Raw genomic sequence first — 110,942 nt, 5'->3', positions numbered from 1 at the left:
CTCCCTCGAGGGAGGACGGGGCGTTCGACTGCCGAGGTACCGCATCTGCTCGTGGCTCTGTGTTGTCGCGTTGTCATGATTGTCATCCGGGGCCCGGATCCGGTCGGTAATTGCTTTCTCCCTTGACTTTCGGAACATCGGAGTCGTATTCGATGTGGGCTCGTGCCCTCGGGAACCGAGGTAGGTGACAAGTTGAAAGATCCGAGATTCCTTCCAGGTTCGGAATCATCGTCACTGCCGAGTGAGCGTATCTCCGACTTCATGCTCAGCCACGGTATTCCGCTTCGGGTAGATGAACAGCGCTGGATGGGGCCGCGCCGACCCATTGTCCGTGCGCTCACCGTTTCGGCACAGCGACTCCGATCTCCGGTACCTGCAGGGTATTTCGGAGGAAGTCGAGCTTCGGTGCGGACGCTACGGCACAACAGATTATCGGACAGCTTCGTTCCAACCGTCAGATTCTGGCAGCGGCGTCGCGTCCTGCGATACGGCCGAATGCCAAGGCATCCCCGATGTGGAACCCGCCGTCCTTGCGCCAGCTGTAACTGGAGCTGATTTCACCTGCGGCGTAGAGACCGTCGATGACTTCGCCATGGGTGTCGAGAACACGGGCACGACCGTCGCGTCGTGGCCCACCATTGGTCCAGCCCAACAAGGGGGTGATCCTCAGCGCGTAGAACGGAGCGTGGGTAACGGATCCGAGTTTGTCCGGGTTCCGCCCGAAGTGCTCGTCACGTCCTTGCGTGCATGCTGCGTTGTACAGGTCGACGGAGTGTTCCAGCGCGTCGGCGTCCAGCCCGACCAGGTCGGCCAGTGCAGCGAGTGAATCCGCGCGCTCTATCCAGCCCCTCTCGATCTCCGCACCGTTGTCTGCGCTCCAGCGGGAGCCGTTCATGAGAAGGTTCCATCCCACCGGCAGGACGTCAGGTGCCGGGCTCAGTGGTCCAACTGTGCGCATCTGCTCGTCGAAAATCAAGTAGAAAGGTCGTAGTGGGAACAGTTCGTAGGAACCCCCACGCAGAACGTGGCCGTGGAACGGCTCGGCGGTCTCGTCCAGGAATCGACGGCCGTCGTCACCCACCCACAGGTAGTTGTGTGCGTTCCACAACGCAAGATAGTGGCCGGTGCCATCGTCTCCGCGAACTCCGGTGATGGTCATCATGTTTCCCATGTGCCACAGGTCGGCGCCGACCGCTTGTGCCATCTTGTGACCGTCGCCGGTCGATGCGGGCGACCCCCACAACACGTGATCCTCGACCCGCAGATAATCACGCACCATGTCCGGGTCGGCTTGAAAACCCCCGGTCGCCAGCACGACGCCGCCGCGCGCACCGATGCACCTGGGATCGTCCGCGCCGTGCACCTCGATGCCGACGACATCGCCGTTGTCGACGATCAGGTGGGTGGCCGGTGTCTCGAACCGGGTTTGGATTCCTCGCTGCGTCAGTGTGGTCTTCAGGAACTCGTACAGTGGCCCGTTGCCCATTCGTCCTGCGATGGTGTCCATCCCGCCGTAGCAGTCGCTGCCCTCGACGGCGAGATACTCGGGCTCGGTGTGGTAGTCGCTGCTCGTTGCGACGTCGGCTCCGAGTTCTTTCAGCCAGGTCGAAATCTGGGCTGTTTCTCTCGCCCAAGCGTCGACGACGTCGTCTGCAACCGGGAAAGGACCGTTGAGTGCGCGAAGGAACGTCCGCGCGCGGGCCGGATCGCGGTTGACCCACCAGCCTCCCCCCGGAAACGCGGGTGCTTCCGCCAGCATCGTTCTCATCGCACTTCTCCACCACAAGGACATCGCTGCCGGCCTGGTGTTCTGCAAGAGCTGCGGCAGAGCCCGCCGCCCCGGACCCTACGACTACGACGTCGAACACTTCGTCGAACTTCTCGACACTCACGCGCGTCCTCACCTTCTCCGGTCGACATCCACTGCGTACCTATGTGACGTAGATCATGTTGGGAGCCGAGCGGGTATGCGCGAGATTCTCCGTCCAGCGGAACGGTCTTCCGATGATGTGAAGGCGAGAAACGGGTTCGGTCCCTGTTCGGCGTCGTCCGTTACAGCCACTCCACGGGGACCTGCAACGCCTGGCGGCGTGCAGAGGTAGGGCGTCGGTAGGACGCGTGCGCAATGCTCGCGTCGTGTACCGCGTCAACGGGACTCGGTCTTTCGGCATCAGCCGACCCGGCGAGTTCAGTGATCTCGCCGGGTCGGATCATGCATCTCATAGGGTCGGAGGTTATGACCGGGTGGGATCCATGAATTGTCGGCCGACTTGTGGGCCTGCATCGATGGGGTGCAGGCCCACAAGCTGCGTCTCGGTCCGGTGCGTCAGTTGCTGCTGCCGAAGGCCGGCAGTCCGAGTTCCGGAACCAGGGGAGCGGGAACCTCGGTGGGAACGGTGACGACGCTGGAAGACTGCTGGACCGCGAATGCGGTCAGGGGGAACAGAGCAAGAATATCGCCGATGCCGGGGTAGTCCGAAGCCCACATCGCGGTGCTGTCGGCGTTGACGCAAGTCGCCAGCGCGACGTAGGAGCCGTCGGGTACTTCGGTGACGGTCTGCGTGGTGGTCCCGGGCTGGACCTGGCCCGAGGCGTACAGCGTCTGACCGGGGCCGGTGACCTCCGAGAGGGGAGGCAACACCCCGCCCGGGGCGGGGGCGAGTGAGGTCGTGCACGTCAACACGCCGCCGGTGGTGTTGGTGATCGTGTTGGTCACGTTCGTGCCGTCGACGCCGAAGGCGTAACCGACTTCGCCGGCGTCGGCGGCAGACCCGATGGCAGGGGCGGCCACAGCGAAGGCAGCAACGGCGGCGGTGAGTACAGCAGTACGGATGCTCGATCGCATCGAGGCTCCTGACAGTCGAAGGGAGAGGGTACTGATGTGATCTTGCTGGAGATGCGACCGGTCGGCATGTTCTGACGTTCAGGGCCGCCGATGTCCTCTCGATGATGAGGCATACGACTACAACGGTGCCCAGCCGGGGAGGTCTCGAAGTCGGGAAGCGCTGAGGGTGCCGTCCGACCGCACAGGAAGAGGCGAGTGGCCACTCCGGAACGGTCGGTTAATTGTGATTAACTTTCTGGTTATGAGTGAACGTTACCCGTTACCCGACCTCGCGGATCTGCCCGAGGACATCGTCGAGCGCATCCTCGAGGTGCAGGACAAGTCGGGGTTCGTCCCGAACGTATTCCTGGCCTTCGCACGTCGTCCCGCAGAGTGGCGAGCATTCTTCGCCTACCACGACGCGATCATGCTGCGTGAGGAGTCGGGACTGACGAAGGGCGATCGCGAGATGATAGTGACCACGATCTCCGCGGCGAACAAATGTCTGTACTGCGTCGTCGCTCACGGAGCAATTCTCCGGATCTACGAGAAGAAGCCGACCGTTGCCGAGCAGGTAGCAACGAACTACCGCATCGCCGAGATCACGCCGCGTCAGCGTGCGATGCTCGATTTCGCCAGCAAGGTCAACACTCGCTCGCACGAGATCTGCAACGAGGACTTCGAAGCGCTGCATGCACACGGCTTCACTGACGAAGACGCATGGGACATCACGGCGATCACTGCGTTCTTCGGGTTGAGTAACCGCATGGCGAGCGTGGCGGGAATGATGCCCAACGTCGAGTTCTACACGATGGGGCGCACGCCTCGGGCCTGACGGGCGTACGCCCCGGCGTGTACGTCTCGAGACAGCCCTCGCGTGGTGTTCGGGTCCGGTGGCCGACCTCGTGTCGGAACGCTGTGCAGAACGCCCGGGCGTCCGGCGCTGAATGGGAAGGCAGTCGGCACCTGCTCCGGGAACGGGGTTGCGCTACGGCCCGACGGTGATCGGATCGAGGACTGCCACCGCCGCGTGAACCTGCGGCCACAATGTCTTTCGACATGTGCTGTGGGGTCACGCAGCGATGGCCGGGGACGGTTAGGCGGTGACGGTTTCGGTGCACACGGTGAAGCGGCGTTCGGTATAGGTGAAGCCGCCTTCGGAGCAGGACTCGACGTCGGTGGTGTCTTCCAGGATGGCGGTGACGCGTTCGACGTTCGTGGTGGTCGGATCGGTGCACTCGACGCGTCGGGGTTCGTCCTCGCCGGTGGGGATGCTCATGCATCCGTCGACGACCCAATCGATGTCCAGGCACAGGGCGCCCTGTTCGGTGCCGTTGAGGGTTTCGTAGTACACCTGGTCGGCATCGCTGGGGCATTGGGTGTTCTGCTGCGCTTTCGCGATCACGCGATAGTTCGACTCGGCGCTGCCGCATGCCGCCGTGTCGATGGTGGCCGCGGTCATGGTTCCGCCGAGGGTGACGCAGTCGCCGATTGCTACGTCGATGTCGGTGGAGCCGCCGTCGTCTGTGCCCTGCTGACCGGCAATGATCGTGGTGGGAGTGGTGGACGCAGCAGTAGCAGAAGAGGTCTCCTCACTACCGGCCGAGCATCCGGCACTGAGCAGGACCGTAGCGCCGAGGCCTGCGATCATGAGAAGTCTTGCTCGGGGAACAGAGTCGAATCGGCGGCGAAGTAACTGCTGCATGTGTCGTCCTTACTGCGTTGATGGGCGAGACCATCCCGTAGGGGTCTCGGGGAGACCACGTTGGATTCTGATGGACAAAGAGGAAAAATAGGAAATCAGGAGCCGGAGTCGTCGACCGGACACGATCCGGCTCGTGCGCCGTGGTTTTCTCGCTGTCATCCCCGCCGGCGGCTCGCTACGAACATGGCGCTACAACCCGCGTCACATCTTGGCGTGATCCCGCCGAATTGCTCGGTCAGTTCCGGCAGTGTCAGGAAGTCGTCCTGGCTGCGGTCCCGGCGTCAGTAGAGGTTCTCGGTGAGCCACGCCGATCGATATGTGGGGTCACGCCGCCGCAGGACGCTCGGTGATGGTTCCGGCCCGGTACAACGTGACCACGCAGGCGCCGCCCAGGCCGAGATTGTGCTGCAGGCCTACGCGGGCGCCGTGGACTTGACGGGCATCTGCCTGACCACGGAGCTGCCAAGTCAATTCGGTGCACTGGGCAAGGCCGGTTGCACCGAGCGGGTGTCCTTTCGAGAGCAGGCCACCCGAGGGGTTGACGACGACCGTGCCGCCGTAAGTGGTGGCGCCGGATTCGGCGAGCTTGCCGCCCTCGCCGGGCTCGCACAGGCCCAGGCTCTCGTACGTGATGATTTCGTTGATCGCGAAGCAATCGTGCAGTTCGATCACATCGACGTCGTCGATCGTCAGGCCGGACTCGGCGAATACCTGTGCTGCAGCCGCGCGTGTCATCGGCGCACCCACTACGTCGATCATCGACCGACCGGTGAACGACTCGGCGGTGTCGGTCGTCAATGCCTGGGCCACGATCTCCACAGCCTGGGCTTCGAGGCCGTGCTTGCGCACGAAGGCTTCGCTGGCGATGACAGCTGCTGCTGCACCGTCCGAGGTCGGCGAGCACTGCGAGCGTGTCAGTGGGTCGTGGATCATCTTGTCGCTCAAGACTTGCGCTAGCGTGTACTCGTCGCGGAACTGCGCGTACGGGTTGTTCACGGAGTGCTTGTGGTTCTTGACCGCCACTGAGGCGATTTGTTCGGCGGTGGTGCCGTGGCGTTCCATGTGCTCGACTGCGGCATTGCCGAACAGTTGTGCTGTCATGGGGCCGTGGCCCCATTCGTACTTGGCGGCCATCACCTTCAGGTGATCGTCGAGTGTGGTGACCTCGGGCATGGTGCCGTCGCCGACGAGTGACTGCTTCGTCATCTTCTCGAAACCGACTGCGAGCGCGACATCGACGATTCCGGCCTGCACCCACTCCCGGCCCATCATCAGCGCCGAGGATCCGGTGGCGCAGTTGTTGTTGACGTTGACGACCGGAATCCCCGTCAATCCGGTGTCGTACAGTGCACGCTGGCCCGCCGTGGACGGTTGAAAGACGTAGCCGACTGCGGCGCGCTGAACCTGCGCGTACGTGATTCCGGCGTCGGCCAGAGCGGTACCCACTGCCTCCGACACCATGTCCGGGTACTCCCAATCCGAGACTCGATCTTCTCGAACTTCGTCATTCCTACACCGACGACGAACGTGCGGTTACTCATTCCGATACCACTTTCATTGTTCCGGGTCGCGCGGTAGGTCGAGCGACCGCCTATCGAGAGTTCTTGACGCCGAGAGCAAGCCCGATCGCAATAACACAGGCGAGGGCGAGCATGGTGCAGACCGCACCGAGCGCGGCCACCGTCGGTGTCGACGTTCCTGGAAGCACCAGGGAGGCGAGTACGAGCGTGGCGACCGAGGTGCCTACAGCGGACGCCGCGGTGCGCAGCACCGACTGACTGCCGGTCATCTCGCTGGTGTTGTGCTCCGGGACGAATTCGACGAGCAGGTTCGGCAGCGCCGTGTATGCGAAGGCCGTTGCCACGGAACTGGCCACGACCAGCAGAGTCATGCCGATAACCGAACCGCGTAAGAAGAAGAATCCAGCGCACGCGATCCCGAACAGGGCGCTGCCGAGCAGCAGCGATGATCGGGCCCCGACCGCGCCGGCGATCTTGCCGGCTACGGGGGTGAATGCCATGCCGATCATTGCACCTCCGAACGAGAGCATTCCGGCGTAGGTGGGGGAAAGCCCGAGGCCGAACGGAGCGGAGGTCGGTGACTGCATGATGATCGGGATCAGCATGCTGGTGACGCCGATCGGGCCGACGCCGAGGACGAATGCCGCCCCCATCGTGAGGACTACGTTGCGTTCGGCCAGAAGGCGCAGGTTGATGATGGGCGAGGTGCGGCCCAACTCCCACCACGCCCACCATACGAGAATCGCGGTGCCGACAACGATCAGTGCCGGCACGCGGATGTCGTCCCAGCCCCAGGCGCGGCTCTGCGTGAGACCGAGCAGGATGGTGGCCACCGACACTGCCAATCCGACTGCACCGACGAGATCGACGTCCTGTCGCTGACGGACACGCCGGCGCCAGGGCAACACGGCTTCGACCAGGACGATACACACGAGCGCATAGACAGTTGTGACGACGAAGATGTAACGCCAGTCCCCGAGGTCGATCAATATACCTGCGAAGAGCACCGAGGCTGCACCGGCCGAGACGGCGGAACCGGCGATCAACGCGATGGCCATCGGCACCTTGGATGCGGGTAGATGTTCTCGCGCCAAACCGATGCACAGGGGCAGGACGGCCCCGGCCACGCCCTGTATCGCGCGGCCGACGATGATGGCCTCGAGTGTCCCGAACGCCATGCTGACGATCGAACCTGCTGCAGCAGCGAACAATACGACGAGAAGCACGCGTTCCCGGCCGTACATGTCACCGAGCCGTCCACACACCGCGGCTGACGCTGCAGCGACCAGCAGGAAGGCCGTGACGGTCCATCCCAGCGCCGAGGCGTCCGCTTCGAAGATACGGGCGAGAGTGGGCAATGCCGCATACATCATCGATGCTTCGAAGGCGCTGATCACTTCCACAGCGATCAGTACGGTCACGATCACCCAGATCGGCCGGGTCCGCTCGTAGCGACGGTCGGCACGGTTCGCCGAGCCGTCCTGGGTTGTCATTGTGGTGCGCATGAAACTCCTATGCGTGGGGTCCGGCTTACATGGCCTGGGATGGCCGGACGTTGTGCACCGTTCGCAGCGTCCGTTGTTCGTTGCTCGAGCCTGTGGTCAGTTTCGCCCCGCTTCGAGGGTTGCCTTGGCCCAGCGATAATCGGCCTTGCCTGCGGGCGAGCGGACGATCGTCTCCACTGCGACGACTGTGCGGGGCGCCTTGTAGCGGGCGACCTGGGTCGTCACATGGGCGATCAGTTCCTCGAGGTCCGGCACCTGGTGGCCTTCGCGCGGCTGGACGACCGCACCGACCTGCTGTCCGTACCGCTGGTCGTCGATGCCTGCGACGAGGGCGTCCATCACCGCCGGATGGCTCTTGATCGCCATCTCGACCTCTTCCGGGTACACCTTCTCGCCACCGGTGTTGATGCACATCGATCCTCGGCCGAGCAGGACGATGGTGCCGTCGGTCTCGACCCTGCCCATATCGCCGAGGATCGACATTCGCACCCCGTCCACCACAGGGAACGTGGCGGCGGTCTTCTCGGGATCGCCCCAGTACCCGAGCGGGACGTTGCCCGACCGGGCGATGTGCCCGACCTCGCCGGAACCTGCTGCGACCGGACGCATCCTGTCGTCGACGACCCGCACGGTCGGCTTTGCGCAGATCCGCATCAGCCCGTCGGCCCCGATCTCGAGGTTGCCGTCGACCCCGGACTCCGACGCTCCGAAGCCGTCCCGCACAGTCAGGTGCGGCAGTAACGCGACCAATTGTTCACGCACCCCTCTGGAGAACAGCGCGCCACCGGAACTGACGATCTGCAGCGAATTCAGGTCGTACGCGGTGCCGTTCTCGGCGATGGCGTCGGCCAGTGGGCGCGCCATGGCGTCACCCACGACCGTCAGCGTCATGGCGCGTTCACGTTCGACCAGTGCCAGGGCTTCGCCTGCGTCGAACTTGGGCATCAATACGTGGGTGGTGCCCAAGCAGAAAGCGGTGAACAGCGAGTACAGCGCGGCGCCGTGGATCAGCGGCGCGGTCAGCACCCAGGTCATCTCCTGGATGTGCGGGACCGCAGCCGCAACCTCATCAGGATCTGTGTAGGGCTCACCGAAGGGATTTCCGCCGGATAATGCTGCATGGAAGAAGTCCTCCTGTCGCCACATGACGCCCTTCGGCATTCCTGTGGTGCCGCCGGTGTAGATGATGAACAGGTCGTCGGCACTTCGGTCGGGAAATGTGCGGTCTGCCGGTTGGGCAGTGACCGCCGCGTCGAAGGTCACGACGGTGACGCGTCCCCAGTCGAGAGCTTCGATGTCCGGTTCCGCCGAGCGGACAGTTCCGGCTGCGTCGTTGCCGTCGACGAGAATCACGTGCCGCACTGTCGGCGTGTGGGGTAGCACCGCGGCGGCCGTGGCAGCGAAGTCGCGGTCGGCGACTACTGCGACGAGTTCGGCGTTGTCGAACAGATAGCGCAGCTCTGCGTCGACGTAGCGATAGTTGACGTTCACCGGGACTGCCCGAATTTTCAGGCATGCGAGCAGCGCCTCGACGAACTCGATGCTGTTGCGCATGTACATGCCGACATGGTCGCCGGCGGCGACTCCTTCGGAGGCAAGGTGATGTGCCAATCGGTTGGCGCCGTTCTCGAGTGCGCGGTAGGTCAGGCGCGTGTCACCACACACGAGGGCGGTGCGATCGGGGACGGCATCCGCAGCAGCTTCGAACAGATCTGCAAGATTTATTGGCATCGAAATCCCTTCTGAAACAGCATGATTCGGTGTGCAGACGGTCCCATGTCGGTGTGTCGTGGTTTGCGTCACTCCCGTTCAATGGGATCTGCTTTGCTGCAGGAGATTTCATGAACGACACGGCGCGTAAGCGTCCGATACGCGTAGAGGGCACTCAATTCGAAACGAGCTCGATGCGCCCGAACGGTCGCGCCACTTTCGGTCATCCCGCCGAATCGGTGTGCGGGAGCGGGATCGCCATGCTGCGCCGGGCTGGAACTGACGGGTGGCCACGCCACCGCCTCTGGTGACCACGGTGGAGATGGGCGATCTCCTCAGCAATCGGACCGGATCTCGTCGCCGGCCAGCACTGCTGATACGAAGGCGGATGCGTCGTCGAACGATGCGTCCATCACCGCGCGGTGGTCGGCGTCGTCGTATGTCAGGTACTGCACCGGCGCACCCTTACCGCACAACTCCTTCACCAGGACATCGGTCTGGGATGTGGTGATGGTGGTGTCCGCAGCGCCCTGGAGGACCAACAGTGGTACAGCAGGGGTCGCGTTTCTCGGCTCCTGCCGATCCAGATAGTCGGTCCATGGCCCCAGATCGGCGCCGGCCCGGATCACCGAGTCCACCTGAATATCGCCGACGGCTGACCGAACGTCGGTCATGCACCCGGTCCGGGCTGCCCGTAGCAGCGGTTCGGCCGCCGGCGTGACGATCTGGTCGGGCACGACGGCCGGGTCCGCGGCCGCGGAGCCGAGCAAGATGAGTGGCAGGAAGCCGAGTACCGGTTGCATTGCCTGATTTCCGGTGCTGAGGTACTGCGGGGTCTGGCTCAGCCCACTGCCCGGGGCCATCGACACCGATCCGACCAACTCCAACTCCGCTCCTCGCTTCGTTCCCAAGTCCGAGGCGCTGATCGCGGCGGCACCGCCTTGGCTGTGTCCCACTGCAACCCACCGCGTTCCGACCGACTCGTCCAGCTGCCGCGCAGCCAGCACGATGTCGGTCAACGCATTGACCTCCGACTGTGCATTCAGGTAGGTGTGGTCGCCGGGGGTCCCCATGCCTTCGTAGTCGGTGCGGACCACCGCATATCCCTGCTCCAGCCAGCGACCCAGCAACGGTATCGTTCGAGAGAGGTAGTCGTGGGCGGCGCCGTCGACGGTATCCCCGGATGGGGCGCACGTGTCCGCGATGCCGGTGGTGCCGTGCGCCCAGCTGATCACCGGCCAGCCGCCGTCCGGCGGGGTGCCTTTCGGGACTGCGATCGTCCCGGAGACGACGATCCGTTTGCCTTCATCGTTCTCCGAGGCGTAGGTGATCACCTCGTTTCGGGCGGCACTGGGCAGCGCGGCGGCGTTGGTGAGCGGGGCGGACGAGAGCACGTCACCGGGTTTCGGTGTGGCTGCGGAGGTGTCGGCGCTGCTCGACGAGCAGGCGGTGAGTGCGGCCGCGGCGACCACGAGTCCCCCGAGCATGCGGGACGGGAGGATGAATTTATTCTGGCGCACGGTACCTCCGAGGTGACAACATGGATCGTAGATTGAGAAGGGTTTCTTAATACCGTGTTATCTGCATCACCGTCAAGTGGCAAGGGCTCGTTGATCGCAGCCGCCGAGCAACTGGTCGCCGAACGTGGCCTATACGGTGTCCGCGCCAGCGAAGTCGTCAAAGCCGCCGGACACAAGAACAATTCGGCTATCACCTACCACTTCGGATCGTGGCAGAAGCTACTCGAGGCAGTCTGGCAGCGGCACGCCGAACCCATCAATGCCGAGCGGGCAGCCATGATCGCTCACGCCGTCGACCGCGGCGCTTACGACCTTCCTGCGATGGTCGAGGCGTACGTGCGGCCCCTCGTCGCGGAAGTCGGACGCAACAAGCCGAGCTACTGGGCGCGATTCAACGAGCAGTGGGTCGCCACGATCGCGATGGACATTTTCAACCTCGACGAGGCGACGGTGGCCCGGCAACCGTCCACCGAATCCACGACCGTGTTGCACAACCTCTTCCTCGACATCGTCGACGTCCTCACCCACCTCGACTACCCGGACCGCACCCGGCGGGTAGCGATGATGGGGCGGTTCGTCGTTACGACACTGGCAGCGTGGGAACGAGAGGGCGAGACAGCTCTGCCGCTCGAGAAGGTCGAACGCGAGTTGATCAGTGTCGCGCTCGCGCTGCTTCAAGCGCCGTAGCTCGTGTCTCGAGGGTCGCTCTGAGCCGACAAGGCATACGGAACCTTGCGACCTCGGTCGGAGCTGGTTGTCGCCGATGTCCCGATCCTCTGGCGACCGGGCTCGGCTGATTCGGCGCCGTCGCTGCCGCCTGCGGACGCCCGGATCGATGTGTAGTTGTGGAGGTCGAATGTGCGGGTGCGTAGCCGGTAGCGCCATACGGGCCCCGGCGGCAGGGAGCGGTTGATTCGTTCGCGGTCGAGATACCAGCTGCGGCAGCCGCCTCGGGTCCAGATCTTCTGCAGGCTGACCCCGTGTCGGCCGGGATGGGCAATCGCATCGAAGCGGCGGAAACGTGGAATCGAGTGGCGTGGACGAGCACGTCGATCTCGTGCCGGCGGCCGTCTGCGGTGCGGACGGTGTCTGCTGCGAGTTCTGTGATGGGGGAAGTAACAAGGGTGGTGGTGGGATGGCACAGGGCGGGATAGAACGTGTCGGAGGAGATGATGCGTGTGCAGCCGATTCGGTACGAGGGCGTCAGCGCTCGGCGCAGGACGGGGGTCGGGTATCCGGGCGTGTAGGTGACGCAAGGCCGCGCCTCGAGGGCGGCGCGGCGACGTGTCGAGCGGATCAGGGTGGGGGAGGAGTACCTCGTTGCGCCAGTATTCGACGGTCCGGCGTGCGCGGTAGGGCGGCACTCGGGTACGCGCTCGGGGCATGACACCGGTGGGGGTGCGTCGAACACCGTGGTCCGCCAGGCGTGGTCGATGAGGGCGGGGACGAGTTGGCCGGCACTCGCGCCGGTGCCGATGACGCCGACGCGGGCGCTCGGCAGGTCGAGGTCGTGGTTCCAGCGGGCGATGTGCAGGACCGGACCGGCGAAGGAGCCGGGTAGGCGTGGGATATACGGGACGTTCGGTGCTCCGGTCGCCGGGAGAAGGAAGTGGGCTCAGACCGCACCTGGGAGTTGCTTCGAGCTGCGGCTTCCCGTGGTCTTACTTGCGGATGGCGGGGGTGAACTCGACCATGTCTCGGCCGACCGCTGCAGCCGGGGCGTTTTCCGCAATGTGACCGCGTAGGGTTCGTGCGAACTCGGCCGCGTTGCCTGCCCGGAGATGGTCGACGAGGGTGGCGTGCTCGGCGATGATGTCGGCGCAGCGCGTGAGCAAGTGCTCACCCGAGGCGAAGAGCACGAACCGGTGCCGGTCGGAAAGCTGGTCGTAGAGCTCGAGCAGGACGCTGTTGCCTCCTGCCTCCACGAACCCGCGGTGGAACCGGAGTGTGAGGTCGATAAATCGACGAACGTCCTTGTCGGCGAAGGCGGCGCGTTGCTCGTCGAGGGAGTGTTCGAGGCGTTCGGCCAGGCGCTGGCGCAGTTCGCCGGAGGCTCGGTCCACCGCCGTCGTCTCGAGGACGAACCGGGCATCGGCGAGTTCGGCGACGGTCCGTTCGCTCACTCCTTGCACCAAGGCGCCACGTTTGGGGTAGATGGCGATCCATCCCTCGTCCTGAAGACGCGCAAGTGCGACACGCACGGGTGTACGGCTGACTCCCAGATCGGCTGCAAGAGTGTTTTCGCCGAGCATGGTGCCGGGGGCGTGGGTGCCGTCGAGGATGCGATCGCGGATCACCTGATAGGCACGCTCGGAGGCGCTGAGGCTCTCGCTCGGGCCGGCGGTCATCGTGGTCTCCTCGTCCTCGACTCGAATCCGAGGTGGATTCATCTGGGACTGTCGAGCGTAGCGATCGGAAGCGTCCGGCTCGGCGGTGCATGTGCTGGCAACGGATTCGACTGTCGCCGCGCCCGGGAGGTCCGTGTGGCAGCGCAGATCATGTGCGTGTTGATCTTCCGGTTCCGCTTCCTCGCCCAGGCGGGGCGGTTGCCGATGGGTGGAGAAGACGGTTCACTGCTGTACCCGCTCGAGGAGGTGTTCGCCGGTGGCGGGTGGTGTTGCTCTGCCGGGCCATGTCATGAGCGGCACCGCTCTGACGGCGAACGCCAGAGTAATGAGCAGAACTGCGGTAGCCATGAGGTTGATCCACAGGAATCCGCCCATCGCCAACACCGTGCCGGCCATGGCCGCCATCAGTGCCCCGCCCAGGTTCATCGCGGAGTCGGAGGCGCCCTGCAGCGTGACCTTCGCATGCGGCGGCACCGAGGCGGTCAGCAACGCCGAGCCGCCGATGAGGAACATCGACCACCCCACTCCGAGAAGCAGCAACGCGGTGGTCAGTAGTGGCATCGATGACACCGGAGCCAGGGCGTCGACGACGCCGAGTGCGATCGTCGCGACGAAGACGACGACCCCGGCTGCGATCACGGTTCCCGGTCCCCAGCGGTCGGACATCCATCCGAAGATCGGTGAGAGCGCGTACATTCCGGCAATATGGATACTCACCACGAGGCCGATGGCTCCGAGGTCGAATTGCTGATGATGCATGTGCACCGGTGTCATCACCATTACGTTCGTCATCATCATCTGACCGGTGACGATCGTGACGACCCCAAACAGCGGAACCGGCCGCGCCGCAACGAAACGCAGTGCCGCCATGAGGCCGAGCGGTGCCGGGGTATCGATGGTCGTGTCGCTGACTGCAGCGCGGTCATCGGCTCCGTCGTTGTCCCTGGCGGTCCGGTTCGACTGTGTGGTGCTTGCATGGGGCGCGCTTGCCAGGGTCGATGCGACCAGAGCTGCGAGGGCGAAAGCGGCCATCGAGATCAGGTAGGGGCCCGCCAGCGGATGCATTCCGAGTGCTTCGCCCAGATGTGCGCCGGGGCCGGTGAAGTTCGGACCCAGCACGGAACCGATGGTCGTTGCCCAGACCACCAGGGACATCGCCCGCCCGGTGGCCGTGGGACCGGCCACGTCGACAGCGGCGTACCGGGCCTGCAGACCAGCCGCAGTCGCCGATCCGCACAGCATCATTCCCAGCATGAACAGTGGCAGGAGCTCTGTCGCCACGGCCACGAGCACCACCGAGGCGCCGAGCGTGCCGATCCCGAACCCGAGGGTCAGGGCTCTGCGTCGTCCGGTGCGTGCTGCGAGGGCCGCCAACGGGTAGGCGATCAGCCCGGCGCCGAGGATTACGCTCATCTGTGCGAATCCGGCCATCGCGGTCCGCCCCGTGATCTGTTCGGCAAGCAACCCGCCGACGGCGTAGCCGGATGCGATTCCGGCTCCGGAGAACAACTGTGCGGTGATCAGCTTGGCCTGCGTCACCGCGTGTGGAGGCATCGGCACTGCACGGTCCTTTCGGGTTCGGCCGGCCCGCTGAGGCGGCATGGTTGCCGGAATAACGTGCTGGGGCGCACGGAGGTCGGTCCTCGTGCCGTTCGGTGTGTGATGGAGCCCGCGTTCCTCGATCCAAACTAGAATACATCTTGGATACAAGAAGGCAAGGGCGACTCCTGTTCCGGCGATCGCGGCGGCTGTCGAGTAGTGCCGTCGGCGGCCGCAGGTGCGGTGGTCACGGAGATCACCGGCGGAGCCACAACTCGATCCGCACGCCCGGAGCGCGTTGATCTCACTCGGCTGGACCGCGGCAGATACGCAGGAGAGGCCGGTCGTGGACTGGGTCCCCCAGTCCCGACTGCGCACCACGGTGCTGCAAGCAAGTCCGACGACCTGATCGAGGTGTTCACCGATATTGCCTCGCTGGTGAATGCGCTGACCATCGATCCGCGACGGGAGCGGATACCCGGCGGGACTCTTCGATCCGGGATGTGAGGCAGGGCGTCAGTACGATGCGCGCCCACCGCTTGCGTCGTACACGGCACCGGTAGAAAAGCTCAGAGCGTTCGACGACAACCAGGCGACGAGTTCGGCGATCTCCTCGGGTCGGCCCATACGTCCCATCGGGGTCAGACTTTGGGAGCGGGCGAGGATTGCCGGGTCGGTGCCGGTGTTCATCGGGCTTTCGACGGCGGCGGGTGCTACGACGTTGGCGAGGACGCCTGTCGTGGCGAGTTCTTTGCCGAGCGATTTGGTCAGCGCGATCACGGCTGCTTTCGATGCAGAGTAGGCGCTTTGATTGGGGTTGCCGTCCTTGGCTGCGATGCTGGCAAGGTTCACGATGCGTCCCCACCCGGTGTCGACCATGCTGGGGACGAAGGCGCGGCATATGAGGAAGGTGCCGTCCACGTTGACGCGGAAGGTGCGGTGCCAGTCTGCAAGTTCGGTGAGGGTCACCGGTGTCGACGGGCCGACGATTCCTGCGCTGTTGACGAGGATGTCGACATGGCCGACTCGGGCTCGAAGTTGCGCGACGGATTCGGCGTCGCCGACGTCGACGTGCTCGTCCGCGTCGGGAGACAGGTCGGCGGTGATGACACGAATGCCTGTCTCGGACAGTATTTTTGCGCACGCGGCCCCTATGCCACTGGCGCCGCCGGTGACGAGTGCTCGGGCGCCCTCGGGGTAGGTGATCATCGGCTTCTCCTCGTGGATTGTGTGGGAATCGAGCACACATTATGTGTAAAAACAGCTTAATTTTGGTCATACTGTGATTGAAATTGATATACGGCTGCGGGGCGCACGTCAACCCGCGGAAGGAGACGAGTCGTGGAGATCCGCTGGTTGCAGGCGTTCGTGGCGGTGGCGGAAGAGTTGCACTTCGGGCGCGCGGCCCAGCGTCTGCAGATGGCGCAATCCCCACTGAGCCAGACCGTGCGAAAGCTCGAGAAAGACCTGGAAGTGACGCTCTTCGAGCGTAATACGCGAAGCGTGGCACTGACTGCAGGCGGACACGCCTTTCTCCCTCACGCGTATCACATCCTCGAAAGCGTCGAAACGGCACGACAGGCTGCTCGGGCGTCCGCTGGTGGGGTCTACGGGCATATCAAGATCGGGTTCACCGGTGTGCTCAACCATCTGTCGTTGCCACCGCTGACCCGCGCATTGAGACAGCGCTACCCCGATATCGAACTCACTCTCGTCGGCCGCATCATGACCCGTGATGCTGTGGCCCAGCTGGAAAGTGGGGCGCTCGACCTTGCGTTCGTCGGGTTGCCGGTGCAGTCCTCTGCGGTAGCGACTCGTTTGATTCGCCGTGAGCCGTTCGGCGTGGTGCTTCCGGCTGATCATCTGTTGGCGAACCGCGACGAGATCGAGTTGCACGAACTGGCGGACGAAGGGTTCGTCACCACGCCACTGTCGGCCGGTTCATCGTTGCAGGAAGTTGCGATGAAGGCGTGCGTCGATGCCGGATTTCGTCCGCGGGTGGTGCAGGAGATCACCGATCCGTACATGATCCTGCTGCTCGTCTCGACCGGTGTCGGGGTTGCCCTGATGACCTCCGGAATCGCGCCGATCGCCCCGCCCGGCACGGTGTTCGTGCCGCTGGCGGGTGAGCCGGTCTACATGCAGCACGGTCTGGGGTGGTCTGCCAAGCGGGTGTCGCCGGCTCTGCAGGTGGCGCTCGAACTCGCCGAGGAAATCCTCCCCACCCCGATTGAGACGTAGATCGTCTTTTTGAAAGACATTATTGGTGTTGGACGGCACATAGTTCGGCGTGACAACCTCGATTCGTCCCGGCGAGTGTGAGGGCCGTCTCGTACCGGTCGCCTCCGTGTTCGTCGGATTCTGGGACGAAAGGACCCCCATGACGAACAGTCACGTTGCACGCCCGGACGGGCACCGGAACGCCAACGCCCGCCGGGCAGCCGTCTCCGGGTTTCTCGGCAGCACCCTCGAGTACTACGACTTCTTCATCTACGGCTCTGCTGCGGCACTGGTCTTCGGCCACATCTTCTTCCCCGGCGGGGGAGCCACCGCGACCCTGCTGTCGATCAGCACGCTCGGCGTCGCCTATGTGGCCCGCCCGCTCGGCGCGGTGCTGTGGGGGCATTGGGGCGACAAATTCGGCCGACGGAACGCCTTGCTCGCCTGTCTCCTCATGATGGGCGTCTCGACATTCATCATCGGCTGTCTGCCCACCTACGATCAGATCGGCATGGCCGCACCGGTAATCCTGGTGCTGCTTCGGCTGCTGCAGGGCCTGTCGGCCGGTGGCGAATCCCCAGGGTCGTCGTCGCTCACCCTCGAACATGCTCCGGCGCGGCGTCGCGCGTTCTTCACCTCGTTCACGATGAGCGGCATCATGTTCGGCATCGTCATCTCGAGCTTGGTGTTCATCCCGGTCGCCTCGCTTCCCGACGATGCGCTCTACTCGTGGGGCTGGCGAGTGCCGTTCTGGCTCAGCATTCTCGTGACCGTGGTCGCTGTGTGGTTGCGCCGCAAACTCGACGAGCCCGAGGTGTTCGAGGAGATGCAGGACAGCGGTGAGACCGCGTCGCTGCCTGTGGTGGAAATGTTCCGTTCCCACTGGCGCACGGTGATCCGCATCGGCCTGAGTGCCACCTTCGCGATGATCAACACCATCGTCAACGTCTTTGCCCTTGCTTACGCAGTCGAGGTCCAGGACATGGAACGTTCCACGATGCTGTGGGCGATCGCCGCGGCCAACTTCGTCGCGGTGCTCACCACGCCGCTCTTCGGCATCCTCGCCGACCGCATCGGCCGCAAGCCGGTCTTCGTGTTCGGCGCTCTCGGCTCCGGTGTCATGGTCTTCGCGTTCTTCTACGCGATCGGAACCGGCAGCGTGCCGATGGTGTTCGCCAGCGGAATCGTCCTCATCGGCTTCTTCTACTCGATGCCCAACGGCATATACCCCGCCTACTTCCCTGAGCAGTTCCCCGCCAAGGTCCGGTACACCGGCATGGCCGTGAGTCTCATGCTCGGTCTGCTCGTCGCCGGGTTCACTCCTGCGATCGCCCAGTTGCTTTCGGCCGGCGACACCGCCAACTGGATGCCCGTCGCGATCATGTGCATGGCTTTTGCGGCACTGTCCGCAGTCGCGGCGCAGACAGGACCCGAGACGTACCGGACACCCACCGAGGAACTCGGCGAACCGCGCCGTTCGGTACGGACAGGGCCGACCGAGAACTTCGTCCGCGCCGACGCCTGACCGTTCGATCCGCCTCGGTGCTCGATCCGGGCACCGAGGCACACCTCACGGAGGAGCACATCGTGTCCACCATTGCTGCGCACCGCATCGGTCTCGTCGGTGCCGGTATCGCCTCATCGCTTTCACCCGCACTCCACGAACGTGAAGCCGCGGAACTGGGCCTCACCGGATATCGCTACGACCTGCTCGACCTCGACACACAATTCGTGCCGGTCGAGGACATCGCCCAGTTCGTCCGCGCCGCTGTGCGCAAGGGCTACACGGGATTGAACATCACCCATCCGTGCAAGCAACTTGTCATCCCGGTGCTCGACGAACTGTCCGACAACGCTCGGATGCTCGGTGCCGTCAACACCGTCGTCGTCCGTGACGGCCGGTTGATCGGCCACAACACCGACCACAGCGGGTTTCTCGCAGCACTGCAGCGCGGGCTTCCCGGTGTCGCACTGGACTCGGTGCTGCTCGTGGGGGCGGGTGGCGCCGGCTCCGCCGTGGCGTACGCGCTCGCCGCGGCGGGCGTGCGCGAGTTGAGGATCTCGGATGTCGACCCTACCCGCGCCGCCGATGTGTGTGTCCGCGTTGCAGCGGCGTTCCCCGCCGCGTCGATCGTGCCGGTCGCAGCCTCGGACGTCGCCGCGACGTTGCGGATGTGCCGCGGGGTGGTGAATGCGACACCGATCGGCATGACCGGACACCTCGGAACGCCCTTCGACACCGCCGCTCTGCGCTGTGATCACTGGGTCGCCGATATCGTCTACCGACCCCTGTGCACCGAACTCCTCACCACTGCAATAGAACTCGGATGTGACGTACTCGACGGTGGTCAAATGCTCGTGGCGCAGGCCGCCGACACGTTCGCATTGCTCACCGGAGTCACCCCGGACGCGAGCCGCATGCGCCGCCACCTCGACGAACTGATCGAGCAACGGGAGCTCGCTGCCGCAACCGTCGCCGGTCCGGCCGCACCCCCGACGACCGAGGAGATCCGATGACCATCCCCGCCTTCGCGCAACCGCTCGACCTCGGCTCGGTCCGGCTCCGCAACCGCTTCGTCTCAGCGCCGATGGAACGCAACTACTGCGCTCCTGACGGCAGCATGACCGACGAATACATCGCCTACCTCGAACGCCGTGCCGCAGGGGGAGCGGCACTGGTGTTCACCGAGGCCAGCTACGTGCGTGCCGACGGCAAGGGACGCATCCGGCAGATGGGCGTCGACGAGGACGACCGCATCCCCGGGATCGCGCGGATGGTCGAGACCCTGCACGCCCACGGCGCGCTCGTCGGTGTCGAACTCAATCACGGCGGCCGCACCGCACAAGGAGCGGTCAGCGGATTCGTACCCGTCGCACCGTCGCCGATCCCGTGCGCGGTGGTCGGTGGCGAGATGCCCGAACAACTCGACGACGCCGACATCGAGCACATCATCGAATGCTTCGGTGAGGCCGCCGCGCGGTGCGAACAGGCCGGCGTCGATGTGATCTCGCTGCACGGCGGACACGGCTATCTCATCCACCAGTTCCTCTCGCCCGCCTACAACAAGCGCAACGACAAGTGGGCCGAACCCACCTTGTTCGTCAACCACGTCATCGACATCGTGCGTGCCATGGCTCCCGGCGTGGCGCTGGGACTACGGTTCTCCGCGTTCGAAGGTGTCGACGGTGGCCTCGACGCAGCCACCACCCGCGACCGCATCGACGCGATCGACACCCATCGACTCGACTTCCTCGACGTGTCGGCGGGCAACTACGAAGCGGGCCAATGGATCATCCAGCCGGGCGAATGGTCCCAGGGACTCCTGGCGCCCTACGCTGCACCCTACACACGCGACTTCGACATCCCTGTCGGCGTCGCCGGTCGCATCAACACGCCCGAGGCCGCAGAACACATCATCGCCTCCGGTCAGGCCGATTTCGTGAGCATGGCCCGCACCCTGCACGCGGACCCGGAGTTCCCGAACCGGGCGCTCGCCGGCACCCGATATCGACCGTGCATCGCCTGTAACTACTGCATCGACAGTCTGGCAGCCGGGCCCGTCCCGTGCTCGGTCAACCCCTGGGTCGGCCGCGAACTCGACCAGCCCACCGAACCCGCCGCGACGCCGGTCCGAGTCGCGGTGATCGGCGGCGGACCGTCCGGTCTGTCGGTGGCACGTGAACTTGCCGCTGCCGGCCACCACGTCGACCTCTATGACGAACGCGACACGCTCGGTGGGGATTTCGCGCTGGCCTCGGATCTGCACGAATACCCCGAGTACCGCCGCATCATTGATTGGTATGTCGCCGAGCTCGCCGACCTGGACGTGGTGTGCCACATCGGCATCCGGGTCGACGCGCAGACCCTGGCGGCCGAGGATTTCGACGCGATCGTCCTTGCGACCGGCGGCAGCGGTCCCGCGCTGGATGTGCCCGGCCTGGACACTCGTCGCGTACGCGACGTCCGCGAGTTCCTCGCCGCCGGTGAACCGGCGCCTGTCGCGGTCACCATCTTCGGCGCCGACCGCGAAGCTGCGGCCGTCGCCGACGACCTGGTGCAGAAGGGTACCAAGGTCGTGATGATCGGGCCGCAGGAGACGATCGCCCACGACGTCGGCCGCCGCGCCAAGATCGTGCTCCTGCCCCGGCTGGCTGCGGCCGAGAACTTCACCGCCTACCTGTCGTCGATTGTCACACGCATCGAGAAGGACTACGTGGAGGTTTCCACGAACGGCGAGGTGCACACGGTGCCCGCGCCGGGTGACCTCCTCGTCTCCCAGGGCATCGAACCCCGCACCGACCTGCTCACCGCCCTGCGCGGACTCGCACCCCGACTCGGTGTCCACAGCGTGGGTGACGCGAGTGGCGACGGCGGATCCATCCACGCTGCCAACGTCACTGCCGCCGACGTCGCTTCCCGCATCACCGCAGCTGCAGACACCCGCGTGGAGGTTCTCGCATGACCACCGACACCACCACAGTGACGCACCGCGACGCCGTACGCGCGGCGCTGCCGCCCATGGGTCTGGGCACCTGGCCACTGGTAGGGGCGGAGGCGACGAAGTCCGTGCTCAGTGGTATCGAGGCCGGCTACCGACTGATCGACACCGCATCCATCTACGGGAACGAAGACGCCGTCGGTGTGGCGCTGGCCGAATCCGGCCTGCCCCGCGACGAACTCTTCGTCACCACAAAGATCCGCGGCAACGATCAGGTGTCCGGCAACGTGCGCGGTGCGCTGGAGCGGAGCCTGGAGAACCTCGGACTCGACCGTCTCGACCTGTATCTGATCCACTGGCCGCTGCCCCGGATCGACCGGTATTCGGCGACCTTCGAGGCAATGCTGGCGTGTCGCGACGCGGGTCTGGTCCGCTACGTAGGCGTCTCCAACTTCCTCGGTCATCACCTCGACCGGGCGGTCGCGGACACCGGAGAAGCGCCGGCAGTCAACCAGGTCCAGATGGATCCGTCGCTGGCTCGGATCTCGGTCCGGAAGGCGAACGACGCGCACGGGGTGCTCACGCAGTCGTGGAGTCCGCTCGGCCGCGGTGACGTGCTGGGCTCTCCCGTGGTCACCGAGATCGCCGCCCGGATCGGGGCGACCGCTGCTCAGGTCGTTCTGGCCTGGCACCTCGCGGCGGGCGTGGTGCCGGTGGCCCGGTCCGCGAATCCCGTTCGCCAGGTCGAGAACCTGGCGGCCGTGGACATCACGTTGACCGACACGGACCTCGCGGCACTCGACAGGCTGGATCGCGGGGAGGATGCGGCCCGCGACGTCGAAGCGGAGGAGCACTTCTGATGGCATCCCTGAGAGTCGGCATCGTCGGCTGCGGCAAGATCGCGGGCAACCATGCGCGGGCCCTGCAACAGGTACCCGGCGTCGAGGTGGTCGGCTGCTCCGACCTCGACCTCGATCGGGCCCGGGTCTTCGCCGCCGGGTACGGGATCGCGAATGCGGTCCGCACGGTCGACGAACTGATCGCCCTCGGAATCGACGCATGCACCGTCTGCACGCCGCACCCGGTGCACGAACAGGTCGTCGTCACCGCTGCCGAGGCCGGCGTCCACGTATTGTGCGAGAAGCCGATCGCCGTGGACATCGCCGCGGCCGACCGGATGATCGAGGCTGCCGACCGGGCGGGCATCACGTTCGGGGTGCTGTTCCAGCGCCGCTTCTGGCCCGCCGCCCGCCGGATCCGCGAGGCGATCGCCAACGGCACGCTCGGCACACCGACCCTCGGCGAGGTGTCGGTGATCCTGCACCGCCCGTCCGAGTACTACTCCGCGGACGCCTGGCGCGGACGGTGGGACACCGATGGCGGGGGCGTGCTGATGACCCAGGCCGTACACCAGATCGACATGCTGCAGTGGTTCATGGGTGAGCCGGCCTCGGTGAGCGGCCACATCCGCACCCATACCCACGGCGCGCACATCGAGACCGAGGACAGTGCGTCGGCCGTCGTCGCGTTCGCCTCCGGGGCGACCGCGACGATCACCGCGACCACCGGCGCGAACTACAACCTCGGCAACCGGGTCACCGTCATAGGCGGCACCGGCGCGATCGCCAGCGTCCTCGAGTTCCCCGAGGGCCGTGAAGGCGTCAACGAGATCTGGACGGTTCCGGGACAACTCACGCTCGGCACTCCGTTCTCGCCCGACGTCCACGCCAACCTGGACGTCGCCGACGTCAATGCCGGTCTCACCGACTTCCACACCCTCCAGGTGCAGGACTTCGCCGACGCCGTCCTCACCGGGCGTGAGCCCGCCGTCACCGGGCGTGATGCCCGTGCCTCCCTCGCGATCGTCGCAGGCATCTACGAGTCGTCCCGCACCGGACGCGTCGTCGACCTGCAGGCCACCGCACATCCCGCCATGAAAGTGAACCGATGATCACCCCCACAACACTCACTTCCACGTTCGACGTCGTCGTCGTCGGTTCCGGCGCGGGCGGCCTGTCCACCGCGGTCGCTGCCGCTCACGGCGGCGCTTCGGTCCTGGTCGTCGAGAAGGCCCAAGTGTGCGGCGGAGCCACCGCATGGTCCGGCGGCTGGATGTGGACCCCCCGTACCCTGTTCGCCCACGCGGACGGCGTGGTCGAGGACCGTTCCCTGCCGCGCACCTACCTGGAGAACCGGCTCGGCGAGAATTTCGACGCACGGAAGGTCGACGCCCTGCTCGACGGCGCTCCGGAGATGGTGGAGTTCTTCGAGACGAAGACCGCGCTGCAGTTCGTGCCAGGCGCGGCCATCGCCGACATTCACGGGGACACTCCCGGCGCGGGCACCGGACACCGGTCCGTCGGACCGAAGCCGGTGAGCCTGCGCACACTCGGTCCCGACGTGGCGAAACTGCTGCGCCGTCAGCTGTACGAGACGTCGTTCCTCGGCATGGGAATCATGGCCGGTCCTGACCTGCAGGCCTTCCTGCATTCGACGCGTTCGGCGAAGGCGTTCGCGCACTGCGCGCGCCGCGTCAGCACCCACATGCTCGACCTCGCTACCAAACGTCGAGGCCAGCAACTCGTCAACGGCACTGCACTCGTCGGTCGCCTGCTGCGCTCGGCGCTCGACGCCGGTGTCGAGTTCCGGGTGTCCACCGCAGCCACCGCACTCGTCACCGACGACGGCCGGGTGACCGGCGTACGCCTCACAGGACCCGAAGGGAAGTACACCGTCGTCGCCCGTCAGGGTGTCGTCCTCGCCACCGGTGGATTCACGCACGACCTCGATCGGCGCCGAGAGCTGTTCCCGCGTACACCCACCGGGCGCGAGCACTGGACCCTTACTCCGTCGACCACCACCGGTGACGGGATCTCGCTGGGCGAGTCGGTGGGCGGCCGGCTGGACCGCACACTTGCTTCGCCGGTGGCGTACTGTCCCGTCTCCCTGGTCCGATACCGCAACGGCAAGCAGGGGGTCTTCCCGCACATCATGGACCGCGCGAAACCCGGCGCCATCGGTGTGTTGGCGAACGGGCACCGATTCGTCAACGAAGCACTCGGTTACCACGACTACACGCTCGCCATGATCGAGCAGGTCCCCGAGGGTGAGGAGGTCTGCTCGTGGCTGATCGCCGACGCCCGCTACATGAAGTACTACCCCCTCGGGATGGCCAAGCCGTTCCCGATCCCTACTTGGCCGTACCTGCGTTCGGGATACCTCACTCGCGCGGCCACGGTCAAGGAACTCGCCGAGAAGATCGGTGTCGACCCGGACGGGCTCGACAAGACCGTCGCCGTCTTCAACGAGAACGCGCGGTTAGGGCGGGATCCGGAATTCGGGCGCGGATCGACCCCGTTCAACATCCGGTCGGGTGACGCCGACAACCCGTGGCCCAATCCGTCGCTGGCCCCGCTCGAGAAGGGGCCGTTCTATGCCGTGAGAGTGGTACCCGGCAGCTTCGGTACGTTCGCCGGACTCGTCACCGACTCGCAGTCCCGCGTTCTGGACTCCGGCGACGAACCCATCGACGGCCTCTACGCCGTAGGAGTGGACCAAGCAAGCGTGATGGGCGGTCACTACCCCTCCGGTGGTATCAACCTCGGCCCCGCCATGACTTTCGGCTATCTCACCGGCCGCCGATTTGCCTCGACCACAGGAGCCTCCCGATGACTGCACCACTCGGACTCGCCGCCCTCACCGTGCTGGACACCCCGCCGCTGGAGCACATCGACCTCGCCGAACGCCACGGATTCGACACCATCGGCCTGCGGCTGCTGCCGGCCGCGCCGGGCACCCCCGCCTACCCACTGCACGAGGATCCCACCGTGCTCGACGAACTCGTGCGCCGACTGGCGGATTCCCCCATCGAGGTGTTCGACCTCGAAATCATCCGGATCGGAGCCGATTTCGATCCTGGCCATTACGTGCCGCTGCTCGAGGCCGGGGCGCGGCTCGGCGCGAAAGCCGTCCTCGTCGGCGGCGACGACCGGGACCGGGCCCGGCTGACCGACTCCTACGCCCGGCTTGCCGAGCTGTGCGGGCACTACGGGATCGTCGCGAGTCTCGAATTCATGCCGTGGACAGCGGTTCCCGACGCGAAGACCGCTGTCGAGATCGTATCGCAGGCAGACGGCCCGGCGCGCAGCGTGCTTGTCGATGCGCTGCATGTGGACCGTTCGGCTACGACCGTCGAGGACCTCGCCGCGATCCCCCGAGAATGGCTGCACTATGCGCAAATGTGCGATGGCTCCGATCCTGTTCCGAACGACGACGGCGAACTGATCAGGCAAGCCCGTGAGGAACGACTCGTCCCGGGAACAGGGGGAATCGACCTACGAGGAATCTGGGCGACGCTACCGGATGGTCTCCCGGTGAGCATCGAACTACCCAACGAGCCGCTGCGACAGAGAATGGGGGACGACGCATGGCTCGACACGATCGTCAGCGCTACCAGAAGGATGATCACGCCGAAACTGACCGTGTGAGCCGGGTACTTGCCAGGGACGGATAAACCAGGCCCGGTCCCTCCGCAGATTCAGGTGTCGGTGAGACGGCGGAGAAGGTGCACGTGGCGATCGGCCGGTGCCCGTCGCGGGCAACTCGCGCATTTGTCGTTGTCCGTGAGGTAGATCAAGCAACACGACCCACGTCGGACGAAGCGCTCCGTGCGGGACTCGGTTTCGATGTCGACGAATCTCGGTGAGAGCATCGGCGGCACCGCAAGTGTGGCAGCAAGTGTGCACGCGTCGTCGACTCTACCCAGAGCGTGGCCCGCGGTAAGGGCACGATTGGCAACGGAGTCGGTGGCGACTGCCCACAGGGCACGAGGTGCCGCACCGGAAACCGCAGCGAGAGAATCGATCACCGACCCGTACGAGGTGGCCAGCGCCTCTGCATAGACAGCGGTGTCGTGCAGAATCCGCCGGGATCGGACGGCACCGAGATACCCGTTGTCGTGCAGGGTGCACTCGAGTTGTTGCAGCTGGGGATCGGGGGCGATGCCCTCGGCGCACAGCATGGTGACGGACGCGGCGACCATCGTCGAACTCGCCGAATACCACCACAAGGTGCCGTTGATACGCGGGTCGCTGCACCCCCATCGGCTGCCCGTGTCGGCGAGGCGTTCGGCGAGCCAGTCGTGATCGGCCATCCGTTCCCCGGAGAACGTCTCACCGAACAGATCGATGGTGCGGGCGAAGTCGCCGAGAACAGGCCTGATGCGCCTGTACGCCCCGTCGCGGGATTGCGAATCGAGACCGGTGTCAGCCATCGACGAGTCCGTACAGATCGAGGACCCGCCGGCCGCCGACGGTCCGTATGCGTCCGCGCACACCGAAGACGGTCTCGAGCAGGTCGGGGGTGAGGACGTGCTCGGGTGTGCCGGCATCGACTACCCGTCCGGCGTCGAGTACCGCGATTCGGTCGCAGTACTCGGCCGCGAGGCGTAGGTCGTGCAAGGTGACGAGCACAGCGAGGCCGTCGGCGGCGAGGGTACGGAGGAGTTCGAGCATGCCGAGCTGGTGACGTAGATCGAGGTGATTGGTCGGTTCGTCGAGGAGAAGTACCTGTGGTTCCTGGGCGAGTGCACGGGCTATCGATACGCGCTGACGTTCACCGCCCGACAACTCGGTGACGTCACGGTCTGCCTGCGAAGTGAGAGAGACCTGGGTGAGTGCGCGGGCTACCGCGTCATCGTCCTCGGTGCGGAAGGGTTCGAGCCATCCGCGTCGGGCGGAACGACCCAGTCGAACGGATTCCCGGACGGTCACACCACCGAAGGCAGCTGGTTCTTGTGTGCTCACCCCGATGATGCGTGCCACTCGACGGCGGCGCAGGGTATGAATGTTTTTGTCGTCGAGCATGATCGCGCCTTCGGTCACTGTCAGGGCGCGGTAGCAGGTACGCAGCAGGGTGGTCTTGCCGCTGCCGTTCGGGCCGACCAAAGCGAGCACCTCGCCGGGTGCGACGTCGAGATCGGCACCGTGAAGGACCGTGCGTTCCCCGAGTCGGGCCTGCACTCCGAAGGCACGTAGCCGGGTCAACGGCTGTCCTGACTGTATCGTCGCCACAACATGGCGATGAAGATCGGTCCTCCGACCAGTCCGGTGATGACGCCGATCGGCAGTTCGGTTGTGTTGCTCAGCGACCGCGCCAGGATGTCGGCGAGTACGAGAGCGACTGCACCGAGAAGGCCCGCGGTCGGGACGAGACGTGCGGCGTTGCGGCCGACGAGATAGGCGGCCAGATGAGGAACGAGCAGGCCCACGAATCCGATCGTGCCTGATACCGCGACGGCTGCGGCGGCCAGGAGTGACACGGCAAGCAGGATCAGGACCCGGAAACGTGGGACGTTCATCCCGAGTGCGGTGGCTCCGTCGTCCCCGGCGAGGAGCAGGTTGAGCCGCCGGCTGCACAGCATGATCGCGGTTCCGGTCACGATGAGCACCAGGGTCGGCGCGATGAGTGATCTCCAGTTGGCGTCGCCGAAACCACCAGCGAGCCACTGCATCACGGTGCCGAGTTGGTGCACGTCACCAAGCACCAGCAGTACGAAGGTGACGAGGGAGGAGAACACCATCGACAATGCGACCCCGACGAGAACGATCGCTGTCACCGAATGCGCGCGGAGGCTCACCACGATCGTCGCGGCGAGGGGGAGCAAGGCTCCGGCGAACGCAGCGAACGGCAGGGTGAAGATCCCGAGGGTGCCGGCGCCGAACCCGAGGACCGTCACGGTGGCGACTCCGAATCCGGCACCCGAGGACACCCCGAGAAGGTACGGGTCGGCGAGGGGATTGCGGGTCACGGCTTGTGCGACGGCGCCGGCGACGGCAAGAGCGGCGCCCACGACCGCAGCAGTCAAGGCACGGGGCAGGCGGGATTCGAACACGATCGCTTCGCGGGTCGCGCTCCACCATCGATCACCCCAGATGGCGTCGAGGGGAACAGGTGAGATCCGGTAGGCCACGATGGCCCATACGTCGCCGAGCGGGATGGTGATCGTGCCCAGGGACACGGCCGTGGCGACAGCGAGTGCGAGAGCGAGCGTGAGCAGCGTCAGTACCGTTCCGAGCGATCTGCGACGATCGCTTCTTCTCGGATCGTTACCTGTGGGTGACGGCGTGAGTGAAGGGGTCTCTGTGACCGTGCTCATTCGGCGAACGCTTCCGGATGAAGCGTTCGGGCGATGGTCTCGGCGGAGGCGACCATGCGGGAGCTTTCGAAGAAGTCATCGAGCGGGACGACGACGAAACGATCGTTGCGTACTGCCGGGGTGGTCGCCATGACGGGATGGTTTTTCAGGAATGCAATCTTGTCCGCAGCGCTGGTGGATCCGTAGTCGAGGACCACGATTGCCTCGGGCTGGCGTTCACCGACGACTTCCCAGCTGGTCGCGAAGTAGGGCTTGGGGCCCTCGGCGGTGATGTTCTCGACGCCTGCATATTCGCCGATCAGGTTGCCGATCCCGACCCCGCCGACGGACAGGGGCTCCGCTTCGCCGGAATCGTAGAAGAATGTTCGGATCGGTTGTACCCCGGCGGCGTCGAGGCGTTCACCGATCGCGCCGAGGCCGGCGACGATCCGTTCGGTCAGTGCTGCGGCCGACTCCTCGACGCCGAGGATTGCGCCGAGTTGCGCGAAGTCGTTTTCGAGCAGACCGATGTCAGGGAAGCCCTGGCCGCAGTATTCGGAGAACAAGAAGGTGGCGATCCCGGCGGCTTCGAGGCTGTCACGTCCGAAACCGTTCTTGTCGTCGAATGCGCTGCGCATGCCACCGATGATCAGATCGGGTTCGAGATCGAGGACCTGTTCGGAGGTCGGATACTCCTTCGCGAGCGACGGGATAGCGCGGAACTGTTCTGCAGTCTCGGGCAGTGGGTCGGGTTGTTCGCCGTAGCCCATACCGACGATGCGGTCGCTCACACCCATCTGAATCAATGTTTCGGTGACGTGGTCGTTCATCGAGATGATGCGCTGCGGGGGAGTGTCGAAGGTGGCGGTGCGCTCGCAGTTGGTGATGGTCACCGGTTCGGTGAACGATTCGGCGGCCTCGGCCTCTGCCGAGGTCGTACCGCGGGAGCATCCTCCCGACAGCAGCGCTGCGGATGCGATGGAGGCGAGCGCGATGATGCGGCGGGCTGAAGAGGCGTGGACGAGCATGGGACCTCGTGCTCTGCTCGGGTGATCCGGAGCCGGACCCACCACGGCAGCAGGCACCGAGGGGTGCACGAACTGCCCTGCTGGACTCCGTCTCGCAGACCACGGCGATGTATCGGAGTCGCGGACCTTCAGGCAGGTATTCGGGCTCACCGCCGGGATCGGCGGTCTACCGTTGCGGGTCAGCGCCGGGTTTCGACCGGACTTCCCCTGCTCTGGGTGTCAGCAACGTTCGCGTCATTATGCACGTTGTCGGCTCGGGTGGGCCACCCGCTGGGCTCGCGCTGCATGTCGGCGGCACCGGAATTCGACCTGCGGCTGGCGATGCATCATGGTGGTGTCGCCTTCCGGTCCGGCCCCGTCTCTTCGACAACGACATCGGTGAAGGCCCGAATCGACCCAGGATGCATCGTCGTTCTCGGACGGGGTTTCCCGTGAACGGAACAAATCATATTCCGTTAGGCTATCCTAACTCGCATGGGTAAGGGTCTGAACGGAGTCATGGTCAAAGCCTGGGGTGGCCGCGACTATCGACTCACTGTCACCTCCAGCGAATACGTATCCGACAAGTACATCCGTCTCGGCTTCACCGGTGGCGGACTGCTCGCCGATCACCCGGTGCACCCGACTCAATGGATCAGGCTCTGGATCCCCGACGAACGCAGCGACAAGCTGCACCACCGGGGCTACACACTGGTCGACCAGGACCCGCCCGGCGACCGGTTCTTCATCGAATTCGCCCTGCACGGCGGTCCGGCCTGCCGGTGGGCCGAACGCGCGGCGGTCGGCGACATGATCGACGCAACGGTGCTCGGCTCGAACTTCGCCCTGCCGGAGGCCGCTTTCAGTGAGTATGTGGTCTTCGGTGACACCGCCTCGCTGCCCGCCATCAACACCCTGCTCGATGCCATCGGTGACACTTCTGCGCGGGTGTGGTTGGAGTGGCAGTACGAGTCGGACCGACACCTGCCGGTGCGCAGCAAGCCTCACCACCAGGTCACCTGGTTGCAGCGGGTGGACGACGGCAGACTGCTGTGCGAAGCGGCGCAGGAGATGACCTGCCCGGGCGATGCCTTTGCCTGGGTGGCCTGTGACGGCCACACCACGCGCTCGATCGTCAGGACCCTCAGGCACGCTCACGGGCTGACTAAGACGGCCGTGAAGTATCAGGCGTACTGGAAGTAGTCGGCCGCGACGATAGCCCAACTCCCGTCATCGTGCGAGATGAGGACGGTTGCCGGGAAGGCACCTCCGCCCCGGCCCCGCCAGTGTGATCACCGGCGTGCCAGGGCAGGGGATCCCGCACGTGCTTGCGGGGGCAGGTCCGCTACTGCTCGTGCACGATGACGCCGCGAATGTTCTTACCGGCGCGCAGGTCCTCGTACCCCTTGTTGACTTCCTCGAGTGAATAGCGTGTCGTGACGAGTTCGTCGAGCTTCAACTCGCCCTGGTCGTACATACGCAGCAGTCGGACGATGTCGTATTGCGGGTTGGCCGACCCGAACAGCGTCCCCTTGATCGTCTTCTCGTTCAGCGTCAGATCGGCGCCGGACACGTGCACGGTCAGTTTGGTCGGATCGGCCAAGCCGGTGATAACGACGGTACCGCCCTTACCGATCACGGCGGTCGCAGCCGCGACCACCTCTTCTTCGACCGTACCTACCAGGATCAGCGCCTGGTCTGCGCCTTGGCCCCAGCTCAATTCGTTCACTTTCGCCGCGGCTTCCTCTGCAGTGGCGAAGGCGTGTGTGGCCCCGAACTTCAGCGCGGTTTCCCGCTTGAAGGGGAGTGGATCGACCACGACCACGTACCGTGCCCCGGCTTGCACCGCACCCTGCACCGCGTTGATACCGAGACCGCCGATGCCGTACACGACGACGATGTCACCGGCCCGGACACCGCCGGCGTACACAGCGGTCCCCCATCCCGAGGGGACGCCGCAGCCGACGAGAACCGCGGTCTCGAGAGGCAGCCAGTCGTCCACCCTGACAACCGAGTGCTGAGATATCGTGGCCCGCTCGGAAAATGTCCCGAGCATGCACATGGCACCGAATTCCAGCTCACCGGAACGGAATCTGAAACTTCCATCGGGCATCGATCCTTCCAGGATCGTGGCTCCCATGTCGCACAGGTTCTGCCGGCCGGTGGCGCAGTAACGGCAGGTCCCGCAGTTGGGGATGAAACTGCACACCACGTGATCGCCGGGCTTGACCTTCGTGACACCGGGTCCGACTTCCTCGATGATGCCCGAGCCCTCATGGCCGCCGACGATGGGATAGCGCGGCGGGAGATCGCCGTCGGTCAGGTGCAGGTCGGAATGGCACAGTCCCGCCGCGGTGTACTTGATGAGTACCTCGCCGGGCCCGGGGCCGTCCAGATCGAGTTCCATGATCTCGAACGGCTTTCCGGCCTCGAGTAGAACAGCAGCTTTGGTCTTCATATGTTCTCTCCTGATGAGTACGGGGTGCGGGGGATGTCAGAGCGCGACGTTGACGGCTTTGGTCTGGGTATAGAGGTCGATGGCGGCACCGCCGAGTTCGCGACCCCAGCCGGACTGCTTGTAGCCACCGAACGGCATGGCCGTATCGAAGCCGTTGTACTGGTTGATCCACACCGATCCGGCCTTCAGAAGACGCGCGGTGCGGTGTGCCTTCGAGATGTCACGGGTCCAGATGCCGGCAGCCAGTCCGTAGATCGAGCTGTTGGCGGCGGTGACGATGCCGTCATCGGCGTCGAACGGCATCGCGGCGACAACCGGCCCGAAGATCTCCTCCCGCACGACACTGAACTCCGGCTTCACGTCGACCAACACGGTCGGCTCGACGAAGTACCCGGTCTCGCCCCAGCGCCGACCACCTGTCAGGGCCCGCGCGCCGTCCGCCAGCCCGTCGCGCAGATAGCCGGTGACTCGGTCGAGTTGTTCCTGCGACACGAGCGGACCGAGCTCGGTCGTAGGGTCGAGCCCCGGGCCGATCTTGACTTTGCTCGCGGCGTCGGCGACTGCCTCGGTGAAACGTTCGAAGATGCTGTTCTCGACATACAGGCGTGTACCGGCGACGCAACACTGGCCGTGGTTGAACAACCATGCGTTGAGTGAGCCTTGCACGGCTGCATCGAAATCGGCGTCGGCGAATACGATATTCGGGCTCTTGCCGCCGAGTTCGAGGGTGACTTTCTTGAGGTTGCCTCTGGCCGCGTCGACGATCTTCTTTCCGACCTCGGTGGAGCCCGTGAAGGCGATTTTGTCGACGTCGACGTGCGCCGAGAGCGCGGCCCCTGCGTCACCGAAGCCGGGTACCACATTGACCACGCCGGATGGGAACCCGGCCTCCTCGAAGATCTCGGCGAGCAGTAGTGCAGTCAGTGGTGTCTGCTCGGCAGGCTTGAGGATCACCGTGTTGCCGGCTGCGAGAGCGGGTGCGAGCTTCCACGACGCCATCAGCAGGGGAAAGTTCCACGGTACGATCAGCCCGCAGACTCCGACCGGCTCCCTCAGCGTGTAAGCGTGGAACTGACCACCCGGCGCGAACGGCATGGAGACGTTGACCGTACTGCCCTCGATCTTGGTGGCACAGCCGGCGTAGTACCGGAAGACGTCGGCTGCCCAAGCGGTATCGACAGCCGATGCGACCGCGGCGGATTTGCCGTTGTCGAGAGCTTCGAGCTGGCCGAAATCGGCAGCGCGCTCGGTGAGTAGATCGCCGACCCGCCAGATGAGACGCTCACGTTCGTTCGGCTTCATCGAGGCCCACGGTCCCTCGTCGAATGCGCGGCGTGCGGCTCGGACGGCGCGGTCGATGTCGGTGGCTTCACCGTGGGCCACGTCGGTGAGGCGCTCGCCGGTGGCGGGATCGTAGGTGACGAACGTGCGGCCGGATGCTGCATCGACGAACCGGCCGTCGATGTACAGCAGTTTGGTACCGGCGAGAAAATCACGAACTCTTGGTGAAACCGACTGCTCGGCAACGACTGTCATGCCACAACCTCCTAGGGACGATGCATATGATGTGGAACACATTCATCGTGCGTCCCGAAGAGGAGGCGGAACTGTTCAAGCATTGGACAGCAATCGGTCATATCTTGATGTCGAGAGCCCGGATCCGGCTGTACAACGTTGTGCGGCTGATGCCGAGGAGGGCGGACGCGTGCACCTTGTTACCGCCGCTTTCCTGCAATGCTTCGATGATCGCTTCCCGCTCGGCGCGTTCGCGGCCGCCGAGGCGGGCCACCCGAGCGGGTGCGCGATACGGCTCGGGCAGGTCCTCGACCCGGATCGTGGCGCCTTCCTTGTCGGAAATGGCTCTGAGGACTGCGCGCAGTTCGACGAGGTTGCCCGGCCACGTGTGTTCCGACAACGCTGCCAATGCACTGGGCCCCAAACGGATCTCCGAACGCCCGAGCTCGGTTGAAAGCGCAGTGACGAGTGCCGGTAGTTCACGGATCCGTTGTCGTAGAGCCGGCACCGTCACTTGCGCGCCGCAGCGGGCGAACAGATGCCGGACAACGGGGCGGACGGTTGCGGCGGGATCGGCGGTGAACACAAATCTCGGTCCGTCGGCGCGTGAGGCGAGCGACGCCAGCAGCGCGACGACCGAGTCCGGTGCAAGGTTGATGTGTTCGATCAGGACGTGCCTGGGTCCTGTCTCGACGTGCTCGAGTAGCCTCGCAGACCAATTGCGTTCGCCTTCGGCCACCACGTGTGCGGCGTCGATGGTCCACATCGGATCCGCCGCAAACTCTCGTGCAGCCCAGCTCCGGCCGCTGCCTGACTCCCCGAGGATCACAATTGCGCCGGTACTGGAACGCAATTCGGCCAGGCGGGATCGCAGCCGGGAGGTCGCATCCTGCGGTGTGGCCCGCCGACGTACGGGCGGTCGGGTCTCGTCGACATCGAGAAGGAACAGTGCACCGCTTTCGGTGCCGGACACACGACTGATGCGAAGCTCGGTGTATCCACCTCTGGAAAGCGCGAAGTCGAGGGTGCGCGACTCTCCGGGTGGCATGTCCTCCACAAGTGCGCGCAGCGCCACGTGATCACCTGGTTCGAGTAGCTCGACGGCGGCCTTGTTGGTGAGCATGACGTCTTGTCCCATCGCGGCCACGGCCACGCCGCGTTGGCGGGCTGCTATCTGGAATGCGTCGACGACGCGACGATCCGATTCACGTGCCCCCTCGAGCAGACGGGCCTCGATGTCCCGGACGGCCCGTGCGAGGAAAGGCACGAAGAGGGGATTGGCCGTCTTCTCGGTCGAGGTGATGTCGAGGATGCCTTCGATCCTGCGGGTGACCGGATGCACGATCGGGTGACCGTAACAACTGAATTGCTTGAACGGTTCGAGGAAATGCTCGTCGCCGTGAACGATGAGGCCTTGACGCACTTCGAGTGGGGTGCCCAGCGCGTTCGTGCCATATGTCTCTTCGGACAGTGCGACGCCTGGTAGTACCCCGACATCCTCCATTGCGGATCTCATGGCATCCGAGTCGAACATCCGCGAGACCACGCAGCAGTCACGGTCGACGAGGAGAATTCCACATTCCGTGCCGGCCAGTTGTACTCGTAGATCGTCGAGGACCGGTCGGGCGGCCCGCAACAACCGCCCTGCCGAATCCGACGGGTCGAGAAGGGTAGGCTCGGGCACACGTGCCGGATCGATGCCGCTGAGCTGCGAGCGCCTCCAGGACAGTTCGATCTCCGGACGCAAGGTGTGCATCGCCGTTCTCCTTCCAGTTGTATCCGGTTGACCGGTTCTGGCGACAGCGCCGCGTACCGAGGCTGCAGATCCTGCTGGTTAATGCCACCGGGAGCCCGTCGACCGGACGCCCGGACCGACAGATCTGGTGGTCGAATCGGTCGGCGTCGCCGACTCGTCATCGCGTGTCCTCTCCGTGCGCCGGTCCGATGCCGAAAAGAGGTCCCACGACGCCGACCTCCAACGTACCCACGTGAGTGTGATGCAGGTAATAGTGTCCGATCCCAGGTGTCGGCAACTGTTCAGATCCTGAACACTTGGAGCGAGCGGTGCGAAGAATGGCGCCCTTTTCGGCGCTCTACTGCCGTGAAGACGGGAAATGGTACCGGCAGGGCATCTGTGTGAGCACGATCGGGAGGACCTCTCCCGCGAAGCGGCAATCACACCGTACTCGCGACGGCATCTGCAGGCATCTCCGTGCCGTACCGGTGAGGCCACTTCACCGCCCGGCTGCCGCGAAGGACCCACAGCGCGTCGCCGTGCTCGACGGTCGCGTCGACCTCGAGTTCGCGATGATAATGGCGTACCCTGATCACCGAGTCGGAAGTCCTGGTGCACCGGCGGACGCTCACCTACAGCTGTATCGACGCCGGACTGAATCTACCGTTCCGCGACAACCACGAGCAGGATGCGCAGATGTTCTGACGCGCTCACGCGCAGGATGCATCCTTCGGACGATCACTGCGACGGATCCCGCCCGGGACGGATCATAGTTCTTGGTTGTTGAGAACCAAACCAGGTCTAGGCCAATCGAATCGGAGCAACTTCCCGGTGCTGGAGGCGGTGACATACGCCGTTCGCATGTCCTGTCCTCCCCAGCAGATGTTCGTGATGCCGGGGTCACCGTCGGTGTCGATGTCGACGAACTCGACGAGTTGCCCGTCCGGGCTGATCACGCAGATGCCAGGCGTGGCCAGTGAGGCGACGCAAATGTTGCCGTTCTCCTCGACGCCGAGTGAGTCGAAGTAGCGGAAGTCGCTTGAGCCATAAAGAAAGTTGCCACCGCCGGAGCCCGCGAGAGTGCGGCCACCGACGATCTCACCTGGGCCGGTCACCTCCCACCACCAGACGCGTGCAGTATACGTTTCACTGACATACAGACGAGTGCCGTCCGGGGACAGACCGATTCCGTTGGGACCGTTCATCGCGGAGGCAATTTGGCGTATCGATGACCCATCGATGGTGCCGTAGAAGAGACGGCCGTGATCGGTGGTCATATCGTTGCTCTTGCCGTGGTCGGTGAAGTAGAAGCCGCCATGCTCGTCGAAGACGATGTCATTGGGACCGCGAAGCGGGATACCTTCGCAGTGGGTATACAGGATTTCGACTTCGCCGGTTTCGAGGTCGACGGCCTGAATGCTGCCGCTGACGTAGTCCTCGGGGGTGCCACCGGCGAAGACGTAGCCGTAGGCTTCGGTTGCATTCATCCCTCCACAGTTGGCGATGTATGCGCGGCCATCGGGGCCGATCGCGGTGCCATTGGGGCCACCGCCGACTTCTGCGACCACCGTTGTGGTGCCGTCGGGGGACACCCGGGTGAGTGTGCCGCGGTGGATTTCGACGACGAGCGTGTCACCGCTGGGTAGTGCTACCGGTCCTTCCGGAAATTTCAGTCCGGTCGTGAGTACTTTGAAAGACATAGTGTTCCTCGGTTCGTGCGCCGTGGGTCGGTTTGGTGGTCGAAGAATCGTTGCCGCAGAGCGTTGTTGCGGGCTTTGCTGTCGGCGGTCTGCGGCTTTGCCTCGATGAAGACGACCTTGCGGGGTTGTGTGGGGCGGCGAGTCGGGACGTGCAGCTGTCGACCACGTGGTCGGCCGTGAGTTGCGTGCAGGGTTCCGCGGACGACGACAGCTGTGACGTGTTCATTCCATGTCTCTCGAGCGTTCCGATGACGAGATCCGGGCGTCGGGTCCGTCGTCCATCGCGAGCATGGTCCGGCGAAGGGAACTGGTGGCTTCCGTGGCAGGAGGTCGCTGTTCAGCATGTGGCTCCAGTTGAGACGGGCAGAACGACTCTAGATTGCACACAATCTAACGCCTGATGCACGGCGGTACAAGAGAAATCTCTGTATTTACCCTCGTTTCAAGACGCTGTGGTCCTCGCGGGGTCGTGGATGTGTATACAAAGCGTAGGATGTGGGGGTTCGCTGTACTGAGCGCAACGGAAGGACACGTGCATGGAGATCGTGGAAGTGAGTCCCCGCGACGGACTACAGAATGAGAAGGCGCACGTCTCGACGGGCGACAAGATTTTGCTCATAGAGCGTGCGATCGAGTCCGGTCTGCGTCGAATCGAGGCGACCAGTTTCGTGCACCCTGCTGCGGTGCCGCAGATGGCCGATGCCGAGGCCGTCATGGCGGGCGTGCCGCGTCGCGACGACATCTCCTACAGTGCCCTCGTACTCAATCGCCGTGGTTTCGATCGAGCGGTAACGGCGGGTGTCGATGAGGTCAATTGCGTTGTCGTGGCGTCCGAAACGTTCAGTATGCGAAACCAGCGGATGTCGGTCGCGGATTCGGTGCGAACAGTGACCGATCTGATCGTTGATGCGCGTAGCGCCGGGGTCGGTGTGTCGGTCACCATCGCCACGGCGTTCGGCTGCCCGTTCGAGGGGGAGGTACCGGAATCCGTCGTCTTCGACCTAGCACGACAGGTTGCGGATATCGGAGTGGATGAGATTGCGCTGGCCGACACCATCGGGGTCGGTGTACCTACCCAAGTCGACCGATTGGTTGGGGGGATCAGCGCGGCTGCGCCCGGGATCCGGTTGCGCTGCCATTTCCACAACACTCGGAACACCGGCTATGCGAACGCGGTTGCGGCGATCGGTGCCGGTGTGACGGTACTTGATTCGTCGATCGGTGGAGTCGGTGGATGCCCATTCGCCCCGAATGCCACCGGCAACATCGCAACCGAGGACCTCGTCTATCTGCTCGAGCGCAGTGGGATCGCGTCAGGTGCCCGACTGCCCCAGTTGATCGAGACGTCGGACTGGCTTGGCGGAGTGCTCGGTGCTCAGGTTCCCGGTCAGCTCGCCCGTGCCGGCGGTTTCCCCGGCTGACATGCCGAACAGTTCGTCCACCTCGTTGGTATTGGTGGCTGCGAGGTGGGCGAGCAGAACGTCTCGTCCCTGGAGGACGTGCTCGTGCATCAGGGCGGACGCTCGTGGGCCGTCACCGGCGACGATCGCGTCGCGGATCAGTTGGTGGAACAGGTGCGATCGCTCTATTTGGGCGGGTCGGTATTGACGGAACGACTGGAAGACGAGTGGTGCATCGGTGGTGCTTTCGAGTAGGCGGCTCAGTCGTTCGTGATTGGCGGCGGCCAGGATCGCTCGATGAATCCGACTGTTTGCAGTGTTCACTGCGCGAACTCGCTCGACTTCGTCCTCGGTCGTGAGCGCGAGGGCGGAGGCGAACGCCTCGATCCCTGCGTCGAGTGCTTCTCGTGCGGCGACGTCGCTGCGCTCGGCTGCCAGTTCTGCCGCGTAAGCCTCGAGGCGCGCACGGAGTCCGTACAAGTCCGACACATCTGTCCGCGATATTGTTCGTACGATGGCGCCTCGGTTCGGTTCGCTGAGCACGAGGCCTTCGGCTTCGAGCCGTCTGAGGGCTTCGCGTACGGGTGTACGAGACAGGGTGAACTGCTCTGCGATCCGCTGTTCGATCAGCCGTTGCCCGGGTCGGTAGCGCCCTTCGACGATCGCCTGGCGGATTTGAGAGTAGGCAACCTGGCCTGGTGTCTGCGATGTAGTCGCCACGGTGCCTCTCCGTTGTGTGGGGTCTGCAGTGAAGCTTATCTCGACCACTGATTCTACTTTGTATGCAGAAATCCGATAATCTCGGGAGGAAAGGGGAAACAGTAGCCAAATTGTGTACAATTTTGACATGTCTACGTCTTCTGGACCGCTCAGCGGTTTGCGTGTACTCGAACTCGGAAGTTTCATCGCCGGACCGTTCGCCGGCCAGCTCTTGGGTGATTACGGAGCTGAGGTACTCAAGGTGGAAACGCCGAGATCGGGCGACTCGATGCGCCGATGGGGCATCACGATCAACGACGAGAGCCTATGGTGGCCGTCCATTGCCCGAAACAAGAAGTCGGTTGCGATCGACCTACGCGAGCCGGACGGGCGGGAGCTGATTCGCAAGCTGGTCGCCGAAGTCGATATCGTCCTCGAGAACTTCCGTCCGGGCACACTTGCGAAGTGGGAGCTCGACTACGCAACCCTCTCCGCAATCAACCCGCGCATCATTCTCGTTCACGTCTCGGGGTTCGGTCAGAGTGGTCCCCGCTCGATGGATGCGGGTTTCGGCAGCGTGGGCGAAGCGATGGGGGGTATCCGGTACACGACAGGCAATCCCGAACTGCCTCCCGCTCGCGCGGGAATCAGCTTGGGGGACTCGTTGGCTGCCCTCTTCGCTGTGGTCGGGACGCTTGCAGCAGTACACGAACGGTCGGTCAGTGGTCGTGGTCAGGAGGTGGACGTCGCGATCTACGAGGCGGTGGCTGCACTGATGGAATCGACGATGGCCGACCACGACATCGCCGGAGTCACCCGGGGGCGCACCGGATCGGTGTTGCCGCGGGTGGCGCCGTCGAACGTGTACCCGACGTCCGACGGGGCGGCGGTGATCATCGCTGCCAACGCGGATACGGTCTTCCGCAGATTGTGCACCGTCATGGACAGAGCCGACTTGGCCGATGACCCGAGGTTCGCCGAGCACGGCCCGCGAGGTGCGAACATGGCAGAAATCGACGCGATCATCGGTGCCTGGACGTCGACGATGAGTGCAGAAGTGCTGTTGAAGGTGATGGAAAGCGGTGGCGTCCCGGCCGGCCGGATCTACACCGCTCCGGACATGCTAGCCGACCCGCACTATGCCGCACGAGACATGGTGGTGCGCCTGGTCAATCAGTTCGGCGTGGCGGTTCCCGCAGCCGGTGTCGTGCCGAAATTCTCTCGATCTCGGCCGCAGGAGCCCGTTCCCGGCCCGGGCCTCGGTCAGCACACCCGCGAGGTTCTCGCGAGCTTGGCCGGCATCGAAGAGGAGCGCTGGGAAGACCTGCAGGTGGCTGGAATCGTCGGGCAGGGGAACGGCTGACGGTGGCCTCGTCCGCCGCATCGCCTGCCGATGGTCACTCGGCGACGTCCGCATCGTGCCCCACGTGCAGGAAGGCGTACGGGCCCGTGCTCGCGGCCATCGACGGCGCGGCGTCAGGATAACGAGCAAGTCAGGGTTGACATGGACCGTGCTGTCGATCACACTCTGAATCGAGTTGACATGACTGTCACGTCAAACTTCGTGCTGTTGTGGCACTCCACAACACCTCTGCGAAATCGACCCCCCGAACCGACCCCTGGCTGGACGAACGCCTGCCTGCCCAGGCCGAACGAAGGAGCTCCCGCATGCTGGTCAGCGACATAGTCGAGTATGGGGCCCGGAAGCACCCCGACCGGATTGCTCTGCGGTTCGAAGACGAAGCAATCGGCTACGGCGAACTACGTGACCGCAGTCGACGGCTTGCAAACGCCCTCCTCGAGGCCGCGCGCCCCGGGGACCGGGTAGCGATCCTGTCTGCCAACTGCACCGAGTACTTCGACTGCTACTACGGCGTGCCGATGGCCGGCATGGCCCTGACGATCCTCAACTTCCGGTTGCATCCCGACCAGATCGCGGCGCTCGTGGAGCATTCCGGCGCGACCGTCCTCATCGTGTCGAAGGAATTCGCCGATGTGGTCACCCGAATCCGAGACCGCTTCCCGTCGGTACACACGATCGTGGTCATCGGCGCCGACGATGCGACGTCATGGAACTCCTTTGTCGGCAAGGCATCGACTCAGGTGCCGGCGGCGAGGCCGTCCGCGGACGACATGGCCTGGATGGTGTACACGAGCGGAACCACCGGGCTGCCCAAAGGGGTAATGCTCAGCCACCGAAATCTGCTCAGTGGAATCACTTCATCCGCACTGCAATGGTCGTTGTCCGAAGACACCGTCTTCTTGTTCTGCTTTCCGCTCTGCCACGTCGGCGGATATGTCACCCTGCTCAACCACATGATGGGCAGCACCGTCGGCTTCCTCCGATCCTACGACAACGCCACTTTCCTGCGGTTGGTGGAGAACTGGCACGTTACCCAGACCGGGCTGGCGCCCACGATGATCAACTTCCTGCTGCAAGACCCGGCGCTGGACGACCACGACCTCGAGTCGCTCGAGGCGATTGGTTACGGCTCTGCGGCGATCCCGGCTGCAGTCCTGAAGAAAGGACTCGAACGCCTCGGCTGTGACTTCTACCAGGGAATGGGAATGACCGAGCTTGCCGGCAACGTCCTGCACCTCGACGAGGAAGCACACCGTCGTGCAGCGAACGGGGAAACCGGATTACTCTCCGCCGCCGGGAAACCGATGCGGTTGGCTGACATTCGCATCGTCAACGACGAGTTGGTCGACGTACCGGTTGGGGAGATCGGCGAGATGATCGTCCGGTGCGACCAGGTGATGTCCGGGTACTGGCGTGACACCGAGGCCACCGTCGCGGCGTTCACTGACGGGTGGTTCCACACCGGTGACCTGGTGCGACAGGACGAAGAGGGATTCGTCTACATCGTCGACCGCAAGAAGGACCTGATCATCAGTGGCGGCGAGAATGTCGCCTCGCTGGTCGTCGAGCAGGCTCTCTACCAGCAGCCGGATGTCGCGGATGCCGCCGCGATCGGAATCGAGAACGATACCTGGGGCGAGATCGTCTGTGCCGTAGTCGTTCTGCGAGACGGCGCCACCGCAACCGCCGACGACATCATCGCCGGGTGCCGACGACAACTCGGAGGTTTCCAGGTGCCGCGCAGGGTCGAATTCGTCGACACCCTTCCCAGGAACGTCACAGGAAAGATCCTCAAGCGGGAGCTCCGCGACCGCTTTTCGCACACGCTCAACTGATGGACGACATACGCCCGACATCAACTCTTCAAGATCCACCGCCACCCTCCCGCACACTTACACAACGGAGCGACTATGAAACGCACCCTCGCCGTCTGCATGACTGCACTGTGCGCCACCGCCGCCTTGACAGCCTGTTCCGGGCGCGAAACCACTACCTCGGTCGGTGACTGCGACCCGGGTATCTCCGACACCGAGATCCTCTTCGGCACCAGCCTGATGCAGTCTGTCGCCGGACCGCAGGCCGCATCGGCAGCGGCGCTGTTCGACGAAGTGAATGCGTCGGGCGGCGTCGCGATGGGAGACGGCAAGTCGCGCAAGATCATATTCACTGCCATGGACGACGCCTACGATCCGGCGCGCGCTGTCAGCAATGTCCGATCGCTCGTCGAAGAAGAACAGGTCTTCGCGATCCACAATCTGATCGGCACCGCTTCGACCCTCGCGGTCGTGGACTATCTGACTCAGAAGGACGTGCCGCTCGTCTTTCCGATGACCGGTACGGACGAACTGATCGACACCATCGACGAGAGGCCTGTCGTCGCAGCAGCGGTGAACCCGCAGACCGGATGGGAAGTTGCCGAACGTGCGAAACAGATTCTGCAAGACCATCCCCAGGCGAAGATTGCGGTCCTGTACCCGAACGACAGCATGGGGGCCGGCAGTCTGTCCGCGTTGAAGTCTGCGCTGGAGGGCAGTGGTACGCAGATCGTGGCGGAGCAGTCATACGAGCCGACCACGCCGTCGGTGGATTCCCAGGTGGTCAACCTCGCGAACTCGGGCGCCGATGTGTTCGTGAATTTCGCTACCGCGAGCTTCGTGACGCAGTCGCTGAAGAAGGCTCACGAACTGAGCTGGAAGCCCGAGACATACATGTACTCCGGTGCCGCAGACAAGAACTTCGTGCTTGCGCCTGCCGGTCTCGATGCCGCGGAGGGCGTGCACTCCTTCTACTGGATCTACGACGTCAGCAGTGACGACCACGACGATAAGCCCGGTGTGCAGAAGTGGCGTGCATTCGCGGAGCGCAACCAGGGCAAGTTCGATCCGTCCTCGACGATTGCTGCCACAGGGTACAACACCGCACAGCTGTTGATCGCGGCGCTCGAACAGACGGAAGGTTGCTCGCGGGCCGACTTCCTCCACGCGGTGCAGAATCTGAGCGGGGTGACTACCGACCTGGCGATCGACGGTGTCACATTCGATACGACACCCGATTATCCGTATGTGATCTCGTCGATGGCACCGATGACCTTCCGAGGCGGCGCCTGGCACTACGACGCTGTGGTTTCACGCAGCGCGGAGGAGTGACCGTGATGCGGGACGGACACCTGGGCGCCGGGGCCTTCTCCGGGGTGCCCGCCTTGCGAGTCGAAGAGATCCGTCTTCGGTTCGGTGGAGTCGTCGCATTGGACGGGCCGTCCTTCGTGATCGAACCCGGACAGATCGTCGGACTGATCGGGCCCAACGGAGCGGGCAAGACGACCCTGTTCAACTGCATCAGCAGGTTGTACGAACCCGACTCGGGTCGGATCACCTTCGGTAGTACCGACCTTCTCGGGATTACTGCGGATGCGGTCGCCGATGTCGGGATCGCGCGGACCTTCCAGAACATCGGGCTGTTCCCGACGATGACGGTGGTGGACAACGTGCTGACCGGCGCGTACTCGCGCACCCGCTCAGGATTCCTCGCCACCGCGTTGGGCTTGCCGCTCACCCGGCGTGAGGAACGTCGGGAACGAGAGCAGGCGTGGGCACTGCTCGAGTCGATGAATCTCGGCGGGGTAGGACTCGAGCCTGCCGGCACTCTGCCTTACGGCACGTTGAAAAGGATCGAATTGGCCCGCGCGCTGATGCAGCGTCCCCGCCTGCTGATGCTCGACGAGCCGGCCAACGGACTGATCCACGAAGAGGTACTGGAACTTGCGGACACCATCCGACGCCTCCGTGACGAGCGGGGATTCTCGGTACTGCTCGTCGAGCATCACATGGCGATGGTGATGTCGATCTCCGACCGTGTCGTAGTACTGAATTTCGGCCAGAAAGTCACGGAGGGCGTACCGGCCGAGGTTGCCGTTCATCCGGAGGTCGTCGAGGCGTACCTGGGAGGTGCCGTATGAGCCTGCTGGCAGTCGAGAGATTACATGCCCACTACGGAAGTGCGGAAGTGCTGCACGGCATCGACTTCGAGGTGCCGGAGGGTGCGGTGACCGTGGTCCTCGGGGCGAACGGCGCCGGCAAGACGACCATCCTGCGATCGATCTGTGGGATGCTTCGCACCAGCGGCCGGATCGTGTTCGACGGCCGCGACATCACCGGACTGCGTACCGACCGGATCGCGCGGCTGGGTGTGGCCCACGTTCCGCAGGGACGTGGCACGTTCGGGGACCTGACCGTGGAAGAGAACTTGCGGATCGGCGGCTTCAGCACCACCTCCGGGGTCACGGAGCGGGCAATCGAGCAGTGGTACGAGTTCTTTCCCCGGTTGCGTGAGCGTCGGCGCCAGCTGGCGGCAGGCCTCAGCGGAGGTGAGCAGCAGATGCTCGCGATAGCGCGAGCACTCGTCGCAGGGCCGCGCCTGCTGCTTCTCGACGAGCCGTCGCTCGGTCTTGCGCCACGCATCACCCAGGAGGTGTTCGCTGCGCTCGACCGCATCAAAGAGAACACCCGTACAACGATTCTCGTCGTCGAACAGAACGCGCACCTCGCGCTCGAGATCGGCACATCGGCGGTGCTCATCGACTCGGGCCGAGTCGTAGCCCAACGTCCCGCTGACGGTCTCCTGCAAGACGAGTCGGTCCGCCGTGCCTACCTCGGATACTGAGCACAGGAGTTCGTAATGCAAGTATTTCTTCAACAATTGGTGGACGGACTCACCTGGGGTGCACTGTACGGCGCGTTCGCGCTGAGTATCGTCCTGGTCTACCGGGCGTCCGGAATCGTGAACTTCGCCCAAGGTGAAATGGCGATGTTCTCGGCGTTCTTCGCGTGGCAGTTTCATCAATGGGGCGCCCCGCTGTATCTGGCGATTCTCGCGGCGATGGCGGTGGCCTTCCTCGGCGGTGCGCTCACCGAGCGGGTGTTGGTCCGCCCGCTTGCCTCCTCGCCGAGTCATATGCCTCTGGTCATCATCACGCTGGGCCTGATGCTTCTGCTGAACAGTGCTGCTGGTTGGATCTGGGGAGTTCAGAGCAAGCAGTTCCCGACGGCGGCCGCCGGACCGGTGATCACTCTCGGTCCGGTCTCGATCTCCCGGCAGTCGCTGGTGATCGTGGGGGCGGTCGTGGTTGTCGCAGTGTTGCTGTTCTGGTTGTTCCAGCGGACCGAGGTCGGTCTCGCGATGAGGGCGGCGGCAGGGAATCCGGACTCGGCTCAGCTGATCGGCATCCCAGTCGGACGGATGCTCACAATCGGGTGGGGGCTGGCCGCGGCGATCGGAGCACTCGCAGCGTCGTTGGCCGCGCCTCAATTGCTGCTCCAACCGAATATGCTCGTAGCCGCATTGATCTACTCGTTCGCGGCGGCGGTACTCGGTGGATTGGACAGTCCGGTCGGTGCGCTCGTCGGTGGCTTGATTGTCGGTGTCGCAGAAAATCTTGCGGGCACCTATATCTCGTGGATCGGCCACGATTTCAAGCAGGCTGTGGCGTTGGCGCTGATCCTCGGCGTCCTTCTGCTCAAGCCGGAAGGGTTGTTCGGCGCACGAAAGGTGGCGCGGGTATGAGAATCTTGGAACTGTTACGCCAACCCCGAGCAGAGCTCGACGTGCCGCGCTGGTTGTCGCGCGCCATGGTTGTGGTCGTGCTGGTCGTCGCCGTGGTAGCGCCGCTCGTGTCGGCCCCCTACGTGAACTTCGACCGGTCGATGGTTCTGGTGTATATCGTTGTCGGACTGGGGCTGAACCTACTGACCGGCAATACCGGACAGATTTCGCTGGGTCACGGGTTCTTCTTCGCGGTCGGGGCGTACCTGAGCGCGGTTCTGATCGAGAATCACGGGGTGCCGTATCCCGTGCTGCTACCGCTCGCCTTCGTGGTCTGCTACGCCGTGGGATACATGTTCGGATTGCCGGCGCTTCGGTTGCACGGACTCCAATTGGCGCTTGCGACGCTGGGTCTCGCCTTGGTGACGCCCGCGGTGATCAAGCGGTTCGAACATGTGACCGACGGTCAAGCGGGTATCAATGTCACCGCTGCGCAGGCGCCGGAGTTCACCGGTCTCGAGCGTGACCAATGGGTGTACTACCTGTGTCTGGCGGTAGCTGCTGTGGCTTATCTGGTGGTACGTCGATTGACCACCGGCCGAATCGGCAGGTCGCTTATCGCGATCCGGGACTATGAAGCTGTTGCGACGACCCTCGGTGTCCCGGCCACCCGGACGAAGACGACCGTGTTCGCCCTCAGTGCGGCGCTCGCAGGGGTCGCAGGCGTGCTCTATAGCCTCGTTGTCCAGTACGTGGGACCGGAGGCATTCGGGCTTCCGTTGGCGATCGCGTTCATCACGCTGATCGTTGTGGGCGGCCTCGGTACGGTGCCCGGTGTGGTGTTCGGGGCGTTCTTCGTCGTCTACGTGCCGCAGTTCACTGCCGACATCAACCAGTCGGCGGCCGGGATCACCTATGGTGCCGCGCTGATTCTGTTCATTTTTGTTCTTCCGTACGGGCTGCTCAGTCTTGTCCGATGGGGTCTGGGAGGGGTTGTTGCCCGAATCCCGAGCCGTCGTGGGGATGTCCGGGGTACACCATCGGAGAACGAGGATCCTCGGGAACTGGTGCTCGAATCCTGACCCGAGTTGCCCGTTCTATATGGCGATGCGCGCCGACATCCGGGAGGAGTGTCGGCGCGCATCGNCACCGGGGCAGTTCGCTCACAGCTGAGGGTCGACTGTTCCGGTCGACGGCGAGGGAGGGCGGCGAACAGCGGACCGAGTTCGGTGACAGCTCCTGTGCCGTCTCGAAACTTGCGGTACGCGAGATGGTACTCGGTCGATTCCCGGTTTCGATGAACCGCCACGTAGTCGGGTTCTCGCCGTCGATGACCGACGTCACGGATGTGCAGCCGGGGAAGCTGCGATTCTCCGCACGCTCCCGTGTCATCCCAGTACGAGCGGTCTCCGCGGAGTCAGATCTGGTCGTCAGTTCCAGAATTGCGACAAGTGCCATGTGCGTTCCTCAGGGGTCGGGAAGGGTTCGGCAGACCGAGGGAGTTACTCCCCGGCAAGGTCTGCAGACAGATCGGCGACCACGACGTCGTCGGGGATACGGACCTCCTCGATGGGTTCGGGGCGGTCGTCGTACTCGAGTCGAAGAGCGCGGCAGATGGTGGCATGCATGTCGTACATGGCGGTGATGTACGTCAGTTCCATGATCTGTCTGTCCGACAAGTGCTTCTGGAGGATTGTGAAGACCTCGTCGGGCACCCGGCCCCCGTCGTAGACGAGACCGTCTGTATACGCCAGTACGGCGCGTTCGATGTCGGAGAACTGATCGCTGATCTGCCAATGCGGGAGGGCGGCGATTTTGTCGTCACTCATGCCGAGAGAGCGCATCTGCTTGCAGTGCTGGGAGAAGACGAATTGGCTGCCGCGTGCGTAGCCGGCTCGACCTTGGCCGAGTTCGCGGAGCAACGGATCGAGGACAGAGTTGCGGTAGACGGAGAAGCCGCGCACAGCGTGGCGGAACACATCGGGGGACTGTGCGAACACGGTCCACCAGTCACCGGGGGTGGCGTGGATGGTGCCGTGATCGACGGCGGGGTCTTTGTCGGGTCCGAACAAGCGGTCGTAGAAGAAGAGGATCTTGTCGTCGGTCACCTCTGCGCGGGGGACCTCACGAAGGCGGGGCATGGGTGCTCCTTTCCGATATCAGGATGCGGTGGGGGCGTGGCGGTCGGCGGCCGTCTTCGGCTGGTGAGCGACGTCTTCCTCGGTGAAGTCACGTGTCCAGCAAGCAAACTCGAGGAGTACTCCGTCGGGGTCCTGGAAGTAGAACGATCGGACGAAGGTGCCGGCATGAACCTCGCGCGACGCGCCTTCCGGACTGTCGTCGTGGTTGAGGGTGATGCTCAGTGGGACGCCATCGGCCTTGAGTCGCTTGCGGTACTCGTCGAACTTCTCCGGCGGGACGGAGAACGCGACGTGATTCATCGAACCGACCGCGCTTGCGAGTTCGTCCCGGTCGGGCAGCCCTGCGGGAGCGGAGATGCCGGGCGCGGCGTCTGGTGCGTCTGCCAACCAGAAGAACGCCAGCGTGTTTCCGCCGCCGCAGTCGAAGAAGAAATGCTGTCCGAGATTGCCGGGAAGGTCGAGTGTCTTGACGAGCGGCATACCGAGGGTTCCCGAATAGAAGTCGATGGTTCGCTGCATGTCCGAGCATACGAGGGCGAGGTGATTGATCCCGCGAAACTCGAACTTCGGGTTGGTGGCTTTCATGGTGGTCCTTTCCTGGAGTGATGGGCCGAGCCCGGAAGAAAACGGTTCAAATGTGACTTGACAGTCATGTCATGTTCTTGGATAGTCTCATCGTGGTCCCGGCGTCTGTCAACACCTCGTTCCTTATCGACAGGGGTTCGTTCGGGACAGTGTCGCTCGGTTGCGGGCTACGGAGAGGAACTTTCGCATGAACGACCTCGCAGATCGCTTCTTCGCTGCCATCTGCAGCGGTGACGAGGCGGCACTCGCCGAACTATATTCGCCGGATGCGTGCATCTGGCACAACGACGACGGACTGGAACAGACAGTCGCAGAGAATCTTCGCACTCTGCGTTGGCTCGGCCGTACCCTCGACAACTTCCGCTACGAAGACATCAGGCGCTACGCACTGTCCAACGGGTTTGCCCAGCAACACGTCCTGCGGGCAACGCTTCCGGGGCACGGCCCACTCGAAGTGCCGGCGTGCCTGTTCGTCCGCATGGACAACGGACTGATCGTTCGCATCGACGAGTACGTCGATTCGGCTGCCGTCCGACCCCTGCAACTTGCCGCTGCAACAAGGAGGCACTCATGACCGTGAGCCAACCCGCAGGTGACATCGCAGAACTGCGTACCCGGTTGCGCGCATTCATCGACGACGAAGTCATCCCATTGGAACCCCTTCTGGCGAAGGAGGACGACGTTTCCCGCAAGTGTCTCGACCAACTGCGGGCACGCGCCAAAGAACTGGGATTGTGGGCGCTCGGGCACCCGGCAGAGGTGGGCGGTGGGGGAGTTCCCTTCCTCGACTTCGTCTATCTCAATGAGATCATCGGGAGATCAGAGTTCGGTCAGCTGGCAGTCGGCTCGGTGTCCATGCAGGACACCCTGATGCTCCACAAGCACGGCACCGAGGAACAGAAACAGCGATGGATCCCGCCGATCGTGGCAGGGAAGTTCCTACCGTCGGTCGGTTTGACCGAACCCGGCACCGCGGGCTCCGATCCCACCCTGATCGAAGCCCATGCGGAACTCGACGGCGACACTTGGGTGATCAATGGGCACAAGTGGTTCACCACAGGCGTGGCGGAGGCCGGCTACTGCTCGGTGTTCGCCCGCACCGAACCGGAGTCCGCACCCCGGCACTCCCGCATCAGTGCCATCATCGTACCCACGGACACCCCCGGTTTCGAGATCGTACGGTCGATACCCACGATGGGACACGACCCCAGTGACCACTACGAGATCCGCCTGACCGATGTTCGAGTGCCGTCTTCCAACCTCCTGGGCGAACGGGGCAAGGGTTTCGTCGTTGCCCAGGACCGACTCGGGCCCGGCCGGATCTTCCACTGCATGCGCTGGCTCGGTCAGGCGCAGCGCGCGTACGAGCTGATGTGCCAGCGGGCGAACACTCGTTTCGTGCACGGTTCACTCCTTGCCGAGAAGGGAGAGGTCCACCGTTACATTGCGGAATCTGCGGCACAGATCCATGCCGCCCGCCTGATGACGCTCGATGCGGCCGGCGCGATGGACTGCGGCCGGGATACCAGGATCCAGATCGGCCTCGTCAAGTTCTGGGGGGCCCGGATGCTCCACGATGTCGTCGATCGCGCCATCCAAGTGCACGGCGCGCTCGGGTTGACTTCCGACACGCCGCTCGAGCGGATGTACCGGCAGGCTCGTTCCGCACGTGTGTACGACGGTCCGGACGAAGTCCACCGCATGTCGACCGCACGTCGGCTGCTGCGCGACCCCGGTGCTGCGCCATGGCTGTGAGTCCACCCTCCGTGAGCCTCGAAGACGGAATCGGTGCCGTCCTGAGCGAGGCGTTCGGCACCGAAACCACCGTCGATGTACTACGCCGGCTGACCGGCGGTGCGAGTCGTCAGGTGTGGGCGGCAGAGACGCACAGTGCGGACGGTCGATCACAAGAGGTTGTGCTCCGCCGAGATCCGCCTGGGCATGGTGACGCCGACCGGATGCAATCAGAAGTCGCATGCCTGCAAGCTGCCGCTGCAGCCGGCGTTCCTGTTCCTGCTGTCCTTGCCTCGGGGAGCTCGGCGCCGGGCATCGACGCTCCGTATCTGTTGATGGACATGGTCACCGGTGAGTCGATCCCCCGGAAGTTGCAGCGAGATCCCGAACTGCAGGACGTGCGGACTCACCTCGCCGACGACATGGGGTACGTGCTGGGCCGGATTCACAGTGCGAAAATCGATGGTCTCGGCATGCTCGACTGCGGTGACCCACTGTCCGCACTCGAAGCGGTGTACCGAAGCATGGACGAACCCCGACCCGCCGTCGAAGCAGGGCTTCGGTGGCTGCAGGAGAATCGGCCGACCAAGCGTCCGGACGCCCTGGTGCACGGTGACTTTCGGCTCGGAAATGTGTTGGTGGACAACACTGGAATCCGCGGGGTGCTGGACTGGGAACTCGCTCACCTGGGTGACCCGATCGAGGATTTGGGCTGGCTCTGTGTACGTGCGTGGCGATTCGGCGCGGAGCCTCCGGTCGGTGGTATCGGTACGAGGGATCAGCTTCTCGACGGTTACGAACGCGCCACGGGCATCCGTCCTTCATCCGACGAACTCCACTGGTGGGAATGCTACGGAACTCTGCGGTGGCTGGTGCTGAGCCAGTTCCAGTCACAGCGGCATCTCAGCGGGGCGGAGAACTCGATCGAGCTGGCCGCGATCGGACGGCGAGTGTGCGAGTCCGAATACGACCTGTTCCTGATTCTGGGCTTGCTCGACGACATCGAGCCGCTGCCTGATATCACGGCGCCCTCGCTGCACGATCGACCGAGTTTGTCGGAGATTATCGGGTTGGTCCGCGGCACGCTTCGCGATGATGTCGCCCCCGTTCTCGACGGGACGCACGACCGCGCGCGGTATCTGCTGCGAATCTGTGCCAACCTTTTGGATATTGCGGAACGAGAGATCGGCGCGGCAGACTCCTCGGGTGTGGTTCGTTCCGCGCTTGCGGCACTCGGGTGCGAGTCCGAAGCGGAGCTGGCCGATCGGATTTGCTCAGGCACACTCATGTATGCGAACCCGGATGTTCGCCACGCTATCTCGGCAGCGATACTCGCCCGTCTGCGGGTTTCGAATCCCCGTCATCTCCTTCTACGGGCCACGGTGTGATGGTGGTGCGGGATCATGCCTGGCGAGTTGTATGTGCGCTGGAGGACGGATGTTCGGCGCTTTGGGAGTTCTCGACTTGACTTGACGGTCATGTCATGCATTCGGGATACTCGTAGGCGTGAGCAAGTCATCATCCAACACGTCGTCCGCGCCGCCGTCCGTCGATGACCTCACGGCCCGGGGACGACGAACGCGGGACTCCCTGCTCGACGCAGCACGCAAGGTCTTCGAAGAGGTCGGTTTCCCCGATGCCCGAGTAGAACAGATAGCCCAGGAAGCCGCCGTCTCCTACGGCACGTTCTACCGGTACTTCGAGTCGAAGGAAGATGTGTTCCACGAGTTGAGCACTCGACTGTTCGAGGATGTGCACAGCCGCGAATCCCTCGACGCCGACCTGCCGCCGACAGCCAGGCTCGTTGCGGCGAACCGTTCGTACTACCAGGCGTATCGGCGGAACGCGAAGTTGATGGCCATTGTCGAACAGGTCGCATCGTTCAACAACGAGTTCCGTGAGCTTCGCCACGCGCATCGTCGCCAGCTGATCGACCGGACGGCCCGTGCCATCGCGCGCTGGCAGGAACAGGGCGCAGTTCGAGCCTCTCTGGACCCGGTTATGGCGGCTCGTGCCATGTCTGCGATGGTCGACCACACCCTGTATCTGTGGCTCATCCAAGGTGACGAAGCGGATGAGGAGATCCTGCTCGACAACCTGGACCAAATGTGCATCGGCGCACTCGGTCTCGACCGTGAGAGCTCCTGATCGGAGCGGGAGACGTGATTGACGGACCGACGTCGAGCGCGATCCGCGCATCGGACGTGTGCCGCCCCGCCGCCCCGCCGCCCCGACGAACACTGCGCATCCGACACCCGATGACCCGAAATCGATCTATAGACGTCCCCAAGCGAAGAAGGGTAGGCGGTGCCGCTCAGCCTTCACATCGAGGCCCTGTTCCATCTCGGGTGTCGGATGAGGCGCTGACCAGCAAGAAAGTCAACGTTATTCCTTGCATGTACCTGCACGTAGGGCAGCAGACCACGCATCGTGAACCCGTTGAAGTCTGTGCCCAGAGACGTGCCGAGGCTGCGGTTGCCGCGGTCGACAACGGGCCCGCAGCGACCCGTGTACCGGCGCTGGATGCGGTTGAGGCGAGAGTGCAGGCAGGTACGTTGATGGCTCTGCTCTCGGGTGAGCCGGACGACCGGATCACGGCAGACCGGTCCTGTGCTCGGCTTGTGAGCGCTCCGGATCACGAGGCGGCCTGGATCGCCTCGATACCGGACGCTTTCACCGAGGTGCTCGCGGAAGCGACCGACGAGCGCCTGTCGGAGGTTGTCGGCCTATGCTCGGAGACCGAGGAGTTCTGGAGCGCAGTCGATTACGGCGAGTTGCTTCCGGTACTCCGCGGCTGGCGTGCGCTCGCCCAAACCGCTCATAAACGGGGCGAGGGCATGTATTGCTGGATGGCCCTCTGAGCGGCCCTCGACCAACTGCGGTACATCACCGATCTCACCGAATACGTCTTTGCGGCAAAGACCACCCCGGGAGCCCGCTTCCGGGTAAGGCACAGCACAACAGCTTGCGGTGTTCGGCGCGTGCAGGGACAACGCAGCCGAGCGGGAGGGCGACGATCACCGACACTGTGAGCTATGTGTCGATCAGCCAGAACTCGGTTCGCATGCTCGGCAACCGCTGGAATGGCTTCGATGTTGTCGGCGGGTAGCGATGTTGCTGACGGCGCTCGAACGATTTCCCTCGGGGATCTGCACGCCACACAGCCCGCCCCGGCGGTGACGACACTGCCGTCAGAGGTCTACCGTCTCGAGGTCGTGTCAACGGTGCAGCTCGCCCTCTCCCGACTACCGACCGTCTCGTCCGCGCCGTCATCGAGTTCTTCTCGAGATGCCTGACCGAGAGCCGCATCGGCTGCGCAATCCCCTACGTAACGAGCTCGAAGCGCGGTAGTCAGACGTCAAGGGCTGCGCGAACGGTGGGATAGACCCGCAATGAACGGTCGGGGGCTGTTGCTATGACGTCGCGGAACTGGCCGATGTCGCGTGCCAGACGGAGTTCGATTTCGCGTTGGCGCAGTGCATGGTCGAGGTCGACAAGCATGTTCAATGCGGTGACGTCGATGAAAGGTGAGGTTTCCGCGTCGAGCACGACCACTCGAGTATCAGCGCGACACAGACCTTCGATACCTGTTCTGACGTGGTCGGCATTGGCGAAGAACAGTCCGGCTTCGACGCGTACCACGACAGAGCTCCGAGGGGAGTGGAGATGAGGGTGACGTTCGAGATCGACCCAGTTTCCGTTGTCGTCCTCGGCCAGCATCGCCAGATGGGGAGTGCTGGTGCGGTAGAGCAACAGCAGCATGGACACGACGATGCCGAGGATCAGGCCCGGCAGGGTGTCGAAGATCAGCACGCCCAGCAGTGCCGTGAGTGCGGCAAGAAAATCGACGCGTGCGGCATGGCCGTATATCTTGCCGAGACGCACCGTCCACACTCGATACAGCCGTCGAAGAGAAGCAATGTCGATCAACTCGATCACAGCGGCGATCACGACTGCCGCCAAAGTGGCTTCGGGCAGGTTCTCGAACAGCCCGGTCAGCAGCAGCAGTGTCAGTATCGTCAGTGCCGCGACGATCAGTCCGCTGACCTGGCTGCGGGCGCCGGCGCCACCGTTGACTGCGGTCTTGGACAGGCTGCCGTTGACGACCATGCCGGAACACAGTCCGGCGCCGAGGTTCGCGACACCGAGGCCGGCAAGTTCGCGATCGGCATTGATGCTGTACCCGGCCTTGGTGGCGTAGGTTTTGGCTGCGCCCAGTCCTTCGGCGAAACCGATCAACAACACTCCGGCTGCAGGCCCGATCAGTTCGAGATAATCGGGCAGTCCCAGGTTGCTGGGCACACCGACGGCGGGGAGTCCGGGGTCGATGTGTCCGACGATGCCGACGCCTTTGCTGTCGAGGTCGAAGACGGTCACGGCGACGATGCCGAGCAGAACGGCCAACAACGATCCGGGTACCAGCGGCCGCCACCGCTTGCATGCCAGTACGAGCACCAATGCCGTTGTTCCGAGTGCCGCAGCGCGCCACTGCACCTCGCCGAGATCGGTGAGTATTCCCCAGCCCTGCTCGAAGAAGTTGCCGTCGGTTTTGTCGATTCCGATCAGCGTGGGCACCTGACCGATGATGATCGTCAGTGCCAGCCCGACAATGAAGCCCTTCAAGACGGGTTCGGAGATGAAGGATGCGATGAACCCCAATCGCAGTAGCGCCGCCAGTAGGCCGACAACGCCGGTGACGATGGCCAGGGTGGTGGTAAGGGCCAGATAACGGCTGGTGTCGCCCCCGGCCAAGGGTGCCACGATCGCCGCTGACAGTGCGGCGGTGGCCGACATGGGTCCGACGATCAGATGCCGGGAGGATCCGGCAGCGGCGTAGAGAACAAGGGCAGGCACGGCCGCGTACAGACCCACCACCGGAGCGACTCCAGCGATGCCGGCATAGGCGAGTGCTTCGGGTACCAGCACCGCCCATACGGTCAATCCGGCCACGAGATCGGCGCGTAACCACCGCGACCGATAGCCGCGCAGAGACGCGAACAACCACGGTGAACGAGCAGCAGTGTGGGCGGTGTCGGTCATAGCAGTCCCTGAAGTACCTTTACCTAGTTGAAGCCGCTGCATAAGCATGAGCAGTACCGGTCCGCCATGACAACCATCGTGAGCGTCTCGGCCAGGGCGAAGCGCCTGGTCAGGACCGCCCAGATCGAGCAGGACATAACGACCCAGGGTCCGATCGTCGGTGACGAGATGCCCGTTTTTCGGTGGAGGCCGAGATTTGATCGTCTAGGTCGGCCCTCCGAGCCCCTTCCCGATCAACACCACACCGATGACGAGGACCAGCACTGCCATGACGGCGGTGTTATTGGCCTGCAGCCATCCTTTGAGTTCGTCCAGCGGATGACGGAGCCGATCGGCGGCAAGCAGATAGCCGACAACGGGGACGACCACAGTGGTCGCCGCGATGATCGAGAACACCGCAACGGCCACCGCGCTCGCCCCTACAGACAGCGCCGCAGATCCGATGGTGACCCCCGCCGCGACACACATCAGCAGGTTCTTCGGATTGACCGCCGCAAGAGCGAATCCCAATCCGAAGCCTCTGCCGGGAGTCATTTCGTCGATCGCTGTCATCCATTTCGGTGTCGAATGCGGATCGTCGCGGGTGCGCCACTGCCGCATGCCCAATCCGAGTAGGAGCACACCGAGTACGATCTTGACCCAGGACGTTGCGGCGGAGGGGCCGTCATCGGACGAGTCGATCAGTCCGCTGAGCAGGACGAAGATCACGGTCGCAACGATGATGCCCAGCACCCAGCCGGCTGCGAACCCGACGCTGGTGGCTTTGGCTCGTTTCGACAACAGCATCAGGATCGCCGCAATAATGGGAATCGGAGAGACTGCGACACCTATGGCCAGTGGCAGTAGATCGCCGATGACAGTACCCATGTAGTCGATCCTTCTGGCGTTCGGCTCGTACCAGCGCAGTCGAGGTTATTCGGCGAAGACCTCACGCAGCTGCTGTTCCTGTTCGTGGCTGAGATTGGTCGAGATCAGTTCACCGTGCTGGCCGGCGAACGCTTCGTGGACTCGGTCGACGGTGGCATCGGAGGTGAGCACGAACAGTGCCGATGTGCCAGGAGTGACCTTCTTTCGCACCCCGGCGATGAACTCGTCGTCGATGCCGACGTCGGTCAGTGAGCCGGTCAGCGCTCCGATCCCGGCCCCGACGGCGGCACCGAGGAGTGGAATGAAGAACAACAACCCGAACAACATCCCCCAGAATGCCCCACTGAGGGCACCGAGGCCGGCGAGATTGTGGAGTTGGCGGGTCTTGGGCTTCTTCGCCCCGGTCGCCCAGGTGACGGTCGCTGCGTCGTGCACGGTGATCAGCTGTTGTTTCTGCAACTGCTCCAAAGTGATGACGGCGGTCTCGGCGCCGGTCTCGTCGGGAAACTTCCACACGGTCAAAGTCGCGGCCATGATTTCGTCCTTGTCACATCGAAGGTGAACGTGTCCGAGATCGACCGTAGAAGCAGTTGCGTTCGAGCGGCATCACGCATTTCGGGTGATCTCGGGTCGGTGCCCGATACGGTCCAATTCATCCGTTGTGGATGATGCATCGGTCGGCGATGTTCCGGCACGGTGAGCGAACAGTGGGGGAGTCCGCACAAAGGGACTCGTGTTCCGGGGCAGAGATAAGGATCGGGTGATGACTCGGCCGAGGGCGTATCAGTTCATTGTCGACGGGTTGCTCACCCAGCGATCGGTGTCAGCGTTTCCCGAACTGCAGGTCAGTATCGACGACAAACACGGCACCACGACGTTGTACGGGACGATGACCGATCCGACCATGATGCGCAGCATCCTTGCTCGTCTGGACGATCTCGGACTGACATTGCTCGAGATGCGGCAGTTGCCGGGATAGTGGACCGATGCGAAGGCATCGGTGCATCGATGTCGAAATATGAACGGGAAGTCATTGTCCCGCACTAGAGTTCGTCAGATATCGCGCGGTTCCCACGTAGCTACCGTCCACATCACCACCACGGAGAGAGCGATCACGAGGATCGCCCACCAGGGATAGTAAGGAATCCAGGCGAAGTTCACCACGATCGAAAGGGCAGCTAGGGTGATCACGGCAACCCGAGCCCGCATTGCGGCAGTGAACAACCCGAGTGCAGCGACGAACACCAGCACCCCGACGATCAGATGAACCAACCCCAGGGGGTGACATCGAGCGAATAGGTGTACTGGGGACCGACGAGGAACAACTCGTCGGCGACGATGGCGGAAACGCCTTGAAGGATGGACACCACTCCGGTCGGGGCGAGCAGGGTCGCCGCAACGATCGTCGTGGCTCCGGCGATACCGGTACACACGGGGTGGGAGTCGGTGCGCACGCGAGACGAAGTACTTGTTCGATCGGTCCTTCCCGAAGCAAAGCAGGAGCACGTTACTCGGCAAGTGTGTTCTGTCCGGTAAGCGTATGCCTCCTTCTATTCGGGTGAGGCTGGACGCAATTGCCCAGTTCGAGGCGAGTTCGCCTCGCGTCACCACCAGCAGGGCAATGCGCTCCATTGTTCCGATAGTCGCGTGGCGTTCGCCGTGGGGACGTAGGATCCCGATCGAAGACTCCTCGGTTGATGCCCTGGAGGGGGTCTGATGACACCTGAACCGACGCAGGGGTCGACGGTATCTGCCCGATCGGCCGTTTCGCCCATGCCTGGAGTCCCGAGGTCAGCGATTGTGCCCCAGGCGCATCGATCTGTCTATGCGACTCTTACTGCTGCATCGGGTAATTCGGTACCGAGCACTGTGCTGGTATGTGCGCCTGCCGGTGCCGGCAAGTCCGTACTGCTCAGTGATTGGCTCTGCCGCAGGCACATCTCGAGCGCCGACACGACCGCCATCTGGATTACGCTGACGCGCAGCGACAGTGCACAGGTCGATTTTTGGTCGACCGTGCGTAAAGCCATCGACGTCACAATGGGACGAACCACCGATCGCGCCCGCTGTGAGCGAGCGGTCGAAGATATGTCCGGTCGATACCCCCAGATCCTGGCAGAGAGTCTGTCCGGAGAAAATCACCCGGTCGTGCTGGTATTCGACAATGCCCACTTGTTGCGCGACCCGCTCACGATCGTCGATGTGACCGCGTTCGTCGACGCTCTCGCAACTGCACCGAATGTGACGACGATCTTCGCCGCTCGGCACGAGCCGCCCTTACCGTGGCGCGACTGGGCAGCGGCCGGACGTCTGATCCGGATCGGCTGGGAGGAGCTCGCACTCGACCGCGCCCAAGTTGCTGCGATCTTCGCCGAACACGACAGCACACTGACCGACGAGGATCTCGATGCGGTACATGCGCTGACCCAGGGATGGGCCGCCTTGGTTCGCATCGCCGCCATCTACCTGCGCTCCCCACACGATCGTCGCGGGGCTGTAGCCGAACTTCTCCGCTCACCGCACCCCGTCTCGGACCACCTCGTCGACGGATTACTAGCCACCCTTCCGTCGTCGCTCGTCACATTCCTGCTCGCTACCAGTATCGTCGACACTTTCACTGTCGAACTGGCCGAACACCTCACCGACCAGCGCGCAGGAGAAGTCCTTGCCGTTCTCGAAAACTTCGGGCTACCGATTCTGCACTCGTGTGCCACCGATACCGCGCCGGTCACCCACACCTACCATCCGCTGCTTCGAGCACATCTTCGTGCAGAAGTACACCGCCGCGACCCCACTTGGGAAAGACAGTTGCATGCGGCGGCCGCGGAGTGGTTCGTCGGGACGGGCGCTGTAGTCGAAGCACTGACCCATCTTGTGGGGGCGCGCGATGTGGGTGCGGTATCTGCACTGGTGCATCGGCGCGGCCTCGGCACCGTACTCGGTCCCCACGCACACGAGGCACTGGATCTTCTCGACGGGATCGGCGCCACTGATTGGCGGATTGTACGGGTTCTTCATGCTCTTGCCGCTCTCGAACGCGGTACTCCCACCGCTGCCTGTGCCTATCTCGACACGCTTCCCGATTCGGATGCTGAGGGCGCCGACCACCAGATCGAGACCATCCTCGTCGTCGCGGTGGGGGCGGCCATTACATTGGAGTGTGGACAGTCTGTCGACCCAGTCTCGATCCGAACTCTCGACGAAGCGCCGGCTACCGGCATACTCGACGTCGACTGTTACGTATTGCTCGTCAGGGCCACGCATCACATGCGCTGTGGTTGCTCCGAGACCGACGAGCTGGTGGGCCGGGCTACAGCATTGGCCGAGCTCGCCGGGCATCACAGTCTCCAGTTGCGGTGCACCCTTGTGGCGGCTACTGCCAGCGGACTGGGTGGGGACGTCACCGAGATGAGTACCCGCGCACTTGCGGCAGCGGACTTCGCTGCCGACCACGACCTACTCGATACCTCCGACGCGCACACCGGTGCCGTACTGGCGGCGCTGGCGTTGTATCTGCAGGGCGACTCGTTGCCTCCCGCGAGCGCTGCCGCTCGGCTGCTGCATGCCACCGACCCGGGAGTCGCCGACGCTGCCTCGGTCCCGCTTCCGTGCCGGCAGTCCCGGCTGATTCTGGATCTGCACCAGTTTAGCGGCCCTACCACCCCCTCCGAGACGACCGTGGCGGCTGCCGTGGCCAATGTCGATCTCGTGCTCGCCGAGGCAGCCGACCGCAATGACGGCACCGATCTGGTTCCCCTCTTCGTGGCAGCCTTGTTGCGGTTCGGTCGTCTGGCGGAAGCCGAACACGTGTACCGGCACATGCAGCACAGGGACAAATCCTTCCTCGAGACTCGGCTGATCGCCGCGATGATCGCTCATGCCAGGCAACAACATCACACCGTGCGCACGATTCTCGCCCCGATCATGATCGAACCGCCAGCCGCACCTGACAGTTGGGTGCGGGTGCTACTGCTCGATGCTCTTGCCGCGCGCGGGTTACGTAATTCCGAGTCGATGCAGCGTTCGATACACCGCGCGCTCGCTTTCGCTGCGCCACAGAACCTCTTACGTCCGTTTCTGGACAACGGACTCGAGATCGCTGCTCTGCTATCCGATGTGGTGCCTACTGTCGGCTCGACGGACCGATTCGTAGATCACGTGCGCAGGCGCCTCGTCGCCGAGATCGCCGTGCCGACGCCGGCATTGACGGCAGCCGAACGTCTCGTACTCGCTCAATTGCCCTCCGGTCGCACTGCGGAGGAGATCGGACGACAGTTGAGCGTGTCCGTCAACACGGTCAAGACCCATCTTCGCAATCTCTATCGCAAACTCGAGGTCACCTCGCGCGGTGCGGCCATCAGTGCTGCGTTGCGCACCGGACTGCTGTAGCAACGAATACCGTTCGTGCGCCGGCGCAGTTGCATGTGCTGGTCGAAGTGCAACAACGACGGTGAGCCCCTGTCAGGGAGTGATAATCGGGAACTGAGGATCGAAGGCATCGAGTAGATCCGCGAAGGTCGTCAATACCGTTGTGTCCCCGTCGACGGTGATCATGCCTGACGACTGCAATTTCGGTGCGGAGCCGGGTTGCAGCAGAACACCGATGAGGGCCTTTCTCGGCCCGGAAATCGTCAGGTGGGTCTCGGGGGAACTGCCGCGGCGTGCGTTGAGGACACCCCGCTGGATCCACATCGTCCACTGTGCGTCGTCGTCCGTGAAATAGAAATCGATGCGCAGGTCGGCGTCAGCGGCTTTGTCGCCGATGATGTGTACGGCAACGAAGTCGAACAGGATGTCGATGGGCATCGCGAGGATGGTGTCCTCGCTGGCGGTGACGAAGGGCATGGGCTGCGTTCCGTCGCGCAGTTCTTTGGCTGCACTGAGGAAGATGCCTCGCCATTGTGGTCCTTCGGCCTGGTATCCCATCTGTTCGTAGGCGTCGGCTTGCAGTTGTCTCGCAGTGGTGTTGTCGGGGTCGGCGAACACCAACGTGTGCAGGATCTGTACTGCCCAGCGGTAATCTCCGGATTCGGTGGCGCGTCGGCCTTCGTCGAGGATCTTGTCGGCGCCGATGAAGTCGACGAACCGCCGAGCGGTCTCGACGGGTGGGTGCGGGTGCAGGGAGACCGGATCCCCGTCCCACATGCCGAGTTCCTTGGTGTAGACCGCTCGGACGTCATGATGGAGGGTGCCGTGATAACCGCGATTGGACCAGGTGCGGCGCAGTTCTTCTGGAAGTTCGATGGTTTCGGCGGCTTCGAGTGGGGTGTACCCCTGGTTCGCGAGCCGCAATGCCTGATCGTGGATGTACTTGTAGGTGTCGCGCTGGGATTCGAGGAAGGTGGTGAGGTTGTCGTTGCCCCATACCGGCCAGGTGTGGGGACCGTAGTGCACCTCGGCTTGATCACCCCACCGTTCGAGGGTCTCGTCGAGGTAGCGCGCGAAGTTGCGGGCATCGCGCGTCCGTGCTCCACGTAGAGTCTGGATGTTGTGCAGTGAATGGTTGGCGTTTTCCGCGCAGGTCAGTGCCTTGAGCTGCGGGATCCAGATGTGCATTTCCTCTGGTGCCTCGGTGTCGGGTGCGTAGAGGAACTCGAATTCGATCCCGGCGATCTCACGTCGTGTGCCGGTTTCGGTGATCAAGTCGGTCGGGGACAGGTACGACACCGTCGGTCCGTTGGTGCTTGCGACACCGATGCCACACGAAACAGTGCCTTGGGGACCGAAATCGAGCAGGGATCCGAAAGCGTAGGCGGCGCGTCGGGCCATGGCATTGCCGGCCACGACGTTCTCTCCGAGCGCGTACTTGTCGAACTGCAGCCCGGGGGCGAGGATCGGGACTTTGCCGGATGCAACGGCGTCGGGGTCGACGACGCCTTTGACACCGCCGTAGTGGTCGATGTGAGTGTGGGTGTAGATCACTGCTGCGACCGGTTTGTCGCTGATGTGCTCGCGGATCAACTGCATGCCTTGTCGGGCGGATTCGACGCCGGCCATGCAGTCGATGACGATCAGTCCGTTCTCGCCCTCGGCGACGGTAAGATTGGCGATGTCGTTGCTGCGTACCTGATACAGACCCGGTACCACTTCGAACAGCCCACCGACGGAGATCAATTGGCTCTGACGCCATAGGCTCGGGTCGACCGAATCCGGGCTGGGCGCGTCGCGGAGGTAGTCGAAATCGGTCGGATCGAACACCGTTGCCCCGGCGTTGTTGACGACGGGACCGGGGAGTTCAGCGATCAGACCGCGTCGCACGTCGGCGAAATCCCGACGGTCGTCCATGTCGTAACGCGCAGTCGACTGCCGGTTGGTCGCGGTGGTGAACGGTGTGGGGTCTTTGGGGCCAAGGCACATGGTCTTCTCTGCTTTCTCTGATGTCCGGTGGCCGGACAGGAGAACGGTGTCGAGGAAAAGTGATCGAGGTCCGGCGTCGGTCACCCATCGCCCCTTGGGGGTTCTCTTCGACCCTCCGGGGGTGGGTCGTGATGTCAGGGGGTGACGATGGGAAAGTTGCGGTCGTATTCGACCAAAACGGCTGTCAGTTGGTTCAGCGCTTCGAGATCTCCGTTGTGCGCCAACTCCGGTAGGGACCGGCCGGCAAGAAGGGCGGGTAGCTGAGCTTTGGCAAGTGTGAGAGTCAGGTGTGCGTCGCCGTCGGTGTCCGGATATGGGTCGGTGTAGTGGATCAGGGTGCCGTTGGATAGTTCGGTGCGGTGATGCTCGTCCAGATCTGTTATGTGCCAGTCGATTCGTACGTCCTTATCCCATGCCTTCGGTCCGTCGACTCGGGCGGCGATCGAATCGAACAGTTGTGCAACGGTCAGAGCCGTTGTCATTCCGCCACCGATGTCCGTCGGTACGGGCTTGATTCCGTCGCGCAACTCCATTGCTCCGGTGAGGTAGAAGTTTCGCCAGGTGGCGTTCTCGGCGCCGAACCCGAGGAGTTCGAGGACATCCGCGAGAGCGTAGGCGATGGTGGGGTCGTCGGGTGCCGCGAACACGGCTCGGTCGAGCAGTTCAGCGGCGAACCGTAGGTCCCCCTGGTCGGCATATCGGCGGGCCTTGTCCACAACGGCCTCTACTCCGCCCATGCATTCCACATAGCGTTGCGCTGCCGCCTGCGGGGGATGTTGCCACAACCGAGCCGGGTTGCCGTCGAACCAGCCGAGATAGCGTTGATAGACAGCTTTGACGTTGTGAGTCACTGAGCCGTAGTAGCCGTGTGTGTGCCAGGCTTTGTTCAATCGCGGTGGCATCTCGAGTGATTCGGCGATCTCGGGACCGGTCAGGCCTTGATTGAGCAATCTCAGGCTTTGATCGTGCAGATATCCGTACAAATCGCGTTGCTCGATCAAATAGCGGCCGATCCGCTCCCGACCCCAGGTGGGCCAATGGTGCAAGCCGAAGGCGACATCGCACCTCTGACCGAACAAGCGGAGCGCTTCGTGCAGATAGCGTGACCACATCCGCGCGTCGCGTACTCGAGCGCCACGCAGGGTGAGCAGGTTGTGCAGATTGTGTGTGGCGTTCTCGGCGAGGCACAACGCTTGGAGGTCCGGGAAGAGGAAGTTCATCTCCGCCGGGGCCTCGGTGCCGGGGGTCATCTGGAACTCGATGCGTACTCCGTCGACAGTTTCGACCTGGCCGGTGGCAGTGATGTCGAGCGTCGGGGGTAGCAGGGAGACCCGGCCTGTGGAGGCGGTCATACCGAGTCCGTCGCCGATCTGGCCTTTGGGGCCGTGGGGGAGGAGCACGCCGGTGTGATACAGGCCGCGGCGTGCCATCGCGTTGCCGGCATAGACGTTCTCCGAGACGGCGTGTTCGAGGAAACCCTGTGGGGCCAGGATCGGAATCTCGCCCTCGACAACGCCTTCCACACCACCGAAGTGATCGACGTGACTGTGTGTATAGATCACTGCGGTGACCGGACGTTCACCGCGGTGCGTACGGTAGAGCTGCAGCGCAGCAGCAGCAACTTCGACAGGGACGAGCGGGTCGATCACGATGACTCCCTCGTCGCCTTCCACGAGGGTCATGTTCGACAGGTCGAAGCCTCGGACCTGATAGATCCGATCGGTGACCTGATACAGCCCGTGCTCGGCACAGAGTTGCCCTTGACGCCACAGGCTCGGATCGGCGGTAGCGGGACAGTCCCCGGCAAGGAACGAGTACGACTGCATGTCCCACACCACACGTCCGTCGGCGTTGGTGATGACACAGGGATCGAGCGAGGCGATCCAGCCGCGATCCGCATCGTCGAAATCGGCTCGATCGTCGATCTCTGCAGCCATTCCGCCCTCCCGGTGGTTGTGTTGCGCCGATGCACGTTTTCGGTCGGAGCCGACAAGGATGCGTAACTCTCTACTCACCATGGCCAACAGCGCTCTCTGCGCGCATCACCCGTGTCGGGTGACGTGTCTACTCGATTCGAGACAGGGTGCATCCGCGACAGCGAGATTTCGCCGGCAGCTACTGGAACAGTCAGGTGTGGGTCCCGGAGGGTCCGAAGGCGCAAGTGCGGAGATGATCTTCTCTAGGCACGAGATCTGCACATGTGAACGCGCGAAGTTGTTCGCCGGGATCTGGATGCCGGAGTTCCACGACATCGCACTCGTTCCACGACCATGACCGGTTGCGGTTGCGGTTGCGGGAATGAGATCGAGTAGCGTCATCGATTCGGCCGGCGGCCCTGCGCTACCCTGCACAGCTCCTCGGGGAGGCCCGTGCAACACCGTCACGCCGATTCCGCGGAATCACCCACACCCAGCGGCTGACCGAGCGGTCGTCGTGGAAGGTCGGACGCCACCAACCCAGCGCAGCGGCGACCCCGGAGGTGAAGGCCAGCGCAATTCCGAGCGGGCTCACCATAGTGAAGAGCACTCCGCGAGTGGTCGCAGTGCCGTCCTCGTCGGCCCGGCCTCCGAAAAGAGCCGTGGGACGCACCACCGCCGTCGCTGCTGATGTCGAAGGTCCAGGGACGTCTGATCCCTACGGTGCACACCCCGCTCCGCTTCCACGGAGATATGATCAAGGTGTTCGACTCCACCCGGCTATGGACGAGGCAGCCGATGGCCGACATCGATCCGATGGCGACACAGCGGGACGATCGGTCACACCTTGTGGCCGAATTGACCGCGGTGGGATTCGAGGACCTTCACGAGATCGGCAGCGGTGGGTTCGGCGTCGTCTTTCGAGGTCGGCAGCCCGAGCTGGATCGCACCGTGGCGATCAAGCTATTGACTGCGCGACCGGATCCCGACAATGTGGAGCGTTTTCTGCGCGAACAGCGTGCGATGGGTCGTCTCTCCGGGCATCCGAACATCGTCACCGTGTACGGGGTCGGTACCACTGCATCCGGTCAGCCGTACATCGTGATGGAATATCACCGACGCAATTCACTCGAAGTTCGGATCAGGACGCAGGGCCCACTGCGGTGGGAGGACGCACTCGAGGTCGGCGTCAAAGTTTCCGGTGCCTTGGAGACCGCGCACCGGATGGGCATGTTGCACCGGGACGTCAAGCCGGCCAATATCCTGCTCACCGATTACGGCGAGCCGCAATTGACCGACTTCGGAATCGCGCGCGTCGCCGGAGCCTTCGAAACCGCCAGCGGTGAGGTAACAGGATCTCCAGCATTCACCGCACCCGAAGTGCTTGCCGGACAGGCCCCCACCCCTTCGGCTGATGTGTACGGACTCGGTGCAACCGTGTTCTGCGCAATCACCGGACACGCGGTGTACGAGCGACAGCACGGTGAATCGGTGGTGGCACAGTTTCTGCGAATCACCCGCGGCCCCGTGCCGGACCTCTACGGGGATGCCCGCATCCCGGACGACCTCGGCGAAGTGATCGAACGCGCTATGAACCGAGACCCTGTCTCGCGTATCGGTACCGCCGCCGAATTCGGTGAACAACTGCGTGCCGTCGCGCAATGCCACGGGTTGGCGGTACATCAACTTCCGGTGCCGGAAACCGCCGACCTCGCCGAACCCGCCGTGTCTACCCGGACCACGACCGGTGAACTCGGCCGTCGACGACGCAGCGGATCCGGTCGGTTGCCCCTTCCGATACCTGCCACACGGTTACGCCCACCGACAGCGACCCGTCCGTTGGTGGTTCGCGAGCGCCTCCTACAGATATTGCGATCAGGCGGGTCGCACATCCTGACGGCAATTACTGCTCCACCCGGCTTCGGCAAGACCACACTCGCCGCCCAATGGTCGCGCGAGTTGGCCGGCACAGGCATCCACGTGGCGTGGTTGTCCGTCGACACCGATGACAATGAACTCGTATGGTTCCTGTCGCATCTGATCGAGTCTCTCCGGCAGGTGCGACCGACGCTGGCTCGGGAACTCGACGCAGTGCTCGACGAGTACGGCGACGATGCCATGCAATACATGCTTGCCACGCTGATCAACGACGTTCAACGATCTGCCGAGAAAGTCGTCCTGATCATCGACGACTGGCACCGGATTTCCCACCCCGACGCCCTCGCTGCGATGACGTTCCTGTTGGACAATGCAGACGCAGCGAATTTGAGAGTTATCGTCACCAGTCAGGCACGCACCGGAATGGCGTTGAGCCGTATGAGGGTTCGCGACGAGTTGATCGATGTAGACGCCGCCACACTGAGGTTCGACTCTTCGGAAACGCGAGCACTGTTGGTCGACGTAGCCGGATTACGCCTGTCCGACGAGGACATCGGCGCGCTGACTCGTGCGACCGGAGGCTGGGTGGCCGCGCTGCATCTGGTTTCGCTGTCGCTACGCGCCAGTGATGACCCGGCAGGGTTGATTCGCGGAATCACCGGTCGCCACCACGCCATCGAGGATTATCTCGCCGAGAACGTCCTCGCAACCATCGAACCCCGGACCCTGGATTTCTTGCTCGCTACCAGCGTTTGCGAGTACATCAGTGCGGACCTGGCGGGCGCGCTCACCGGAACGACCCGAAGTCAGGCGCTGCTCGAGGAGATCGAAGACCGAGGGTTGTTCCTTCGTCGACTGGACCAGGACCGCCTCTGGTTTCGCTACCACCATTTGTTCCGCGAGTTCCTGCACCGCCGCATCGAACGGGAGACTCCCGAACGGTTGAGCAGGCTGCACCGCATCGCAGCACAATGGTTCGCCGACCACGGGATCATCCGAGAGGCGGTCACCCACGCCGAGGCAGCAGGAGACGAGGAGATGGCCGTGGACCTGGTGGAACGGCACGGCACGAGCTTGCTCGAACTCTCGCAGGCGGCATCGGCACTGGTGCTGCTCGATAAATTGCCACAGTCGGTGCTCTGCGACCGGCCCCGTCTGCAGCTCATGGTGGCATGGAGCAATATTCTCCTCCACCGTCTTCGACCCGCCGAACGAGCCCTCACCGCTGCCGAATCCCTTCTGGCGCACGCGACCGTCACTACCGATGACACCGAGGAAGTACAGGCGGAGATCGGCGTGATCCGCGCTGTCGTGGCAGCCCGTTCCGACCATTACGACGCGACGGACGAGCTCGTCCGTCCCGCTCTGGCTCGGGCCGATGCGCTCTCCCCGTGGGTCGTGTCAGCAGCGGCCAATCTTGCGAGTATGGCTGCGGTTCACCGGTTCGATTTTCGTGCGGCCGAGCAACTTCAGGAATGGGCCACTCCTTATCACGCGCGAAATCGCGGACCATATGCGCGAATGCACGGTTATTGCTGCCTTGGCATCATTGCGCATGAACAACTGGAGATCTCGACTGCGGAGGAGCAGTTCCGGCAGGCTCTGCGGACGGCACGCAGCGGAAGCGGTGGGAACTCGACCGCCGTGCGACTCGCTGGTGCGCTGCTCGGTGAGCTGCTCTACGAGCAGAACCGCCTCGATGAGGCGGAGCGGCTTCTCGACGAAAGCTTCTTACTGGGCTATGAAGCCGGTGCGGTGGACTTGAAAACCGTCCGGTATACGGCCGGTGTTCGAATCAAGGCAGTGCGCGGCGATCGTGCCGCAGCCGCACAGCGCCTCGACGCAGGCGCCCGGGCCGCGCACGTACTGATGTTGCCCCGATTGCGAGCCCAGATCGAGGACGAACGTGCGCGACTGCGACTACCTCCGACGACCGGTCTTCCCGTGCGCCAGCCGCTCACATACTCGGAACGGCACCGGCCCGTGTTCGGGATCGATGCGACCATTGCTCAATTCGACGAGGCCGCCGGCATCCGAGCACTGCTCGACGACGGCGCGCCCGACTCGATGGAATTGGCGTGTACGTGGGCGCAGGAATGGGTCGACCTACTCGTCGACGCCGGTCGGCCGCGGGCGTTGTTGCAGGCACAGTGTCTGCTGGTCGATAGCCTGGCTGCGGCCGGCCGCACCGACGAGGCCGAAGAGCTGCTCGCAGGGATTACGGCGCAGTGTGTCGCGCTCGGTATCGTGCGTTACCTGCTCGACGGTGGACCGCACCTGGTAGCGCTGCTCCAGGACGTGCGAGCGAATTATGGTATCAGGCAACCGGAGAACGCGTGGCCACCGTTGTCCGATCGGTTCTGGAGCGCAATCGCCCAGACAGACTCCTGACGTCCGGTCGACGCGCAGATCGCAACGTTGACGAGTGTTCTCTGTTCTCGGATCCCTCGAGTGTCTGCATATTTCTTCCTACAACAGTCGTCTCGTCGACTGGCCCTGAGCGGTTCTTCTCCACGCCTCGTCGCTGCGCGTGGTCGCCCTGTCGTTGTGCTGAGGGTGCAGTCGATGCAGCTACTCTCTCTCGGTTCATCACAGCAGTACTCAGCCGGCGGGCAGGTCGCGTACGTACCGGCCGGGGGCGGCTTCGAGAGGTGGATGCCGGTCGCTGCCGGGTGCGGTGGGCGCGGAAATCTCTCCGCCGGCGTGGGCGAGCGTCCAGTCGGCCCAGGCCTGCCACCAGCTGCCCTGGTGTTGTTCGGCGTGTGCGAGCCAGGTGTCGGGGTCGGGGCCGGGTGTGCCCCCGGTCCAGTAGTGCGCCTTGGGGTTGCCGGGTGGGTTGACCAGGCTGGCGATGTGCCCGGAGAAGCTGAGCACGAACTCGGTGTCTCCGCCGAGCAGTTGGGTGGTGCGGTAGCAGTTGCGCCATGCGGTCAGATGGTCGGCGATCGCTCCGGAGACGAAGGTGGGCACGGTGATGGACTTCAGGTCCACGGGGGTGCCCAGCACGGTGAATGTGCCCGGTTCGACGAGCAGGTTGTCGCGGAAGATATCGAGGAACTGGCCGTGCAGGGCGCCGGGCAGGTTGGTGCCGTCGGCGTTCCAGGCGAGGATGTCGAACGCCGGTGGGGTGCGTCCCATCAGGTAATTGTTGACCAGATAGTTGAACACCAGATCGTTCGGACGCATCCAGGTGAACGCCGAGCCCATGTCCCGGGCGCTGATCAGGCCCTTGCGGTGTGAGCGGCCCTTCGCGAAGCGGATCAGGGCGGGGCGGGCGAACGCGCCGAGCAGGGCCGGATCGGCGAAGTCGAGCATCGTCACCGCATAGGCCATGCTGTGCACCCGGTCGTCCATGCGGGCAGCGAGATAGTTCAGTGCTGTGGTGGCAAGGATCCCGCCGGCGCAGAACCCGATCAGGTTCACCTCGTCACTGCCGGTGATCTCCCGTACCTCGTCGATCGCCCGGAGGATCCGGGCGGCATAGGTGTCGATGTTCCAGTCGCCCTGCTCGGCGGCGGGGTTGCGCCACGACAGCATGAAGGTCTGCAGGCCTCGGTCGACGCTGTATTCGACGAAGCTGCGTCCCGGGCGCAGATCCAGGAAGTAGTACCGGCCGATCGGGGGCGGCACCACCAGCACCGGCCGACGGTGGACGGTGGCCGTGGTGGGGGTGTACTGGAGCACCTCGGCGATCGGGTCCCGGGAGATCACCGTTCCCGGGGTCACTGCGAGGTCGGTGCCGACGGTGAAGGCGTCGCGCGGCACCATCGACGGCATGCCCCGGTTCTGGACCAGATCGGAGACGAAGTGTTTGGTGCCGCGCACCAGGCTCAGGCCGGCGGTGTCGAATGCCTCCTTCAGTGCTGCGGGGTTGGTCCACAGGTAGTTCGTCGGGGCCAGGGTCGCGGTGAGGATGTCGGCGGCGAATTTGGCTTCGGCGGCCCTGCGTGGGTCGATCGCGTGGCCGACGTCGTCGACGATGGCGTCGATGGCGCTGGTGGCTGCCAGATAGGTCTGCTCGAGCCGGTGGTAGGCGGGGTGTGTGCCCCAGGCGGGGTCGGTGAACCGTCGATCGCCCTTGGGTGGGGTCACCGTGGAGCGACCGACGGTGATCTTCGCCAGTTCCTTGCCGAACGCCGCGCCGTGCCGGGCCACCGTCCGACCGTGGCCGAACACGTCGGCCAGGGCGCCGAGGGCCGACCCGAATTTGGGGGGTGCGACGTCCTCGCCGCCGCCGATCGATTCCTCGACGTTGTCCCTACTGATCGATCGTGCCTGGGTCATCACGGGTCTCCTTCCGATATCTGGAGTGTTGCACCGTATCGATGGTCCAGCGGGTCAATTGCGATACAGGGCAGCACATTCAATCGGTATGTATCTATTTCCGAGTAGCCCGAGGGCGTGGGTTCGTCGTGGGAGAACCATGACGAGCGTCCAGGACCACGGCCGAGGGTGGGGTGCCACCTGAACCGCTATCGGGTAGCAACCTCGAGGAGAGAGCGGAAACCATCCTCCTCCCGCGCCTACGGCGCCAAGGGGTCATGCGGTGCCCCAACGCATCTCACGGTACTTGGGATGACCCCTGACAAGTCCATGACGAACGAGTGTGCCCGGTTGCGTCGTAACGTCACCCGGCGCGCGGACCGGGTGCAATGTGCAGCAGCAAAGGGGGCGGATCGGCCTACGTCCCCCTGCGGCGTTGGCCGATCCGCTCCCGAATCGACGACCGATGGCACACGTGCATCGGGAGTCGGTCTCGGGGAATTGAAACCATGTCGATCAAGCAGAGCGGAGGTGACCTCCGCGCAGCGCCGATCGACACAGTGTGAGCGTGGCCCACGAAGTGCTACCGACACTGTCGAACTCGGCGAAGCTCAGGCAGTGGGAGGAAGGGGTTCCGCGGGAGCGCCGACGAGTGTGAGTGTGTCGGTGTTCCAGTGTGAAGACGGCACCGATCACGCCACAGACCAGCATCAAGAGCTGGGTCACATGAACCATGAGGTGCCTCGTTTCCGGGTGTCACAGGATCGGGAATAGATCCGGTTGATCGAGTATCAGTGTCGGACATTCACAATAAACGGGACAGTTGACCCAATTCGTCTATGGCGGATTCAGTTGTACCGCAACCGGATGCTTTTTGCTACATCGAGTCGTATCCCGCTGAGTTTTTGCATTCAGTGCCATCCGTGGTAAGGAGTCTCGGACAAACGAGCCCCGGATGCCCGCTCCGGGTAGGGATTCGGTGAATCGACAACTCCGCGACCGCATGGAACAACCGGGACGCGCCGGACTCGAGATTCTGGCGGGCGATTCGGCTTCTCGCCGGCTGGACGAGGTATCAATACATACTGCATGTCGTTAACTGGTTCTGCATGCGTGCCCGAATTATCCCTGGATGATGACCTCATGGGCGTGCGGCATAAGGTCGATCGTCGTGTTTACGAAAGCCGACGTCGCCGACGACCCGTGCGTGGTCCTGGTCGATCGCGGAACTTGATACCGCGGCGGTGGCGCCGACCCAGGTTCCTTGGCCTGAACCTGGTCCTCGACGACCATCCGCCAGGGCTGCGATGTCCACGTGTCAGGCACGAGCGTGAAAGCGTGACCTTTCGCAAGAGGATGACCGAGCGTCGTGCAGTGCCGGGGGAGCGACTCCCGGCGGTCGCGGTCTCATGTGCAGGGTGCCGGAGCGGTCTGTCGCGGACCCCTGCCCCGTACACAGCGCTCCGGCATCGTCGAGTGCCTCGAGGCCGCTCGGCTGCAGTAAACGATGTTCGCCGATGAAGCCGGCGGCGACTGCACCGAGCCGGGTCGGATCCGAGCTCGAGCGACAATCCCCACCGGAATGCTCAAGCACTCGACGGCGGGGGTCGACCACCGTGCAGGGGGGAGGTGCCGGTGGTACCACCATCCTACGGGCCGATATGTCGGCGCGGAACCTGGTGGATATATCGGGGAAAAGTACTCGACAGGCTGTTTACGGGACGGGCGGCAACTTCCGTCCAGTTCTCTGCGCTCGTACCCCCATCGACTGCGGCGGGGACCACTCGGTGTAGCGCCGGACGGTGTCCATCCTCGAGTTCACAGACTCCACAGGTGCGGTAGGGCCGTGTGCAAGGCGAGGAAGACGACGCGAGGGCCGAGCTGCACGCGGGAGTTCGGATGGCCAGCGTCGACGAGGGTGCGCGCGACGACGGGTAGTGGGACGGGTTCGAGGTCGGCGCGGGTGCGCAGTAGGTAGGGGACGGCGTGTGCGGATGTCTTGTACGACGGCGCCGCCGGCGGCGTCGATGCCGTACAGGCGCTGTTGCTCACCCTGACCGAGTCCCATGAGGAACTTCGGCGACTTTGCACGGATCTGACGTTCTCGGGCGATCCGAACCTCGGTCTGCCGAGGGTGACCGTCACACCGGACAATGCGATCGAGGCCGTGATCTCGCTCGCTCCCGCCGTCTGACACCTTGCTGTTCGGTCCCGGACCGGCCGCGCACCGGGCGTTGCCTGCGGGGCTATTCGTCGATGAATTCGTCCAAGTGCTCCAGTCCCACCGCGACGTGCTTCCACCCCTTTCCGCGCACGGCGCATCTGTCAGGAGTCATCCGAATCCGTGGCTGTGAGCTTGTTTCGACCGTCCTGAAGCGATGTGCGTGGGTCCCGGTGAGCGGGAATCCGCGCTTAGGACTGTGATTCGCATCATAGCGTCCGCCGCATGACCATCGTGACCAGCACCGATCCCGTTCTCGGTGAGTTGCTCGAGAAGCAGCGCCGACAGTTCCGAGCACAGCGCACCAGCACGGCCGTGCAACGACGAGAGCGGATCCAGCGCGTGATCGACATGCTCGTCGCCCGCACGGACGAGATCGTGGACGCGATCGACGCCGACTTCGACGGACGTCATCCGGGCTATTCCACGACCAATGATGTGCTCGGTTCACTCTCGGCCCTGAAATACGCACGCGACCACCTCGAAGAATGGATGCGTCCGCAGCAGCGAGCCCCCTTCTCGCCGTACGACCAGCTGGGCGCGACCGCCGAGGTGCATTATCAGCCCAAGGGATCGGTCGCGATCATCGGTACCTGGAACGCCCCGGTGTTCACCCTTCTCGGCCCGTTGGCCGGCGTCCTGGCCGCGGGCAATCGCGCCGTTCTCAAACCGTCCGAGATCGTGCCGCGCACATCCCGGGCACTGGCGGACGCCGCCGCGGAGTTCCTGGATCCCGCCGACGTCGCTGTGGTCACCGGCGGACCGGATGTCGCGAAGGCGCTGACCTCCCTTCCGTTCGACCACATCGTGTTCACCGGCGGGGAAGCGGCGGGGCGCTCGGTGATGGCGAACGCGGCCCTCAATCTCGTGCCCGTCACCCTCGAACTCGGGGGCAAGTCTCCGGTGGTCGTCGGCCGTTCCGCGGACATCGCGACGGCTGCCTACCGGATCGCGGTCGGCAAGTCGATCAACAGCGGTCAGTTGTGTGTCGGTCCCGACACCGTCCACGTCCCGGCGGAGATGCTCGAATCGTTCCTCGACGTCGTGAGCGGGACCTACCGGGAACTGTTCCCGACCATCGCCGGCAACCCGGACGTCACCGCGATCGTCGACGACCGGCACGCGGCCCGTATCGACGGATACGTCCGTCAGGCACAGGAACTCGGAGCGAGGATCGTGGTGGCACCGGACGAGCCCGTCGACACCGTCGAACGCCGCCGCCCGCTCCGCATCGTGATCGACCCGCCGGAGTCCGCGGCCGTCTCACAGGAGGAGATCTTCGGCCCGGTCATGGTCGTTCGCACGTACGACGACCTCGGACAGGTGCTGGGCGCGATCAATTCCGGACGGAAGCCGCTCGCGCTCTACTACTTCGGGCAGGACGACGAGGAACGTCGACGTGTCCTCGAATGCACCACCTCGGGCGGCGTCACCATCAACGACATCGCGATGCATCCGGGCATGCTCGAGGCGCCCTTCGGTGGGGTCGGGGCATCCGGGATGGGGCACTACAACGGCCGGGAGGGCTTCCTCGAATTCAGTCATGCCAGAACCATTTTTGTTTCTCCCGACTACGACCCTCGGCGCGAATGGGGGATGTTGCCGCCCTACGCGGACGGCTACCGAGCCGGAGTGTCCGCCCAGGTGACGCCGTGATTCCGCGGTTGCTGTCCCACCCTTCGATGCCTTCAGGAGAGAACCGATGAGAACTCGCGGCGCGATCATCCGCAGCACGCCCGGAACCTACGAGGGGGTCGATCTCGACCTCGACGAGCCGCGCCGCGGCGAATTGACCGTCGAGATGGTGGCCGCAGGGCTGTGCCATTCCGACGACCACATCGCCACCGGTGACCACGCGGTCGGGGTCTACCCGATCTGCGGCGGGCACGAAGGCGCCGGTGTCGTCGTGCAGGTCGGGCCGGAAACACACGGGTGGAACGTCGGTGACCATGTGGTCTTCTCGTTCCTGGCAGCGTGCGGTCGGTGCCGGTGGTGCGCGAAGGGATTGCAGAACCTGTGCGACCGCGGCGCGGCGATCATGACCGGCAGCCGACCCGACGATCCCACGAGTTTCCGGCTGAGCCTCGACGGAGCACCGGTGGCCCAGACGTGCGGACTGTCGACCTTCAGTCAGTACACGACGGTCAGCGTCGACTCGGCGATCAAGGTGGACAAGGATCTGCCGCTCGACAAGTTGTGCCTGCTCGGTTGCGGGGTCGGCACCGGTTGGGGCGCGGCGGTCAACTCCGCCGAGGTGTATCCGGGGCAGACTGTGATCGTCCAGGGAATCGGCGGCATCGGAATCAACGCGGTCCAAGGCGCTGCGCACGCGGGGGCAGCTCGGATCATTGCGGTCGATCCGGTGCCGTTCAAGCGTGAGTCGGCATTGCGGTTCGGGGCCACACATGCGGTCGCCGATATGACGGAAGCGACCGAAATCGCTCGGTCGTACACCAACGGGCAGGGTGCGGACTCCGCGATCGTCACGGTCGGTGTGACGACGGGTGAGCACATCGCGGCGGCGTTCTCGGCGATCCGCAAGGCAGGAACCTGCGTCGTCACGGGTCTGGGCAAGATGACGGACTTCGGTATCCCCGTCAGTGCGATGGAGCTGGTGCTCTACCAGAAGCGCCTGCAGGGTTCGCTGTTCGGCGCCTCGACGCCGACCGCCGACATCCCGTGGTTGATCGACCTGTACACCTCGGGCGCGCTGAAGCTCGACGAGCTCGTCACGACCACCTACAAGCTCGACGACATCGCCCAGGGATTCGTCGACATGCACGAGGGCAGGAACCTGCGCGGAGTCGTCCTGTTCTGAGCAGGGACACCGGAGCGAGAACGGCGTGGTCTGGACGAGCGAGTCTGTCGTCTGTCTCGGGGTGTCGAGTTCGAGCCGGCCGACCATGGCCTCGGCCGTTCCTGTGGCACGCGAACCGGTTCTATCGGCGGCAACGTCGAATCAAGGCCATGATCGCGATCCCCTCCGACCAACTTGCCCACCGCCGCAACCGCGGTTTGCGGTGGTGGGCAACCTCGGACATCCGGCCGGGACCGTTATCGGCAACGGCATGCCGTCGAAGGCGGCGTCAACCACCGTCAAGCGGTTTCACCGCCCCAGGCGAACGCATCGACGATGATTCAGGTAGTGGACTGAGAGACCCCGACCTCTCAGGCTGCGAAAGCGCCCCGTCCCGACTGCAACCTCGGAGCGGGGCGTTCCCGCGTATCCAGGGGAAGTTGTGCGAATTGGTCGAGACCGGAATGGATATTGCCGGGGTAGGACATGAAGAGGGCAGAGCGGCTGCACGCGCTGTCCGAGATGCTGCGACGCAGCGGACCGCGTGGATGCACTGCCGAGCGACTGGCACGGGAGTTGGGTGTGTCCGTGCGGACGGTCAAGAGAGACCTCACCGCACTCGAGAACAGTGGCGCGGCGATCTGGTCGCGCCCGGGTCCTGGCGGTGGCTAGGGGCTGATCGCCCGAAACACCCTGCCACCGGTGAGCCTGACCCCTGTGCAGGCAGTGGCGCTACTGGCGGCAGTTTCTGCTGCACCCGATGCCCCTACGCCGATCTCGCCTTGGCGGGCGTTCGGGAGGTCATGGACGTGCTCGATCCACGGACCCGGGCGAAGGGCGATGAGCCGGCCGGTCGCGTCTGGGTCAACGCACCTGCTGCTCCGCGCGCGGTCAAGTCGGCGTTGGAGGAAGCGATGGCGGAGCAGCAGGTGGTGCGTATCTGCTACACCTCGCGTGAGGGCGACACGACTACCCGGGATGTCGAGCCGGTGATGTTCGCTTCTACGAATGGTCATTGGTATCTGATCGGGTGGTGCCGGCTCCGCAACGATATGCGGTGGTTCCTCGTGTCCCGTATCGAGCGTGCCAGTGTCACCAGGATTGCCTGCAGCGGCCATGACATCGACGAGATCGGCACTCCTCCAGTGACAGCAAGATGCGTGAATAACGAAGGGTGAGTAAACTATTCGAGCGTATTCTCCGGTCTGTACAGCCGATGTGGCCGACCGGGTTGGTGTCGGCGATGCCAGTTCCGTGTGCCGGCCGGTGGGCGGATCAACGGTTGGCAGCTTCGTGGTACTGACGGGTCGAGTCCAGCAGTACCGGGCGGAGTGCGGCCGTGGGTGGTGGCGATGCCCTTGCGGGTGTGGCGCGGGTCCGTGTCCGAATTCTGTTGTGGCGCTGTCTCCGCGAGAAGAGTTCCGCAACGTGATCGGAGCTCCGTCGTGGGGAAACCGGTGCGGGTGAATCGCCGTTTACCGCGTAGTGCACCATCGAGGTGAATACTCGACTCGACAATGTTGGTGAGGGACTCATGGATCCGATTGCTACCCGGTGCGAACTTCGCGGCGACGGTGTCGTACTTGCCGCGGATCGGTGGGATCCACCCACTGCGAGCGACAACGGATCGGATATCGACCGCAAGGGTGTGGTGTTGTTGCTGCACGGCGGAGGGCAGACCCGGCACTCCTGGCGAAATACCGGTCGGAGCCTGGCGGCGGACGGCTGGTCCGCCGTCGCTGTGGACGCGCGTGGCCACGGGGACAGTCAATGGGCACCGGATGGGGACTACGGCATCGATGCGTTGGTCGCCGATCTGACGGCGATCATCGGCGGGCTGGGGGAGAAGCCGGTACTGGTCGGGGCGTCGATGGGTGGTATGACGTCATTGATCGGGCAGGGCGAGAATCCCGAACTCGCTCGCGGGGTGGTCCTGGTCGATATCGCGCCGAAAGTCGAAACCGAGGGCACCGCCGAAATCGCAGCGTTCATGCGCAGCGGACTCGACGGGTTCGACAGCCTCGACGATGCTGCCGCAGCGATCGCGGCGTACACCCCGAACCGTGTTCGCAAGTCCAATCCGCAGGGGTTGCGCAAGAATCTGCGCTTGCGTGACGGCCGCTGGTTCTGGCATTGGGATCCGGCGTTTCTTCGCCACGGTGACGAGCCCACTCGCCAGGCCGATTCGATCATGCGGTACGAACGCGCTCGGGATGCTGCGGCGTCGATCATGGTGCCCACCATGCTTGTTCGGGGCCAGCAGTCGAATGTGGTCAGCGAAGAAGGTGCGAAGGAGCTGCTCGAACTGATCCCGACCGCCACGTTGATCGATGTCACGGGGGCCGGCCATATGGTCGCTGGTGACGACAATGACGTTTTCAGTGGCGGATTGAAGGAGTTTCTCGACGGCCGCGTTGTCACCGCACGGCCCTGAAGTACCCACGACCTGGAGGTCACCGACAGTAGCGCTCGAATGCCGCCAGGTGGCGGGACAGGTTGGTCCACGCATTCGATCCGGCTTCCGGTAGATTTGCTCGTGGGTCCCCCGCGGGACGTCGTGTCCCGTTCGGCGCAGTGGACTCAGTGGCTGCAGAAGCGATGTCCGTGCTTGGAGATCGGGCAGCGGATCACCCCGATCCTCGAAGTGGCCTGAACGGAGTCTCTTCCGGATCCAGGGCGGCTCCGACGTCCGCGCCACCACCACCGCCACCCGAACGCGGTTCGGACATGCCCTACCGCTCTTTTGGCGCGTCGGCCCACCGTCTTTGCGTTGCCGTGGCTACCTTGGGCCTGGTGCCGCCTCGAGGGACTGAACCGGGTATGCCACGCCGGAGCCGAGTACTCGAATGCCGACGCGGTCGCCCGGATCGAGAGTGGTAGCACCGAAGCGGCGCACGGTGACGCGTTCGGGGACTGCGCCGTCGGGGGCGTCTAGGCGGATGCCGATAAGCATCTCCGATCCGAGATACTCGACATCGACGACCATCCCGGACACATCAGCGCCATCCCGGGTGAGCTCGATCTGCTCGGGCCGCACCATGACGTGGGCGCGTCCGTGAACACCGTTCGTGGCCACCGTGATCTCGCCGAGTGCGCAGCGCGCCGTGCTGCCGTCGATGTGAGCCGGCAGGACGACGGCGTCACCGATGAACTGCGCGGTGGTGACGTCGATGGGGGTGGAATAGATCTCGCGTGGGGTGCCGATTTGGGCGAGCCGACCTGCACTCATCACCGCGACCCGGTCGGCGAACGACAGCGCCTCGGCTTGATCGTGGGTCACCAGGATGGTGGTGATCCCGGCCTTGGCGAGGACGTCGGCGACGATCCTGCGGGTGCTCGCCCGCAGGCCGGCGTCCAGCGCGGAGAATGGCTCGTCGAGCAGCATCAGTTCCGGTTCGCGGGCCAGTGCCCGCGCGAGGGCCACCCGTTGCTGCTGCCCGCCCGACAGCTGATCGGGTCGTCGGGACGCGTATGAGGCGTCGAGGGAGACCATCTCGAGTAGTTCGGTGATCTTCGCTGGGGTGCGGGCCCGGCGGGCAAGGCCGAACCCGACGTTCGCTCCCACGGTGGCGTGCGGAAACAGAGCGCCGTCCTGGGCGACGTAGCCCACCGACCGCCGGTGGGCGGGCGTCCAGCCGGCGCCTGCGACGATCCGGCCGGCCAGCGCAATGGTGCCGGAATCCGGTTTCTCGAAACCCGCGATCAGGCGGAGCAGGGTGGTTTTGCCGCAGCCGGACGGACCCACGATTGCCGTGGTCGAGCCCGCCTTTACCGAGAACCCGACTTGCCGCAGGACCGGCGTGGCGCCGAAGGACTTGTCGAGTGCGGTCACTTCGAGGGCGTAGGTCATAGTCCCGCCACCTTCTTCGACTGAGAGAAAAGCAGGTAGGTCATGGGCAACGACAGCACGATCATGAGCAGTGCATACGGTGCGGCGCCGGCGTAGTCGATCTCGCTGCTCAGGGACCAGAACTGCATGGAGAGAGTGCGGGTACCGGTCGGAGCCAGCAGCAACGTGGCGGTCAGTTCGTTGACGATACCCAGGAACACCAGCGCGCCACCGGCGGCCATGGCCGGGGCCGCCAGCCGCAACGTCACCCGGAAGAACGCTGATAGTGGGGAGAGACCGAGGGACTGGGCTGCCTCTTCGAGCCCGACGGGGGCCTGGGCGAGCCCGGCCCGCAAATTCACCAGTGCACGCGGTAGGAAGAGCAGTGCGTAGGCAGCGATCACCACGGTCACGCTTTGATAGAGCGGATGGAGATAGCGGATGGTGACGGTGACGAACGCCAGTGCCACGACGATGCCGGGCAGCGAACTGGAGATGTAGGTGCCGCCCTCGAGGATGCGGCTCAACCGACCGTGGTGGCGGATCGATATCCAGGCGATCGGGAACGCGAGCACACAGGTCACCAGGGCGCCGGCGATACCGAACCCGAGGGTCTGCGCCAGCGCTGCGGCCAGGGCGTCCCACTCCCAGACGGCGCCGCCACCGATGATGAGCCATCGCAGGACACTGCCGACCGGGACACCGACCGACAACGCGATCAAGATCCCGAGGAACAGCAGCGCGATCGATGAGTACCACGGGCCGAGCTCGGCAGGCACTGCTCGGCGGGCAGCTCCTGGGCCGAGCCGGGCGTACCGGGCGCTGCCGCGGATGACCGCTTCGATGATCAGCAGGGACAGGCAGAGCAGGACCAGAACGCCGGCGAGCATGGTCGCTGCGGTTCCGTTGAAGGTCGATTGGTACTGCTCGAAGATCGCCGTGGTGAACGTGTTGAACCGGATGAAGACGAACGCGCCGTATTCGGCGAGCAGGTGCAATGCGACCAACAGTGCCCCGCCGGCAATGGCCAGGCGCAGTTGCGGTACCACGACACGGAAGAACACAGCCCACGGGCCGGCGCCGAGGGCTCGCGCGGATTCCTCGACGGCGGGGTCGAGCCGACGGAGCGTCGCGGCCGTCGGAATGTAGACGAGCGGGAAGTAGGAGAGGGTGGCGATGAGAACGCCGCCGTGCAGTCCGCCGAGGGAGGGAATCAGCGTCACCCAGGAATAGCTGTTGACGAATGCCGGCACGGCGAGCGGTGCGGCGAGGAGCACCGCCCACACTTTCGCTCCCGGTACCCGGGTGCGCTCGACGAGCCAGGCGGCGAGGACACCGACGACGATGCAGACAGGCACCGTGACGACGACCAATTGCACGGTGTTCGTGAGCAGTTCGCGGACCCGGGGCCGGAACAGCAGCGCCGATGCGGTGTTCCAGCCCGTGTCGATGCTCTGCACGACGATGTAGCCGAGTGGGATGAGTGAGGCGGCTACCACGATCAGTGCGGCAGCAGCCAGGGGGAGCGGCGGGCGCGGCCGGGCGGTCGGGCGACGGGGGGTGTCCGCGTCGTCCGACCGTGTGCGGCCGATCGGTGCGAGTTTCAGAGCAGGCCGGCTTCGGTCATGAGTTCGGTGACCTGCGGGCTGTTGAGCTTCGCGGGGTCGACCTGCGGGGCTTGCAGTTCGGCGAGCGGAACCAGTTCCGGATTCGCCGGCACGTCGCTGCCGACCGTGTACTCGAACGATGTCCCGGTCTGCAGCACTTCCTGGCCCTGTTTCCCGGTGATGAACTTCAGGAACTGCTGCGCCGCGTCCTGCTGGGTGCTCGATTGCAGGACGCCGCCGCCCGAGACGCTGACGAATGCGCCGGGGTCCTCGTTCTTGAAGTAGTGCAGCGCAACGTTGTCGCTGTTTTCCCCGGTCTTGGCCTGATCTCCGAACCAGTAGTAGTGGTAGATCACGCCGCCCGGGATTTCCCCGGCGTTGACGGCCTTCATCACCGTGTTGTTGCCCTGGTAGGTGCGCACATTTTCCTTCATCCCGGCCAGCCACTGGCGGGTGGCGTCCTCACCTTTCAGTTCCAGCAATGCGCTGATGATGGCCTGGAAGTCGGCGCCCGACGGGGACGCGGCCCATCGGTCCTTCCAGGCGGGGTCCTGTAGGTCGAGCAGCGACTTGGGAAGCTGGTCCTGGGGCAGTGTGTCCTTGTTGTAGGCGAAGACGGTGGAGCGGGCCGCGATACCGGTCCATTTGCCGCTCGACGGCCGGTACTGGCTCGGGACTTGGTCGAGGACGTCCTGGTCGACGTCGGCGAAGAGTCCGGCGTTTTCCACCAGTGTCATTGCCGGGGAGTTCTCGGTGAGGAAGACGTCGGCAGGTGATTGGTCACCTTCGGCGACGAGGAGGTTGCCGAGTTCGGTGTCGTTGCCGTTGCGTAGTTCTACCTCGATGCCGGTCTCGGCGGTGAAGGCGTCGACCCATTCCTGGGTCAGTGACTCGTGTTGGGCGTTGTACACGGTGATCTGGTTGGCGGTGTCCGAATCGGCTCCGCTGTCCGAACCGGACTCCGAGCACGCCGACAGCGTCAGCACCGCGGCGGTGGCCAGAGCCACTCCCGACATCAGTCCGGTCCGAATCCTCATGGTGTGTCCGTCCTCTTGTGCGGCGGGAACTCTTCCACCCGTCGTCAGGAAAATGATGCTACTCGAAGGATTGGCAAGCCTAATTATCTCGGAAGTGGGCTCGCGATCCGGATCGACTCGGCAGCACCTGCTCTTGCTCGTAGCGCTCCCGTAGTTCGAGCTTCACTGCGACTGGCTGCCGGCGGCTATGTGAGCGTCGGTGGCGGCGGTGCGATACGAACTATCGGTGGAGACGATCGGATCCCGGTCGCCCCTCGATCGCGCGGTGCCGAGCCGTCGGCGCAGGGTGAGGACAGCTGTTATTGCTTGCCAGAAGAGAATGCCGACGAGGATCGACAGAGTGAAGGCCAGCCAAGGATGGTCTTCTCGCAACGGTAGGTACACCTGGAAGTGCGTCAGGTAGATGTAGAGCGATGCGCTTGCCAGCACCCCGGCGATCCTGCTCAGGACAGGTGGGCAGGGAACGGAGTCGAGCCACACCAGCAGGCTCAGGCCACCTATGACGAGGAGTTCTCGCTGGAGGTCGCCGGAGAAGTATCCGGGCACCGTCGCTGCGATCACCGCGGTGACGCCCACGCGGTGCCACACGGTCGTCGCCGTGGCGGCGGCCCACCCCAGGGCGAACAGCCAGAAGACCATCGAGGCGCTCAGGATGAGATTGTTCCCGTCGCCGAGCTCGATGATGCCGTAGCGGGGGAGCAGGCCCACGCCCACCAAGCCGATGGCGAACCAGAACGAGTGCTTGCGCTCGATGCGATCGACGAGCGGGATGGACAGTACCGCGATGACGACGAGCAGGATGTAGACGATTGCTTCGATGAACCAGTATCGCCATTCCGGCGTCCACCCGTCGGGTCCGAGAATGCCATTGAGCAAGAATGCGCTGGTCACGAGATACTCCCCGGTCAGGGCGATCACGGCACCGAGCCACAGCATGCTGGGCACAGCGATTCGGGCGACGCTGCCGAGGACGTGACGCACCCGCTCGGTCCGGGGAGTGGCGAGCTGGAAACGGGCGAAGTTGTAGCCGGCGACCCCGAGGAGCACATGCGCGCCCCCGAGCGCACCGAACAGTCGAATATGTGATCCCACGATCAGCACGATCGCGACGGCGCGGAGCAGCACGTTGGTCTCGACCGTCCGCCACCATCGCCGCCGGGAGGTGGGCACGAAATCCTTGATCTCGGTGGTGTGCCAGTTCTCGGGTAGATAGCCGAGCATCCGTTCGAGTCGCAAGGACATCTGCACGTAGGACAGCGAGTCTCCGCCCAAGCTCACGAACGAGCTGTCGTCGGTGACCTGGGTGGTGTGCAGCACCTCGGCATACAGAGCCCGCAGGGCGTTCGTGTCCGCGACGGTGTTCGCTGTCGCCGCCGGGACGGGCGCTGCATCGTGTACCAGCTCGGCCACCGCCCGCAGGTCGGGTTTACCCGTGCCGGTCCGCGGAAGCTCGTCGACGAGACACACCCGTACGGCCGAGAGGGGAAGACCGCAGGCCTTCACGGTCGCGGACCGGACCGCATCGATATCACCCCGGCCTTCGACCGCGACGATCATCTCGTCCGTATCGCCGACACAGCAGGCCGTCAGTCCTTGCTGGGCGAGGGTGGATTCGACCTGCTGCAGGTCGATTCGCAGCCCGAAGATCTTGACGAATCGGCTGCGCCGGCCCACCACTTCGTACAACCCGCCATCGAGCTGTCGCGCAAGGTCACCGGTTCGCAGTTCACCGTCGAGGACGTCCCCGAGACCCAGATCCTCGGGCGTGTGCGCGTAGCCGAGCATCACGTTCGGCCCCGTGTAGATCAGTTCCCCGGTGCCGTCCGGAGCGTCCGGGACCGACTCGAGCCGGAAGGACCCGCCGGGAACAGCTCGTCCGATCGACTGGGGATGGTCGGTGGCGAGTTCCGGAGGCAGGTACGCCATCCGTGCGGTTGCCTCCGTCTGTCCGTACATGACGAAGAAGTCCCAGCCTCGCGTGCGACCCGATTGCGCATAGGCGCGGACACGATCCGGTGACAGTCGACCACCGGCCTGGGTGATGTACCGCAGGTCGGGCAGGTCCAGTTCGTCGAATCCGATCCGGTCGAGCAGCTCGAAGGTATAGGGCACGCCGGCGAAGCTGGTACCCCCGTGTGACCGGAACAGCTCCCAGAACGCCGGGTCGGTCACCGAGCGGGTCGTGAGCACCACTGCAGCGCCGCGCAGCAGATGACTGTGGATTACCGACAACCCGTAGCAGTAGTGCATCGGCAGTGTCGTCACCGCCCGGTCGGTTCCGCGGATGCCGAGGTACTCCGCGATCGACTCGGCATTGGACTGCACGTTGCGATGCGACAAGCGGACGAGTTTCGGGGAACCGGTCGAACCGGAGGTGCTCAACAGCAGCGCCAGGTCGGGGTGCAGCACATGCGCAGAACCGTCACCCCGTTCCTCGATCGTCACGGTCCCGTCGATGCTGCGGACCACCACGTCGGGTCGATACGCGTCGATCAGACCTTCGAGAGCGATGGGGTTGTCGCCCGGCGCCAGCAACACCGGATGTCCGGCGAGCAGAGCCGCGAGGTAGACGGTGATCACGTCGATCTCGTTGGCGCCCGCGAGCAGCACCAGACGGCGGGTCTTGCCGAGCCGGGATGTCGCGTGCTGGACATGTACGGCCAGTTCGCTGTAGGTGACCGTCCGCTCCGGAGTGATCAAAGCAGGGGTGTCGCCGAAGTCTCGCAGCCGGCGTACGAAGCGCACGCCGGGACGCTCGTCGAATATGGGGGAGCTGAACACTGAGGAAGTCTAAGGTATGGCGAACCTAACGGCCGAAACAGTGAGAGAAGTCCTCTGTGGTGAACGTTTCTCCTTGTCACAGTCAGGGACGCCGTTGCCATGGGCGCGGCAGTCTCCGAGATGAGAGGTGGCGCGAGCCGGGACAATCCACCAGCGTTTACCTCACTGGTCGGACGTCTGGTGTCCCTGCCGCCCCGTTCGATGCCGTGCGGCGCGACAAACTCGGTCAGGGGGTGTACGGCGGCATGAAGGATCCTCTGCCGATGATGACGATGTTCGACAAGAAGCTTCAGCTACGTATGGGTCAGTGCATGTGAGGCGGTGGACCGACCCGAACTCGGTGCCGACATCGTCATCTGCGACCGCTGCGAGGACAGCGACGCGGTTACATACCCCTTGAGCACCAAGGACGATCTCGAGGAGACCGCGTATCTGGTCGAAGCGACCGGCCGGCGGTGCATCGCGGTTCAGGCCGACACCGCAGACCGGTCGGCCGTCGAGGCGCTGGTCCGGCGAGCCGACGAGGAACTCGGAAGGATCGACATCGCCGTGGCCAACGCCGGGGTCTCGGCGGCTGCGCCCGTCCAGGACCTTTCCCGACAGTCAGTGGTCCGAGGTCATCGGCACGAATCTGACGGGTGTGTTCCACACCGTGGCCGCCGTTGCCCCGGAATGATCGAGCGAGGCTACGGGCGGATCGCGTCGACATACGTACGGAAGGTGCGGACCGCGTCCGGAGCGGTCGCGGTCCAGGTCGCCTGCAAACACCACGGCCGGGTCGAGATCGTCGAACACGTCGGGTCGGCGCACACCGATGCCGAACTCGGTGTGCTGCTCGCCTGAGCCCGCCGCATCGTCGACGGCGAGCAGGGCATACTCGACCTCGAGGTCTCCACTCGAATCGCCCGGGTCGACGAGGTCGGGAAATGGTCATCGGAGCGCGTAGAAGCGCGTACCTATGACCATTTCGTGCTCCGCAGCACTCGGTTGAGGGCGTTGCTCACCCGAGGAAGCGGACGTGTGACGTGTAATGGCGGTATCCGGGTGTGCCAGTTCGTGGTGCGCTGGAACTCTTCACCGATTCCGAACAGCAGCGATTCGTGATGTGCCGCGGCCGTGAGTTGAGCACCGATCGGCATACCCGAGTGAGGGTGGAATCCGACCGGGAGCGCGAGCGTGGGTCCCTCGTGGAGGGACCAGGGGTAACTGAACTGGCCAAGTCGGCGTGAGCGTGCAATGACATCATCGCCACCGGCGATGGGCGGCACGTCGACCGGCATGGTGGGGGTCAGTACGGCGTCGACGTTCGTGAACAGCGCACTGAGTCCGCGACGGAACTCCGCTTTGCCGGCTATCGCTGCTTTTCTCTCGAAGTCCGAGATGGACAAACCCAGGGACACACGTGCGAGGGTGTCGGGATGGAAGAGTTCGGGCGAGGATCGCACTCGGTCGCGTTGTAGCGCAGCAAGATCCGAGTACAGCAGTGTGTACACGATGTCCTGTGCGTGAGCAGCACCGGGGATGTTGACCGGTACCATCTCATACCCCAGTTTTTCGAGTTGTCGTGCCGCCGCTTCGACTGCGTCGCTGATGGCAGCGTCGACGTCGTCGGTGATGAACACCGACGGCAGCCCTATCCGCCGAGCGGGACGAGGCGACGAGGCCGGGGCGGCACGCAGTACGTCGAAGAGGCGGGCAACCTCGGTCACCGACCGTGCCATCGGACCGACGGTGTCGAAGGCGTCGCTGACCGGGAAGACCCCGGTATTGCTGATCGAACCCCAGGTCGGTCGCAGTCCTGTGATGCCGCATGCTGATGCAGGTAAGCGGACGGATCCTCCGGTGTCGGTACCGAGGGCTGCGTCCACCAGACCTGCAGCGACGGCGACGCCAGAGCCTCCGCTCGAACCGCCGGGAACTCGCGTGGGGTCCCAGGGGTTGCGGACGGGACCCGCGGCGGAGTTCTGGGAGGTGACTCCGACCGCGAACTCGGCCATGTTCAGTTTGGCGGTGATCTGCGCGCCCGCAGTGAGCAATCTGCGGACGACCTCCGCGTGTGCGGATGCGATGCGGTCGGAGAAGAACCGGGATGCGCAGGTGGTGGGGACGCCGGCGACGTCGATGTTGTCCTTGACGCCGATTCTCATACCCGCCAATGGACCATCAGTGGCGGCACCGCTCGCGGAGTCGATCCAAGTGACGATGCTGCCCAACGTCTCGTCGAGAACGCGAGCGGTCGGGCCGCCGCCTATAGCAGCGGCGGTCCGACCTGTGGTGCCGCTCAGGATGCGCTCCCTACCCGCAACGCGGCAGTGGCTTCCTCGTCCACGGTCCACGAGTCGGTGTCGACGACGACCCCGTAGTCGCGTCGAGCGTCCTCCGCGGTGAGGTATTCGTCCCAGACGTCGCTGAGAACCTGGAAAGGATCGCGGAGGAACGGATTGCCGAATCCGCCGCCGGAGGGCAGCTTGATCTCCAGTGTTTCGCCCGCCCGGATGGTTTCCTGGGTGACCTTGGAGAAGAGCACCTCCTCGCGGTCCGTTCCGGCGTTGCGGGTGAACGCACCTGCGACGCCGTCGTGGCCACCGAGCGCTCCGGCGGGCGGGTCGGAGCGGTTGTCGGCTTCGGATCCGAGGAAAGTGTCGGTCTCCATGAGCCACTTGCGGACACTGCCGATGCCGCCTCGCCACTGTCCCGGCGCGGGAGCTTCGTCGCGGAGTTCGTACCGGAGGGCACGCATGGCGTGGTTGAGTTCGAGTTCTTCGATGGGGTTGTTGCGGGTGTTGGCCATGAGCGAGTCGACGGCGTCCATACCGTCCTTGCCGTTGCGTCCACCGTACGAGCCTTCGTTGATTTCGATGTAGACCCAATATGATTCGCCGTCTTCGGCGACGCCGGAGTAGGCAATGGCGCACAGTGCTGCCGATGATCCCGCGATCGCGTGGTCGGGGAGTACGGGTGCCAGGGCGAGGTTGATGGAGTCGAAGATTCGGTTCACCTGGGAGAATCGGGCGAAGCACGATGCCGGGAAATCCGGGTTGAAGATCGTTCCCTCGGGCGCGTATGCCCTCACCGGGCGGAAGCAACCGTCGTTTTGGGGGACGAATTCCTCGGTCAGGTCTTCGTCGAGCAGGATGGTGCGGATCGCGGCGACTGCGACGGGTAGGACGGATCCTTCGAAGGGCACGTTGAAGGCGGTGGGGACCTGGTCGTTGGAGCCGGTGAGGTCGATGAGGATGTCTTCTCCCTCGACCTGCACGCGCACGGCGACCTTGAGGGGGACACCGCGGTTCTTGCCGTCGTCGTCCAGATAGCCGATGGGTGCTTCGTAGCTGCCGTCCGGGATCTCGCGGATTCGGCTGCGAAGCATGTTCTCCGAGTAGTCCATCCAGCGTTCGCTGGCGCTCATGACGGTGTCGAGGCCGTACTTCTCGAGCAGTTCGATGAATCGCTTCTCACCGATGCGTGCGCAGGCGATGAGTGCTTCGAGATCGCCTCGGTTCTGTTCGGGTGTGCGAACGTTGTCGAGGATGTGCTGGATGAGGTAGTCGTTGCGGACCCCGGCGTCATAGATCTTCATCGAATCCATGAGTTTGCCCTCGGCCCAGACGTCGACGACGTCCATGCACAGGCCGGGGAAGTTGCCGCCGACGTCGGAGACGTGTCCGGTGCATCCGGCGAATCCGATGTGCTCGCCCTCCCAGAAGATCGGGATGATTACCCCGTAGTCGGGGGAGTGGGCTGCGCCGTGGTACGGGTGGTTGTGCAGGACGACATCGCCCGGTCGGTACGTGCCGGCGAGTCTACGGTTGACGCCCCGGATGTATGCGGGGATCGAACCGCAGTGCATCGGTGTGGAATCCGATTCGCACAGTTCGCGGCCGTTGATGTCGAAGATACCGGCGCCGAGGTCTTCGGATTCACGGATCAGGCTCGAGTAGGCCATGCGGTAGAGGACCTGCGCCATTTCCTTGGCCATCGACTGCAGTGCACCGCCGATGACGCGCAGGGTGATCGGGTCGACCTCGACGTCGTTCCACGTACGGTGGGATTCGCCCGCGAGCGATACGCCGGTTTTGGGCATCAGGGTCTTGCTCATGCGGGCTTCCTCTCGATGATGATGTGACCGACCGCGTCGACGGTGGCGTGCTGGTTCATGCCGATGATGGTCGTGGAGTCGAACTGCTCGACGATGGCGGGACCTTCGATGGTGTTGCCGGCCAAAAGAAGCGAGCGGTCGTAGACAGGGGTGTCGATCCACTGGGGCGCGGCTGTTTCGTCGCGCCAGAACAACGCGCGGGTCATGGTCTTGATCGCCGCGGAGCAGTCTGCGGTGCCCTTGTCGATCTCGGTGATGCGGACGTGCGGTACGGCGCCGACACCCGTGACGCGGATGTTGATCAGCTGCACCGGCTTGTCGTCGAAACGCTGGGAGTAGGTCCGTCCGTGTGCCTCGTGGAAGGCCTCGGCGACGGTCTTGACCCAGACGTCGTCGATCTCGCCGTCGGGTGCCGGGACCCGCAGTTCGTAGCCCTGTCCGACATAGCGGCAATCCACGCTTCGTTCGAGCGAGATGTTCTCGGTGGGAACGCCGTCGGCTTCGAGCTGTGCGATGGCCTCACGGGCGAGTCGGTCCATCTGTATCTGCAGCAGGTTCAGATCTGCGTCCGCGGAGGACGTCCACACGGTGGTGGGGATTTCGTACCGGATGTCGGTGGTCAGCAGGCCGACTGCGGAGGTGATGCCGGGGTGTCCGGGCACGATGACACGCGGAATGCCGAGTTGGTCTGCGATCTGCCATGCGAAGAGGGGGCCGGCGCCACCCTCGGCGATGAGCGAGAAGTCGCGCGGATCGTAGCCTTTGCGGACCGAGTGGAGGCTGATCGCTTCGGTCATCGAGTGGGCGAGGATCTTGAAGATTCCCATCGCGGCTTCGTCCACGCCGGTTCCGAGCTTGTCGGCGATGTGGGTCTGGATCGCGGTGCGGGCCAGTTCGGGTTCGACTTTCATGGTTCCGGACAGGAAGCTGTCCTCGCGCAGCCAACCCATCATCACCATGGCATCGGTCGAGGTCGGTTCGGTGCCGCCGCGGGCGTAGCAGGCGGGTCCGGGGAATGCGCCGGCGCTTCGGGGTCCGACCCGGAACATGCCGCCTTCGTCGACCATGGCGATGGAGCCGCCGCCGGCGCCGATCGTGTCGACCTCGGCCATCGGCACCATGGCGTGGTAGTCGCCGATGCGGGTGTCGAGGAGATGCTTCATTCGGAGGGTGCCGTTCGGTGCCACGCCGATGTCGGCGGAGGTTCCGCCCACGTCGAGTGTGATGACGCTCGGGAATCCGGAGGCCTTACCGATGGCGCATCCGCCCAGAAGTCCGGCGACCACGCCGCTGGTCAGCAGCGAGACCGGTTGTTCGCTGGCGCTGCGCGAGGTGACGAGACCGCCGGCGGAGGTCATCAGGTGCACGTCGTCGCCGACCTGCGCTGCGGCGGCCTTCTGTGCCAGGTTGGCGATGTAGCTCGAGGTCTTCGGTCCGATGAAGGCGTTGAGTGCCGCGGTGGAGAAGCGTTCGTACTCGCGGTACTGAGGGGCGACCTCGCTGGAGAGCGAGATGAACACCTCGGGGTACTCCTCGAGAATGATGTCCTTGACGCGCTTTTCGTGTGTGGGGTTGCGGTAGGAGTGCAGGAAGGCGACGGCGATGGCGTCGACTCCGCGTTCGCGGAGCAGGCGAACTTCTCGGCGCACTGCATCTTCGTCCAGCGGTACGAGGACGTTGCCTGCGGCATCGATCCGCTCGGGCACGACCCGGCGGTTGCGGCGCGGGACCAATTGCCACTTCTGCCAGGGCAGGTCCTGGTAGTTCGAGTAGTTGAGGGGGCGCTTCTTGCGGGCGATGTGCAGCAGGTCGCGGAAGCCTTCGGTCGTGATCATGCCGACGTTGCACCCGTTGTGTTCGAGCACGATGTTGGTGGCGACGGTGGTGCCGTGGAAGAACATGTCGATGTCGGATGGGTCGATGCCGGCGCGTTCGGCGAGGACCTCGATGCCGTCCATGGTTCCGATGGACGGGTCGTGGTTCGTCGACGGAGTCTTGTGGACCACTACGGTGCCGTCGTCGTCCCACAGCACGAGGTCGGTGAACGTGCCGCCGACGTCGACTCCGATTCTCTTCATCAATACTTCCAATCTTTCGGTGCCCACGAGGAGCGGAGGGGACGACCGAGTCGTGCGGCGGTCCGAAGTCTGGGGTGGGGGGTCACCGGGATGGGTGATGTAGGTCATCGTGCTTGAGGGCGCCCGAGAAATCAATACCTCAGATGTTTTCGGCACAAATCTGCGCCAAACCGCGACTTGCTGGCGCCTGATCGTTGGAAAACTGGCCTAAAGAGCGGATGATTAGTGGGTATGGGACGGGTGCGCGGTGCCCTACCCCGGCCGCAATGTCGGGTTAGGCTCGGGCCGTTCACCGCCGCTTTCGAGAGAGAAGAGTCGACGCTCGTGACCGAATCGACGACCGGGGATGCGCCCGTCAAGAACGGACCTGCCTATGCGGTCCTCGCGGAGCATCTGCGCAACCGAATCTTGTCCGGTGAGTTGCAACCCGGTGCCCGATTGCCCGGAGAAGCCGAGTTGACCGCTGAATTCGGTGTCGGCCGCAGCACGATCCGTGAGGCCCTGCGTTCGCTGGCGAGCCAGAACTTGATCACTACGACCCGCGGTGTCACCGGGGGTAGTTTCGTCGCCGCGCCGAGTGTCGGGCACATCAGTGCGCATCTCGAGACGGGTGTGGCATTGATGGCGGCGGCGGAAACGGTCACCGTCGCACAGTTGATGGAAGTGCGTAACCTCATGGAGGTGCCGGCGGCCGGCATGGCCGCGTTCCGCCGGACCGATGAGCACCTGGAGCAACTCGAAGCCTCGATCTTCGACCCGCACAGTCTGCAGGGGCCCGAGACGTTCGCGAAGAATCAGGAGTTCCACCTGGTTCTTCTTCGGGCGACCGACAATCCGTTGCTCGAGCTGATCACCGCGCCGGTGTTCCGGGTGCTGTCGAGCAGATTCGGTCGTGAGCATGCCCCGGAGGGGTTCTGGCAGTGCGTCGATCACGATCACCGCGCGATCCTCGATGTCGTCGCCGCCGGAGACTCCATGGCGGCGATGGATCTGATGCGTCGGCATCTGGACAACTTGGGCGACTCGTATCGCCGGATGGATCGGCGCGGGCCAGCCTCAGGCTAAAACATCTGCTTTTTACGCGGGTGCAGGCTGCGGATTCGACGATAATTGCCGCGCTCTGCCCTATTGACCCTCCAAATGTCTGATGTATTGTTCGGGGGAACGTACTCGCCGAACTGATGTGAGGAGACACGGTGGCAGTGCATCAGGCTGTTCTCGGCCGATTCTTCGAGGACTATGTTGTAGGGGACATCTACCAGCACCCCATCGGGCGCACGATCTCCGAAGCCGACAACACGTGGATCACGTTGCTGTCGATGAACACCAACCAGAACCACTTCAACGCTCATCTCGCAGCGCAGAACCCCATCACCGACGGCAAGGTCATCGTCAATTCCGGTCTGACTGTCGCTGTGGTACTGGGCATTTCGGTGCTCGACATGAGCCAGAACGCCATCTCGAACCTGGCGTTCACCGATATCAAGATGTCGCACCCGGTATACGTAGGGGACACCATCTACGCGGAGAGCATCTGCACAGGACTACGTCGGTCCGAATCCCGACCCTATGCGGGAATCGTATCCATGATCACCCGCGGATTGAATCAAGATGGCACCGAAGTCATTTCGTGGAAGCGATCGGTCATGGTCGCTACCCGCGAGAGCGGGATCGGCCAGAACTACTTCCCCGAAGCCAAGGGCGGACCGCTGCAAATGCCGGCACCCGCGGACCCGGAAGGTGCGCTGTCATGAAACCACTCGAAGACGTCCGCATCATCTCGCTCGAGCAGTACGGGGCAGGCCCGTTCGGCAGTGTCCACCTCGCCGACCTCGGTGCCGACGTGATCAAGATCGAAGACCCGAACGTCGGGGGCGACGTCGGACGTTATGTCCCGCCCTACAACGGCGGCGAGGACTCACTGTTCTTCGAAACCTTCAACCGCAACAAGCGCAGTCTTTCGCTCGACCTGTCGTCACCGGCCGGACGCGCAGTGTTCGAAGACCTCGTCCGCACCAGCGACGCCGTCTACTCCAACCTCCGCGGTGATGTACCCGCGAAAATCGGCATCACCTACGACGACCTCAAACACCTCAATCCGGCCATCGTCTGCTGCAGCCTCACCGGCTTCGGCATGACCGGCCCGCGCGCCAAAGAACCCGGATACGACTACATCCTGCAAGGACTCGCGGGATGGATGAGCGTCACCGGCGACCCCGACGGACCTCCCACCAAATCCGGGCTCTCGCTCGTGGACTACTCGGGCGGCTTCGTCGCCGCGATCAGTCTGCTGTCCGGGCTCCACGCTGCCAAACGAGACGGCATCGGCGGAGACTGCGACGTCTCGCTCTACGACACCGCGATGTCGCTGCTCACCTACCCGGCCACCTGGCATCTGAACGCCGGCTTCGAACCGGTGCGCACCAAGAACTCGGCACACCCCTCCCTCGTACCGTTCCAGGCATTCGAGGCCGGCGACGGCTGGCTCGTCGTCGGCTGCGCCAAGGAGAAATTCTGGGAGCGCCTCGTCGTCGCGATCGACAGGCCCGATCTGGGCGCCGATCCACGCTTCGCGAACTTCGCACTGCGCGGTGAGCACCAAGACGAACTCCTCCCCATTCTCGAGCAGACCTTCGCTACCCAGTCGGTGGACTACTGGCTCTCGCGCCTGCAGCCGGCCGGTGTGCCGTCGGGCCCGATCAACGACGTCGCCCAGGCTCTCACCGAACCGCACACCCTTGCACGAGGCCTCCTCGTCGAAACCGAACACCCCACTTTCGGCACGGTGCGCCAAGTCGCCTCCCCGGTCCGGTTCGGTTCCGAGCCGACGCAGTACCGGCGTGCTCCGCTGCGCAACGAACATTTCGACGAGATCGTCCGCGACCTCGGCTACAGCACCGAGCGCGTTGCAGAGCTGACCGGTCAAGGTGCCTTCGGCAAGCAGGCGAGCGGGGCTCGGGCGTGACGTCGTCGGTCCTCGCGCGATGGGCTCACGGCCTGACCATTGCGGACCTGTCCGACGATGTCCGGCACGCTGTCGTCCGGCATCTTCTCGATGGGGTCGGTAATGCCGTCGCCGCGCAACGCCTCGGATACGGACGCGCCGCGTGGACGGTTGCCGATGCGCTCGGCGGTCCGGCCGAAGCCAGGCCGCTGACCGGGACGCAGGCGATCTCCGCTCCGGCTGCAGGTATGGCGACCGCGGTGCTGGTGCACGCATTGGACTTCGACGACACCCATGCCGGTGCCCTCGTTCATGCCACAGCGGTGTCGCTGCCTGCAGCATTCGCTGTCGGACAACACGTTCGAGCCACCGGAGCAGAAGTTCTCACCGCCGCTGCGATCGGACTGGAGACGGCGTGCCGGCTCGGGGCCGTCAGCCCCCATGGTTTCCACGGACGCGGCCTGCACGCGACGGCCGTGGTCGGCCCGTTCGCGGCTGCGCTTGTCGCAGGCAAGTTGACCGGGCTGCCGGTGCCGGTGTTGGTGCACGCTCTCGGTGTCGCGGGCTCGTCGAGTGGAGGGCTGCTCGAGTTCCTCGATACCGACGCCGACACCAAGGCGCTCCATCCCGGCTCGGCCACACTGGGCGGGATCCTCGCAGCCCGGCTGGCTGCCGCAGGCGCCAGCGGGCCGGCCTCGGTGCTCGAAGGGCGTCGAGGTGTGTACGCGTCGATGTCGGAGCGACCCGCAGACCTCACGGTGCTGACGGACGGATTGGGCACCGACTGGGAAACGACCCGCATCGGCATCAAGCCCTACCCGAGTTGCCAACTCATGCACGTCACCCTCGACGCGGTCGCAGCGGCTCTGACCGATACGGCTGTGGATCCCGCGCAGGTGACCGACATCGAGGTGCACGTTCATCCGGATTCCGTGCCGATCGTGTGTGGTCCGAACGCCGGTGTGGCCGCACCACGCAGCACCTACGACGGCAAGTTCGACCTGCCGTGGAGCGTCGCTGCGCTCGTGCACGACGGACGTATCGACGTCGCGACCTACACCGATGCGTCGATCGCCCGGGACTCGGTGCTCGCGACCGCTCGCACAGTCCGTGTCGTCGAAGCCCCGACCGAGGGGCCGGCAGCGTCGGCACCGGGACATGCGACCATCACTCTCGACGACGGGCGTGTACTCGAGGGACGCGTCGAAGGTAGCCGTGGCACCGCCGCGTTCCCTCTCGACGATCAGCAGTTGCTCGCCAAGTTCACCGCCAACTGCGGCGATCATCCCCGTGCCCCGGAGCTCGCCGACCGGATCTTCGCGCTTGGCGACGAGCCGGATCTGACCGCCGTCCTCGATCTCGCGTCCCTCATCGCGCCTGCACCCCTGCACTGACTACCTCTGCACCGAACATCCCAGGAGCCATCATGGATTTCACCTTCGACGAGCAGCAGCTGGCGTTCCGAAAGGCGTTGCGTCACTTCGTGGACAAAGAGATCGTGCCCGTCGCCAACGAGTGGGAGAAGTCGGGACGGTATCCCACCGAGATCGTCGAACACATGAAGGCCATGGGACTGTTCGGCATCACCACCCCTGAGGAGTACGGCGGCATCGACCTCGACAAGGTGTCGTTCACACTCGTGTACGAGGAACTGGCCCGCGGCTGGATGGGCATCGCCGGAATTCTCGGTAGCCACAACCTGTCCTGCTGGATGATCAACCGCCACGGCACCGAGGAACAGAAACAGACCCTGCTGCCGAAGCTGGCCACGGGGGAGTGGCGGACCGGAATCGGACTCACCGAGCCCGGCGCGGGCACGGACCTGCAAGGAATCCGGACGACCGCGCGCCGCGACGGTGACCACTATGTCGTCAACGGCGCCAAGACGTGGATCACCAATGCCCGGCACGCCAATGTCCTCCCGGTCCTGGTTAAGACCGACCCGTCCGCGGAGCCGGCACACAAGGGCATGAGCATCCTGCTGATCGACACCACACTTCCCGGGTTCGAGGTGCAACGTGATCTCGGCAAACTGGGATACAAGGGCACCGAGTCCTGCGAAATCCTCCTCGACAACATTCGGGTGCCCGTCGACGCATTACTCGGCGGAACCGAAGGGCGTGGTCTGCAACAGGCCTTGTCCGGTCTGGAGATCGGCAGGCTCAACATCGCAGGCCGTAGTGTCGGTATCGCCCAAGCGGCCTACGATGCAGCACTGTCCTACGCGCGCGAGCGCACCGCGTTCGGGCAGCCGATCGCGGACTTCCAGGCGATCCAGCTCAAGCTGGCGGACATCGCCACCCATCTGCAGGCCGCCAGGTTGATGACGTATTGGGCTGCTTCGCAGGCGGATTCGGGCAAGCGGGTGGACATGGAGGCCGGCATGGCGAAGTACTTCGCCTCCGAGACGGCCATCACCGCGAGCCTCGAAGCAATGCGTATCCACGGTGGCTACGGATACTCGACGGAATTCGTCGTCGAGCGGTTGTACCGCGACGCGCCTCTCATGTCGATCGGTGAAGGCACCAACGACATCATGCGGACCGTCATCGCCAAGGCGCTGGTATCCGGTTCCGGGGTCATCGGGTGAGCGTGGCGCTGACCTACCTGTACGTCCCGGGGGACCGCCCGGAGCGTTTCGCCAAAGCACTCGCCTCGGGTGCCGACGCAATTGTGTTGGACCTCGAGGACGCGGTCGCCGCTGATCGAAAGGTGCTCGCGCGCGAGACGGTAGCTCGGTGGATCGCTGCACTCGCACCCGGTTCCGTGGAGGTGTGGGTGCGCGTGAACCCGGGTGCCCTGCAAGAAGCAGACCTGCGTGCTGTCACCCACCCGCGGCTGACGGGAGTGTGGCTGCCGAAGGTTGGATCCGCACGCGACGTCGAACAGGTCGATAGCCTCCTGACCGATCTCTGTCCCGATGCTGCGGTATCCGCGCTGATCGAGACCGCTGCCGGCGTTTTCGACGCCCTGGCTATCGCGCGTGCGCCCCGAGTGCGGTTTCTGCAACTCGGGGAAGTTGATCTGGCCGCGGATCTCGGCGTCGAAGTCGATGACGATGGCACAGCGCTGCTGTTCGCACGTAGCCAAGTCGTCGCGGCGAGTGTGGCGGTGGGCATCGACCCGCCCCCGGCCGCGGTGTCGCGCAACTTCCGCGACGGCGACGCTTTGGAGGCGGACACCCGAGCTCTGGCGCGGCTCGGGTTCGTCGGTCGGGCGTGTATTCACCCTGCGCAGCTCGAACCTGTCCGTCGGGTGTTCACACCTTCTCAGGACGAGGTGCGTGCGGCACGTGCCGTGCTGGCCGGACTGGAGGCGGCGGAGTCCGGTGTTGCCGTGGATGCGGCCGGCTTCTTGATCGATGAAGCGGTCGCTCGGCAAGCGCGACGGGTGCTCGCGTGTGTAGAGCAGTGTGACCAGGGAGACTCTGGAGCGGGTGGCGCGTAGCCGCTGGGAAAGAAGTTCGGTCATCGGGATCATCCCGGGTCGAAGTGATGTTGACCCCTCGACCGTGCGGGGGTGTCCGCCGCGGGCGCGGCACCGTCGAACTGTCGAACACCCGTGGCGGACGGAACCTGGGCCGAGGCGGCCCACCGCAGCCCAGATGTTGCGGTGGGCCCATCTGGGGGCGTTCCCCGAACCTTCCCGAAGCAGATTTGGTGGCAGATCTGGTCCAACGCCTGCGAGATCGGCTGGATCAGGCGATCCGTTGCAGACCCTTCGTCGTTGCGGACGTGGAGATCTAGTTCTACACCTGCAAGGGGTGTCCTGCCGGATCCCGGCTTCGCATGGTTCCGGTAGTCGGTACGCGCGGCACTGAGTACCGGCTCCGGCGCTAGGTGATCTCCTTCCGATCCCGCGCATTTGTCGACCACGGCTCCGGTTCCGCCGCATAATTCAGCCCTTACCAGCCATTTCTCTCTTCCGGCCCGTTCTCTGGTCCGTTCCCGATGTGTCCACAAGTTGGACACCCACATCGGTCGACGCCTTGTGAGTCTTGATGCACCAACCCCACGGAAGTGGTGTGTATCACCGTAAGGAGCGCACGATGAAGACACAGGCAGCGATCTTGTGGGAGCGGAGCGGACCGTGGAGCGTCGAGGAGATCGACCTCGATCCTCCCAAGCGCGGCGAGGTTCTCGTCGAGATGGCCGGAAGCGGCCTGTGCCACTCGGACGAGCACGTTCTCACCGGTGACCTGCCGTGGCCGTTGCCGATGATCGGAGGTCACGAAGGGGCCGGCACCGTGGTCGAGGTTGGCCCGGGTGTCGACGGCCTGTCCCCGGGTGACCGGGTGATCTTCGGCTTCATCCCTGCCTGCGGACGGTGTGCGGCGTGCTCGGCCGGCATGCAGAACCTGTGCGAACTCGGTCAGTACCTCGGCGACGGAACTCAGATCTCCGATCACACCGCCCGCCATCACGCCCGCGGACAGGACCTGGGCCTGATGTGCCTCCTCGGAACTTTCGCCCAGCACACGGTGGTCAGCGAGGCGAACTGCATCAAGATCGACGACGACATCCCACTGGACAAGGCGTGCCTGCTCGGCTGCGGCGTCGTCACCGGATGGGGTTCGGCGGTGTTCGCCGGAGGGGTACGCCCCGGGGACACCGCCGTCGTCGTCGGGGTCGGCGGTATCGGCATCAACGCCGTCCAAGGTGCTTCCCTGTCCGGATCGCAGTACGTCGTCGCTGTCGACCCTGTCGAGTTCAAGCGCACCAAAGCACTCGAACTCGGCGCCACCCACGCCGTGGCCACCAGCGAGGAAGCCCTTGCGTTGGTCACCGAGCTGACTTGGGGGCGCGGCGCCAACGTCGTGGTCAACACCACCGGGGTCGGTGACGGCGACCAGATCGCGAAGAGCCTGGCGATGACCGCCAAACGTGGCACCGTCGTCGTCACCAATCTGCACCGCGCGACCGAGACCACCGTGTCCATGAGCGCGCTCGATCTGGTGCTCATGGAAAAGAAGGTCGTCGGTTCGCTGTTCGGCACCGCCAACCCCCGTCTGCACATTCCCACACTGCTCCGGCTCTACCGCAGCGGACATCTCAAGCTCGACGAACTCGTCACCCGCACATACAAACTCGACGAGGTCAACACCGGCTATCAGGACATGCGCGACGGCCGCAATCTGCGCGGCGTCCTCACCTTCTGACCGTGCGCCACCGAACCAGGAAGCAGACATGAATCTGTACTACGACTCGTTGTTCATCGGCGGCGAATGGGTACCCCCGACATCGACCGGCCGCATCGTGGTCGTCTCGGCCAGCACCGAGGAGGCCATCGGGTCGGTCCCCGAAGCCCGCGAGGCCGATGTCGACGCCGCGGTGGCCGCCGCACGCCACGCCTTCGACGATCCGTCCGGCTGGGCGCACTGGACGCCGGAAGACCGCGCCGTCGTGATGGAACGTCTCGCCGACATCCTCGAACGCCGTTCCGCGGAAATGGTCGAACGGGTCAGCGCACAGAACGGCATGCCGGTGGCCGTGGCCCGGCAACTCGAAGGTGCCTTCCCGGTGGTGCTGTTGCGTTACTACGCGGGGCTGGCCCGCGATGTGGCCTTCGAAGAGACCCGGGCAGGGCTGTTCGGCGGTGCCACCCTGGTCCGCCATGAACCCCTCGGCGTCGTCGGCGCGATCGTGCCGTGGAACTTCCCGCAGACCCTGGCTGCCTTCAAGTACGCCCCCGCGATGGCCGCCGGCTGCACCCTGGTGCTCAAGCCCTCCCCGGAAACGGTGCTCGACAGCTACCTGTTCGCCGAGGCCGTTGTCGAGGCCGGTTTGCCCGCCGGAGTGGTCAACATCGTCCCCGGCGGCCGGGAGGTCGGTGCTCATCTCGTGGCCCATCCTGGGGTCGACAAGATCAGTTTTACCGGCTCCACCACCGCCGGCCGGTCGATCGGTGAGGTCTGCGGCCGGCTGTTGCGTCCGGTGACCCTCGAACTGGGGGGCAAGTCCGCCGCCATCGTCCTCGACGATGCCGATCTGGACCTGCAACAGCTCGCCCAGAAACTGTTCACCTCCACCCTGCTCAACAACGGCCAGACCTGTTTCCTCGGCACCCGGGTCCTCGCCCCCCGTGCGCGCTATCGCGAAATCGTCGATCTGTTCACCGATTTCGCCGGGGCATTGACCGTCGGTGACGCCCTCGAGGAGGCGACCCAGATCGGTCCCATGGCCACCGCCGCACAGCGCGACCGCGTCGAGCGGTACATCGCCAAGGGCCTCGGCGACGGTGCTCGCATCACCACCGGCGGAAACCGGCCCGCACACCGCGACCGAGGCTGGTTCGTCGAACCGACGATCTTCGCCGATGTCGACAACAACCACACCATCGCCCAGGAGGAGATCTTCGGGCCGGTGCTGTCGGTGATTCCCTATGCCGACGACGACGAGGCCGTGCGCCTGGCCAACGACTCCGACTACGGTCTCGGCGGCACGGTGTGGACCACCGACCACGATCGAGGCGTGGCGCTGGCCAAACGCGTGCACACCGGCACCATCGGGATCAACACCTACCTGCCCGACCCGACCGCGCCGTTCGGCGGTGTCAAAGCCAGCGGCATCGGCCGTGAACTCGGCCCTGAAGCCTTGGCCAACTACCAGCAGTTCAAGTCCGTCTACTTGAGCTGACCCATCCCTCGCGGACGCTATCCCCCTTGATCCGCGAGGCGAACTCCCCGCGGGGCCGCCGCTCTCCTCGCCGGTCCCGCGGGGAGTCACCATCGGACCTAGACTCGGAGAGGGCGATCGATATGAAGGGACGTCGAGATCATGGATGAACTCGACACATCGCTACGCCCCCTGATCGCCCAGTCCTGGCAACGAGTAGCCATGAGCGGGCTGTATCCGCAGGCATCGATGGACAACGCCGAGATCGACGACGTCGACCGCCGCAGCCGCCTCATGGTCGCCGCCACCCCGGTCCTCGACCAGATGGCCGAAGAGCTCACCGGCACCGGCTTCGCCGTGATCCTCGCCGACCGCACCGCCCGCCTGGTCGATCTGCGCTTCGGGCAACGCCAACTCCAGCCGAAGCTCGAGAACATCGGCACCGTCGAAGGGCGACGTTTCCTGGAAGAAACGACCGGCACCAACTCGATCGCCACCGCTTTCGAGTTGCGTCGCGGATTGGCCGTGCGCGGCGAAGAGCACTACATCGAAGCCCTGAAGGACTTCAGTTGCTACGGCGAGCCGATCCTGAATCCGGTCACCCGCCGCATCGAGGGAGTCCTGGACATCACCTGCCTGACCGAGGACGACAGCCCCCTGCTGGCACCGTTCGTCATTCGTGCGGCTCGCCAAATCGGCGAAGGCCTGCTCGAGCAGGCGCGCCAGGCCGAACAACACATCTTCCGCGCTTTTCAGGACGCGACCATTCATGCTCGCACCCGTCCGGTCGTCGCGATCGGTGACGACATCCTGCTCGCCAACACCCCAGCGGTGCAGACATTCGAACCGGCCGACCACGTTCTGCTACGCACGCTGGCTGTGGAAACGCCCGCCGGCAAAGACGTGCACCGCGAAGTGCCCTTGGTATCCGGTCGTCTGCTGACGGCGACCGTCACCCGCATCCCCGGCAGCAGCGCAGCACTGTTCGTCTTCGGCGGCGATGCCGCACCACGGTCCATCCATCCCTCTCGCCCCGCTGCGCGATCCACCCCCCATGCCATCGTCATCACCGGAGAACCCGGCACCGGTCGCACCACCGCGGCACGCAGTCTCAGCGAAGAAGGAACCGTCTGGCTCGATGCGTCCCACGCCGCCGAAGCCGGCTCCCGCACCTGGCTCGAGACGCTCCGCCGTCATCTCGCCGAACCCGGATGGGTGGTGATCGAGTCGATCGAACTGTTGTCGGCGCCGCTGGCCCGCAGCACCGCGGCGGCCATACGCGCCGGACGAGCCAACATCGTGCTCACCAGTGCTCCCCCCGAGGAGCTCCCCGCCGAACACACAGCGCTCGTGGCCCACTGCAGTGAACGGATCGACCTGGCGCCGTTGCGGCAACGACGTACCGAGATTCCGGCCCTGGCATCTGCGATGCTCGACGAGCTCACACCGTCCTCGCAGGCCCGATTCACCTCCGCCGCGCTCGAGGCACTGACCGGGCAACAATGGCCCGGCAATCTACGCGAGTTGCGCACCGTAATCGCGGCCGTGGCGGCGAAGCGGAGCAGCGGCGATATCACCGTCACCGATCTTCCGGAGATGATGCGCACCCGCGTCGTGCGTCCCCTCACGCCCCTCGAACAGGCCGAACGTAATGCGGTCGCCAAGGCGCTTCATGACACAGGCGGCAACAAGAAGGCCGCTGCCCGCCAGCTCGGGATCAGCCGCACTACCTTGTACCGCGCAATCCGTATCTACGGACTCGATCCATCAGTTCACTGATTTACCTACTCACTGAGTCGCCACACATCCTGCGGCCGTGCGGTGCCGTATTCGGTGCTTGGCCCAGCATGTCCATCTACGTTCGAGCGCCTCGTCGGAGGGGCGAAGGACGAGCGAATCGGGGTCGACGGGCGTGGGAGCGAGGGCGCTGCGGAGGAGAAGTCATGGGGATCCTTCCTGATGGAGTGTCTGACGGACGCGGTGGATCGTGTGGCCGAACGGATCAACCGGGCAGGCCCGACGCATGGGTGCTCTTGTCAGAGATGGGCAATGCCGGCGAGTGTGCGGACGTAATCGACGGCGTGGGTGGCGTCGAAGGACCGGGCGATCTGGAGCTTTTCCGCTTCGAGGGAACCTTCCGCGTGAGTGGCGAGGACGGACTGATAGCCGCCGTAGTCACGCGCGGTCAGATCGGCGATGAAATGCAGAATCCGCAGACGTTGCTCGGCCGGTACCGCCGCGGCGTAGTACTTTTCGAGCACGGCGCGGATCTGCGGGTTGTCCCAGTCTTCACCGCCGGGGCCGGTGGCGAGCAGGCCGCCGGATAGGTCGGTGAGGATCGCGGTGGCGTTGTGGAAGCCGTGCGCGAAGTGGTACTTGGCCATGTTCACCGCGAGCGGGTCGGGTTGCTGCACGCCGTGCTCACCGGGACGAGATCGGATCGCCGCCAGTTCGGCGAGCCCGCGCACGGTTTCGCTCCAGGTGATCAGTTCGGTGAGTTTGCTCTTGACGTGCCCGGCCTTGCTGATGCCGTTGGCTTCGGCGATCAGTGTCGCTGCTCCGATGATGATGTCGAGCAGGGGAAGCTTGTAGTTGATGGCGGTGAAGCGGTGGTAGTCGACGAACGCCAACGCCAACGGCCCGGCCCGCTCCGGCCGGCGGTTGAGGAACACCCGGTCCTTGGGAACGCGCACGTTGTCGAACACGGTCAACGATTCGAGCAGCTTGTGCTGGGTCGAGAGGGGGAACTCGAAGCTGTTGCGCTGCCCGGCCGCATAGGGTGAGACATACAGTTCCAAGCCTGGGGTGTCGACGGGGACGGCGAAGGACACGGCGTAGTCGGCGTCGCCTGAGCCCATGGCGCGAGTGGGCAGCACGATCAGCTCGTCGGCGTTGGCCGAGAACGAGGTGTGGGTCTTGGCGCCGCGGACGGTGATGGACTCGTCGTCTTCGTCGACGATGTGCAGGTACAGGTCCGGATCGGCCTGCTCGCTCGGCCCCAGGGTGCGGTTGCCTTTGACGTCGGTCTGCGCGACCGCGAGGGCCAGGTCGTCGCGGCACACGCGTTGGTAGAAGGCGCGGGCGTTGTCGAGTCCTTCGCCTTCGGTGGCGCGCAGTAGCGCGAACAGTGCGTCGCTGCCGACCTCCTTGAGCACGATGGTGCCGCCACCGCGGCGGGAAACTTCTTCGATCAGGGTGCCGCGTCGCACGAGATCGTCTGCGGTGGCGGGGGCGACGTAGAAGGTACTGACCGCCTCGCCGTCCACCTCGGTGACCGCCAGGTCGGGACGGTCGGCGGCGATGTCGAAGCAGATCGCCGAGTGGTCGACCGCCAAGGCCAGTTCCGGGTGTGCCGTAACGTCGGGGACCTGGGTGCCGCGGTAGAAGACGCGTCGGTCGTCCGACAGGGCCTTCCGGTACACGTCAGATGAGCGAATTGCCATGAAATTCTCCTGAGTGCAACGGTTTACGCACAGTTGTGTGGGGTTCGAGCTCGGGGTGCGAAGCGGTAATGCAGCGGGGTTTGCCGGCGCTAGGTGCGGGTGATGGACAGCTCGCCGGAGAATTGCTCGCGCAGTCGGCGCTTGAGAATTTTGCCGCTGGGGTTCTTCGGAAGGCTGTCGACGATCACGACGTGTTTCGGGACCTTGTAGCCGGCCAGAGTTTTCCGGCAGTGCTCGACGATGGTGGCCTCATCGATTTCGGAGTCTGTGACGACTACGGCTGCGGCGACCGCTTCGATCCAGTGAGGATGGGGAACGGCGAAGACTGCTACTTCCTCCACGCCGTCGAGGGTGTAGATGACCTCTTCGACTTCTCGGGTGGCGACATTCTCACCGCCGGTCTTGATCATATCTTTCTTGCGGTCCACGACCCAGAGATAGCCTTCGTCGTCGAGGTAGCCGAGGTCACCGGAGTGGAACCATCCCCCGGAGAACGCTTCTGCAGTCTTGTCGGGTTGGCCGAGGTAGCCGACCGTGGCGTGCGGGCTACGGTGTACGATCTCCCCGATTTCTCCTGTGGGCAGGGGGCGGTCCTGGTCATCGACGATGCGGGTTTCTACGTTCAACGCCGGTCGCCCGGCGGATCCGGCTTTGCGGATCTGGTCTTCCGGGCCTAATGCGGTTGCCAAGGAGGCCATCTCGGTTTGGCCGTAGAAGTTCCACAGTCGGATTCCGCGTAGTCGACGCTTCATCTCGTGCAGGATCTCGACGGGGAGGGCGGAGGCGCCGTAGTAACCCTTGCGCAGTGACCGAAGGTCGGTGGTGTCGAAGTTCGGCGAATGTAACAGCGCGATCCATACGGTCGGAGGGCAGAACAGGTTGGTGATCTGTTCTGCTTGAATGGTGTGTAGCAATAACTCCGGGTCTGGTCTGTCGAGGATGACGCTGGTGGCCCCGAGGTAGATGTCGGTGCTGAGGAAGTTGTCCAACTGGGCGCAATGATAGAGCGGAAGGGCGTGAATTTCCTTGTCCTGAGTTTCCATTCCGCCGGTGACGATGCAGCTGATGTACTGCCACATCAACGAGCGGCTGGTGAGCAGTGCACCTTTCGGACGGGACTCCGTGCCCGAGGTGTACATGATCCGGATGACGTCATCGTCACTGACCGACACGTGCGGTGCTGCCTCGCCGCGGAAGTCCGTCCATTCCGATAGCGGTGTCCACCCTTCCGGCAGTGGGAAATCGGCCAGTTCGATACCTACTTTGATCCGGACACTTCCCGCGGACTCGGCGAGGGCCTGACCGGCAGCGGGAGTGAGGGAATCTTCGACCACGAAGGCGTCGGCTCGACAGTCGTTGAGAATGTAGGCGATCTCCGGTCCGGTGAGCATGAAGTTGACCGGGACGAAGACGATCCCGAGGCGCGCTGTCGCGAAGTTGAGGACCGGGAGCTGCCAGCAATTGTGCGACAGCACGGCCAGGCGATCGCCGCGGCGTAGGCCGGCATCGTGTAGCGCGGCTGCGACACGGTCGATCACCGCATCGAGCTGCGCGAACGTCAACCGAACCTCACGGTGCACGATCGCGAGTTTGTCCGGGAAGCGTGCTGCGGATCGGCGCGGAAGGTCGCCGATGGATTGTGTGCGTGCCTGCGACACGACGGGGGAGTAGGTGCTGTCGAACTGCATATGTGGCCCTCTTTGTTCAGGTGTGCGTCGGAGTCGGTTGTGGTCTCCGTCTCGCGGCGCGACTCGTGGGTGAACTGTGCCTGTGCAGGCGCGGGAGCCGAAACCGTCCAACTACGTGGTCACTACGGATCGGGACCATGCTTCGGTTTCGGGATGAAAGGTCCAGCTCACCCGCTCGTGTACCGAAAGAGTCACTGCGGCTGCGTATCTGTGTTAACGGGTGACACATCCTGACCCCTGTTATCCGCCTCGAAATGTGATGTGGAGCCACAATGTCCCCCTAAGTGGACTGGATCACACTGGGATGGGTTCATATGGTTTCGTCAGCGCGTACATCTGCGTACCCCGATTCACCCGCGCCCTCCGAGGGCGGAAACGGAGCAGCAATGAACGAAAATCTCGCTGAAGTCGGAACAGGAACCAATCTCTTCACCGCCGGGTCAGTCCGAGGCGTGGCCCGGTGGTTCAACGACACGTCGGACGTGCTGTCGATCGATGATGACGACCTCGAAGACACCATCGCGTTCGTCAACAAGGGCGGCATGACCTTCCTCTCGCCGATTCTGCCGGATCTGAGGGGCATCGTCTGTACCGCGGGCAGCCGCGAATCGCACCTGGCGATCTTGTGCCGCGAATCCGACGTGCCGTGTGTGCTGGCGGCAGACCTCGTGGAGTCCGTCTCCGACGGCGATGTCATCGTGCTTGATCTGTCCGATTCGGAGACGGCGCGTATCGCTCTGGCCGCCGAGGTGTCGGCATGACCGCGCAGTTGACCACTCCCGCGAATCTGGATCTCCTCTACACGGACCCCGCCTACGAGCCGACACTCGACGAGTGGAATTGGCTGGTGCACAAAGCTGGTGTTGCATACAAGTCCGAGCTTTCCGCTCGCACGGTGTTCGAATCGGAACTGTTCGGAATGAACACCTACATCATCATGTCGATGATGGAGGACTATCTGCGTGTACCCGAGCGCATCCGGACGATCCGCAAACACGCGACGCCGACCGAACTGGTCCGGAAAGCTCTGCCAATCGGCTCCAAGCGAAGCTTCATCAATCTGACGGCCACTCCGTTGCACTATCTGACCGGCCGCGAGCTGTTCGTGGACCTCGGCGAGAACACGCTCGCCGACGGACTCGAGGACCAGCTGGAGGTTCTCCGTTTCTGGCGCGAGGCGACTATCGCGATGCGCACGGACGGTGCACTGTTCAACATGGATGCCGAGCCTGCGAACAGCTCTCACGTCGTCGACGACCGACTGCTCTCCGAGATTCGCGCGGCGTTGGTCCCTGCCGACGATGCCACCAAGACGGCGATCCGCAAGTTCGGAGCACGCCTGACCGCGTATGCATTCCTCGAGAACTGTGATGCACGAATGGCCGTGTGCGACACAGGACCGTACGTCCTCGAGGACGGAACGTTCCTCGCCCTACGCGAAACCTGCGCTGATGGTGAAGGCGACTTCCCGTGGCTCGACGGAATCAGGGAATCGCTGCCCTACCATCACTTCGTCATCGCCTATCGGCTGCCGAGCACGGTGCAGATGGACAACAACGTCTGGGGTACAGCCTGGTTCACACCGAGTGACTATCAGGGCGACATTCTCGAAACCCGTGTGTTCACGACGGACGATGGCACTCTCCGGCCTCTGGACCTGGACGAAATCGAGGCTGCAACGAAGGCTGTTCGTAAGGCCCACCGCGCTTTGTATGAGCGGCTGGCGAACACTGATCCGCAACAGCGCAACCTGTATGCAACCCAGATGTACGCGTGGAAGCTCAAAGCGTGGGCCCGACTCGCCGAGTGCTACGACGACATCGACTGGAGCGTCACACCCCGCATCGCTGAGTCCTTTCAGAAGTTCAGCGACCCGGATCTGGCGTTGAACATGATCGGCGGCGTGTTCGTGCCGGGTGATCGTGATAGCTGCTTCCGCCCGCTGGGAGGTTGAACGGCCGAGTCTCGCGTGGCGCTGATCCCTATAGCTGCCGTCCCGCTCACGACCGAGCCGACTCCGCAACTGAGCATCACGCTCTCGGTGGAGGGCGCGCATCGGCCCCCGACATCGGGGTAGGGATCGCCCCCGAGCACCCTTCGTGCCGGCTGGGCCGAAGAACTGCTGATTTGCCCTACTGGAAAAGGACCCCGCATGACTACTGCCGCGACACCAGCGCGCTACAAAGGAGTGAGCTCGTACAACTTCGGATCTGCGTTCGGCACAATCCGCGCCTTCCACACACCGCAGGACGTCATCGACGTCTTCGGTGACGACCTCGGTAGTGTCATCGCGCTAGTGGAGTCCGGCGGCACTACCTTCCTCTCGCCGATCCTCGGCCGATTGGGTGGAATCGTCTGCACGTCCGGCACCTCCCGGTCGCACCTGGCTATCGTGTCGCGAGAATACGAAGTTCCGTGCCTGCTGGCCGTCGACCTCGCCGACTGGATGCCTGCCGACGGTGACGCGGTGCGTATGGAGTCGTCGTCCGACAACGAAGGTTGGCTGATGCCGGCCACCAAGGCAGACGTGCCGGGCGACAGCACCGCCGGCATCCTTGCTACCCCTGCCCCCGTATCCGACGACATCTCACACGCGGGCCCGACCCGCCAGTACACCTCCGACACGACCGGCTGTCCTGCCACCGACTGGTGGAACTACATCGCTACCGTCGGAGACGAGATCGGGCGCAAGCCCTTTCCGTCATCGGTCACGGTCGACACAGTGAAGCAGCTGTGTCGTGAGGAGATGAGCGACAACCAATTGGAACAACTCATCTTGCACATGGGTCGGTCCTTCAAGCCGGAGATGACACGACGGTCCGGCTTCACTTCCGAGATCTTTCCGATGATGCCGTACATGTCCATGTCGGTGATCGAAGACTTCTACAGCTATCCCGAACGGATCCGCGTGATCGATGCCGCCATGCCGGCCGAAGAGATCGGTGCTCGACTGCGTATGCAGTCGGGGCAGATCAGTCCCCTGTGGATCTGGATGGTCGGGTATCACTACCTTTGTGGACGCGAGCTTCTCATCAGTCTCGGAAAGCTCGGTCCGAATGATGCCCTCGATGACGTGCGGACCGTCGTCGACTTCTGGAGACGACTCACGCTCGCCCATCGAGGCGACGGCACGCTCGACTACAAGGACGCCGGGTTCACCAACAAGTACCTGCCGCCGCAGGAAGTGGACTCCTTGTGCCGGACGCTTCGACCCTTGGACGCCGCGACGAGCAAAGAGTTGAAGCAGCTCAACGCTGCGCTATCGGGGTATTGCTTTATGTACTTCACCGACTCGCGGGTCGGCATCTGCGACAACGGGCCCTATCCGGACGAGAGCCGGGGCACTGCGGTCCTGGTACGGGACTTCCTGAGCTTGGACAGTGGCCCCTTCGCTTACCCCTGGGCTGAGCAGTGCAATCCCGGAGTCAGTGGCGTGACGTTGACGCTCGAGTACTCACCATCGGCGTTCCGCGACTTCGAGATCAACGATTGGGGTACCACTTTCACCGAACCCGACCACTTCCTTTCTGCGGTCGTCAGTGCGTCGGTCGTGGCCCGATATGCCGACGGAACCACCGCCGTACTCTCGCCGGAAGAGTGGCCGGAGCTCGCCACACGTCTGGGCGCCGAACACCTCGGGCTGTATCGGACCTTCAGCGACATGGACCGGGAGAGCCGCATCCTGGCAGCCACGAGAATGTACAGCTGGGGACTGCGGCCGTTTGCGCGTCTTGCCGGGGTCGAAGACGCCGTCGACTGGTCGTTCTCGGACCATACGATGGCTCTTTTCCCTGAGCCGCTCGCAGACGACGATCAAGCAGCAGCGATCTTCGGCGGAGCGCTCGTCGCCCACGACCGTCCCAGTGCTTTCACGGGTTTCAACTAGACCACCGCGCCCGAACGACCGCACAACGCATCACACGAAGTGGCCGCCGGCAGGTGGCCCGAAAGGTAGAGATCATGCGTCAGTCAATGCAGCTCGTGACACCTGCAGACGAATACCTGATCCATCAGACGCCGGATACGTTCTCGATCGTGTCCGATTCGGATGTGTCGTGGACGGAACGAGTCTGGTGCTCACTGTTCGCTCGCGACGGCTCGCTCCAGATCGATTTCGGCCTGGGTAAGTACCACAACCGCAATGTCATCGAAGGATTCGGTGGTATTTCCCGAGGCGTAGAGCAGATCACCGTACGAGCGAGCACCGAGCTCGACCAACACCCCGAGCGGACAGGTGTCGGACCGATCGACTACGAGATCATCGAGCCGATGCGCAAGGTCCGGTGCATCCTGCGTGAAAACGACGTCCAACCCCTGTCCTTCGACGTCACCCTCACTGCGGTCCTGCCACCCTTCCTCGAGCGCAAGGATGCGCAGCGCGGGATGGACGGCCTGCGGATCTCCTCGGACCTGCGTCGATTCCATCAGCTGTGCACTGTCTCCGGGTGGGTCGAGATCGACGGCGAGAGAACGGAAATCACCGACGAGACCTGGCTCGGATACCGGGACCGCTCGTGGGGGGTCCGTATGGACGTAGGTGAACCGGCGCCGGACGTCCACGCGCCGAACCGCATGAACCAGAATTTCCTGCTTACCTGGAGCCCGATGTACTTCCAGCCGGCAGATGGCAGTGCCCCGTACGAGATTCACCATTACCTCCAGTGGGTCGATGGCGAAGTCCACTACTTCTCCGGGTTCGTCAACTACGCGGATGGCCGTCAGGAGCCGTTGCACGGCATGGTGGACGATCTGAAATACGACCCTGCCACACGCCGCCTGCTCGGCGGCACGATGACCTTCGACTCCGGCTGGGGTAAAACGCGCACGGTGGAGATTGCGCCCGTGTCCGACATCGGATTTCACCTCGGCACCGCGCTCTACTTCGGGTACAAGGGCGAACGGCACGGCGGGTGGAAGGGCATCGACCACGCCGACGGCGAGCGGTACAAGGATATGACCGACCGTCAAACGCTTCTCGAAGCTCACCAGCTGCGAGACTGCGTGATCACCACCCGTGAAGGTGACGCGACAGGATTCGGAATCTTCGAGTCGATGGTCATCGGCGAACATCCGCGCTACGGCCTCCGTGGTCAGGACTCGTTCCTCTGACAGTGACCGTGACACAGTCTGTCCGAATCGGCCG

85 protein-coding genes and 3 pseudogenes are annotated in these 110,942 nt (G+C 64.2%); 47 read left to right on the top strand and 41 right to left on the bottom strand.

What is annotated here, in order from left to right; genetic code table 11:
* Positions 1–454 precede the first annotated feature (454 nt).
* From ACLBYD_RS16035 to ACLBYD_RS16025, 3 genes and pseudogenes are all read right to left on the bottom strand, one after another.
* Positions 455–1,600 (bottom strand): FAD-dependent oxidoreductase, encoded by a 1,146-nt coding sequence (locus tag ACLBYD_RS16035; protein ID WP_447817238.1) that lies wholly within the window; start codon positions 1,598–1,600, stop codon positions 455–457.
* Positions 1,563–1,868: pseudogene (locus tag ACLBYD_RS16030) on the bottom strand (FAD-dependent oxidoreductase); the annotation flags it as partial. The gene ACLBYD_RS16035 and the pseudogene ACLBYD_RS16030, both read right to left, overlap by 38 nt.
* A gap of 458 nt (positions 1,869–2,326) precedes the next feature.
* Positions 2,327–2,845 carry a hypothetical protein gene (locus ACLBYD_RS16025; protein WP_447817232.1) on the bottom strand — a complete coding sequence of 173 codons (519 nt, stop codon included), beginning with the start codon at positions 2,843–2,845 and terminating at the stop codon, positions 2,327–2,329.
* A gap of 241 nt (positions 2,846–3,086) precedes the next feature.
* Between ACLBYD_RS16025 and ACLBYD_RS16020 the strand changes: the two genes are divergently transcribed.
* Positions 3,087–3,659, top strand: coding sequence for a peroxidase-related enzyme (locus ACLBYD_RS16020; RefSeq protein WP_447817231.1), 573 nt, complete (start codon positions 3,087–3,089; stop codon positions 3,657–3,659).
* Positions 3,660–3,920: 261 nt separating this feature from the next.
* On the opposite strand, the gene lppU is transcribed toward ACLBYD_RS16020, so the two are convergent.
* The 5 genes and pseudogenes from lppU to ACLBYD_RS15995 form a co-directional block, all read right to left on the bottom strand.
* Positions 3,921–4,475: an LppU family putative lipoprotein gene (gene lppU / locus ACLBYD_RS16015; RefSeq protein WP_447817230.1), complete on the bottom strand. Its 555-nt coding sequence runs from the start codon at positions 4,473–4,475 to the stop codon at positions 3,921–3,923.
* Positions 4,476–4,853: 378 nt separating this feature from the next.
* Positions 4,854–6,070 (bottom strand): annotated as a pseudogene (locus tag ACLBYD_RS16010) (lipid-transfer protein).
* A gap of 50 nt (positions 6,071–6,120) precedes the next feature.
* Positions 6,121–7,554 carry an MFS transporter gene (locus ACLBYD_RS16005; RefSeq protein WP_447817229.1) on the bottom strand — a complete coding sequence of 478 codons (1,434 nt, stop codon included), beginning with the start codon at positions 7,552–7,554 and terminating at the stop codon, positions 6,121–6,123.
* 96 nt (positions 7,555–7,650) lie between these two features.
* A complete protein-coding gene (locus ACLBYD_RS16000) occupies positions 7,651–9,285 on the bottom strand; it encodes an acyl-CoA synthetase (RefSeq protein ID WP_447817228.1) in 1,635 nt (544 codons plus the stop codon).
* Between the two features lie 314 nt (positions 9,286–9,599).
* Positions 9,600–10,751: an alpha/beta hydrolase family protein gene (locus ACLBYD_RS15995; protein ID WP_447817237.1), complete on the bottom strand. Its 1,152-nt coding sequence runs from the start codon at positions 10,749–10,751 to the stop codon at positions 9,600–9,602.
* Between the two features lie 87 nt (positions 10,752–10,838).
* Between ACLBYD_RS15995 and ACLBYD_RS15990 the strand changes: the two genes are divergently transcribed.
* Positions 10,839–11,471 carry a TetR/AcrR family transcriptional regulator gene (locus tag ACLBYD_RS15990; RefSeq protein WP_447817227.1) on the top strand — a complete coding sequence of 211 codons (633 nt, stop codon included), beginning with the start codon at positions 10,839–10,841 and terminating at the stop codon, positions 11,469–11,471.
* A gap of 974 nt (positions 11,472–12,445) precedes the next feature.
* Here the strand turns inward: ACLBYD_RS15990 and ACLBYD_RS15985 are convergent.
* The 3 genes from ACLBYD_RS15985 to ACLBYD_RS15975 all read right to left on the bottom strand — a co-directional run bounded on the left by ACLBYD_RS15985 (position 12,446) and on the right by ACLBYD_RS15975 (position 15,880).
* A complete protein-coding gene (locus tag ACLBYD_RS15985; protein WP_447817226.1) occupies positions 12,446–13,132 on the bottom strand; it encodes a GntR family transcriptional regulator in 687 nt (228 codons plus the stop codon).
* Between the two features lie 222 nt (positions 13,133–13,354).
* Positions 13,355–14,686, bottom strand: a complete 1,332-nt coding sequence (locus ACLBYD_RS15980) for an MFS transporter (RefSeq protein ID WP_447817236.1) — start codon at positions 14,684–14,686, stop codon at positions 13,355–13,357.
* A 501-nt stretch (positions 14,687–15,187) separates the two neighbouring features.
* On the bottom strand, positions 15,188–15,880 hold the full coding sequence (locus tag ACLBYD_RS15975; RefSeq protein ID WP_447817225.1) for an SDR family NAD(P)-dependent oxidoreductase: 693 nt from the start codon (positions 15,878–15,880) through the stop codon (positions 15,188–15,190).
* Positions 15,881–16,012: 132 nt separating this feature from the next.
* On the opposite strand from ACLBYD_RS15975, the gene ACLBYD_RS15970 reads away from it, so the two are divergent.
* The 8 genes from ACLBYD_RS15970 to ACLBYD_RS15935 all read left to right on the top strand — a co-directional run bounded on the left by ACLBYD_RS15970 (position 16,013) and on the right by ACLBYD_RS15935 (position 25,817).
* Positions 16,013–16,912: a LysR family transcriptional regulator gene (locus tag ACLBYD_RS15970; protein ID WP_271048009.1), complete on the top strand. Its 900-nt coding sequence runs from the start codon at positions 16,013–16,015 to the stop codon at positions 16,910–16,912.
* 139 nt (positions 16,913–17,051) lie between these two features.
* Positions 17,052–18,416, top strand: coding sequence for an MFS transporter (locus tag ACLBYD_RS15965; RefSeq protein ID WP_447817224.1), 1,365 nt, complete (start codon positions 17,052–17,054; stop codon positions 18,414–18,416).
* Positions 18,417–18,475: 59 nt separating this feature from the next.
* On the top strand, positions 18,476–19,408 hold the full coding sequence (locus ACLBYD_RS15960) for a shikimate dehydrogenase (protein WP_447817235.1): 933 nt from the start codon (positions 18,476–18,478) through the stop codon (positions 19,406–19,408).
* The gene (locus ACLBYD_RS15955; RefSeq protein ID WP_447817223.1) at positions 19,405–21,354 is read left to right on the top strand and encodes an oxidoreductase; all 1,950 of its coding nucleotides are present in this window, start codon (positions 19,405–19,407) and stop codon (positions 21,352–21,354) included. Before ACLBYD_RS15960 ends, ACLBYD_RS15955 begins: the two co-directional genes overlap by 4 nt.
* Positions 21,351–22,190 (top strand): aldo/keto reductase, encoded by an 840-nt coding sequence (locus tag ACLBYD_RS15950; RefSeq protein ID WP_447817222.1) that lies wholly within the window; start codon positions 21,351–21,353, stop codon positions 22,188–22,190. Before ACLBYD_RS15955 ends, ACLBYD_RS15950 begins: the two co-directional genes overlap by 4 nt.
* A complete protein-coding gene (locus ACLBYD_RS15945; RefSeq protein ID WP_447817221.1) occupies positions 22,190–23,281 on the top strand; it encodes a Gfo/Idh/MocA family protein in 1,092 nt (363 codons plus the stop codon). The genes ACLBYD_RS15950 and ACLBYD_RS15945 overlap by 1 nt, the downstream gene beginning before the upstream one ends.
* A complete protein-coding gene (locus ACLBYD_RS15940) occupies positions 23,278–25,002 on the top strand; it encodes an FAD-dependent oxidoreductase (RefSeq protein ID WP_447817220.1) in 1,725 nt (574 codons plus the stop codon). The genes ACLBYD_RS15945 and ACLBYD_RS15940 overlap by 4 nt, the downstream gene beginning before the upstream one ends.
* The gene (locus ACLBYD_RS15935; protein WP_447817219.1) at positions 24,999–25,817 is read left to right on the top strand and encodes a sugar phosphate isomerase/epimerase family protein; all 819 of its coding nucleotides are present in this window, start codon (positions 24,999–25,001) and stop codon (positions 25,815–25,817) included. The genes ACLBYD_RS15940 and ACLBYD_RS15935 overlap by 4 nt, the downstream gene beginning before the upstream one ends.
* A gap of 50 nt (positions 25,818–25,867) precedes the next feature.
* Here the strand turns inward: ACLBYD_RS15935 and ACLBYD_RS15930 are convergent, their stop codons facing one another.
* The 4 genes from ACLBYD_RS15930 to ACLBYD_RS15915 are packed head-to-tail and all read right to left on the bottom strand — an operon-like array spanning position 25,868 to position 29,493.
* Positions 25,868–26,602, bottom strand: coding sequence for a (2Fe-2S)-binding protein (locus ACLBYD_RS15930; protein WP_447817218.1), 735 nt, complete (start codon positions 26,600–26,602; stop codon positions 25,868–25,870).
* Complete coding sequence (locus ACLBYD_RS15925) at positions 26,595–27,374, bottom strand: ABC transporter ATP-binding protein (RefSeq protein WP_085470708.1); 780 nt, start codon at positions 27,372–27,374, stop codon at positions 26,595–26,597. Before ACLBYD_RS15925 ends, ACLBYD_RS15930 begins: the two co-directional genes overlap by 8 nt.
* Entirely contained in the window at positions 27,371–28,486 is a 1,116-nt protein-coding gene (locus ACLBYD_RS15920) for a FecCD family ABC transporter permease (RefSeq protein ID WP_447817217.1), read from the bottom strand. Before ACLBYD_RS15920 ends, ACLBYD_RS15925 begins: the two co-directional genes overlap by 4 nt.
* Positions 28,483–29,493 (bottom strand): ABC transporter substrate-binding protein, encoded by a 1,011-nt coding sequence (locus ACLBYD_RS15915; protein WP_447817216.1) that lies wholly within the window; start codon positions 29,491–29,493, stop codon positions 28,483–28,485. Before ACLBYD_RS15915 ends, ACLBYD_RS15920 begins: the two co-directional genes overlap by 4 nt.
* Before the next feature lie 474 nt (positions 29,494–29,967).
* Here ACLBYD_RS15915 and ACLBYD_RS15910 point away from each other — a divergent pair, with 474 nt between their 5' ends.
* Positions 29,968–30,675: a siderophore-interacting protein gene (locus tag ACLBYD_RS15910; protein WP_447817215.1), complete on the top strand. Its 708-nt coding sequence runs from the start codon at positions 29,968–29,970 to the stop codon at positions 30,673–30,675.
* A 142-nt stretch (positions 30,676–30,817) separates the two neighbouring features.
* On the opposite strand, the gene ACLBYD_RS15905 is transcribed toward ACLBYD_RS15910, so the two are convergent.
* From ACLBYD_RS15905 to ACLBYD_RS15895, 3 genes are all read right to left on the bottom strand, one after another.
* Positions 30,818–31,930, bottom strand: coding sequence for an NDMA-dependent alcohol dehydrogenase (locus ACLBYD_RS15905; protein WP_447817214.1), 1,113 nt, complete (start codon positions 31,928–31,930; stop codon positions 30,818–30,820).
* 36 nt (positions 31,931–31,966) lie between these two features.
* Positions 31,967–33,466: an aldehyde dehydrogenase family protein gene (locus ACLBYD_RS15900; RefSeq protein ID WP_447817213.1), complete on the bottom strand. Its 1,500-nt coding sequence runs from the start codon at positions 33,464–33,466 to the stop codon at positions 31,967–31,969.
* A gap of 97 nt (positions 33,467–33,563) precedes the next feature.
* Positions 33,564–34,520: a helix-turn-helix domain-containing protein gene (locus ACLBYD_RS15895; RefSeq protein ID WP_447817212.1), complete on the bottom strand. Its 957-nt coding sequence runs from the start codon at positions 34,518–34,520 to the stop codon at positions 33,564–33,566.
* A gap of 54 nt (positions 34,521–34,574) precedes the next feature.
* On the opposite strand from ACLBYD_RS15895, the gene ACLBYD_RS15890 reads away from it, so the two are divergent.
* Positions 34,575–34,931: a hypothetical protein gene (locus ACLBYD_RS15890; RefSeq protein WP_447817211.1), complete on the top strand. Its 357-nt coding sequence runs from the start codon at positions 34,575–34,577 to the stop codon at positions 34,929–34,931.
* A 689-nt stretch (positions 34,932–35,620) separates the two neighbouring features.
* Here ACLBYD_RS15890 and ACLBYD_RS15885 read toward each other — a convergent pair.
* Positions 35,621–35,776: a hypothetical protein gene (locus tag ACLBYD_RS15885; protein WP_447817210.1), complete on the bottom strand. Its 156-nt coding sequence runs from the start codon at positions 35,774–35,776 to the stop codon at positions 35,621–35,623.
* A 171-nt stretch (positions 35,777–35,947) separates the two neighbouring features.
* Positions 35,948–36,880 carry an SMP-30/gluconolactonase/LRE family protein gene (locus ACLBYD_RS15880; RefSeq protein WP_447817209.1) on the bottom strand — a complete coding sequence of 311 codons (933 nt, stop codon included), beginning with the start codon at positions 36,878–36,880 and terminating at the stop codon, positions 35,948–35,950.
* Positions 36,881–37,416: 536 nt separating this feature from the next.
* Between ACLBYD_RS15880 and ACLBYD_RS15875 the strand changes: the two genes are divergently transcribed.
* Positions 37,417–38,301, top strand: coding sequence for a hydroxymethylglutaryl-CoA lyase (locus tag ACLBYD_RS15875; RefSeq protein ID WP_447817208.1), 885 nt, complete (start codon positions 37,417–37,419; stop codon positions 38,299–38,301).
* Here the strand turns inward: ACLBYD_RS15875 and ACLBYD_RS15870 are convergent.
* Complete coding sequence (locus tag ACLBYD_RS15870) at positions 38,194–39,129, bottom strand: GntR family transcriptional regulator (protein WP_447817207.1); 936 nt, start codon at positions 39,127–39,129, stop codon at positions 38,194–38,196. The genes ACLBYD_RS15875 and ACLBYD_RS15870 overlap by 108 nt on opposite strands.
* Here ACLBYD_RS15870 and ACLBYD_RS15865 point away from each other — a divergent pair.
* The 7 genes from ACLBYD_RS15865 to ACLBYD_RS15835 all read left to right on the top strand — a co-directional run bounded on the left by ACLBYD_RS15865 (position 39,128) and on the right by ACLBYD_RS15835 (position 46,962).
* The gene (locus ACLBYD_RS15865; RefSeq protein ID WP_447817206.1) at positions 39,128–40,342 is read left to right on the top strand and encodes a CaiB/BaiF CoA transferase family protein; all 1,215 of its coding nucleotides are present in this window, start codon (positions 39,128–39,130) and stop codon (positions 40,340–40,342) included. The two genes, ACLBYD_RS15870 and ACLBYD_RS15865, sit on opposite strands and share 2 nt — an antisense overlap.
* Before the next feature lie 305 nt (positions 40,343–40,647).
* Entirely contained in the window at positions 40,648–42,177 is a 1,530-nt protein-coding gene (locus tag ACLBYD_RS15860) for a long-chain-fatty-acid--CoA ligase (protein ID WP_447817205.1), read from the top strand.
* Positions 42,178–42,252: 75 nt separating this feature from the next.
* Positions 42,253–43,488: an ABC transporter substrate-binding protein gene (locus ACLBYD_RS15855; RefSeq protein ID WP_447817204.1), complete on the top strand. Its 1,236-nt coding sequence runs from the start codon at positions 42,253–42,255 to the stop codon at positions 43,486–43,488.
* Between the two features lie 5 nt (positions 43,489–43,493).
* Positions 43,494–44,297: an ABC transporter ATP-binding protein gene (locus tag ACLBYD_RS15850; protein WP_447817203.1), complete on the top strand. Its 804-nt coding sequence runs from the start codon at positions 43,494–43,496 to the stop codon at positions 44,295–44,297.
* Complete coding sequence (locus tag ACLBYD_RS15845) at positions 44,294–45,001, top strand: ABC transporter ATP-binding protein (RefSeq protein ID WP_447817202.1); 708 nt, start codon at positions 44,294–44,296, stop codon at positions 44,999–45,001. Before ACLBYD_RS15850 ends, ACLBYD_RS15845 begins: the two co-directional genes overlap by 4 nt.
* Before the next feature lie 15 nt (positions 45,002–45,016).
* Entirely contained in the window at positions 45,017–45,901 is an 885-nt protein-coding gene (locus ACLBYD_RS15840; protein ID WP_447817201.1) for a branched-chain amino acid ABC transporter permease, read from the top strand.
* The gene (locus tag ACLBYD_RS15835; protein ID WP_447817200.1) at positions 45,898–46,962 is read left to right on the top strand and encodes a branched-chain amino acid ABC transporter permease; all 1,065 of its coding nucleotides are present in this window, start codon (positions 45,898–45,900) and stop codon (positions 46,960–46,962) included. Before ACLBYD_RS15840 ends, ACLBYD_RS15835 begins: the two co-directional genes overlap by 4 nt.
* Positions 46,963–47,382: 420 nt before the next feature.
* On the opposite strand, the gene ACLBYD_RS15830 is transcribed toward ACLBYD_RS15835, so the two are convergent.
* Both ACLBYD_RS15830 and ACLBYD_RS15825 read right to left on the bottom strand, forming a co-directional pair.
* Positions 47,383–48,021 (bottom strand): carboxymuconolactone decarboxylase family protein, encoded by a 639-nt coding sequence (locus tag ACLBYD_RS15830; protein WP_447817199.1) that lies wholly within the window; start codon positions 48,019–48,021, stop codon positions 47,383–47,385.
* Positions 48,022–48,039: 18 nt separating this feature from the next.
* Entirely contained in the window at positions 48,040–48,606 is a 567-nt protein-coding gene (locus ACLBYD_RS15825; protein WP_447817198.1) for a VOC family protein, read from the bottom strand.
* 187 nt (positions 48,607–48,793) lie between these two features.
* On the opposite strand from ACLBYD_RS15825, the gene ACLBYD_RS15820 reads away from it, so the two are divergent.
* From ACLBYD_RS15820 to ACLBYD_RS15800, 5 genes are all read left to right on the top strand, one after another.
* Positions 48,794–49,180 (top strand): nuclear transport factor 2 family protein, encoded by a 387-nt coding sequence (locus ACLBYD_RS15820; protein ID WP_447817197.1) that lies wholly within the window; start codon positions 48,794–48,796, stop codon positions 49,178–49,180.
* Positions 49,177–50,361: an acyl-CoA dehydrogenase family protein gene (locus tag ACLBYD_RS15815; RefSeq protein ID WP_447817196.1), complete on the top strand. Its 1,185-nt coding sequence runs from the start codon at positions 49,177–49,179 to the stop codon at positions 50,359–50,361. The genes ACLBYD_RS15820 and ACLBYD_RS15815 overlap by 4 nt, the downstream gene beginning before the upstream one ends.
* An 11-nt stretch (positions 50,362–50,372) precedes the next feature.
* On the top strand, positions 50,373–51,728 hold the full coding sequence (locus ACLBYD_RS15810) for a phosphotransferase family protein (RefSeq protein ID WP_447817195.1): 1,356 nt from the start codon (positions 50,373–50,375) through the stop codon (positions 51,726–51,728).
* A gap of 118 nt (positions 51,729–51,846) precedes the next feature.
* Positions 51,847–52,488, top strand: coding sequence for a TetR/AcrR family transcriptional regulator (locus ACLBYD_RS15805; protein ID WP_447817194.1), 642 nt, complete (start codon positions 51,847–51,849; stop codon positions 52,486–52,488).
* A 200-nt stretch (positions 52,489–52,688) separates the two neighbouring features.
* The gene (locus tag ACLBYD_RS15800; RefSeq protein ID WP_447817193.1) at positions 52,689–53,201 is read left to right on the top strand and encodes a hypothetical protein; all 513 of its coding nucleotides are present in this window, start codon (positions 52,689–52,691) and stop codon (positions 53,199–53,201) included.
* A 490-nt stretch (positions 53,202–53,691) separates the two neighbouring features.
* Here ACLBYD_RS15800 and ACLBYD_RS15795 read toward each other — a convergent pair whose 3' ends face one another.
* The 3 genes from ACLBYD_RS15795 to ACLBYD_RS15785 form a co-directional block, all read right to left on the bottom strand.
* The gene (locus ACLBYD_RS15795) at positions 53,692–55,380 is read right to left on the bottom strand and encodes a SulP family inorganic anion transporter (RefSeq protein WP_447817192.1); all 1,689 of its coding nucleotides are present in this window, start codon (positions 55,378–55,380) and stop codon (positions 53,692–53,694) included.
* A 204-nt stretch (positions 55,381–55,584) separates the two neighbouring features.
* Positions 55,585–56,247 carry a GAP family protein gene (locus ACLBYD_RS15790; RefSeq protein ID WP_447817191.1) on the bottom strand — a complete coding sequence of 221 codons (663 nt, stop codon included), beginning with the start codon at positions 56,245–56,247 and terminating at the stop codon, positions 55,585–55,587.
* A gap of 45 nt (positions 56,248–56,292) precedes the next feature.
* The gene (locus tag ACLBYD_RS15785; protein ID WP_447817190.1) at positions 56,293–56,781 is read right to left on the bottom strand and encodes a DUF1269 domain-containing protein; all 489 of its coding nucleotides are present in this window, start codon (positions 56,779–56,781) and stop codon (positions 56,293–56,295) included.
* A gap of 229 nt (positions 56,782–57,010) precedes the next feature.
* Here ACLBYD_RS15785 and ACLBYD_RS15780 point away from each other — a divergent pair, with 229 nt between their 5' ends.
* Positions 57,011–57,226 carry a hypothetical protein gene (locus ACLBYD_RS15780; protein WP_447817189.1) on the top strand — a complete coding sequence of 72 codons (216 nt, stop codon included), beginning with the start codon at positions 57,011–57,013 and terminating at the stop codon, positions 57,224–57,226.
* Positions 57,227–57,300: 74 nt separating this feature from the next.
* Here the strand turns inward: ACLBYD_RS15780 and ACLBYD_RS15775 are convergent.
* A pseudogene (locus ACLBYD_RS15775) lies at positions 57,301–57,614 on the bottom strand (DUF7144 family membrane protein).
* 805 nt (positions 57,615–58,419) lie between these two features.
* On the opposite strand from ACLBYD_RS15775, the gene ACLBYD_RS15770 reads away from it, so the two are divergent.
* The gene (locus ACLBYD_RS15770; RefSeq protein ID WP_447817188.1) at positions 58,420–60,636 is read left to right on the top strand and encodes a LuxR C-terminal-related transcriptional regulator; all 2,217 of its coding nucleotides are present in this window, start codon (positions 58,420–58,422) and stop codon (positions 60,634–60,636) included.
* A gap of 72 nt (positions 60,637–60,708) precedes the next feature.
* On the opposite strand, the gene ACLBYD_RS15765 is transcribed toward ACLBYD_RS15770, so the two are convergent.
* Together ACLBYD_RS15765 and ACLBYD_RS15760 are read right to left on the bottom strand one after the other, a co-directional pair.
* Positions 60,709–62,688, bottom strand: a complete 1,980-nt coding sequence (locus ACLBYD_RS15765; protein WP_447817187.1) for an alkyl/aryl-sulfatase — start codon at positions 62,686–62,688, stop codon at positions 60,709–60,711.
* Between the two features lie 50 nt (positions 62,689–62,738).
* The gene (locus ACLBYD_RS15760) at positions 62,739–64,541 is read right to left on the bottom strand and encodes an alkyl/aryl-sulfatase (RefSeq protein ID WP_447817186.1); all 1,803 of its coding nucleotides are present in this window, start codon (positions 64,539–64,541) and stop codon (positions 62,739–62,741) included.
* 732 nt (positions 64,542–65,273) lie between these two features.
* On the opposite strand from ACLBYD_RS15760, the gene ACLBYD_RS15755 reads away from it, so the two are divergent.
* Positions 65,274–68,789, top strand: coding sequence for a protein kinase domain-containing protein (locus ACLBYD_RS15755; RefSeq protein WP_447817185.1), 3,516 nt, complete (start codon positions 65,274–65,276; stop codon positions 68,787–68,789).
* A gap of 210 nt (positions 68,790–68,999) precedes the next feature.
* On the opposite strand, the gene ACLBYD_RS15750 is transcribed toward ACLBYD_RS15755, so the two are convergent.
* The gene (locus tag ACLBYD_RS15750) at positions 69,000–70,682 is read right to left on the bottom strand and encodes a PHA/PHB synthase family protein (protein ID WP_447817184.1); all 1,683 of its coding nucleotides are present in this window, start codon (positions 70,680–70,682) and stop codon (positions 69,000–69,002) included.
* A gap of 1,797 nt (positions 70,683–72,479) precedes the next feature.
* Entirely contained in the window at positions 72,480–72,713 is a 234-nt protein-coding gene (locus ACLBYD_RS15745; protein WP_447817183.1) for a hypothetical protein, read from the bottom strand.
* 394 nt (positions 72,714–73,107) lie between these two features.
* On the opposite strand from ACLBYD_RS15745, the gene ACLBYD_RS15740 reads away from it, so the two are divergent.
* The 5 genes from ACLBYD_RS15740 to ACLBYD_RS15720 all read left to right on the top strand — a co-directional run bounded on the left by ACLBYD_RS15740 (position 73,108) and on the right by ACLBYD_RS15720 (position 78,113).
* Positions 73,108–74,538: an aldehyde dehydrogenase family protein gene (locus ACLBYD_RS15740; RefSeq protein WP_447817182.1), complete on the top strand. Its 1,431-nt coding sequence runs from the start codon at positions 73,108–73,110 to the stop codon at positions 74,536–74,538.
* Positions 74,539–74,584: 46 nt separating this feature from the next.
* Complete coding sequence (locus ACLBYD_RS15735; protein WP_447817181.1) at positions 74,585–75,700, top strand: NDMA-dependent alcohol dehydrogenase; 1,116 nt, start codon at positions 74,585–74,587, stop codon at positions 75,698–75,700.
* Positions 75,701–76,165: 465 nt separating this feature from the next.
* Positions 76,166–76,351, top strand: coding sequence for an HTH domain-containing protein (locus ACLBYD_RS15730; protein WP_447817180.1), 186 nt, complete (start codon positions 76,166–76,168; stop codon positions 76,349–76,351).
* Between the two features lie 131 nt (positions 76,352–76,482).
* The gene (locus tag ACLBYD_RS15725) at positions 76,483–76,857 is read left to right on the top strand and encodes a helix-turn-helix transcriptional regulator (protein ID WP_447817179.1); all 375 of its coding nucleotides are present in this window, start codon (positions 76,483–76,485) and stop codon (positions 76,855–76,857) included.
* Positions 76,858–77,213: 356 nt separating this feature from the next.
* Positions 77,214–78,113: an alpha/beta fold hydrolase gene (locus ACLBYD_RS15720; RefSeq protein ID WP_447817178.1), complete on the top strand. Its 900-nt coding sequence runs from the start codon at positions 77,214–77,216 to the stop codon at positions 78,111–78,113.
* A 345-nt stretch (positions 78,114–78,458) separates the two neighbouring features.
* On the opposite strand, the gene ACLBYD_RS15715 is transcribed toward ACLBYD_RS15720, so the two are convergent.
* From ACLBYD_RS15715 to ACLBYD_RS15700, 4 genes are all read right to left on the bottom strand, one after another.
* Positions 78,459–79,529: an ABC transporter ATP-binding protein gene (locus ACLBYD_RS15715; RefSeq protein WP_447817177.1), complete on the bottom strand. Its 1,071-nt coding sequence runs from the start codon at positions 79,527–79,529 to the stop codon at positions 78,459–78,461.
* Positions 79,526–81,028, bottom strand: coding sequence for an ABC transporter permease (locus tag ACLBYD_RS15710; protein ID WP_447817234.1), 1,503 nt, complete (start codon positions 81,026–81,028; stop codon positions 79,526–79,528). Before ACLBYD_RS15710 ends, ACLBYD_RS15715 begins: the two co-directional genes overlap by 4 nt.
* Before the next feature lie 83 nt (positions 81,029–81,111).
* Positions 81,112–82,152 carry an iron ABC transporter substrate-binding protein gene (locus ACLBYD_RS15705; RefSeq protein ID WP_447817176.1) on the bottom strand — a complete coding sequence of 347 codons (1,041 nt, stop codon included), beginning with the start codon at positions 82,150–82,152 and terminating at the stop codon, positions 81,112–81,114.
* A gap of 162 nt (positions 82,153–82,314) precedes the next feature.
* Complete coding sequence (locus tag ACLBYD_RS15700; protein ID WP_447817175.1) at positions 82,315–84,933, bottom strand: AMP-binding protein; 2,619 nt, start codon at positions 84,931–84,933, stop codon at positions 82,315–82,317.
* A gap of 321 nt (positions 84,934–85,254) precedes the next feature.
* Between ACLBYD_RS15700 and ACLBYD_RS15695 the strand changes: the two genes are divergently transcribed.
* Positions 85,255–85,776: an SDR family NAD(P)-dependent oxidoreductase gene (locus ACLBYD_RS15695; RefSeq protein ID WP_447817174.1), complete on the top strand. Its 522-nt coding sequence runs from the start codon at positions 85,255–85,257 to the stop codon at positions 85,774–85,776.
* Positions 85,777–85,889: 113 nt separating this feature from the next.
* Here ACLBYD_RS15695 and ACLBYD_RS15690 read toward each other — a convergent pair whose 3' ends face one another.
* The 3 genes from ACLBYD_RS15690 to ACLBYD_RS15680 form a co-directional block, all read right to left on the bottom strand.
* Positions 85,890–87,146, bottom strand: a complete 1,257-nt coding sequence (locus tag ACLBYD_RS15690; RefSeq protein WP_447817173.1) for an amidase — start codon at positions 87,144–87,146, stop codon at positions 85,890–85,892.
* A gap of 68 nt (positions 87,147–87,214) precedes the next feature.
* Positions 87,215–89,032: a hydantoinase B/oxoprolinase family protein gene (locus ACLBYD_RS15685; protein WP_447817172.1), complete on the bottom strand. Its 1,818-nt coding sequence runs from the start codon at positions 89,030–89,032 to the stop codon at positions 87,215–87,217.
* On the bottom strand, positions 89,029–91,110 hold the full coding sequence (locus ACLBYD_RS15680) for a hydantoinase/oxoprolinase family protein (RefSeq protein WP_447817171.1): 2,082 nt from the start codon (positions 91,108–91,110) through the stop codon (positions 89,029–89,031). The genes ACLBYD_RS15685 and ACLBYD_RS15680 overlap by 4 nt, the downstream gene beginning before the upstream one ends.
* Before the next feature lie 324 nt (positions 91,111–91,434).
* On the opposite strand from ACLBYD_RS15680, the gene ACLBYD_RS15675 reads away from it, so the two are divergent.
* The 9 genes from ACLBYD_RS15675 to ACLBYD_RS15635 all read left to right on the top strand — a co-directional run bounded on the left by ACLBYD_RS15675 (position 91,435) and on the right by ACLBYD_RS15635 (position 102,447).
* Positions 91,435–92,175, top strand: coding sequence for a FadR/GntR family transcriptional regulator (locus ACLBYD_RS15675; protein WP_447817170.1), 741 nt, complete (start codon positions 91,435–91,437; stop codon positions 92,173–92,175).
* A 131-nt stretch (positions 92,176–92,306) separates the two neighbouring features.
* Entirely contained in the window at positions 92,307–92,864 is a 558-nt protein-coding gene (locus ACLBYD_RS15670) for a MaoC family dehydratase (protein ID WP_447817169.1), read from the top strand.
* Positions 92,861–94,075 (top strand): CaiB/BaiF CoA transferase family protein, encoded by a 1,215-nt coding sequence (locus tag ACLBYD_RS15665; RefSeq protein ID WP_447817168.1) that lies wholly within the window; start codon positions 92,861–92,863, stop codon positions 94,073–94,075. Before ACLBYD_RS15670 ends, ACLBYD_RS15665 begins: the two co-directional genes overlap by 4 nt.
* Entirely contained in the window at positions 94,072–95,448 is a 1,377-nt protein-coding gene (locus ACLBYD_RS15660) for an MmgE/PrpD family protein (RefSeq protein WP_447817167.1), read from the top strand. The genes ACLBYD_RS15665 and ACLBYD_RS15660 overlap by 4 nt, the downstream gene beginning before the upstream one ends.
* Positions 95,449–95,480: 32 nt before the next feature.
* Positions 95,481–96,644 (top strand): acyl-CoA dehydrogenase family protein, encoded by a 1,164-nt coding sequence (locus ACLBYD_RS15655; RefSeq protein WP_447817166.1) that lies wholly within the window; start codon positions 95,481–95,483, stop codon positions 96,642–96,644.
* Positions 96,645–96,646: 2 nt separating this feature from the next.
* Positions 96,647–97,501: an HpcH/HpaI aldolase/citrate lyase family protein gene (locus ACLBYD_RS15650; protein WP_447817165.1), complete on the top strand. Its 855-nt coding sequence runs from the start codon at positions 96,647–96,649 to the stop codon at positions 97,499–97,501.
* A gap of 601 nt (positions 97,502–98,102) precedes the next feature.
* Positions 98,103–99,212, top strand: coding sequence for an NDMA-dependent alcohol dehydrogenase (locus tag ACLBYD_RS15645; RefSeq protein ID WP_447817164.1), 1,110 nt, complete (start codon positions 98,103–98,105; stop codon positions 99,210–99,212).
* Between the two features lie 28 nt (positions 99,213–99,240).
* Positions 99,241–100,689, top strand: a complete 1,449-nt coding sequence (locus tag ACLBYD_RS15640) for an aldehyde dehydrogenase (protein ID WP_447817163.1) — start codon at positions 99,241–99,243, stop codon at positions 100,687–100,689.
* 141 nt (positions 100,690–100,830) lie between these two features.
* Positions 100,831–102,447, top strand: coding sequence for a sigma-54-dependent Fis family transcriptional regulator (locus tag ACLBYD_RS15635; RefSeq protein ID WP_447817162.1), 1,617 nt, complete (start codon positions 100,831–100,833; stop codon positions 102,445–102,447).
* Positions 102,448–102,704: 257 nt separating this feature from the next.
* Here the strand turns inward: ACLBYD_RS15635 and ACLBYD_RS15630 are convergent, their stop codons facing one another.
* Both ACLBYD_RS15630 and ACLBYD_RS15625 read right to left on the bottom strand, forming a co-directional pair.
* Complete coding sequence (locus tag ACLBYD_RS15630) at positions 102,705–104,111, bottom strand: 4-hydroxyphenylacetate 3-hydroxylase N-terminal domain-containing protein (RefSeq protein WP_447817161.1); 1,407 nt, start codon at positions 104,109–104,111, stop codon at positions 102,705–102,707.
* Between the two features lie 89 nt (positions 104,112–104,200).
* A complete protein-coding gene (locus ACLBYD_RS15625) occupies positions 104,201–105,799 on the bottom strand; it encodes an acyl-CoA synthetase (protein ID WP_447817233.1) in 1,599 nt (532 codons plus the stop codon).
* A gap of 284 nt (positions 105,800–106,083) precedes the next feature.
* Between ACLBYD_RS15625 and ACLBYD_RS15620 the strand changes: the two genes are divergently transcribed.
* The 3 genes from ACLBYD_RS15620 (at position 106,084) to ACLBYD_RS15610 (ending at position 109,685) form a co-directional block, all read left to right on the top strand.
* Positions 106,084–106,560 (top strand): PEP-utilizing enzyme, encoded by a 477-nt coding sequence (locus ACLBYD_RS15620; RefSeq protein WP_447817160.1) that lies wholly within the window; start codon positions 106,084–106,086, stop codon positions 106,558–106,560.
* Positions 106,557–107,753: a hypothetical protein gene (locus ACLBYD_RS15615; protein WP_447817159.1), complete on the top strand. Its 1,197-nt coding sequence runs from the start codon at positions 106,557–106,559 to the stop codon at positions 107,751–107,753. The genes ACLBYD_RS15620 and ACLBYD_RS15615 overlap by 4 nt, the downstream gene beginning before the upstream one ends.
* A gap of 198 nt (positions 107,754–107,951) precedes the next feature.
* On the top strand, positions 107,952–109,685 hold the full coding sequence (locus tag ACLBYD_RS15610; protein WP_447817158.1) for a PEP-utilizing enzyme: 1,734 nt from the start codon (positions 107,952–107,954) through the stop codon (positions 109,683–109,685).
* A 191-nt stretch (positions 109,686–109,876) separates the two neighbouring features.
* Here ACLBYD_RS15610 and ACLBYD_RS15605 read toward each other — a convergent pair whose 3' ends face one another.
* Positions 109,877–110,110, bottom strand: coding sequence for a hypothetical protein (locus ACLBYD_RS15605; RefSeq protein ID WP_447817157.1), 234 nt, complete (start codon positions 110,108–110,110; stop codon positions 109,877–109,879).
* Between the two features lie 72 nt (positions 110,111–110,182).
* Between ACLBYD_RS15605 and ACLBYD_RS15600 the strand changes: the two genes are divergently transcribed.
* Positions 110,183–110,908, top strand: a complete 726-nt coding sequence (locus tag ACLBYD_RS15600) for a hypothetical protein (RefSeq protein WP_447817156.1) — start codon at positions 110,183–110,185, stop codon at positions 110,906–110,908.
* Positions 110,909–110,942 lie beyond the last annotated feature (34 nt).

Source organism: Rhodococcus sp. C26F (genome assembly GCF_053345925.1).
Note: the sequence above shows the minus strand (reverse complement) of the source record. Positions and strands in the feature narration are given on the sequence as shown.

What these genes read in the sequence shown, in the direction of transcription:
- ACLBYD_RS16025 (WP_447817232.1), bottom strand. Translation starts at nt 2,845, where the DNA reads ATGCGATCGAGCATCCGTACTGCTGTACTCACCGCCGCCGTTGCTGCC.
- ACLBYD_RS16020 (WP_447817231.1), top strand. Translation starts at nt 3,087, where the DNA reads ATGAGTGAACGTTACCCGTTACCCGACCTCGCGGATCTGCCCGAGGAC.
- lppU (WP_447817230.1), bottom strand. Translation starts at nt 4,475, where the DNA reads ATGATCGCAGGCCTCGGCGCTACGGTCCTGCTCAGTGCCGGATGCTCG.
- ACLBYD_RS16005 (WP_447817229.1), bottom strand. Translation starts at nt 7,554, where the DNA reads ATGCGCACCACAATGACAACCCAGGACGGCTCGGCGAACCGTGCCGAC.
- ACLBYD_RS16000 (WP_447817228.1), bottom strand. Translation starts at nt 9,285, where the DNA reads ATGCCAATAAATCTTGCAGATCTGTTCGAAGCTGCTGCGGATGCCGTC.
- ACLBYD_RS15995 (WP_447817237.1), bottom strand. Translation starts at nt 10,751, where the DNA reads ATGCTCGGGGGACTCGTGGTCGCCGCGGCCGCACTCACCGCCTGCTCG.
- ACLBYD_RS15985 (WP_447817226.1), bottom strand. Translation starts at nt 13,132, where the DNA reads ATGACCGCCGGCCCGAGCGAGAGCCTCAGCGCCTCCGAGCGTGCCTAT.
- ACLBYD_RS15980 (WP_447817236.1), bottom strand. Translation starts at nt 14,686, where the DNA reads ATGCCTCCACACGCGGTGACGCAGGCCAAGCTGATCACCGCACAGTTG.
- ACLBYD_RS15975 (WP_447817225.1), bottom strand. Translation starts at nt 15,880, where the DNA reads ATGATCACCTACCCCGAGGGCGCCCGAGCACTCGTCACCGGCGGCGCC.
- ACLBYD_RS15965 (WP_447817224.1), top strand. Translation starts at nt 17,052, where the DNA reads ATGACGAACAGTCACGTTGCACGCCCGGACGGGCACCGGAACGCCAAC.
- ACLBYD_RS15955 (WP_447817223.1), top strand. Translation starts at nt 19,405, where the DNA reads ATGACCATCCCCGCCTTCGCGCAACCGCTCGACCTCGGCTCGGTCCGG.
- ACLBYD_RS15950 (WP_447817222.1), top strand. Translation starts at nt 21,351, where the DNA reads ATGACCACCGACACCACCACAGTGACGCACCGCGACGCCGTACGCGCG.
- ACLBYD_RS15945 (WP_447817221.1), top strand. Translation starts at nt 22,190, where the DNA reads ATGGCATCCCTGAGAGTCGGCATCGTCGGCTGCGGCAAGATCGCGGGC.
- ACLBYD_RS15940 (WP_447817220.1), top strand. Translation starts at nt 23,278, where the DNA reads ATGATCACCCCCACAACACTCACTTCCACGTTCGACGTCGTCGTCGTC.
- ACLBYD_RS15935 (WP_447817219.1), top strand. Translation starts at nt 24,999, where the DNA reads ATGACTGCACCACTCGGACTCGCCGCCCTCACCGTGCTGGACACCCCG.
- ACLBYD_RS15930 (WP_447817218.1), bottom strand. Translation starts at nt 26,602, where the DNA reads ATGGCTGACACCGGTCTCGATTCGCAATCCCGCGACGGGGCGTACAGG.
- ACLBYD_RS15920 (WP_447817217.1), bottom strand. Translation starts at nt 28,486, where the DNA reads ATGAGCACGGTCACAGAGACCCCTTCACTCACGCCGTCACCCACAGGT.
- ACLBYD_RS15915 (WP_447817216.1), bottom strand. Translation starts at nt 29,493, where the DNA reads ATGCTCGTCCACGCCTCTTCAGCCCGCCGCATCATCGCGCTCGCCTCC.
- ACLBYD_RS15910 (WP_447817215.1), top strand. Translation starts at nt 29,968, where the DNA reads ATGGGTAAGGGTCTGAACGGAGTCATGGTCAAAGCCTGGGGTGGCCGC.
- ACLBYD_RS15905 (WP_447817214.1), bottom strand. Translation starts at nt 31,930, where the DNA reads ATGAAGACCAAAGCTGCTGTTCTACTCGAGGCCGGAAAGCCGTTCGAG.
- ACLBYD_RS15900 (WP_447817213.1), bottom strand. Translation starts at nt 33,466, where the DNA reads ATGACAGTCGTTGCCGAGCAGTCGGTTTCACCAAGAGTTCGTGATTTT.
- ACLBYD_RS15880 (WP_447817209.1), bottom strand. Translation starts at nt 36,880, where the DNA reads ATGTCTTTCAAAGTACTCACGACCGGACTGAAATTTCCGGAAGGACCG.
- ACLBYD_RS15875 (WP_447817208.1), top strand. Translation starts at nt 37,417, where the DNA reads ATGGAGATCGTGGAAGTGAGTCCCCGCGACGGACTACAGAATGAGAAG.
- ACLBYD_RS15865 (WP_447817206.1), top strand. Translation starts at nt 39,128, where the DNA reads ATGTCTACGTCTTCTGGACCGCTCAGCGGTTTGCGTGTACTCGAACTC.
- ACLBYD_RS15870 (WP_447817207.1), bottom strand. Translation starts at nt 39,129, where the DNA reads ATGTCAAAATTGTACACAATTTGGCTACTGTTTCCCCTTTCCTCCCGA.
- ACLBYD_RS15860 (WP_447817205.1), top strand. Translation starts at nt 40,648, where the DNA reads ATGCTGGTCAGCGACATAGTCGAGTATGGGGCCCGGAAGCACCCCGAC.
- ACLBYD_RS15855 (WP_447817204.1), top strand. Translation starts at nt 42,253, where the DNA reads ATGAAACGCACCCTCGCCGTCTGCATGACTGCACTGTGCGCCACCGCC.
- ACLBYD_RS15850 (WP_447817203.1), top strand. Translation starts at nt 43,494, where the DNA reads ATGCGGGACGGACACCTGGGCGCCGGGGCCTTCTCCGGGGTGCCCGCC.
- ACLBYD_RS15845 (WP_447817202.1), top strand. Translation starts at nt 44,294, where the DNA reads ATGAGCCTGCTGGCAGTCGAGAGATTACATGCCCACTACGGAAGTGCG.
- ACLBYD_RS15840 (WP_447817201.1), top strand. Translation starts at nt 45,017, where the DNA reads ATGCAAGTATTTCTTCAACAATTGGTGGACGGACTCACCTGGGGTGCA.
- ACLBYD_RS15835 (WP_447817200.1), top strand. Translation starts at nt 45,898, where the DNA reads ATGAGAATCTTGGAACTGTTACGCCAACCCCGAGCAGAGCTCGACGTG.
- ACLBYD_RS15830 (WP_447817199.1), bottom strand. Translation starts at nt 48,021, where the DNA reads ATGCCCCGCCTTCGTGAGGTCCCCCGCGCAGAGGTGACCGACGACAAG.
- ACLBYD_RS15825 (WP_447817198.1), bottom strand. Translation starts at nt 48,606, where the DNA reads ATGAAAGCCACCAACCCGAAGTTCGAGTTTCGCGGGATCAATCACCTC.
- ACLBYD_RS15820 (WP_447817197.1), top strand. Translation starts at nt 48,794, where the DNA reads ATGAACGACCTCGCAGATCGCTTCTTCGCTGCCATCTGCAGCGGTGAC.
- ACLBYD_RS15815 (WP_447817196.1), top strand. Translation starts at nt 49,177, where the DNA reads ATGACCGTGAGCCAACCCGCAGGTGACATCGCAGAACTGCGTACCCGG.
- ACLBYD_RS15795 (WP_447817192.1), bottom strand. Translation starts at nt 55,380, where the DNA reads ATGACCGACACCGCCCACACTGCTGCTCGTTCACCGTGGTTGTTCGCG.
- ACLBYD_RS15790 (WP_447817191.1), bottom strand. Translation starts at nt 56,247, where the DNA reads ATGGGTACTGTCATCGGCGATCTACTGCCACTGGCCATAGGTGTCGCA.
- ACLBYD_RS15785 (WP_447817190.1), bottom strand. Translation starts at nt 56,781, where the DNA reads ATGGCCGCGACTTTGACCGTGTGGAAGTTTCCCGACGAGACCGGCGCC.
- ACLBYD_RS15780 (WP_447817189.1), top strand. Translation starts at nt 57,011, where the DNA reads ATGACTCGGCCGAGGGCGTATCAGTTCATTGTCGACGGGTTGCTCACC.
- ACLBYD_RS15760 (WP_447817186.1), bottom strand. Translation starts at nt 64,541, where the DNA reads ATGGCTGCAGAGATCGACGATCGAGCCGATTTCGACGATGCGGATCGC.
- ACLBYD_RS15755 (WP_447817185.1), top strand. Translation starts at nt 65,274, where the DNA reads ATGATCAAGGTGTTCGACTCCACCCGGCTATGGACGAGGCAGCCGATG.
- ACLBYD_RS15750 (WP_447817184.1), bottom strand. Translation starts at nt 70,682, where the DNA reads ATGACCCAGGCACGATCGATCAGTAGGGACAACGTCGAGGAATCGATC.
- ACLBYD_RS15740 (WP_447817182.1), top strand. Translation starts at nt 73,108, where the DNA reads ATGACCATCGTGACCAGCACCGATCCCGTTCTCGGTGAGTTGCTCGAG.
- ACLBYD_RS15735 (WP_447817181.1), top strand. Translation starts at nt 74,585, where the DNA reads ATGAGAACTCGCGGCGCGATCATCCGCAGCACGCCCGGAACCTACGAG.
- ACLBYD_RS15730 (WP_447817180.1), top strand. Translation starts at nt 76,166, where the DNA reads ATGAAGAGGGCAGAGCGGCTGCACGCGCTGTCCGAGATGCTGCGACGC.
- ACLBYD_RS15725 (WP_447817179.1), top strand. Translation starts at nt 76,483, where the DNA reads ATGGACGTGCTCGATCCACGGACCCGGGCGAAGGGCGATGAGCCGGCC.
- ACLBYD_RS15720 (WP_447817178.1), top strand. Translation starts at nt 77,214, where the DNA reads ATGGATCCGATTGCTACCCGGTGCGAACTTCGCGGCGACGGTGTCGTA.
- ACLBYD_RS15715 (WP_447817177.1), bottom strand. Translation starts at nt 79,529, where the DNA reads ATGACCTACGCCCTCGAAGTGACCGCACTCGACAAGTCCTTCGGCGCC.
- ACLBYD_RS15705 (WP_447817176.1), bottom strand. Translation starts at nt 82,152, where the DNA reads ATGAGGATTCGGACCGGACTGATGTCGGGAGTGGCTCTGGCCACCGCC.
- ACLBYD_RS15685 (WP_447817172.1), bottom strand. Translation starts at nt 89,032, where the DNA reads ATGAGCAAGACCCTGATGCCCAAAACCGGCGTATCGCTCGCGGGCGAA.
- ACLBYD_RS15680 (WP_447817171.1), bottom strand. Translation starts at nt 91,110, where the DNA reads ATGAAGAGAATCGGAGTCGACGTCGGCGGCACGTTCACCGACCTCGTG.
- ACLBYD_RS15665 (WP_447817168.1), top strand. Translation starts at nt 92,861, where the DNA reads ATGAAACCACTCGAAGACGTCCGCATCATCTCGCTCGAGCAGTACGGG.
- ACLBYD_RS15655 (WP_447817166.1), top strand. Translation starts at nt 95,481, where the DNA reads ATGGATTTCACCTTCGACGAGCAGCAGCTGGCGTTCCGAAAGGCGTTG.
- ACLBYD_RS15645 (WP_447817164.1), top strand. Translation starts at nt 98,103, where the DNA reads ATGAAGACACAGGCAGCGATCTTGTGGGAGCGGAGCGGACCGTGGAGC.
- ACLBYD_RS15640 (WP_447817163.1), top strand. Translation starts at nt 99,241, where the DNA reads ATGAATCTGTACTACGACTCGTTGTTCATCGGCGGCGAATGGGTACCC.
- ACLBYD_RS15635 (WP_447817162.1), top strand. Translation starts at nt 100,831, where the DNA reads ATGGATGAACTCGACACATCGCTACGCCCCCTGATCGCCCAGTCCTGG.
- ACLBYD_RS15630 (WP_447817161.1), bottom strand. Translation starts at nt 104,111, where the DNA reads ATGGCAATTCGCTCATCTGACGTGTACCGGAAGGCCCTGTCGGACGAC.
- ACLBYD_RS15625 (WP_447817233.1), bottom strand. Translation starts at nt 105,799, where the DNA reads ATGCAGTTCGACAGCACCTACTCCCCCGTCGTGTCGCAGGCACGCACA.
- ACLBYD_RS15615 (WP_447817159.1), top strand. Translation starts at nt 106,557, where the DNA reads ATGACCGCGCAGTTGACCACTCCCGCGAATCTGGATCTCCTCTACACG.
- ACLBYD_RS15610 (WP_447817158.1), top strand. Translation starts at nt 107,952, where the DNA reads ATGACTACTGCCGCGACACCAGCGCGCTACAAAGGAGTGAGCTCGTAC.
- ACLBYD_RS15600 (WP_447817156.1), top strand. Translation starts at nt 110,183, where the DNA reads ATGGACGGCCTGCGGATCTCCTCGGACCTGCGTCGATTCCATCAGCTG.